At 48.9% G+C, this 115,343-nt stretch carries 111 protein-coding genes and 1 other RNA gene (1 of these 112 running past the window's edge); 26 read left to right on the forward strand and 86 right to left on the reverse strand.

Going from position 1 to position 115,343, the window contains the following annotated elements; translation table 11 throughout:
- On the forward strand, window positions 1-494 hold a 494-nt coding region (locus ACO9K6_RS06330), incomplete at its 5' end, for an IS3 family transposase (protein ID WP_424766702.1).
- Between the two features lie 217 nt (window positions 495-711).
- On the opposite strand, the gene ACO9K6_RS06335 is transcribed toward ACO9K6_RS06330, so the two are convergent.
- From ACO9K6_RS06335 to ACO9K6_RS06385, 11 genes are all read right to left on the reverse strand, one after another.
- Window positions 712-1,200, reverse strand: a complete 489-nt coding sequence (locus tag ACO9K6_RS06335) for a hypothetical protein (protein WP_424766703.1) — start codon at window positions 1,198-1,200, stop codon at window positions 712-714.
- A 57-nt stretch (window positions 1,201-1,257) separates the two neighbouring features.
- Window positions 1,258-2,247 carry a flotillin-like protein FloA gene (gene floA / locus ACO9K6_RS06340; protein WP_424766704.1) on the reverse strand — a complete coding sequence of 330 codons (990 nt, stop codon included), beginning with the start codon at window positions 2,245-2,247 and terminating at the stop codon, window positions 1,258-1,260.
- Between the two features lie 29 nt (window positions 2,248-2,276).
- On the reverse strand, window positions 2,277-3,650 hold the full coding sequence (locus ACO9K6_RS06345; protein ID WP_424766905.1) for an NfeD family protein: 1,374 nt from the start codon (window positions 3,648-3,650) through the stop codon (window positions 2,277-2,279).
- Window positions 3,651-3,839: 189 nt separating this feature from the next.
- Window positions 3,840-4,283 (reverse strand): GatB/YqeY domain-containing protein, encoded by a 444-nt coding sequence (locus tag ACO9K6_RS06350; RefSeq protein WP_424766705.1) that lies wholly within the window; start codon window positions 4,281-4,283, stop codon window positions 3,840-3,842.
- 15 nt (window positions 4,284-4,298) lie between these two features.
- Entirely contained in the window at window positions 4,299-4,472 is a 174-nt protein-coding gene (gene rpsU, locus ACO9K6_RS06355) for a 30S ribosomal protein S21 (RefSeq protein ID WP_005547957.1), read from the reverse strand.
- 91 nt (window positions 4,473-4,563) lie between these two features.
- Complete coding sequence (locus ACO9K6_RS06360; protein ID WP_424766706.1) at window positions 4,564-4,911, reverse strand: histidine triad nucleotide-binding protein; 348 nt, start codon at window positions 4,909-4,911, stop codon at window positions 4,564-4,566.
- A gap of 147 nt (window positions 4,912-5,058) precedes the next feature.
- A complete protein-coding gene (locus ACO9K6_RS06365; RefSeq protein WP_424766707.1) occupies window positions 5,059-5,364 on the reverse strand; it encodes a hypothetical protein in 306 nt (101 codons plus the stop codon).
- Between the two features lie 74 nt (window positions 5,365-5,438).
- Entirely contained in the window at window positions 5,439-6,056 is a 618-nt protein-coding gene (locus ACO9K6_RS06370; protein WP_424766708.1) for a hypothetical protein, read from the reverse strand.
- Between the two features lie 16 nt (window positions 6,057-6,072).
- Window positions 6,073-9,939, reverse strand: coding sequence for a helicase-exonuclease AddAB subunit AddA (gene addA / locus ACO9K6_RS06375; protein ID WP_424766709.1), 3,867 nt, complete (start codon window positions 9,937-9,939; stop codon window positions 6,073-6,075).
- A gap of 6 nt (window positions 9,940-9,945) precedes the next feature.
- The gene (gene addB, locus ACO9K6_RS06380) at window positions 9,946-13,461 is read right to left on the reverse strand and encodes a helicase-exonuclease AddAB subunit AddB (RefSeq protein WP_424766710.1); all 3,516 of its coding nucleotides are present in this window, start codon (window positions 13,459-13,461) and stop codon (window positions 9,946-9,948) included.
- A gap of 33 nt (window positions 13,462-13,494) precedes the next feature.
- Entirely contained in the window at window positions 13,495-14,886 is a 1,392-nt protein-coding gene (locus tag ACO9K6_RS06385) for a class I SAM-dependent rRNA methyltransferase (protein ID WP_424766711.1), read from the reverse strand.
- Window positions 14,887-14,994: 108 nt separating this feature from the next.
- Here ACO9K6_RS06385 and ACO9K6_RS06390 point away from each other — a divergent pair, with 108 nt between their 5' ends.
- Window positions 14,995-15,969, forward strand: a complete 975-nt coding sequence (locus ACO9K6_RS06390; RefSeq protein ID WP_424766712.1) for a Na/Pi cotransporter family protein — start codon at window positions 14,995-14,997, stop codon at window positions 15,967-15,969.
- A gap of 1 nt (window position 15,970) precedes the next feature.
- Here ACO9K6_RS06390 and ACO9K6_RS06395 read toward each other — a convergent pair whose 3' ends face one another.
- The 17 genes from ACO9K6_RS06395 to gpr form a co-directional block, all read right to left on the reverse strand.
- Window positions 15,971-16,402 (reverse strand): NUDIX hydrolase, encoded by a 432-nt coding sequence (locus ACO9K6_RS06395; RefSeq protein WP_424766713.1) that lies wholly within the window; start codon window positions 16,400-16,402, stop codon window positions 15,971-15,973.
- A 114-nt stretch (window positions 16,403-16,516) separates the two neighbouring features.
- Window positions 16,517-17,905 (reverse strand): tRNA (N(6)-L-threonylcarbamoyladenosine(37)-C(2))-methylthiotransferase MtaB, encoded by a 1,389-nt coding sequence (gene mtaB, locus ACO9K6_RS06400; protein ID WP_424766714.1) that lies wholly within the window; start codon window positions 17,903-17,905, stop codon window positions 16,517-16,519.
- A 5-nt stretch (window positions 17,906-17,910) separates the two neighbouring features.
- Window positions 17,911-18,696, reverse strand: coding sequence for a 16S rRNA (uracil(1498)-N(3))-methyltransferase (locus tag ACO9K6_RS06405; protein WP_424766715.1), 786 nt, complete (start codon window positions 18,694-18,696; stop codon window positions 17,911-17,913).
- Window positions 18,697-18,748: 52 nt separating this feature from the next.
- Window positions 18,749-19,462: a site-2 protease family protein gene (locus ACO9K6_RS06410; RefSeq protein ID WP_424766716.1), complete on the reverse strand. Its 714-nt coding sequence runs from the start codon at window positions 19,460-19,462 to the stop codon at window positions 18,749-18,751.
- Window positions 19,462-20,460 carry a 50S ribosomal protein L11 methyltransferase gene (gene prmA, locus ACO9K6_RS06415; RefSeq protein ID WP_424766717.1) on the reverse strand — a complete coding sequence of 333 codons (999 nt, stop codon included), beginning with the start codon at window positions 20,458-20,460 and terminating at the stop codon, window positions 19,462-19,464. The genes ACO9K6_RS06410 and prmA overlap by 1 nt, the downstream gene beginning before the upstream one ends.
- A 171-nt stretch (window positions 20,461-20,631) precedes the next feature.
- On the reverse strand, window positions 20,632-20,838 hold the full coding sequence (locus ACO9K6_RS06420) for a hypothetical protein (RefSeq protein WP_424766718.1): 207 nt from the start codon (window positions 20,836-20,838) through the stop codon (window positions 20,632-20,634).
- The gene (locus ACO9K6_RS06425) at window positions 20,835-21,011 is read right to left on the reverse strand and encodes a YfhD family protein (RefSeq protein ID WP_424766719.1); all 177 of its coding nucleotides are present in this window, start codon (window positions 21,009-21,011) and stop codon (window positions 20,835-20,837) included. The genes ACO9K6_RS06420 and ACO9K6_RS06425 overlap by 4 nt, the downstream gene beginning before the upstream one ends.
- Window positions 21,012-21,118: 107 nt before the next feature.
- Window positions 21,119-22,252, reverse strand: coding sequence for a molecular chaperone DnaJ (dnaJ, locus tag ACO9K6_RS06430; protein WP_424766720.1), 1,134 nt, complete (start codon window positions 22,250-22,252; stop codon window positions 21,119-21,121).
- A 102-nt stretch (window positions 22,253-22,354) separates the two neighbouring features.
- Entirely contained in the window at window positions 22,355-24,193 is a 1,839-nt protein-coding gene (dnaK, locus tag ACO9K6_RS06435) for a molecular chaperone DnaK (RefSeq protein ID WP_424766721.1), read from the reverse strand.
- Window positions 24,194-24,264: 71 nt separating this feature from the next.
- Window positions 24,265-24,825, reverse strand: coding sequence for a nucleotide exchange factor GrpE (gene grpE / locus ACO9K6_RS06440; protein WP_424766722.1), 561 nt, complete (start codon window positions 24,823-24,825; stop codon window positions 24,265-24,267).
- Window positions 24,826-24,845: 20 nt separating this feature from the next.
- Window positions 24,846-25,871, reverse strand: a complete 1,026-nt coding sequence (gene hrcA / locus ACO9K6_RS06445; protein ID WP_424766723.1) for a heat-inducible transcriptional repressor HrcA — start codon at window positions 25,869-25,871, stop codon at window positions 24,846-24,848.
- Window positions 25,872-26,098: 227 nt separating this feature from the next.
- A complete protein-coding gene (locus ACO9K6_RS06450; RefSeq protein ID WP_424766724.1) occupies window positions 26,099-26,569 on the reverse strand; it encodes an N-acetyltransferase in 471 nt (156 codons plus the stop codon).
- Window positions 26,570-26,652: 83 nt separating this feature from the next.
- Window positions 26,653-27,822 carry a radical SAM family heme chaperone HemW gene (gene hemW, locus ACO9K6_RS06455; protein ID WP_424766725.1) on the reverse strand — a complete coding sequence of 390 codons (1,170 nt, stop codon included), beginning with the start codon at window positions 27,820-27,822 and terminating at the stop codon, window positions 26,653-26,655.
- An 82-nt stretch (window positions 27,823-27,904) separates the two neighbouring features.
- Complete coding sequence (lepA, locus tag ACO9K6_RS06460) at window positions 27,905-29,722, reverse strand: translation elongation factor 4 (protein WP_424766726.1); 1,818 nt, start codon at window positions 29,720-29,722, stop codon at window positions 27,905-27,907.
- Window positions 29,723-29,802: 80 nt separating this feature from the next.
- The gene (locus ACO9K6_RS06465; protein WP_424766727.1) at window positions 29,803-30,252 is read right to left on the reverse strand and encodes a hypothetical protein; all 450 of its coding nucleotides are present in this window, start codon (window positions 30,250-30,252) and stop codon (window positions 29,803-29,805) included.
- A 38-nt stretch (window positions 30,253-30,290) separates the two neighbouring features.
- Window positions 30,291-31,541, reverse strand: a complete 1,251-nt coding sequence (gene spoIIP / locus ACO9K6_RS06470) for a stage II sporulation protein P (RefSeq protein ID WP_424766728.1) — start codon at window positions 31,539-31,541, stop codon at window positions 30,291-30,293.
- A 191-nt stretch (window positions 31,542-31,732) separates the two neighbouring features.
- Window positions 31,733-32,674 (reverse strand): GPR endopeptidase, encoded by a 942-nt coding sequence (gene gpr / locus ACO9K6_RS06475; RefSeq protein ID WP_424766906.1) that lies wholly within the window; start codon window positions 32,672-32,674, stop codon window positions 31,733-31,735.
- A 255-nt stretch (window positions 32,675-32,929) separates the two neighbouring features.
- Here gpr and rpsT point away from each other — a divergent pair, with 255 nt between their 5' ends.
- The gene (gene rpsT, locus ACO9K6_RS06480; RefSeq protein WP_424766729.1) at window positions 32,930-33,202 is read left to right on the forward strand and encodes a 30S ribosomal protein S20; all 273 of its coding nucleotides are present in this window, start codon (window positions 32,930-32,932) and stop codon (window positions 33,200-33,202) included.
- A gap of 72 nt (window positions 33,203-33,274) precedes the next feature.
- On the opposite strand, the gene holA is transcribed toward rpsT, so the two are convergent.
- The 7 genes from holA to ACO9K6_RS06515 form a co-directional block, all read right to left on the reverse strand.
- Window positions 33,275-34,309, reverse strand: coding sequence for a DNA polymerase III subunit delta (gene holA / locus ACO9K6_RS06485; RefSeq protein WP_424766730.1), 1,035 nt, complete (start codon window positions 34,307-34,309; stop codon window positions 33,275-33,277).
- 223 nt (window positions 34,310-34,532) lie between these two features.
- Window positions 34,533-35,627: an anti-sigma factor family protein gene (locus ACO9K6_RS06490; protein WP_424766731.1), complete on the reverse strand. Its 1,095-nt coding sequence runs from the start codon at window positions 35,625-35,627 to the stop codon at window positions 34,533-34,535.
- Window positions 35,624-36,172, reverse strand: a complete 549-nt coding sequence (locus ACO9K6_RS06495) for an RNA polymerase sigma factor (RefSeq protein ID WP_424766732.1) — start codon at window positions 36,170-36,172, stop codon at window positions 35,624-35,626. Before ACO9K6_RS06495 ends, ACO9K6_RS06490 begins: the two co-directional genes overlap by 4 nt.
- A 177-nt stretch (window positions 36,173-36,349) precedes the next feature.
- Entirely contained in the window at window positions 36,350-38,932 is a 2,583-nt protein-coding gene (locus ACO9K6_RS06500) for a DNA internalization-related competence protein ComEC/Rec2 (protein WP_424766733.1), read from the reverse strand.
- Between the two features lie 134 nt (window positions 38,933-39,066).
- Entirely contained in the window at window positions 39,067-39,597 is a 531-nt protein-coding gene (locus tag ACO9K6_RS06505; RefSeq protein ID WP_424766734.1) for a deoxycytidylate deaminase, read from the reverse strand.
- A 78-nt stretch (window positions 39,598-39,675) separates the two neighbouring features.
- A complete protein-coding gene (locus ACO9K6_RS06510) occupies window positions 39,676-40,968 on the reverse strand; it encodes a homocysteine synthase (RefSeq protein WP_424766735.1) in 1,293 nt (430 codons plus the stop codon).
- A gap of 75 nt (window positions 40,969-41,043) precedes the next feature.
- On the reverse strand, window positions 41,044-41,652 hold the full coding sequence (locus tag ACO9K6_RS06515; RefSeq protein WP_424766736.1) for a ComEA family DNA-binding protein: 609 nt from the start codon (window positions 41,650-41,652) through the stop codon (window positions 41,044-41,046).
- A 134-nt stretch (window positions 41,653-41,786) separates the two neighbouring features.
- Between ACO9K6_RS06515 and comER the strand changes: the two genes are divergently transcribed.
- Window positions 41,787-42,626: a late competence protein ComER gene (gene comER / locus ACO9K6_RS06520; protein WP_424766737.1), complete on the forward strand. Its 840-nt coding sequence runs from the start codon at window positions 41,787-41,789 to the stop codon at window positions 42,624-42,626.
- 40 nt (window positions 42,627-42,666) lie between these two features.
- On the opposite strand, the gene leuS is transcribed toward comER, so the two are convergent.
- The 5 genes from leuS to ACO9K6_RS06545 form a co-directional block, all read right to left on the reverse strand.
- Entirely contained in the window at window positions 42,667-45,105 is a 2,439-nt protein-coding gene (gene leuS, locus ACO9K6_RS06525; RefSeq protein ID WP_424766738.1) for a leucine--tRNA ligase, read from the reverse strand.
- A 334-nt stretch (window positions 45,106-45,439) separates the two neighbouring features.
- Window positions 45,440-45,661 carry a hypothetical protein gene (locus ACO9K6_RS06530; RefSeq protein ID WP_424766739.1) on the reverse strand — a complete coding sequence of 74 codons (222 nt, stop codon included), beginning with the start codon at window positions 45,659-45,661 and terminating at the stop codon, window positions 45,440-45,442.
- Window positions 45,648-46,853, reverse strand: a complete 1,206-nt coding sequence (locus tag ACO9K6_RS06535; protein WP_424766907.1) for a GNAT family N-acetyltransferase — start codon at window positions 46,851-46,853, stop codon at window positions 45,648-45,650. Before ACO9K6_RS06535 ends, ACO9K6_RS06530 begins: the two co-directional genes overlap by 14 nt.
- A gap of 161 nt (window positions 46,854-47,014) precedes the next feature.
- Entirely contained in the window at window positions 47,015-47,317 is a 303-nt protein-coding gene (locus tag ACO9K6_RS06540; protein ID WP_424766740.1) for a hypothetical protein, read from the reverse strand.
- Window positions 47,318-47,365: 48 nt separating this feature from the next.
- Window positions 47,366-47,563 (reverse strand): YwbE family protein, encoded by a 198-nt coding sequence (locus tag ACO9K6_RS06545; RefSeq protein ID WP_424766741.1) that lies wholly within the window; start codon window positions 47,561-47,563, stop codon window positions 47,366-47,368.
- A 129-nt stretch (window positions 47,564-47,692) separates the two neighbouring features.
- Between ACO9K6_RS06545 and ACO9K6_RS06550 the strand changes: the two genes are divergently transcribed.
- The gene (locus ACO9K6_RS06550; RefSeq protein WP_424766742.1) at window positions 47,693-49,519 is read left to right on the forward strand and encodes a DEAD/DEAH box helicase; all 1,827 of its coding nucleotides are present in this window, start codon (window positions 47,693-47,695) and stop codon (window positions 49,517-49,519) included.
- A gap of 67 nt (window positions 49,520-49,586) precedes the next feature.
- Here the strand turns inward: ACO9K6_RS06550 and ACO9K6_RS06555 are convergent, their stop codons facing one another.
- The 3 genes from ACO9K6_RS06555 to ACO9K6_RS06565 form a co-directional block, all read right to left on the reverse strand.
- The gene (locus ACO9K6_RS06555) at window positions 49,587-50,384 is read right to left on the reverse strand and encodes a Cof-type HAD-IIB family hydrolase (protein ID WP_424766743.1); all 798 of its coding nucleotides are present in this window, start codon (window positions 50,382-50,384) and stop codon (window positions 49,587-49,589) included.
- Between the two features lie 75 nt (window positions 50,385-50,459).
- Complete coding sequence (locus tag ACO9K6_RS06560; protein ID WP_424766744.1) at window positions 50,460-51,212, reverse strand: pseudouridine synthase; 753 nt, start codon at window positions 51,210-51,212, stop codon at window positions 50,460-50,462.
- Between the two features lies 1 nt (window position 51,213).
- Window positions 51,214-52,890 (reverse strand): RsmB/NOP family class I SAM-dependent RNA methyltransferase, encoded by a 1,677-nt coding sequence (locus ACO9K6_RS06565; protein ID WP_424766745.1) that lies wholly within the window; start codon window positions 52,888-52,890, stop codon window positions 51,214-51,216.
- 143 nt (window positions 52,891-53,033) lie between these two features.
- Between ACO9K6_RS06565 and ACO9K6_RS06570 the strand changes: the two genes are divergently transcribed.
- Both ACO9K6_RS06570 and ACO9K6_RS06575 read left to right on the forward strand, forming a co-directional pair.
- On the forward strand, window positions 53,034-53,552 hold the full coding sequence (locus ACO9K6_RS06570; protein ID WP_424766746.1) for a thioredoxin family protein: 519 nt from the start codon (window positions 53,034-53,036) through the stop codon (window positions 53,550-53,552).
- The gene (locus ACO9K6_RS06575) at window positions 53,552-54,082 is read left to right on the forward strand and encodes a PCYCGC motif-containing (lipo)protein (RefSeq protein ID WP_424766908.1); all 531 of its coding nucleotides are present in this window, start codon (window positions 53,552-53,554) and stop codon (window positions 54,080-54,082) included. Before ACO9K6_RS06570 ends, ACO9K6_RS06575 begins: the two co-directional genes overlap by 1 nt.
- A 71-nt stretch (window positions 54,083-54,153) precedes the next feature.
- Here ACO9K6_RS06575 and ACO9K6_RS06580 read toward each other — a convergent pair whose 3' ends face one another.
- Both ACO9K6_RS06580 and ACO9K6_RS06585 read right to left on the reverse strand, forming a co-directional pair.
- A complete protein-coding gene (locus tag ACO9K6_RS06580; RefSeq protein WP_424766747.1) occupies window positions 54,154-54,951 on the reverse strand; it encodes a GTP diphosphokinase in 798 nt (265 codons plus the stop codon).
- 17 nt (window positions 54,952-54,968) lie between these two features.
- Complete coding sequence (locus ACO9K6_RS06585; RefSeq protein WP_424766909.1) at window positions 54,969-56,066, reverse strand: quinone-dependent dihydroorotate dehydrogenase; 1,098 nt, start codon at window positions 56,064-56,066, stop codon at window positions 54,969-54,971.
- 174 nt (window positions 56,067-56,240) lie between these two features.
- Here ACO9K6_RS06585 and ACO9K6_RS06590 point away from each other — a divergent pair, with 174 nt between their 5' ends.
- The gene (locus tag ACO9K6_RS06590) at window positions 56,241-56,381 is read left to right on the forward strand and encodes a hypothetical protein (RefSeq protein WP_424766748.1); all 141 of its coding nucleotides are present in this window, start codon (window positions 56,241-56,243) and stop codon (window positions 56,379-56,381) included.
- 136 nt (window positions 56,382-56,517) lie between these two features.
- Here ACO9K6_RS06590 and ACO9K6_RS06595 read toward each other — a convergent pair whose 3' ends face one another.
- Window positions 56,518-56,754 carry a ferredoxin gene (locus ACO9K6_RS06595; protein WP_424766749.1) on the reverse strand — a complete coding sequence of 79 codons (237 nt, stop codon included), beginning with the start codon at window positions 56,752-56,754 and terminating at the stop codon, window positions 56,518-56,520.
- Between the two features lie 55 nt (window positions 56,755-56,809).
- On the reverse strand, window positions 56,810-58,096 hold the full coding sequence (locus ACO9K6_RS06600) for a DNA polymerase IV (protein ID WP_424766910.1): 1,287 nt from the start codon (window positions 58,094-58,096) through the stop codon (window positions 56,810-56,812).
- Between the two features lie 215 nt (window positions 58,097-58,311).
- Between ACO9K6_RS06600 and cimA the strand changes: the two genes are divergently transcribed.
- The gene (gene cimA, locus ACO9K6_RS06605) at window positions 58,312-59,928 is read left to right on the forward strand and encodes a citramalate synthase (protein ID WP_424766750.1); all 1,617 of its coding nucleotides are present in this window, start codon (window positions 58,312-58,314) and stop codon (window positions 59,926-59,928) included.
- 62 nt (window positions 59,929-59,990) lie between these two features.
- On the opposite strand, the gene ACO9K6_RS06610 is transcribed toward cimA, so the two are convergent.
- Window positions 59,991-60,530, reverse strand: coding sequence for a TlpA family protein disulfide reductase (locus ACO9K6_RS06610; RefSeq protein WP_424766751.1), 540 nt, complete (start codon window positions 60,528-60,530; stop codon window positions 59,991-59,993).
- Window positions 60,531-60,775: 245 nt separating this feature from the next.
- Here ACO9K6_RS06610 and ACO9K6_RS06615 point away from each other — a divergent pair, with 245 nt between their 5' ends.
- Window positions 60,776-61,234, forward strand: coding sequence for a M67 family metallopeptidase (locus tag ACO9K6_RS06615; RefSeq protein ID WP_424766752.1), 459 nt, complete (start codon window positions 60,776-60,778; stop codon window positions 61,232-61,234).
- On the opposite strand, the gene ACO9K6_RS06620 is transcribed toward ACO9K6_RS06615, so the two are convergent.
- From ACO9K6_RS06620 to ACO9K6_RS06630, 3 genes are read right to left on the reverse strand one after another with little or no spacing between them, the layout of a single operon-like run.
- The gene (locus ACO9K6_RS06620) at window positions 61,220-61,954 is read right to left on the reverse strand and encodes a 3'-5' exonuclease (protein ID WP_424766753.1); all 735 of its coding nucleotides are present in this window, start codon (window positions 61,952-61,954) and stop codon (window positions 61,220-61,222) included. The two genes, ACO9K6_RS06615 and ACO9K6_RS06620, sit on opposite strands and share 15 nt — an antisense overlap.
- A 15-nt stretch (window positions 61,955-61,969) precedes the next feature.
- Window positions 61,970-63,040, reverse strand: a complete 1,071-nt coding sequence (locus tag ACO9K6_RS06625) for a DUF294 nucleotidyltransferase-like domain-containing protein (protein WP_424766754.1) — start codon at window positions 63,038-63,040, stop codon at window positions 61,970-61,972.
- A 43-nt stretch (window positions 63,041-63,083) separates the two neighbouring features.
- The gene (locus tag ACO9K6_RS06630; protein ID WP_424766755.1) at window positions 63,084-64,448 is read right to left on the reverse strand and encodes an ammonium transporter; all 1,365 of its coding nucleotides are present in this window, start codon (window positions 64,446-64,448) and stop codon (window positions 63,084-63,086) included.
- A 348-nt stretch (window positions 64,449-64,796) separates the two neighbouring features.
- Between ACO9K6_RS06630 and ACO9K6_RS06635 the strand changes: the two genes are divergently transcribed.
- Window positions 64,797-65,222 (forward strand): MerR family transcriptional regulator, encoded by a 426-nt coding sequence (locus ACO9K6_RS06635; protein ID WP_424766756.1) that lies wholly within the window; start codon window positions 64,797-64,799, stop codon window positions 65,220-65,222.
- A gap of 39 nt (window positions 65,223-65,261) precedes the next feature.
- Entirely contained in the window at window positions 65,262-65,942 is a 681-nt protein-coding gene (locus tag ACO9K6_RS06640) for a zinc metallopeptidase (protein ID WP_424766757.1), read from the forward strand.
- Window positions 65,943-65,996: 54 nt separating this feature from the next.
- Here the strand turns inward: ACO9K6_RS06640 and ACO9K6_RS06645 are convergent, their stop codons facing one another.
- Together ACO9K6_RS06645 and ACO9K6_RS06650 are read right to left on the reverse strand one after the other, a co-directional pair.
- Window positions 65,997-66,893 carry a LysR family transcriptional regulator gene (locus tag ACO9K6_RS06645; protein ID WP_424766758.1) on the reverse strand — a complete coding sequence of 299 codons (897 nt, stop codon included), beginning with the start codon at window positions 66,891-66,893 and terminating at the stop codon, window positions 65,997-65,999.
- Between the two features lie 40 nt (window positions 66,894-66,933).
- Window positions 66,934-67,575 carry a rhomboid family intramembrane serine protease gene (locus tag ACO9K6_RS06650; protein ID WP_424766759.1) on the reverse strand — a complete coding sequence of 214 codons (642 nt, stop codon included), beginning with the start codon at window positions 67,573-67,575 and terminating at the stop codon, window positions 66,934-66,936.
- 102 nt (window positions 67,576-67,677) lie between these two features.
- On the opposite strand from ACO9K6_RS06650, the gene tpx reads away from it, so the two are divergent.
- Complete coding sequence (gene tpx, locus ACO9K6_RS06655) at window positions 67,678-68,196, forward strand: thiol peroxidase (RefSeq protein WP_424766760.1); 519 nt, start codon at window positions 67,678-67,680, stop codon at window positions 68,194-68,196.
- An 80-nt stretch (window positions 68,197-68,276) separates the two neighbouring features.
- Here the strand turns inward: tpx and ACO9K6_RS06660 are convergent, their stop codons facing one another.
- The 4 genes from ACO9K6_RS06660 to ACO9K6_RS06675 all read right to left on the reverse strand — a co-directional run bounded on the left by ACO9K6_RS06660 (window position 68,277) and on the right by ACO9K6_RS06675 (window position 71,499).
- On the reverse strand, window positions 68,277-68,666 hold the full coding sequence (locus tag ACO9K6_RS06660) for a DUF1499 domain-containing protein (protein WP_424766761.1): 390 nt from the start codon (window positions 68,664-68,666) through the stop codon (window positions 68,277-68,279).
- A 111-nt stretch (window positions 68,667-68,777) separates the two neighbouring features.
- Window positions 68,778-68,960, reverse strand: a non-coding RNA gene (gene ssrS, locus ACO9K6_RS06665) — 6S RNA.
- 50 nt (window positions 68,961-69,010) lie between these two features.
- Window positions 69,011-69,802 carry a YesL family protein gene (locus ACO9K6_RS06670; RefSeq protein WP_424766762.1) on the reverse strand — a complete coding sequence of 264 codons (792 nt, stop codon included), beginning with the start codon at window positions 69,800-69,802 and terminating at the stop codon, window positions 69,011-69,013.
- A gap of 104 nt (window positions 69,803-69,906) precedes the next feature.
- Window positions 69,907-71,499 carry a DEAD/DEAH box helicase gene (locus ACO9K6_RS06675; protein WP_424766763.1) on the reverse strand — a complete coding sequence of 531 codons (1,593 nt, stop codon included), beginning with the start codon at window positions 71,497-71,499 and terminating at the stop codon, window positions 69,907-69,909.
- Between the two features lie 196 nt (window positions 71,500-71,695).
- On the opposite strand from ACO9K6_RS06675, the gene ACO9K6_RS06680 reads away from it, so the two are divergent.
- From ACO9K6_RS06680 to ACO9K6_RS06690, 3 genes are all read left to right on the forward strand, one after another.
- A complete protein-coding gene (locus ACO9K6_RS06680; RefSeq protein ID WP_424766911.1) occupies window positions 71,696-72,493 on the forward strand; it encodes a YitT family protein in 798 nt (265 codons plus the stop codon).
- A 142-nt stretch (window positions 72,494-72,635) separates the two neighbouring features.
- A complete protein-coding gene (locus ACO9K6_RS06685; protein ID WP_424766764.1) occupies window positions 72,636-72,830 on the forward strand; it encodes a hypothetical protein in 195 nt (64 codons plus the stop codon).
- A gap of 144 nt (window positions 72,831-72,974) precedes the next feature.
- Complete coding sequence (locus ACO9K6_RS06690) at window positions 72,975-74,171, forward strand: putative glycoside hydrolase (protein ID WP_424766765.1); 1,197 nt, start codon at window positions 72,975-72,977, stop codon at window positions 74,169-74,171.
- Between the two features lie 87 nt (window positions 74,172-74,258).
- On the opposite strand, the gene ACO9K6_RS06695 is transcribed toward ACO9K6_RS06690, so the two are convergent.
- The 4 genes from ACO9K6_RS06695 to ACO9K6_RS06710 form a co-directional block, all read right to left on the reverse strand.
- Window positions 74,259-74,468: a DUF3906 family protein gene (locus tag ACO9K6_RS06695; RefSeq protein WP_424766766.1), complete on the reverse strand. Its 210-nt coding sequence runs from the start codon at window positions 74,466-74,468 to the stop codon at window positions 74,259-74,261.
- Window positions 74,469-74,488: 20 nt separating this feature from the next.
- Window positions 74,489-75,457: a 6-phosphofructokinase gene (gene pfkA / locus ACO9K6_RS06700; protein WP_424766767.1), complete on the reverse strand. Its 969-nt coding sequence runs from the start codon at window positions 75,455-75,457 to the stop codon at window positions 74,489-74,491.
- A 29-nt stretch (window positions 75,458-75,486) separates the two neighbouring features.
- Entirely contained in the window at window positions 75,487-76,515 is a 1,029-nt protein-coding gene (locus ACO9K6_RS06705; protein ID WP_424766912.1) for a tetraprenyl-beta-curcumene synthase family protein, read from the reverse strand.
- Window positions 76,516-76,594: 79 nt separating this feature from the next.
- The gene (locus ACO9K6_RS06710) at window positions 76,595-76,912 is read right to left on the reverse strand and encodes a hypothetical protein (RefSeq protein WP_424766768.1); all 318 of its coding nucleotides are present in this window, start codon (window positions 76,910-76,912) and stop codon (window positions 76,595-76,597) included.
- Between the two features lie 144 nt (window positions 76,913-77,056).
- Between ACO9K6_RS06710 and ACO9K6_RS06715 the strand changes: the two genes are divergently transcribed.
- Window positions 77,057-78,244 carry an MFS transporter gene (locus ACO9K6_RS06715; protein ID WP_424766769.1) on the forward strand — a complete coding sequence of 396 codons (1,188 nt, stop codon included), beginning with the start codon at window positions 77,057-77,059 and terminating at the stop codon, window positions 78,242-78,244.
- 151 nt (window positions 78,245-78,395) lie between these two features.
- Here ACO9K6_RS06715 and ACO9K6_RS06720 read toward each other — a convergent pair whose 3' ends face one another.
- Window positions 78,396-78,593: a cold shock domain-containing protein gene (locus ACO9K6_RS06720; RefSeq protein ID WP_424766770.1), complete on the reverse strand. Its 198-nt coding sequence runs from the start codon at window positions 78,591-78,593 to the stop codon at window positions 78,396-78,398.
- Window positions 78,594-78,672: 79 nt separating this feature from the next.
- Window positions 78,673-79,374 carry a class I SAM-dependent methyltransferase gene (locus ACO9K6_RS06725; RefSeq protein ID WP_424766771.1) on the reverse strand — a complete coding sequence of 234 codons (702 nt, stop codon included), beginning with the start codon at window positions 79,372-79,374 and terminating at the stop codon, window positions 78,673-78,675.
- 143 nt (window positions 79,375-79,517) lie between these two features.
- Here ACO9K6_RS06725 and ACO9K6_RS06730 point away from each other — a divergent pair, with 143 nt between their 5' ends.
- From ACO9K6_RS06730 to pepF, 3 genes are all read left to right on the forward strand, one after another.
- The gene (locus tag ACO9K6_RS06730) at window positions 79,518-79,751 is read left to right on the forward strand and encodes a hypothetical protein (protein WP_424766772.1); all 234 of its coding nucleotides are present in this window, start codon (window positions 79,518-79,520) and stop codon (window positions 79,749-79,751) included.
- Between the two features lie 133 nt (window positions 79,752-79,884).
- Window positions 79,885-80,067 (forward strand): hypothetical protein, encoded by a 183-nt coding sequence (locus ACO9K6_RS06735; RefSeq protein ID WP_424766773.1) that lies wholly within the window; start codon window positions 79,885-79,887, stop codon window positions 80,065-80,067.
- A 194-nt stretch (window positions 80,068-80,261) separates the two neighbouring features.
- On the forward strand, window positions 80,262-82,052 hold the full coding sequence (pepF, locus tag ACO9K6_RS06740) for an oligoendopeptidase F (RefSeq protein ID WP_424766913.1): 1,791 nt from the start codon (window positions 80,262-80,264) through the stop codon (window positions 82,050-82,052).
- Window positions 82,053-82,119: 67 nt separating this feature from the next.
- On the opposite strand, the gene ACO9K6_RS06745 is transcribed toward pepF, so the two are convergent.
- The 13 genes from ACO9K6_RS06745 to ACO9K6_RS06805 form a co-directional block, all read right to left on the reverse strand.
- On the reverse strand, window positions 82,120-82,986 hold the full coding sequence (locus ACO9K6_RS06745; RefSeq protein ID WP_424766774.1) for a DUF92 domain-containing protein: 867 nt from the start codon (window positions 82,984-82,986) through the stop codon (window positions 82,120-82,122).
- A 92-nt stretch (window positions 82,987-83,078) separates the two neighbouring features.
- Entirely contained in the window at window positions 83,079-83,819 is a 741-nt protein-coding gene (locus tag ACO9K6_RS06750) for a glycerophosphodiester phosphodiesterase (RefSeq protein ID WP_424766775.1), read from the reverse strand.
- Between the two features lie 30 nt (window positions 83,820-83,849).
- Window positions 83,850-85,169 (reverse strand): CapA family protein, encoded by a 1,320-nt coding sequence (locus ACO9K6_RS06755; protein ID WP_424766776.1) that lies wholly within the window; start codon window positions 85,167-85,169, stop codon window positions 83,850-83,852.
- 83 nt (window positions 85,170-85,252) lie between these two features.
- Window positions 85,253-86,767: a protoporphyrinogen oxidase gene (gene hemG / locus ACO9K6_RS06760; protein WP_424766777.1), complete on the reverse strand. Its 1,515-nt coding sequence runs from the start codon at window positions 86,765-86,767 to the stop codon at window positions 85,253-85,255.
- Window positions 86,764-87,717 (reverse strand): ferrochelatase, encoded by a 954-nt coding sequence (gene hemH / locus ACO9K6_RS06765; protein ID WP_424766778.1) that lies wholly within the window; start codon window positions 87,715-87,717, stop codon window positions 86,764-86,766. Before hemH ends, hemG begins: the two co-directional genes overlap by 4 nt.
- The gene (gene hemE, locus ACO9K6_RS06770; protein WP_424766779.1) at window positions 87,710-88,780 is read right to left on the reverse strand and encodes a uroporphyrinogen decarboxylase; all 1,071 of its coding nucleotides are present in this window, start codon (window positions 88,778-88,780) and stop codon (window positions 87,710-87,712) included. The genes hemH and hemE overlap by 8 nt, the downstream gene beginning before the upstream one ends.
- A gap of 222 nt (window positions 88,781-89,002) precedes the next feature.
- Window positions 89,003-89,602, reverse strand: a complete 600-nt coding sequence (locus tag ACO9K6_RS06775; protein WP_424766780.1) for a hypothetical protein — start codon at window positions 89,600-89,602, stop codon at window positions 89,003-89,005.
- On the reverse strand, window positions 89,595-91,097 hold the full coding sequence (pilM, locus tag ACO9K6_RS06780; protein WP_424766781.1) for a pilus assembly protein PilM: 1,503 nt from the start codon (window positions 91,095-91,097) through the stop codon (window positions 89,595-89,597). The genes ACO9K6_RS06775 and pilM overlap by 8 nt, the downstream gene beginning before the upstream one ends.
- A 16-nt stretch (window positions 91,098-91,113) precedes the next feature.
- A complete protein-coding gene (locus tag ACO9K6_RS06785) occupies window positions 91,114-91,869 on the reverse strand; it encodes a prepilin peptidase (RefSeq protein WP_424766782.1) in 756 nt (251 codons plus the stop codon).
- Window positions 91,870-91,972: 103 nt separating this feature from the next.
- Window positions 91,973-92,443 (reverse strand): type II secretion system protein, encoded by a 471-nt coding sequence (locus tag ACO9K6_RS06790; protein WP_424766783.1) that lies wholly within the window; start codon window positions 92,441-92,443, stop codon window positions 91,973-91,975.
- 71 nt (window positions 92,444-92,514) lie between these two features.
- A complete protein-coding gene (locus tag ACO9K6_RS06795) occupies window positions 92,515-93,723 on the reverse strand; it encodes a type II secretion system F family protein (RefSeq protein ID WP_424766784.1) in 1,209 nt (402 codons plus the stop codon).
- 2 nt (window positions 93,724-93,725) lie between these two features.
- Complete coding sequence (locus tag ACO9K6_RS06800; protein WP_424766785.1) at window positions 93,726-94,769, reverse strand: type IV pilus twitching motility protein PilT; 1,044 nt, start codon at window positions 94,767-94,769, stop codon at window positions 93,726-93,728.
- A gap of 14 nt (window positions 94,770-94,783) precedes the next feature.
- Window positions 94,784-96,448, reverse strand: a complete 1,665-nt coding sequence (locus ACO9K6_RS06805) for a GspE/PulE family protein (RefSeq protein ID WP_424766786.1) — start codon at window positions 96,446-96,448, stop codon at window positions 94,784-94,786.
- A 263-nt stretch (window positions 96,449-96,711) separates the two neighbouring features.
- On the opposite strand from ACO9K6_RS06805, the gene ACO9K6_RS06810 reads away from it, so the two are divergent.
- The gene (locus ACO9K6_RS06810; RefSeq protein WP_424766787.1) at window positions 96,712-100,974 is read left to right on the forward strand and encodes a DUF5057 domain-containing protein; all 4,263 of its coding nucleotides are present in this window, start codon (window positions 96,712-96,714) and stop codon (window positions 100,972-100,974) included.
- Window positions 100,975-101,096: 122 nt separating this feature from the next.
- Here ACO9K6_RS06810 and ACO9K6_RS06815 read toward each other — a convergent pair whose 3' ends face one another.
- From ACO9K6_RS06815 to ACO9K6_RS06825, 3 genes are read right to left on the reverse strand one after another with little or no spacing between them, the layout of a single operon-like run.
- A complete protein-coding gene (locus tag ACO9K6_RS06815; RefSeq protein WP_424766788.1) occupies window positions 101,097-102,884 on the reverse strand; it encodes a hypothetical protein in 1,788 nt (595 codons plus the stop codon).
- A 10-nt stretch (window positions 102,885-102,894) separates the two neighbouring features.
- Window positions 102,895-103,389, reverse strand: a complete 495-nt coding sequence (locus ACO9K6_RS06820) for a PulJ/GspJ family protein (RefSeq protein WP_424766789.1) — start codon at window positions 103,387-103,389, stop codon at window positions 102,895-102,897.
- A complete protein-coding gene (locus tag ACO9K6_RS06825; protein WP_424766790.1) occupies window positions 103,373-103,900 on the reverse strand; it encodes a type IV pilus modification PilV family protein in 528 nt (175 codons plus the stop codon). Before ACO9K6_RS06825 ends, ACO9K6_RS06820 begins: the two co-directional genes overlap by 17 nt.
- 184 nt (window positions 103,901-104,084) lie before the next feature.
- Here ACO9K6_RS06825 and ACO9K6_RS06830 point away from each other — a divergent pair, with 184 nt between their 5' ends.
- Window positions 104,085-105,308 (forward strand): MFS transporter, encoded by a 1,224-nt coding sequence (locus tag ACO9K6_RS06830; RefSeq protein ID WP_424766791.1) that lies wholly within the window; start codon window positions 104,085-104,087, stop codon window positions 105,306-105,308.
- A gap of 127 nt (window positions 105,309-105,435) precedes the next feature.
- Here ACO9K6_RS06830 and ACO9K6_RS06835 read toward each other — a convergent pair whose 3' ends face one another.
- Complete coding sequence (locus ACO9K6_RS06835) at window positions 105,436-106,065, reverse strand: O-methyltransferase (RefSeq protein ID WP_424766792.1); 630 nt, start codon at window positions 106,063-106,065, stop codon at window positions 105,436-105,438.
- 134 nt (window positions 106,066-106,199) lie between these two features.
- On the opposite strand from ACO9K6_RS06835, the gene ACO9K6_RS06840 reads away from it, so the two are divergent.
- Together ACO9K6_RS06840 and ACO9K6_RS06845 are read left to right on the forward strand one after the other, a co-directional pair.
- The gene (locus ACO9K6_RS06840) at window positions 106,200-107,345 is read left to right on the forward strand and encodes a THUMP domain-containing class I SAM-dependent RNA methyltransferase (protein ID WP_424766793.1); all 1,146 of its coding nucleotides are present in this window, start codon (window positions 106,200-106,202) and stop codon (window positions 107,343-107,345) included.
- A 24-nt stretch (window positions 107,346-107,369) separates the two neighbouring features.
- A complete protein-coding gene (locus tag ACO9K6_RS06845; protein ID WP_424766794.1) occupies window positions 107,370-109,424 on the forward strand; it encodes an LTA synthase family protein in 2,055 nt (684 codons plus the stop codon).
- 73 nt (window positions 109,425-109,497) lie between these two features.
- Here ACO9K6_RS06845 and ACO9K6_RS06850 read toward each other — a convergent pair whose 3' ends face one another.
- The 6 genes from ACO9K6_RS06850 to racE all read right to left on the reverse strand — a co-directional run bounded on the left by ACO9K6_RS06850 (window position 109,498) and on the right by racE (window position 113,951).
- Entirely contained in the window at window positions 109,498-110,946 is a 1,449-nt protein-coding gene (locus ACO9K6_RS06850) for a PDZ domain-containing protein (RefSeq protein WP_424766795.1), read from the reverse strand.
- A gap of 217 nt (window positions 110,947-111,163) precedes the next feature.
- Window positions 111,164-111,391, reverse strand: a complete 228-nt coding sequence (locus ACO9K6_RS06855; protein ID WP_424766796.1) for a YuzB family protein — start codon at window positions 111,389-111,391, stop codon at window positions 111,164-111,166.
- A gap of 37 nt (window positions 111,392-111,428) precedes the next feature.
- Window positions 111,429-111,731, reverse strand: a complete 303-nt coding sequence (locus ACO9K6_RS06860; RefSeq protein WP_424766797.1) for an iron-sulfur cluster assembly accessory protein — start codon at window positions 111,729-111,731, stop codon at window positions 111,429-111,431.
- A 45-nt stretch (window positions 111,732-111,776) separates the two neighbouring features.
- Window positions 111,777-112,016, reverse strand: coding sequence for a hypothetical protein (locus ACO9K6_RS06865; RefSeq protein ID WP_424766798.1), 240 nt, complete (start codon window positions 112,014-112,016; stop codon window positions 111,777-111,779).
- 95 nt (window positions 112,017-112,111) lie between these two features.
- Window positions 112,112-113,002 (reverse strand): M14 family metallopeptidase, encoded by an 891-nt coding sequence (locus ACO9K6_RS06870; RefSeq protein WP_424766799.1) that lies wholly within the window; start codon window positions 113,000-113,002, stop codon window positions 112,112-112,114.
- A gap of 139 nt (window positions 113,003-113,141) precedes the next feature.
- On the reverse strand, window positions 113,142-113,951 hold the full coding sequence (gene racE, locus ACO9K6_RS06875; RefSeq protein WP_424766800.1) for a glutamate racemase: 810 nt from the start codon (window positions 113,949-113,951) through the stop codon (window positions 113,142-113,144).
- Between the two features lie 217 nt (window positions 113,952-114,168).
- Between racE and ACO9K6_RS06880 the strand changes: the two genes are divergently transcribed.
- Window positions 114,169-114,975 (forward strand): SDR family oxidoreductase, encoded by an 807-nt coding sequence (locus ACO9K6_RS06880; protein ID WP_424766801.1) that lies wholly within the window; start codon window positions 114,169-114,171, stop codon window positions 114,973-114,975.
- A gap of 49 nt (window positions 114,976-115,024) precedes the next feature.
- Window positions 115,025-115,343 carry the 5' end (the start) of an alpha-glycosidase gene (locus ACO9K6_RS06885; RefSeq protein WP_424766802.1) on the forward strand. The gene runs 1,427 nt beyond the window's last position, so the window shows 319 of its 1,746 coding nt (coding positions 1-319); the start codon lies at window positions 115,025-115,027; its stop codon lies off the right edge, out of view.

The raw sequence follows: 115,343 nt of genomic DNA on the forward strand, positions 1-115,343 counted from the left end.
TCTATGCAGATGCACCTAATGAGAAATGGTTAACCGATGTAACGGAATTCAAGTACGGTAATGGGCAGAAGGCGTATCTGAGCGCCATTCTTGACCTTCATGACAACACGATTATCTCTCATGTACTTGGGCGATCCAATAACAATCCGCTAGTATTCCAGACGTTAAATTTAGCTTTGCAAGAGGCTTCAGGAAGCAAGCCTATGCTTCATAGCGATCGTGGTTACCAGTACACATCTCTGGCCTTCAAAAAGATATTGGACGAGAACCATATAACTCAAAGCATGTCTCGAGTTGGGCGATGCATCGATAATGGCCCGATGGAGTCGTTTTGGGGAACTTTGAAATGCGAGAAATATTATTTGCACACCTACGAAACCTTCGAGGATCTCAAAAGGGATATTGACGCATACATCCGCTTCTACAATTACGAACGGTTGCAAGGCAAACTAAACGGCCTCAGTCCAATGGAATTCAGGACTAAGGCCGCATAACTGATTTTTATTTTTTGTACTGTCTACTTGACGGGGTGCAGTTCAGGATGCTGGTTAGCCTCATTAATAAAATCGAATGAATTACAATCTGCCTCAATCTCCGGACTAGATTCCCTAATATATACAAACATTAAAAAAGGTCAACCCAGCTTTTCTGGTTGACCTCATCGTACAAGTTGCTCCATACATAGAATACTCTGCATATGGATGCGTCCCTTTATTTACGGTAGTGCCTCTTAGCGCGCGGCGGACCTAATATTTCTGCCCATACAACAGCTTTGCGCAAATCCTCGGCTTGCAAGGATGCAGCAATGGCGCTTTTGCTTCCTCGTCTTGATTGTTCTACAGTCGCTGCCTTCGTTTTGTTCGCTGCAACGCTCTGCAGCGTGCGCCCCAGCCCTGCAGCATGTGCTTGGCTGCTCTCTCTGTATGACGCCGAAGACTCCGGTCTGACATCTTCCCGCAGCTCAGCAGCAGGATAGTAAACCGTCTGTGCTTGCGTTTGTTCCGGCTGTGGACGCTCGTCTCCGCGATCCCTTTCAAGAGCCCGGGGGGTCTGCATGCGAGGCAAGCCGCCTCCGCCGAAGTCCGGCATCTGACTTGGCTTCCTCTTCGAACCCGATTTGCCGAATAAAGAAGCCAAAGCGCCAATAATAATAACCACAATAAATATATTATTTAATAAAAACTCAATAATTCTCATCAAGAACTCACCTCCATGGCGCGGCAGCAAGGCCTGTCAACCGATGATGGAGCAGCTGCATTAACGACCATCTTTGTCGTCTATCGAACCGTCAGACTTGCCAATGGAGCTGCGCATTTGGGTGTCTGCTTCAATATTTTTCAGGTTCATGTAATCCATGACCCCGATTTTACCGCTCCTAAGCGCTTCTGCCATAGCAAGCGGCACTTGAGATTCCGATTCAACGACACGCGCTTCCATTTCAACGACCTTCGCTTTATTTTCTTGCTCCTGGGCAACCGCCATTGCGCGGCGCTCCTCTGCTTTAGCTTGAGCAATTTTCTTATCCGCTTCTGCTTGCTCGGTTTGCAAATGCGCACCGATGTTTTTGCCTACGTCAACGTCCGCGATATCAATCGATAAAATTTCGAACGCCGTGCCTGCATCTAGGCCTTTACCAAGCACCGTACGAGAAATCATATCCGGATTTTCTAATACATCCTTATGCGAATTAGCAGAACCAACTGTCGTTACGATACCTTCGCCGACACGGGCTATAATCGTTTCTTCGCCGGCACCGCCGACGAGACGATCGATATTCGCACGAACCGTTACACGAGCCTTAACTTTTACCTCGATACCGTCCTTTGCTACTGCAGCAACAATAGGAGTTTCGATCACGCGCGGGTTAACGCTCATCTGAACCGCTTGCAACACGTCACGTCCGGCCAGGTCAATCGCAGCCGCACGCTCGAAAATGAGCGGGATATTGGCGCGCTGCGCAGCGATCAATGCATTTACGACGCGGTCAACGTTACCCCCTGCCAAGAAATGGCTTTCCAGCTGATTAATATTAAGACCCAGACCGGCTTTTGTTGCTTTAATGAGCGGGTTGACGATACGGCTCGGAACAACGCGCCGAAGCCGCATAGCCACGAGCGTAATAATACCTACACGAACACCCGATGCCAGCGCGGAAATCCATAGCATAATCGGGAAGAAGCTTAGAAATACGGACAAAACAACGATCGCTACCACAACTAAAATTAATACAGAAATTATTGGATCCATCTTGTCTAACCTCCAGTTATCAACTATTTTTAATTGCCTACTTCTTGAACAACCACCCAGGTACCCTCCGCTTTGATGACTTTAACTGTACGCTTAACGTCAATAAATTCGCCCGAGGTAACGACATCAATCCGTTTGTCGCCGATTAATACCGTTCCGGCCGGGCGCAGCGGCGTAATCGTTACCCCCTCTAAGCCAAGCAATGAGTCCTTGACGTCCGCAGATAAATAGCCTTCCTCCGTCGTCAGCTTATCGCGAAGAATAAATTTATTCCATATGCCTCTCATTTTATTCATCCTCACAAAAATCGTAATAATTATAGTCGCAACAACAAACGCAACAATAATGGAAATAAACGCCGTCATCGGATCAGGAGCCGCTATGACAACACCCGTAATTAAAGCTGCGCTGCCAAGAATGCCTAAGATCCCAAAGCTCGGTACAAACACCTCGATTATGAGCAGCGCGATGCCAAGCACAAAGAGAACGACTGCTTCTATGCCGGCAAATCCAGCAACGTAATGACCAAAGAAATAAAGACCAAACGACACCATACCTATTATGCCTGGCACACCAAAACCTGGTACCAGCAGTTCAATAACAACGCCCGCAATACCAAGAATGAGCAGCACTGTCATCACCACCGGATTAACAAGCCATCTGGCGACATTTTCGGCAATCGAAGGATTCACCTCAATTTGGGTTCGCTCCTCGAGACCAAGCCACTTCACAACATCATTAACCGATGCGGCTGTATGATCCGAAAAGCCGACCTTCTCCGCTTCTGCAGCAGACAAGCTCAGAATTTCACCCTTCAGCTTATCTCTGCCGATCTTGTCTTGCAGCATAACTACAACATTCGGATCAACCATAGCGGTCGCGATGTCTTCATCCCGTCCGTTCAAGCTGGCTGCGGTTCTCATCTCCGATACCCAGAAAGATATCGTTTTGGGATTGTCAATTAGCTCTCCAGCTCCATTAACAACGGCGGCCGCACCAATCGTGCTGCCTGGCTGCATCACGATATTGGACGCATTAAGCGCGATGTAGGTTCCTGCAGAAACAGCCTTGCTCTCTACAAATGCGGTAGTCGGTATTTTATTCTCACGAATAAGATGCCCGATATTCTCTGCGTTGATTACTCTGCCTCCCAGTGTATTGATGACTAAGATAATGTGGTCGGCCTTAGCTTCCTCCGCTTCTTTAAAGGCTCTTTTCAAAAAAGATTCAAGACCTGATTCAACCGTCTGCTTAACGGGAATCACGTAGACAGCCGTGCCAATTTCATCTGCTGCTTGAGCTTGCTTGGCCGGCGCGGCGAACAGCCCTGCAAGCGTTACGAGCAGCATTGCTGCAAGCAATAGGATTGGAGCGACGGTTGACCTTCTCCGCCCTTGAATCATTTGCAAGAAGACTCCTCCTTTTTTACCTTTATTAAGTCCTATTACGGTCAAAAGCAAATAATGTTTCATGTTTCGTATATGTAGGATAACACAGCTTCTATATTTTAGGTGAGGGTCAGAAAATTACAGGAACGCTGCATGTAAAAAAACACCCCTAAGCAGGGGTGTTTTGTGAGTCCGAATGTTTAGTTACTTTAGAAGTTGCTGTACGAACTGATTTACTAGTTTACCGTCAGCGCGTCCTTTTGTTTTAGGCAAAAGGGCATTCATAACTTTTCCCATATCGGCTTTGGAAGAAGCACCGAGTTCATGGATGGTCTGTGTTACTATCTCTTGAATCTCTTCTTCAGTCAGCTGCTCGGGAAGGTATTGACTAATAATTTCAATTTCTACTGCAAGATCGGCAACTAGATCATCGCGGCCGGCTTTTTTAAATTCTTGGAGGGAATCTTTACGTTGTTTGATTTCGCGACTCAATATATCAAGCACCTCATTGTCGTCCAAAGGACGCTTGAGATCGATTTCCAAGTTTTTCACTGACGCGCGCATCATACGAATAACGCTTAGCTTAAACTTGTCCTGATTCTTCATGGCTTGCTTCATATCGTCGGTCAATCTATCGCTCAGGTTCATTATGGAAGGATCCTCCTAAAACTTTCTCTTGCGCGCAGCCTCAGACTTTTTCTTGCGCTTCACACTTGGCTTTTCATAATGCTTGCGTTTTTTCACCTCAGCTAGAACTCCATCTTTAGCGATGGAACGTTTAAAGCGGCGAAGCGCAGCATCAATAGTTTCGTTTTTGCGAACTTTAGTTTCAGACACCAGTTTTCCCTCCCTCCGAAACAGACCGTCCAGAGCTAATACACGGTTTATCAAATTTCATTATATGTCAAACCAAAAGGCAGTGTCAACTTTAGATCTCACCTAATCGCGGAGAAAGTTTTGCGCCTCCGAGTAAATGGATGTGGAGATGATAAACAACCTGTCCTCCATCCGCATTTACGTTGTTCACTAGACGGTAACCTGAATCTTCAATACCCAGTTCCCTCGCAATCTGACGAGCAGCAGCGAACAGCTCAGCTATAAGCGGAGCATCTTCATCCGTAACGTCATTCATCGTAGCGATGTGCTTTTTCGGGATAATAAGAATATGTATCGGAGCGGCAGGCTGTATATCATGGAAAGCAAGGATATGATCATTCTCGAATACTTTCTTAGAGGGCAGGGCACCATCGATAATTTTGCAAAAAAGGCAGTCCATAAGGTTTTTCACCCCCTATTTGTTCTCTTCCTCCATATTATAGTGAAAAATAGAGTGCTCGTCCAATTTAGCGCTGGTACTCGCTTGCGCTCTGTTATGGGATGAAGGCTGAACCTGCTCCCATTACAGAGCGTAAGCCTGGATCGTTTAAAAAAACGGCAATAATGTAATTGCCAGTAATGCAGCAAGCGGAAACACCTGCCGAATAAATCGTCTGCGCGGATAGTAAGGATAAGGATAAATAGGAGCCCCAAATGACGCATACGGAAGAAAAGCTCGATTTTCCCACTCATTCGTGCCGCATGGTACTGCTATGCAGACAATCTCGTCGTCAATATGCTCGATGAAACCGTCGCAGCACCAGCCATCATGTGTCTGCACGAGCACATACCGGTTTTTATGACTCTCGCACCATTGCTTCATTTCCTGCTGTTCAGCCATTGTATTTTCCATGGAATCAGCCTCCTGTTCATTCATCATATTCACAGGTAGGCGTTTGGCTACTAAGTACACCCTCGAATAAGCCGCTATGCGGCAGGATGTTTTACGGGCTGCTCATTCATAAGCTGATACAGCCGCTCTACATGCTCGACCCAGTCCAGTCCGCTGGATAGACGAATAATGGCTGAACGGTTATCTGCAAGATTCGTATTGAATCCGCTCAATTCATCAGCCATTTGCTCGAACGCACGCTTTAGCGAAAGCAGGTAGGTCCGATCCTCATCTTTTAATGGCCCGTCATAGCTGCCGACTTGCTGCATGGAGAAATCCACATGATTAATGAATAGGAGCGCAGGCTCGGGACTCAGCTTATTATCGCTTGTCGATATCCGGTCTGCTTGCGCAATCAGCTCTATCACGCCTGAACTCAAGACGGCAGCCCTTCCGGAGAAATATTTTGCTTCTAACCGGTCCTCAGCCTGCTTGCTGTTCAGAAGCTCGTCCATTTGAGAAATCAACTCACCGAAATACAGCTTGGACTCAACAGCCGCCTTATAAATCTTTTGCCCCGTTTCGAAGCTCGCTTCCTGCTTGTGCTGCAAATACAGTGTGTACAGCAGCACATTCCCGATTAGACTGAACACGAGTATGACCAATGTAATCGGCAGAGCTATTGAGCGCTTTCCCGTCTGTTGATGCTCCAACTTCATAGCCTCCCTTCTATTCCGAAATGGTCTTCTTCAGTTCCACCGACTCGCCGCCATCGAAGAAAAAGACATGACATTCTTTAATTTTCCGGCCAAGCACCGCCTCGATCGCTTCAGCATAAAGCTCAAGCTGAAAGCGATGACGTTCAGCGGCCTCATCCCAGTCTCTCTTATAGATCCGGTCCGTCTTATAATCGAGTAGAACAATCCCTTCATGATCCTCAAACAAACAATCGATAACCCCTTGGATTAAAATTTTTTCAGCTGCAATCGACGGGTCCGAATCCGGATATACCCGGCTTGCGGAAAACATGCAGCTGAACGGAACCTCCCGACGGACCCAATCCGCGTGAAGCAACCGCTGACCCAGCGTGCTCTGGAAGAACGCATTGACAGCACCCAAATCAATCGCTTGCGATTGTTTTTCTGTCAATAATCGTCTCTCAATCATATGATTGAGTGTCAGCTTCAGCTTGGCTTCATCGAGTGCTTCTGACAAAGTTACATGCTGCATGAGCAAGTGATGAACCGAGCCCTTCTCAGCTGCTGTTAAATTTTTCTCCTCCAGGAAGGATGGTCGCCTTAAACGGAAGGTATAGTTGTCTAAGGTATCGGCCGCAACAGCTGGATCGACAGGCTCAGTACTCCTTGGCATGATAGCTTCTTCCATTTGTACCGCATCATCGGCTGCCTCCGCGTGCAGTCTTTTCATTTCAGTGACCGATGTTTTTGCTGCGAGCGCTGCTGCCGCTCCATGCGGATACTGCCATTCCAGCCTAGCCCGCAGCTCCTCGTCCTGTTCGATATTCTCGAGCAGCGATAACGTCGTTACGGCTTGCAGACGTTCCTCCAAAGGAGTGATTTGCAGATCATCCGCTTCTGTCGCTGCAGCTGCCTCTACGCCGAGCAGGGAGGCTGAAACAATGTCTGTCTGCCACCGGGGAGCACTCCTTGTTCCTTCTTCCCGCTCAGCTATCTGTTTAGCAGCAAGAGGACCTAACCAATCGATAAACGAACGTGCTGAAGCCACACGAAAATCCGGCAGCATGCCATTTTCTTCAACAGCCGATATCCACCGCTTCAGCTTTGCCTCCGCATCGGATACTGTCCCGATGAGAAACATTTTCTCCTTAGGCCGTGTTAACGCGACATACAAAATACGCATTTCCTCCGCAAGCATTTCCATTCGCATCGCTCGACGTATAGCAAGATACGGCAGCGTAGGATAGCTTATTCGCAGGGTCGGATCCACATATCGAGGCCCGAAGCCCAGCTGCTTATGCTTTAAAAAAGCAGAACGCATATCCTGCATATTAAATGACTTCCCTAGCCCGGCCACAAATACAACCGGGAACTCCAGTCCCTTGCTTTTATGAATAGACATGATCCGTACCACATCTTCCTGCTCGCCCAGCGCTCGCGCGGTGCCCAAATCGCCTCCGCTGTCTCGCATCCGTTCTATGAATCTGAGGAAGCGGAAAAGTCCGCGGAAAGATGTGGCTTCATACTGACGTGCCCTATCGTGAAGAGCGCGTAAATTAGCCTGTCGCTGCGTCCCGCCAGGTAAGCCTCCTACAAAATCATAGTAGCCGGTTTCCAAATAAATTTCCCAGAGCAGGTTCGCCAACGAGCCCTGCCTTGCTTCCGTACGCCAGCGATCCAGCTTATCCAGAAAAACCGACAGCTTTCTTCGAGATTCCTCCTCCAGATACCTGTCGCCAGCAGCGAAAAGCACTGCATCGTAGTATGTAGCCTTGGCAGAGAGAATTCGTATGCGAGCCAATTGCTCTGCTTGAAGTCCAAACATAGGTGAGCGCAGCGCTGCAGCCAACGGTATATCCTGATACGGATTATCGATGACCCGCAGCAGAGAAAGCACCGTTTCTACTTCAGTTGCATCGAAATATCCGCTGCTAAGCTCAGCATATGCCGGTATGCCGCCGGCCTGCAGCTCTTCGATAAGGATTGGCGCCCATTGCTGCGTTGCCCGCAGCAGTATAACGACATCTCTCCACTGCATGCTTCTGCTTTCCTTGCGCTTATTGTCATATACCTGATAGCCGCTGTCTATCATGGAACGAAGCTGCTGAGCCATCCACCTTGCCTCGAGCTGCGCCGACTTAAGCTCTGCAGCCGATTCAGCGGCAGGCAGCTGCTCGGCTGGATCATTGTCCTCGACTTGATCGGTGAACGCCGAGCTGTCGCTTTCCTCGTCATCGCTCTGCTCGGGGTCCGCTTTGTTAAGAATAACAAACTCGACCTGACAGCGGTCCGCCGGGATCGGCTCGGGATAGGCCGCCCCGCAGACAAGCTCGGCACTTTCATCATAATCCATCTCTGCGACATTCTCCCGCATAAGGGCTCGAAACACAGCGTTCACGCCATCCACGACTTCTGAGCGGCTGCGGAAGTTCCGCGCCAAATCTATGCGCAGACCATGCCCTGATTCCGAGTCTGTCGCTTCATTTTCCGCTTGAATGGACCGGTACGATTTATATTTCTGCAAAAAAAGCTTTGGCTCTGCGAGCCGAAAGCGATATATACTCTGCTTAACGTCGCCTACCATGAAGCGGTTGCCCGCTCCAGGACGTTCAATTAAAGAAACAATAGCTTCCTGTACCTTATTCGTATCCTGATACTCATCAAGCAAAATTTCATCAAATTGCTGCTGGTATTCAAGCGCAGCTACGGAAGGGAGCAAACGGTCCGGCGTCGAAGCCGGATCTCGCAATATGCGAAGGCAATAGTGCTCCAAGTCGCCAAAATCAAGAAGACCCTTCGCCCGCTTTGCGGCCTCATAGCCTCGACCAAACTCGATAACCAGCTCAGCCAGTGCGCGCATGAGGGGAGCCAGCTCCTGAAGCTCCTCCACAAACTGCTCAGCCGTCCTGCCGAATAGCTCATCCGCAAGCGTCGTGATCAGCTTTTTGGCATGATCCCGCAATTCCTTGGCTTGCTCTTGAAGCAGCTTGTCGTATTCGTCTCCGCGCATCGCCCTCAGCTTACCGAATTGAACCGCTTGAAATGGCTCTATCCATGTTTCCCAAGGCTGTGTGCAAACCATGTCGGCAAGGTCATTAACCAATAATAGGTCCTCATCAAAATTAGCCGCATAAGGCGCTGGTCCTGCAGGCATACGCGTCAGCTCCAGCGCTTGCTGTAGCAGCGATGCTGCACCCTCGAGCGCTAGCTGGATATCGTTTTGCAGACTTTTGATCCATGCGCTTTGCTTAAGCTCGGACACATCCGACACATGAAAAGCCTCTGCCGTGTGCCGCAGCCAGTGTTCCGGCCAAGGATGACTTTGGGAAAAATCAAAGAGCTGCTGTACAAGGCGGTAAAGGGGCTCATCCCCTCGCTCGCCGCCATAACGGTCCGCTAGCCGCAGAAACGCACCTTCATCTCCAGCTCCCTCATATTTTTGCTCAAATAGCTGGTCAAGCACATCAAGCCTCATGAGCTCGCTTTCCGTCTCATTCGCGATCCGAAAACCGGGATCAATTCCAATAAACGGATAATAGCGTCTAATGACATCAAGACAAAAAGAGTGAAGCGTAGTTATAGACGCGCGGTTCATCAGCGCGAGCTGACGGCGCAGATGCTCCGATTCGGGCTGGCGATCCAGCTCCTTCTCGAGCGCGAGACGGATGCGATCCTTCATTTCAGCCGCCGCCGCCTTCGTAAACGTAGCTACGAGCAAGCGGTCTACATCTGTGTGCGCCGATATTTTGCGAATAATCCGTTCCACGAGAACGGCTGTTTTACCTGAGCCGGCAGCTGCCGCGACGAGTATATTTGAGCCGCTAGTGACAATGGCATCCCACTGATCGTCCGTCCAGGTGCTGTTTTCCGGCTTTGGCGAATCCTTTGCAGTGTGCATGGTCCATTACTCCCTCTCCAGCTGTTGCCAAATATCATCTATCGAAGGCTTGCTCAGCTTTCTGTACGCATTGCCATCGAATTGCGTATCGAATTGGCATACCGCTTTGTAATCACAATATTGACAGGGCGATTTTGTCCCCATACGGTATGGTTCGATGGAAACCTCACCCGCTTGTATCCCGCTGCCTATTCGGGCTATCGTCTTTCTGACAGAATGCCGCAGCGTATCCCACTGCTCATTTGTAACGACCGAAGAGCTGCTGTAAAAGCTGCCGTCACGCTTTAGAGCAACAGGAAGCAGCTCCGAGTAACCCGTCTCAAGCTCATCGTCCATCAGGCGAACGGTATCCGTGTCAGCAGTAATAAGCCCGCGCATCTTGAAACGTTTCAGCAATTTGCCTTTAACCTCGGATGAGCTAATGCCATTCGTCAGCGCGAGCAGCGGATTGTGAACGTGAAAATATAAAACACCTGCTGGTGAAGCCGGTTTTCCAAGCCAGTCTGAAGCATGCGTAACCAGCACATCAAGATAGGTTAGCATTTGCAGGGAGAGCCCATATACAACATCCTCCAGCTTAAGCTGCGTCAGGCTTGATTTGTAATCGAGGACACGCAGAAGCAAGCCTTGCTCCGTCTCCGCAGCGTCTACACGGTCTATTCTGCCGATGATCTCCATCAAGCCGCCGTCCTCAAGCTGAATCAGAAGAGCGGGGAGGCTCCCGCCCGGACCAAAATCAACCTCCGTGCCAACGGGGTGAAATTCGGCTCGCCTAGCATGCTCACCCAACATCAGCACCGCTTGTCCTATGATCTCCTTCAGCTTGCGGGCGATGTATTGAAATCTGCTGCTGCTTAACAAAATTTGCGCCTGAAGTTTCGGTGTAAGTTCATCCACTGTCTTGGCAGCAGCCTCTTTTAATTCTGCTGCAGCCATTTGGCCCCATTTCGGACCAAGATCGACAGTCAATCTGCTTAAAGCAGCGTGGAATAGCTGCCCCACATCCGGCGCTTCAAGCCGGTAGAGCTTGCGTTCGCGCAGCTTCAAACCATGAATCGCAAAGTGCTGAAATGGACACGATACGAATCGTTCCATCCGTGACACGCTTACCTGCAGCCGATCACCGTATAATCGTCTGGCTGTATCCTTTGATAATGCATATTCTTGGTTCACATAGGTCAACGACCCCGTTAGAATCTGAAGCTTGTGCTGCCATTCCGGGCGAACGGCATACCAGTTATATAGATCCCACCAAAATGGAGCAATGGCTGCTCCTTGCCTCCAATTACGGATGGCCGCGATTAAATAAGAAAGTGTTCGCGCAGGACGAGCTATGAACATCCTTTGATCCAATACAGGCAAACCAGGGGTCGGCTCCGCCGCAACGCTGCGTACGGATATTCCTGGAAATAACTGCCGCAGTTGGCGAACAACTTCTGACGGAAGCAAGCTTTTCCCTTCCTCATCCGCTTGCGCCCAGCTAATCCATAAATGACGGCTAGGCGTCGTCAACGCATTATAGATCATAAATCGTTCATCCAGCAGCCTTCGCCTTACGCCGGGGGCCATCACAAGGCCATCCTCCGCCAGCCGTTCACGCTCTGGTTCAGTTAGAATGCCGTCTTCCTTCACCCTCATTGGCATAACGCCGTCATTAGCTCCAAGCACATAACAAACCTGTATGTGACCCGATCGTGTACGGTCTATGCTGCCGATCAATACCTGGTCAAGCGCAGGCGGTACAGCTGCGAGCTTTAAACTATCCAAGCCGGCTTCAACCATGCCTGCAAATAATTCAGGCGAAACCGTCTGCTTCCCTGCCAGCTCAACAAGCTGATCGAGCAGCTGCATGACGCTGTCCCACAGCTGTCTATGGCTTCTTGCACGCTGGGTATTGCCGGCTGCAATATCCTGTCTGCTCCACCGTTCCAGACGGTCAGCGGAATCAGATTCATCAAGCAAGCGATAAAGCGCCTCACACATGGCTTGTACATTGTCAGCTTTCTTCAATGCTTCACCGAAGCGTTGAAGCGGAGGCACTACCGCCTCGCCTGCTGCAAGCACGATATCAAATTCAAGCTGTGCTTTCTCGCTTATTACTGTCTCGATATCGCTGTCATCGTCCAGCGACACAGAAACTAAAGGTCGCCAACGGTTCTTCTCGAGCCACTTCCACCCGTCTATCCCGGCAGCCAGCGCATAATTTTCAAGCTTATCGAACCATTCTCGCGGCAGACTGTCGTCCATAGGAAACAGCATCTCTGTTTTGACACAGCGGAACACCGCATCATACCGCCATCCGAACAACACGGTCTCCAGTGCGGAACGAATGAATTCCACTAATGGATGATGGACAGCCTTTTCCTTCTGATCGACAAAATACGGGATGCCGTAATCATGGAATACGAGTGCAATATAATCCGTATAATCCTCCGCATTGCGAACCATAACGGCGACATCCCGCCAGCGAAGCTTCTCTGTCTGCGCACGGCGAATAATATCACGAGCGACGGACTCCACCTCTGCGCGCCGATTTGCTGCCGCATGCAGCGATACCCCGCAGCGGGGATGCTCGGGCTCTAACAGTTTCTGATCCGGTAAAAGCATTGGGATGCGGTCATTGAAATGTTTCTCTAAATGGGCCAGCATCGGACTATCTTGAAATCTAACAGGCTGCTTATGATCAAGCACGATAGGCGTGAGCACGGTAACGTCATGCATCGCGGCAAGCTCTATCAGCTTATTATACGTCTCCGCCGTCGGATGAAAGAGGTCCAGCTCATGCGGCAGCTCTCCAGGCTCATAAGGACGGTTCAGCGTTAGCGTAACCGTTACCTGCGCTGCGGAAGCCATCAATGCGCCGAGCGCTTCAAATTCAGCAGGCGTAAAACCGTAGAAGCCGTCAACCCAGAACTGTGCTCCCTGCATCGCAGGCGCGAGCGCAAATCCATTTTGCAAATAACGCAAATAATCCTCAGCATCTATATATAAGCCCGCGAGCTCCTGCTCCATTTGACTATAAATAAGCTGCAGATCATGCAGCTTGCGCTTTAATAATTTGGAGTGCGCTGTGTCGGCATCTGCAGCGCCGAGCTTCTCCTGCAGCAGCTCCGAATCAATGCCGTACCGCTTCCACTCTGTGATCAGCTCAGCGAGCCGGTCAATAAATCCCGGCTGCTCCGCTCCGCTCTGGAAGAGCTCCAGCTGTTGACCAAGTCGATGAACGATTTTATAGAGCAGCATATGTTTGCCCGTATCGCCAATCGGAACGAGCGCTGTGCCGCCCGTCTCTTGCATAACCCGAAAGGCTAAACGATGGAAGCTTAGCGCCTGCGCCCTAATCGTGCCAAGCAAACCGCCTTGCTGAAGCAGCGCATACTCCGTCTGAAACGTTGCCTGCTCCGGAACAAGCATCACAAGCGGAGCACCATCTGGCTGCTCACGCAGCTGCTCCCTCATTTCGTTTAAGCAAAAGGTAGTTTTCCCGGTTCCAGATCGGCCAATGACAAAACGAAGCGACATATGCAGCCCTCCCGTCTATTCGTTAGTTCTCTATTACCTGCTTCTAACCTCAAAAATGGCAAACTTCAAATAATGTCCCTCATTAACGCCAAGCAGCTGCGGATGATCCTTGCCTGCAGCACGCCATTCCACCAGACGGAGCAGCTTCCCTGCATCTACCGCTGCTTCCTGAATCGTCTCAAGAAACAGTTCCGGACGCATATGGTAAGAGCAACTCGCCGTAACGAGATAACCGCCCTCGTTAACCAGCTTTAACCCTTGCAGATTAATGTCCTTGTATCCGCGGCACGCCCCCGGCACAGCAGCCTTCGTTTTGGCAAAAGCAGGCGGGTCAAGGATGACGACATCCCATGTCCTCCCCGCTGCGCCTTCCAGCTTCTTAGACGTGTCTACTCCTCCCAAGCCGCGCTGCTTACGCTCATCGTTCCCTTTGACCTGTGAGCGCAAATATTCGAAAGCGTCAGCCACGACAAATTCCACACGATCGGTAAACCCATTGCGTGTTACGTTCCGCTTTGCTGTTTCTATCGCGTGCTCGGAAACATCAAGGCACGTTACTTTTTTTGCTCCGTATTTGCAAGCATGCAGCGTAAAGCTGCCTGTATGGGCAAAGCATTCCAGCACGGAAGCCCCGTCCCAAAACGGGTACGTAACTATTTTACCATTCGAATTGACAGGTACACGCTCATCACCTGCATTACCCTTTGCAGCAGCGCTTCCAGTTTCCGCCTCTGCTCTCGTCATCAGACGAATGCCGCTCCGTTCTCCCCAGCCCGTCATAAGCGGAGCAATCGATGCTCGATTCTCGCGTTGGTCGAAGAAATAGCCGGTTTTCTGGCCTTCTACGATGTCTACCTCAAGCTTAAGTCCGTTTTCTTCGATTTCCAAAATCGATGGACATTCTCCGTACAAGACGCCAGTGCGCTCCTCCAAGCCTTCCAGCTGACGTACGCTCACGTCGCTGCGCTCATAAATGCCGCGAGGCTGGAAGGTATCAATCAAGGCTTCGATTAGAGCCTCGCGCCTCACATCCATACCAAGCGTCAACAGTTGCAGCACAAGCACGTCATTAAACCGATCGACGACAAGCCCCGGCAGGAAGTCGGCTTCTCCGTAAACAAGACGGCAATCGGAATCAGCTACAAAACGGCGACGATGCTCCTGACACTGCTGCAAGCGAACTCTGAAAAAATCGGCATCCATTGCCTCTATGGGCTTATACGCAACGATCCTAACTGTAATTTGAGACTTCGGATTCCAATAACCCGTTGCCAAGTAACGCCCTTGGTGGTTGACGACATCAACCAGATCGCCCGGATTAGCTTCACCCTCCAATCGATCGATTTCTGTCGCATAAACCCACGGATGGCCTTGCTCCAAACGTTTTTTTCTTGCTTTTTGCAACCAAATTTTTGAATTGCTCACGTTCTCTCTCGTCCTCTCTGTGTGAAGCTTGTCATGCTTGTCTCTATTGCAGCATACATATGTATATATACGAAACGAACCTTTTGCAAGTAAGAAGGAGACCGTCCAATGATTCAAACGATTCTCATCCCCATGCTGCTCGGATTCGCCGTGTTTATGTGCGGTATGAAGCTGATGGAGCTCGCCCTTCACCGACTTGCAGGTCCTTATTTAACCCGATTTCTGGCGCGTTCGACCGCAACGCCCGTTCATGGATTGGCCGTAGGCACCGTTTCGACTGCATTCCTGCAGAGCAGCACAGCAGTAACAGTCATTGCAATCGGAATGGTTAACGCAAGACTGCTTACATTTCCCAGAACCTTAGGCATTATACTCGGCACAAATATCGGCACGTGCATAACGACCGAGCTCATTGGCCTAAATTTAAATAAGCTGGCCCTGCCGCTGCTCATCACTGCAATCGGTACATGGCTATTGACAGCTCTTATTGGCGAAATCCGACTATTTCCAGCCTTGCGCAAGCAGCCATGGATGAATTCGCTCCGTTCCTCTGCTGTCGCGTTATGCGGCTTTGCCTTGCTTCTGACTGGACTTAGCATGATGCAAGGCGTCGGCCCCGCTGTTCAAGAAAGCGATATGTTCGGCTGGTTTTTGGCAAAAGCTGATGACAGCTTATGGTGGGGGCTTGCGGCTGGAGCCATCCTGACCGCAGCCGTGCACAGCAGCGCTGCCGTTATAGGTCTGATTATGGGCTTCACAGCCATTGGGGCAATGCCCATCGAGCTTGGCATAGCTGTCGTTCTCGGCTCCAATATCGGCACATGCGCGACTGCTGTGCTTGCTTCGCTAGGCGGATCGAAATCAGGTCAATTCGTAGCCTTATCTCACGTTGTGCTGAACGTAGGCGGCGCTTTACTATTTATGCCCTTCATCGGAGAGCTAGGTATAGTCTCCGAGTGGTTTTCCTCATCAGCAGCAAGCCAAATCGCTCACTCTCAAACGATTTTCAACATCATTAGCTCACTAATTGCGCTGCCTTTCTGCTACTTGCCCGCATTCCGAAGGCTGGACCCGGTTACATGAATTAATTCGTCTCAATACCTAACAGATGCAGTGCGCCTGCTACGATACGATGGTTGTTATCGTAGCCAGATTGCTTCTGCCGCCTCCAAGCGTCGTAAGGATCAAACCAATCAACGCCTCGAATCTCCTCAACCTGCGCCTGCAGTGAACCGCCTACCGCTTCGACTAAATAATAATGAACCTCTTTATCTACCATGCCAATGGAATCATGCTGATATTGATATTTAATCTGGTCAATCGGAGCGATAATCACCCCAACAAGTCCCGTTTCTTCGGCGATTTCCCGCAATGCGGTTTGTTCGATCGTCTCACCGGCCTCCATTTTCCCTTTTGGCAGCGAAACCTTTCCATATCGATCCTGTATGAGCTGAATTTGCAGCTTCCCTTGCTCGTTATGGCGGTATACAACGCCGCCTGCTGAAATTTCCTTCATGTAAGGGTCCCCCTTGCAACGTTTCATGATTAGTATATGCAGCAAAGGATTCCCCCATCGATTCCCTAACAGGAATCGATAAGCAAAGGAATCCCCCGCACGCGTTAACCTTACTTATGCTCTTATCGCCTCAGGGTGCTCCAGAATAAAGCTGTTCTGCTCGAGACCGCTATCCGCCGGCTGACCTCCGAGCACGCGTACCAACTGACCTCGGCATTCGTTTACGCCAGCCTCTGTAATCTTCACACGGCACAATTGACCAATAAGCTCCTCTGAGCCATTAAATACGACTTGAATATAATTGTCGGTATAGCCCATTACCAATCCCGTTCCCGGCGCTCCCTTGTAATCGCGCTCTGGAATAACATCAAGCACTTGGCCTATATATTGTTTGGCATATTGGAGCTGCATCTTCTCCGACAAGTCGATCAGCTTATGAACGCGCTCGTTCTTCACTTCCTCATCTACCTGCTCCTCCATACGCGCTGCCGGCGTACCGGTCCGCTTGGAATAAGGGAATACATGCATCTCCGCAAACTGAAGCTCCTCCATAAAGCGATAGCCGCTCTCGAACATCTCCTCGGTTTCACCAGGGAAGCCAACGATAACGTCGGTGGTAATCGCAACGCCAGGCATTGCTTCATGCAGCCTCTTGATTTTTGCAGCAAATTCTTCCGTTGTATATTTGCGGCGCATCCGCTTCAGCACGGAATTTTCTCCAGCTTGAAGAGGGATGTGCAGGTGACGACACATTTTGCTGGAACGATTGAGCACATCGATCATCGCGTCGTCGATTTGACTTGCTTCAATCGAGCTGATCCGAATTCGCTCAAGTCCCTCCACCTTGTCGAGATCCCACAGCAAGCTGGTTAAATTGTAGTTTTCCATATCATCGCCGTAGCCTCCGGTATGGATGCCCGTCAATACAATTTCCTTATAGCCGGAAGCGACTAGCTGCTTCGCCTGCTCAAGCACACTTTGCGGCGCGCGGCTCCGGGACAGACCGCGAGACCATGGGATGATGCAGAACGTACAAAAGTTGTTGCAGCCCTCTTGAATTTTGAGAAAGGCGCGTGTCCGCTCCGAGAAATCAGGTACATCTAGCTCTTCAAAATCACGGGTCTTCATAATATTGCGAACAGCGTTCACTGGTTTGCGGTCTTCCTGAATTTGATCGACAAATGTCATAATTTTATCGCGGTCCTGCGTGCCGATTACTAGATCAACGCCCTCAATCGCCATAATCTCAGCAGGGGATGTCTGAGCATAACAGCCAGTTACCGCGATCACCGCATCCGGATTACGGCGTACGGCACGTCTAATAATTTGGCGGCTTTTCTTGTCCCCTGTATTCGTTACTGTACATGTATTAATTAAATACACGTCAGCAGTCGATTCGAAATCGACCTGCTCGTAGCCTTCGTTTTTGAACAACTGCCAAATCGCTTCCGTATCATAGAAGTTTACTTTGCAGCCTAATGTATAAAATGCGACTGATGGCATAATGATTACGCTCCTCCCATTTCTCCGGATTCATATAATAAGCAGGCTAATGCTACGATTCCCGCTGTTTCCGCTCTTAAAATTCGCTTGCCAAGACCTACTAAAACGGCGCCGGCCGCTTCGGCTTCTGCTGCCTCACGCTCTGTAAAACCGCCCTCTGATCCAACAACAAGCAGCACGTGAGGTGAGATTACAGCTTCGGATTCACTTTGCTGACCAACCCAATCCTGAACAGACGCACGAATGCCTCTGCCATGTGCTGCATGTCCTTCACGTTCAAAGCAGAACAAAGTTAAATCATAGGACTCAATCGCCTTAATCAGCTCTCGCCAGCTATGTACCGGCTCGATAGCCGGAATTCTGTTCCTATGCGACTGCTCGGCTGCTTCCTTAGCAATTTTACTCCAGCGCTCGATCCGCTTCGCTTCCTTCTTCCCGTCATACTGGACGACCATTCGCTCGGATTGAAACGGAATGAAGGAATATGCGCCTATTTCCGTGCCTTTTTGTATAACAAGCTCCATCTTATCGCCTTTCGGCAAGCTTTGCGCAATCGTAATGGACCACACCGGCTCTCGATCATTCGGAAGCATCTGGACAATATCCGCCTTAATCTCCATCGACGAAGCTTCTCGAACGACAACGAGCGCCGTCCGTGACTCTCCATCGCTTACGATGAGCTTGTCACCCGGCTTCGAACGCATCACTCGCGAGGCATGATGTGCATCCTCGCCGATTAAGCGGACCTCGGAGTCGCTGAACTGCTCCGCAGCTACAAAATATCGTTGCATTGTTGTTGTCAAACCACCCTTACACAAATTCCATTCTTCATCATACCATGTTTCATTTTGTAAAATCTATGGCAAACCTGTTCCAGTCAAAAGGCGCAAATACGGCCTCACACCAGGAAATGAGCGTAAACATAATATCTCCTGAAAGACTTAAAATCGGATCTAACGTTACAGCCCGCAGAGGCGGTATGAACACAATCAGTAAAAAAATAAACATTCCCCACTGCACATTCTGATCCATTTTGTACCGCACCTTTAGCGGCATTAAATCCGCTATAATCCGATAGCCGTCTAGCGGCGGCAAAGGGATTAAGTTAAATACAAACAACAAAAGGTTAATCGAAATAAGGTAATAAAAAAAGTGCACAAGCGCCATATAGACGCCATCGGAGCCAGCGTGGAGAAGTCCCGTTTGGTTTAATACATAGAGCAAAACCATACCAATCGAAGCGACCAGTAAGTTACTGAGTGGACCCACAGCCGATACGATTATACTCATGAGCCTCGGGTTTTTGAATCTGCTTGGATTGACGGGTACCGGCTTCGCCCAGCCGAAGCCCGCAATAAGGATCAGTATCGTACCTAACACATCTAAATGGACGCGGGGATTCAGCGTCACTCGCCCTGCTTTGTAGGCTGTATCATCACCAAATTTATAAGCGCTGTACGCATGCGCAAATTCATGCAAAGTAAAAGCGATAATAAGCACTAGCGCAATAAATGGCAAATCCTCGATCGGATACCATAAAAACCGCTGTAAGTCCATTAACCCACCTGCGGCTTTCTCGCCACAAATGCAATCCAATCCTCATCGCGGCGCTTTTCGATAATTTCGAACCCGGAACGAATCAAGCCTTCTTCCACATCGGTTTCCTTGTTTTTGTATACACCTGATGCAATATAAATGCCGTTCGGTTTCAAAGCTTCAAATACATCATCAACAAACAGCAATATAATTTCCGCCAATATATTAGCTACAACCAAGTCAACAGGCAGTTTGACACTCAACGCTTCATGCTTTGCTATTGAAGCCTCATTAGAAGCCCCTTCCTTCAGCACGCCAAGCAGGTCACTCAGCCTTACCTCCACCTGCTGTGAGAGGCCATTTAGTGATACGTTCTCCGTGGCACTCGATACGGCGATAGGATCAAGATCAAGAGCGAGCACGCTCCTTACTCCTAAACGGCAAGCACCAATCGCCAATATGCCCGAGCCCGTCCCTACATCGATCATCTCTTCCCCGCCGCGCACAACCGACTCAAGCGTCTGCAAGCATAGAGCGGTGGTAGGGTGTGTACCCGTTCCAAAGGCCATGCCAGGATCAAGCTCGATGATGCGCTCACCCGGTGCAGCCTCGTATTCCTCCCAAGTCGGTTTGATTGTTAATGTATCGGACACACGGATCGGCTTGAAATATTGCTTCCAAGCGGTCGCCCAATCCTCATCGTCGACAGCTGCTGCCGAATAAACAACCTCTCCTGGATCGATATCAAATTCACGGAGCTCTTCCACACGAGGCTTCAAAGCTTCTATGAGCGCTCCCGTATCTGTGTCTTCTGTAAAATATCCTTTAATGATCGCTTGACCTTCAGGGATATCGTTAAGCGGCAGCTCATACCATTGTCCAAGCGAGGTGTCGCGCTGCTTGTTCAACGTGCCCGATTCTTCAATAGATACGCCGCCGGCTCCCATTTCATGCAAAAAGTTAGAAATCATCTCCTGCGCCTCTTCGGTCGTCGAGATTGTAAGCTCATGCCATTTCATATGTATGTTCCTCCATTATAGTACGTAAACGACTGTCGCCAACAGCAATAGGCACAGCGAACGTTTATTCTCTTATTAAAAAATCTAACATCTATTGTACAACAGATTAGTGCCTTTGCACAAAAAATACAAAAGAAAGCCTGCAGGCATGAATCCCGCAGGCTTTCCCAATCAAATGATCGTCGTATCCGTATTCCCGCCGATTTGATGAATAAGATGCAGCGCGCGATCTGCAACCTCCTCATCAACTGTAGCTGTCAACAGGCCGCTCTCGAGCAAGCCGTTTACTTCGAAAGCTCGCAGCGCCTGCAGCTTATGCCATGCTTCTTGAGCTGCAGCCTCGCCTTCGAAGGTTGCGCGTATTTCAACCTGACTCATTGTCGCTCGTTGCGTTGATCAGCTGCAGCGGCACGCTCTGCCGCTATACGATCAGCCTCATCCGCAAGCTCCTCAGAAAACTCAACATCTTCATTTTTACCAACGGGCAGCTCTGCAAAGTTTTGTTTCTCCAAGCTGATTTTGTAGTTATTGCTGTTATTGTTCTCAACCATTTGTATGCTCCCTCCAATTCATTGATGATGTATCGTTTCCTACCCGAATAGAATGTGTTTGACTAATAAAATCTATACAAATCTAGAAAAGAAAAAAACGTTCCGCGTTAATCTCCGCGGAACGCTTTCTTCATGCGCTCAAATATAGATTCATGATGCTCATTGTCTTCATCATTATTGGAATTGACGCTTAAACCGCCAAATTGGCGTAGCATTTCCTTCTGATCGTCAGTAAGATTCGTCGGTGTTACAATCGTTACCTTAACATGCTGATCGCCTTGACCATAACCCCGAAGCTTAGGTACGCCCTTGCCTTTAAGTCGGAAATAAGTGCCAGTCTGCGTACCCGCTGGAACCTTCAGCTTGACCTTCTCCGTCAATGTAGGAATTTCAATCTCATCCCCAAGCGCTGCTTGAACGAACGTAAGCGGAACCTCGCAATAAATATCGTCGTCCTCGCGCTCAAAAAACTCATGGGGCTTCACGCGAATAACAATATACAGATCTCCCGCGGGGCCTCCCCGCAATCCGCCCTCACCCTCGCCGGACATGCGAATTTGTGCTCCATCATCTACACCGGCTGGAATGCGGATTTTAATTTTACGCTGGCGTTTTACTTTGCCGGCGCCGTGGCAAGTACCGCATTTATCTTTTATGATACGTCCTGTGCCGCTGCAGTTCGTACAAGCGCGACGATTGACCATACGGCCAAACGGCGTATTTTGAACAACCTCTTGCTGTCCGCTGCCTTTACATACCGTACAAGTCTCAGGCTTCGTGCCCGGCTTCGCTCCGTTGCCGTGACAAGTATCGCAGGTTTCCGTGCGGGGTATCGTAATTTCCGTTTCTTTGCCGAATACCGCTTCCTTGAATTCAACTGTCATTGTATATTGCAAATCGTTACCGCGCTGCGGCGCATTCGGATCGCGTCGACCGCCTCCGCCGCCAAAAAACATGTCAAATATATCACCGAAACCGCCGCCGAAGTCTGCCCCGCCTCCGCCGCCCATGCCTTGATTCGGATCCACATGCCCGAACCGGTCATAGTTTGAGCGCTTGTTGTCATCACTAAGCACGTCGTAAGCTTCTTTTACTTCCTTGAACTTGGTCTCAGCATCTGCTTCCTTGTTCACGTCAGGATGATATTGGCGCGCTAGCTTGCGATAGGATTTCTTGATATCGTCTGCCGATGCATCCTTGCCGACACCAAGCACTTCATAATAATCACGTTTATCTGCCACCTGTTCTCACCTCCGCAATATCGTATGCATTCAAACACATAAGCGCATGAAAGGAGGTCAAAGCCAGGTAGCGCCTGTCTTTGACCTCTCGTCCGCTACACTTTATTTCTTGTCGTCAACGACTTCGTAATCCGCATCAACTACGTTGTCCTTCCCTCTAGCCGAACCTGCTTCAGGCTCTGCGCCTTCAGCCGCTTGCCCCTGTTGAGCTGCTTGCTCGTAAAGCTTAACCGAAAGCTGCTGTACGATTTGTGTCAGCTCTTCAGTTGCTGCATTGATTTGCTCAAGATCATCCGTTGCAATAGCAGCAACGACCTTCTCCTTCGCTTCATTCGCTTTTTCGATTTCGGAAGGATCAACCTTGTCGCCCAGGTCTTTAATCGTTTTATCAACGGAGTAGATCAGCTGGTCGGCGCTGTTTTTCGCTTCTACGAGATCGCGGCGCTTACGGTCTTCTTCCGCGTTCAGTTCAGCGTCCTTCATCATTTGCTCGATTTCGGCATCGCTCAAGCCGCTGGAGGACGTGATCGTAATTTTCTGGCTCTTCCCTGTTCCTTTATCAAGAGCAGACACATTCACGATACCGTTCGCATCGATATCGAAGGTAACCTCGATTTGCGGTACGCCGCGCGGTGCAAGAGGAATATCGTTCAACGTGAAGCGGCCCAGCGTTTTGTTGCCGTTAGCCATTGAACGTTCACCTTGCAAGACGTGAATTTCAACGCCTGGCTGATTATCAGCATAGGTCGAGAACACCTGCGATTTGCTCGTAGGAATCGTTGTGTTGCGATCAATCATCTTCGTGAATACACCGCCAGCGGTTTCAATACCAAGGGACAACGGTGTTACGTCAAGCAATACAACATCCTTAACGTCGCCAGTCAGAACGCCGGCTTGAACAGCAGCGCCAAGAGCAACAACCTCATCCGGGTTAACGCCTTTATGCGGATCTTTGCCAATCAATTTTTTAACCGCTTCTTGTACGGCTGGAATACGTGTCGATCCGCCGACAAGGACAACCTTATCGATATCGCTAGGGGACATGCCAGCATCGCTAAGCGCTTGACGAGTAGGTCCGAGCGTACGCTCAACAAGACCAGCCGCAAGCTCTTCAAATTTCGCACGCGTAAGGCTCATCTCCAAATGCTGAGGAACGCCGTCTACCATCGTGATGAACGGAAGTGAGATAGCTGAAGTCAATACACCGGAAAGCTCTTTTTTCGCTTTCTCAGCAGCATCCTTCAAACGCTGCACAGCCGCTTTATCCTTGGAAAGATCAATGCCTTGATCCTTCTTGAATTCAGCAACGAGGTGATCAATAATAACTTGGTCAAAGTCGTCGCCGCCCAATTTGTTGTCGCCGCTAGTCGCTTTTACTTCAAAGAAGCCGTCGCCAAGCTCAAGGATCGATACGTCAAACGTACCGCCGCCAAGGTCATAAACGAGGATCGTTTGATCTTCCGTTTTCTCAAGACCGTATGCAAGAGCAGCCGCTGTCGGCTCGTTGACGATACGAAGCACTTCAAGACCTGCAATTTTACCTGCGTCCTTCGTTGCTTGGCGCTGACTGTCATTGAAGTAGGCAGGAACAGTAATAACAGCTTGTGTTACGGTCTGGCCTAAGTAAGCTTCCGCATCAGCTTTCAACTTCTGCAGAATGATTGCTGAAATTTCTTGCGGCGTATAGTCTTTATCATCGATTTTTTCTTTATGGTTCGTACCGATATGGCGTTTGATCGAGCTGATCGTACGATCAGGGTTTGTGATCGCTTGACGTTTAGCCGTTTCACCAACTACACGCTCTCCATCCTTCTTGAAGCCGACAACGGATGGCGTTGTGCGGTTACCCTCGGGGTTAGGAATTACGACGGCCTCGCCGCCCTCCATTACTGCAACGCAAGAGTTTGTTGTACCAAGGTCAATACCTATTACTTTACTCATCGCTTAGTTCCTCCTGGAAAATTTTATTTAATAGCTTCGTCGATTCATGTAAGTATAAGGAAGTGTCGGACTTAGCCGCTTACTTTTACCATCGCTGGACGCAATACCTTTTCCTTCAAAATGTAACCCTTCTGTACTTCCTCAACGACAATGCCTTCCTCGTGCTCATCGGATTCAACGGTCATAATCGCTTGATGGAATTCAGGGTTAAACGGCTCTCCAACGACATTCATCGCTTTAAGCCCTTCCTGCTCCAACGTTTGCTCCAGCTGACGGAAAATCATATCCACGCCCTTCGCAAGCGATTCAAAGTCTCCATTAGCCGATGCTGCAGCAACTGCACGCTCGAAGTTGTCGACAACCGGCAATAGCTGTCCTATCAGCTTCATTGAAGCATATTGTCCAAGCTCTTCTTTTTCCTTTATCGTACGACGACGGAAATTATCAAAATCCGCTTGCGCACGTAGATATCTTTGCTGATGCTCTTCGACCTGCTTCATAAGCTCCTCGTAACGAGCATCCTCACCGAGCACCTCTACAGCGTCATCCTCTGTGACTTGCTCTGCCTGCTCTTCAGCAACAGTCTCTTCCACGATTTCAGCTGCCTCATTATGCTGCTCTTTTGTACTCACGCAATCACCTCCTTAAATACTCATTTATACCAGCGGCCCAGCAGGACCGACATATCCTTGGAAATAAGATCCAAGAGACTGATGACTTTACCGTACTCCATTCGTGTAGGTCCTAAAATACCGATCGTACCAACAGATTGACCTTCAATCGCATAGGTGGCCGTTACAAGGGTGCAATCACTAATTGCTTTATGGTCATTTTCTGTTCCGATTCGCACTTGTATACCTGAAGGAAGTCCGGAAATCATTTTCATAATTGTAGGTGTCTCATCAAGCAAATCCAAGATCGTTTTCACCTTGTCAACGTCCTTGAACTCTGGCTGCGTAAGCATCTTAGTCGTCCCGCTCAGGAACACGCGGTGCTCATCATCATTCGAAAGCGCGTGATCAAGCACATGCAGAAGCTGTTCGTAATGGTCAACATGCCGCTCCAGCTCTTGCCCGATCTCCGAATAAAGCTTCGACCTTAAACGGACTAACGGAACGCCAACAAGCTTCGCATTCAAAATGTTAACGACTTTTTCCATGTCCTCCATTTTGACGCCAGCCGGGATGGTAATCGTTCTGTTCTCTACATGGCCGGTATTGGTTACAATGATCGCAACCGCTGAAGATTGATCGAGCGGCACAATACCGAAATGCTTAAGTGACGTACTGAACATTTCCGGCCCCAGCAAGATCGACGTGTAATTTGTTAAATTAGACAAAATTGTCGCCGTATGCTGAATAACCTGCTCCATTTGGTTCATCTGGTCCGTGACAAACGAGCGAACCGCAGTAATATCCTGCTCATCCACTTCGCTTAGTTTCACTAAATGATCAACGTAATAACGATATCCTTTGGTAGATGGGATACGTCCTGCTGACGTATGCGGCTGCTCCAGAAAACCAAGCTCCTCCAGGTCCGCCATTTCATTGCGGATTGTAGCAGGGCTAAAGCCTACATTGCCGCGCTTCGAAATACTGCGTGAACCGACTGGTTCAGCAGAGCGAATATAATCATCTACTATTGCATGCAAAATCATCCGTTGTCGTTCCGTCAGCATTCGAATAACCCCCTACAAAATGGTGTTGACCATCCTTTTGGATGACTGTCGTTAGCACTCAATACAATCGAGTGCTAATCATTAATACAAAAATACCAAACCAGCTTGACGATTGTCAAGTCAGTTCATATAAAAAAACCCTCTACTCATCAAAGAGTAAAGAGCGTTTTGTTTACGGGGTAGTTGTTCTTCCTTCGCTATCGGTAAACTTGCTAATAATGATAATTTTAATACAGCATTTTAAGTACAGCGATCTCATCGCAAGCAAGCTGCTTCGGACAGTTGACACAGTCCTTCCACACCTTCTCGGGAAAGATATCTTTATCGACGACCTTAAAGCCATTTTTCTCGAAAAAGGAAACCGCGTACGTAAGTGCCATTACTTTCGGAATTTGCTGTTCTTTTGCTTGCTCAATTAAAGCATCAACAAGCTTACTCCCGATGCCCATGCCTTTATAGCCCTCCGACATACCGAGCGATCGGATTTCAACAAGCTCCTTGCCTAATCTCGTAAGCGAGCCGCAGCCGACAACCTCGTCTCCGATCTCCGCTACAACGAAGGAATCGATCATAAATTCCAACGCTTCCCGAGTGCGAGGCAGCATAATGCCTTTTTCGGCATAGCCTTTAATTAAATGAAACAATGTCTCAACATCATCCGATGTCGCTTTTCTGCATACGACCTGTAATGCCTGCATTTATGCCTTCGCCCCCACCCGGTGTTCGTACAAAATCAATATGAATAAATATACAACAGAACGAATTTTTTCTCAAGCGTATTTTATTCGGTATGACCGATGAAGGCTCCAAACACTTCGTTGCCAAAAAGCACCCCTTTATCGGTAAGCCGATAAATGATGTCATTGTCCTTTTTCTCCGACTCCAGCAGTCCGTCAGCCATTAGCTTATTGATGACATCTCCAAATTTGTTCTCCAGCAATTGACCATTAAACTGATCGGAGAATCGTGACGCCGGCACACCCTCAAGCAGCCTCAGTCCGACCATCATGAGATCCTCCATCGCTTCATCCTCCGGGACCTCGAAGGACTCGAGTCTCGGCAGCTTCTCCGCAGCCGCTTCGATATAAGGCGTAATCCCCTTCAAATTAACATGCCGCATTCGATTTACATAGCCATGGGCTCCTGCCCCAAGGCCATAATAGGGCTCATTCCTCCAATAAGTGGAATTATGGCGGCTCTCGTAGCCCGGCTTGGCAAAGTTGCTAATTTCGTAATGAACAAAGCCATTCGCCTTCAGCAATTCCATGAGGAGAATAAACATTTTGAATTCCTCCTCCTCAGGAGGCAGCGGCAGCTCATTACGCTCGTAAAGCTTGTGGAACAGCGTATTCTCTTCCACCTTCAAGCTATATATGGAGTAGTGCGGCAGGCCAAGCTTTAACGCTTCTTCCACACTATCCGTCAGATGCTGTACCGTTTGGCCTGGCAAACCGAACATCAGATCGATCGATAGATTCTCAAAGCCGACTGAACGGGCATTTTCAAGACTGCGATACACGTCATCAACACTGTGAATGCGTCCAATTCGCTCCAGCAAGCCATTATCGAACGACTGCACACCGAAGCTGATCCGATTTACGCCGCCTGTCTTCATCGCAGTGAGCTTGTCAATATCAGTCGTGCCCGGATTCGCCTCCATCGTAAATTCAACATCAGGCGCGAGTGGAAAATAAGTACGCACCGCCTTTAGAAACCTCTCCATTTGCGGAGGCGTAAGCACGGTAGGCGTACCTCCCCCAACGAATACGGTGTCAATCCGCTCCGGCGGAAGCTCCGCGACCGTCTGCTTCATTTCTTGCTCCAGCGCATCCAAATACTCATCGACCGGCTGTCCTTTGAGTACATAGGATGTGAAGTCGCAATAATGGCATTTGTTCGTGCAAAATGGGATGTGTATATATAAAGCTCGTGGTGATTGCAGCACACTCATTGCATGTTCCTCCTTAGACGTTACTACTCTTCATTATAATAGAAAAGAGGAAGAGCTGCGCCCTCCCTCATCCTCGTACGTCTTAATCCTCGCCGATTTTGAGCACCGCCATGAACGCTTCCTGCGGCACCTCTACACTTCCTACTTGCTTCATCCGCTTCTTGCCTTCCTTCTGCTTCTCGAGCAGCTTCCGCTTCCGGCTGATGTCACCGCCGTAGCATTTGGCAAGAACGTTTTTACGCATGGCTTTGACCGTCTCGCGAGCGATTACTTTGTTACCGATAGATGCCTGAATCGGCACCTCGAACATTTGTCGCGGGATCAGCTCTTTCAGCTTCTCACAAATGACCTTGCCTCGTTGGTATGCACGATCGCGGTGAACGATAACGGACAATGCATCGACCTGTTCATTATTAAGCATGATGTCCATTTTGACCAGGTTGGATCTGCGGTAACCCGTCACCTCATAATCGAACGAAGCATAGCCTTTCGTGCTAGATTTCAACTGATCGAAGAAATCATAAACGATTTCCGATAGCGGCACTTGATACGTAATCGTCACGCGATTCGTGTCCAAATATTCCATATTAACGAATTCGCCGCGTTTGTTCTGACAAAGCTCCATTATCGTGCCGACGTAATCATTCGGTACAATAATCGCCGCCTTCACAAAAGGCTCTTCGACAAAGTCCAGCTTCCCTGCTTCCGGATAGTTCGATGGATTATCGATCTCCAGCGTATCGCCATTCGTTAGCGTTACTCTGTAGATTACGCTTGGTGCGGTTGTAATAAGCGGAATGTTGAACTCCCGTTCAATTCGCTCTTGAATAATCTCCATGTGCAGCAGGCCAAGAAAGCCGCATCGGAAGCCAAAGCCCAAGGCAGTTGACGATTCCGGCTCATACCTAAGCGATGCATCGTTAAGCTCCAGCTTCTCGAGCGCTTCACGCAAATCGTTATAGTCCTGAGTTTCGATCGGATAAAGACCGCAAAATACCATCGGGTTAATCTGACGATATCCAGGCAGACGTTCCGGTGCTGGTCTTTTCGCTTCGGTAACCGTATCTCCGACACGCGTATCCTTCACGTTTTTGATGCCCGCTACGATAAAGCCAACGTCACCAACCGCGAGCTCCTTCACGATCGACATGCGCGGCATGAATGCCCCGACCTCGATAACCTCGAATTCCGCTCCCGTTGCCATAAAGCGAATTTTTTTGCCGGCTTTGATGCTGCCATCCATAACCCGAACATAGACGATAACGCCTTTGTAAGGATCGTAATGGGAGTCGAAAATAAGCGCTTTAAGCGGCTCGTCAGGATCACCAGTCGGTGACGGCATCTTCGAAACAACCTGCTCCAGTATTTCTTTAATGCCGATACCGGCTTTTGCCGAAGCAAGAACCGCATCGCTCGCATCAAGACCGATGACATCTTCGATTTCCTGCTTCACCCGTTCAGGCTCAGCGCTAGGCAAATCGATTTTGTTGATGACCGGTACGATTTCCAAATTGTTATCCAGTGCCAAATATACATTGGCAAGCGTTTGCGCTTCAATGCCTTGCGCTGCGTCGACTACGAGCAAAGCGCCTTCACAAGCAGCTAGACTGCGTGAAACCTCGTATGTAAAATCGACGTGTCCAGGCGTATCGATCAAATTCAGTATATACTCCACGCCATCATCTGCCGTATAAGCTAAACGAACCGCTTGCAGCTTAATGGTAATTCCGCGTTCCCGCTCCAAATCCATTTGATCAAGAACCTGCTCCTGCATCTCGCGGGATGACAAGGCGCCTGTAAACTCTAAGATCCGGTCAGCAAGCGTAGACTTTCCGTGGTCTATATGCGCGATAATGGAAAAATTTCTAATTCTCTTTTGTCGGTCACGTACGTCAGTCATGCCTAACCCCCACAATTTCCAATAATGCTAATCATTCCTCCTATTATATCAGTTAAGGGGAAGACCAGCAATGTTCATTATCACTTGGTCAATCCATCGAAGATCGATACGACTAAACGAATGCCCTCGCTTGACATGCTTTGGAGCAGTCCAGAGGCGGAATCAGCAATCCTGTTCACAGCTGGCTGCTCAACCTCATAAGGAATGCCAGGCAACCGCTCATTTTGAACGGGCAGTGATTCAATAGGCAGGACTGGCTCGAAGGAATCGGGGTTGCTGCTGCGTGAAGCCATTAGCTTCAGCTCCTCCAGCTCCTGCTCAAGCTGCGCAATTTTACGTTGCTGTTCCAGAGCCAGGTCAGTCGCCTTGTCCTCAGCCGGAGCAGGTTGCTCCTGCTCCGCGTATGTATATTCATGATCTAGAGGGCCGTATATTCGCTCAATCCCCGAGGAGGACATCTCGATTCCATACATTATAATAATTACTAAAGCTCCGCCCAGTACCATCCATTTCAACGCTCTTCGTTTCATCCGATCCTTGCTCCCTTCCTGCTCCATATTTACAACCGTTAGCTTGCGCTGCCTTTTGGGGCTGTTACCTTCTCATCCGCCCAATAAATTTCAGCAATCGCCTTGGCCAGCGCATCCACAGTCCGATAAGATTCCTCCAGCGTATTGTCTACGCCCCCGACTTCAATCAGCACGCTGTCCGATGCCAACGATTGGTTATACTCCGCATTGCCGGTAGCCGCTGTTTTCCCCCATATTCCGCGTGATATGCCAGGATATTTTTTTTCTAAAGCTTTATGGATTTCAGTCGCGAACGCTTCGTTCTCCCTCCAGTTAGGATTCCGATGACCGATTACAAAATAAACTTGCGCATAGCTTTGACCATCGATATCGACCGTCGTATATTTACGCGTCTGCGAATCGCGGTGTAGATCAAAGAAAAACTTCAAGTCCTTGCTGCTGGCCATCGCTTCCTTGACGGTTTTCATCGAATATTTATAGGAGAGCTCCCATCTGTAATCCGGTATGGCGGTCGGATAGTCCGTATTCGAATGCTGAGCGCCAACACCAGCCTCCTCCAGCTTTTGTGCAAGACGTTTGCCGATTAACGTAATATTTTTCGTGGTGGAATTTGGATCCTTGCTCTTATCGTCGAGCTCTGGATACCATGATTCGCGGTTATGAGAATGATAGATAAAAGCAACCTTCCGCTCTCCTGTTGTAGGCTTACCGGCGGCATCTTTATCGGTTCCCGGCTGGACAGTCGGCTTATCCACCACTTCGGGCTGAGGCTGTCCACCCGCGGCCTGGTCGTCTGATCCGGTGCCGCCACCCTCTGCATGATCAGCCAGCGGATCATAAGGAATTGGAGCATTATCCTCAGGTCCTACAGCCGTATCCGTGCCAATACCCTTTCGAATCAAAAAGGCGTCGTTAACGCTCATCCCTGGAAGCTCTCCGGCAAGCAGGCTTTTGGGGTCATTCGGATTAATATCCGTTAATGCCCGTATGAGTATCGCGCTAATTTGCTTCGAATTCAAAGACTCTGTGTCAGCGCTGCTTTGAAAGGCAGGCATCTCCATCTCCAGCATATCCCCAAAAAAACCGCTTGATACTGCAGCAGCAAAGCCTTTCATCGAGTTGACTGGTGCTGCGGCGGATTGCTGATGCGCTATACCCGCAATTCCAAGCATGACAAAAAAGAGCATAGAGCTAAAGGAAAGCAGAGCAAATGTCCGCCCCGTAACTAACAGCTCTCTAACACGCTTGCTGCCTCTTCCAACATCGAGCAGCATCAAGTTTCGTTTCATCGGATAAATACCTCCCGCTTCTCAATTGCCAGTGGCATAAGTTACTATTAATTTATGAGAATGAGAGAGTTCATAGAACCAGGGAAAATGAAAGAATCGATTTATAATAATTGGGTTATATACAAGTATAGAAATATGCCGCCTCTGGCGAGAGAGACGGCTTTATCGGTTTTGATCATTGAATAGGCTTTTTAATGGGTATACGCTGCGACATTATTTGTATCTACTGCTTCGTGAAGAGAGGCGTTCAGCCCGCTCGCTATAATATTTGCGATATCCTCAATAAATTCATCGATTTCCTTCGGGGTAACAAGCAGATCGTGGCCAAGGGGGCTAAGAACCTCCCTTACAAGCTGAAGCCGCTCATTCTCCTCCATTTGATTCATTAAGCCCAAAATCTGATCGGTATTTCCGCTTTGCTTATTAAAGTGGCTGCGCATCATCTCCAACGTGTTATTGACGATAGTGGACGCATAGACCACGGTTGGAACACCTATGGCAATGACCGGAACGCCCAAAATTTCCTTCGTCAGTCCTTTACGCTTATTGCCGATGCCTGAGCCAGGGTGAATACCTGTATCGGCAATCTGAATCGTCGTGTTTACCCGCTCCACTGCCTTAGAAGCAAGCGCATCTACCGCAATAATGACGTCTGGCTTCGTTTTCTCGACGATCCCCTGGACGATTTCGCTTGATTCAATACCCGTAATCCCGAGCACACCCGGCGCCACTGCGCTTACTTCCCGATAGCCCGGCGCTACCTGATCCGGCATCAGCTCAAAATAATGACGTGTCACCATTACATTCTCCACCACGATAGGTCCGAGCGCATCAGGTGTTACATTCCAATTGCCAAGACCAACGATCAACACACGTGCGGTCTTGCTAATAGTGAGCCGTTCTAGAAACGCTTCAAATTGCTTCGCAAATAGCGTTGCTACACGATCCTGGAGGCCGGTGTCGCCACCACGCAGCCCCGGAACCTCTATTGTCACATAGTGCCCCTGCATTTTGCCGATAGCCTGCGAGCCTTGCTCATTCTGGACATGAAGCTTGGTAATGGTAATCCCCTCATCCTCAGTCGTTTCCGAATGAACACCCGGAATCGGTCCTCCACTAGGCGCCTCGGCCATTTCCTTTGCTTCAAGCGCCAAATCGGTCCGGACATTGAACAGCTGCAAATCAAGCTCTTTTTCCACTGCTTGTTCTCCCTTCGCGCACATATATTTTCATTATTGTTTGCAGTCCTGTTCTTTTCATACACCGCACACTGAAAGGAGTAGAGCACTATTGCTTTTTGGGAAATGGCATGATAATATATTTTAAGTTGTGTTGTCTAGGTAAATATTGAATATGTACCTTTGTGAACAGTTTAGGAGGTGAATTCCATGCCAAATATTAAATCCGCGATTAAACGCGTTAAAACAAGTGAAAAGCGTCGTGCTTTGAATGCTTCCCAGAAATCCGCACTTCGTTCGGCCGTTAAATCTGCTGACCAAGCTATCGCTGGCACTGATGTAGATGCTGCTAAAGCAGCTCTGATCGCTGCAACGAAAAAATTGGACAAAGCAGCAACGAAAGGCCTGATTCATAAAAATGCGGCTTCCCGCAAAAAATCACGTCTTGCTAAAAAGCTAAACGCCCTTTCGGCTCAAGCATAAGTAAGATACAAAAGAAGGCTTCACCGCTCTTTACCGAGCAGTGAAGCCTTTTTTGTATGGCTGAGGAAGAGCTTAAGCGCCCTTCTCCATGCCAAGCGATAATAAATAAAGCTCTAAGCCAAGCGTCTTATCGATTGCACCTGTCTTCATTTGGTAATCAAGCTCAGCGATCGCTGCCAATAATTTCCCAAGCCTTGCGGCTTGAAACTTCCGGCTTTTTTCAGCAGCCAGCTTGACCGCATAAGGATGCAGCCCAAGCTGTCCCGCCATTTGCTGCGGGGAATAATGGTGTTGCTCCAGTTCCTTGATCTGAAGCATAATGCGAAGCTGTCTTGCGATTAACGCGGCAATCTTAATCGGCTCCTCTCGTCTGACAAGAAGCTCTCTATACAATCGAATCGCACGATCTATCCGCAGCTCTGCAATAGCATCAACAAGCGCGAATACATCCTCTTCCACTGTCGCTGCCGTAAGAAGCGCGGTCTGCTCCGCATCGATTGAACCGCCTGCTCCCGCATGAAGGCACAGCTTGTCCACCTCTTGCGCTAGCTGCTGCATATTGGCGCCCGCACGCACAAGAAGCAGATCCGCCGCCTCCGCCGTCATGGAACGGTTCTGCTCCGCCGCTCGCTTGATCATCCACTGCTTTAGCTGAGCCGCGTCCAGTTCCGGGAAGGAAACAAGGGAATTACGCTCTTTCAGCGTCTTTACCAGCTTCCGTCTTTCGTCCAGCTTCTCGGCGTGAACCGCAAATACGATTACCGACGTTTCCGAAGGATTTTCCATATATTGCAGCAGACGCTCCGGCTTATGCTCAATTTTTCCGCCTTCCTTGCCGCCGGCAGCAAATACTGTCGTATCTCTTACGATGATAAGCTTTCGCTGCACGAAAAAAGGCAGCGTTTCCGCTTCAAGCACCGCTTCATCGATCGATGTCTCGGCGGTATCAAATTTTACAATGCCGAGCTCACGCTCTTCATTCGGAAACATGGCATCCGCTACGAGCTCCATAAATTGCTGCAGACGAAAACGATCCTTGCCATATAGCACATAGATGGGACGAAACCTCCCACCCTTTATTTCCTTAACTGCTTCCTTCGCATCCATAAATCCACCTCGTGACGTTTAAGTACGATTATACGGCAACAAAGGGATGAGCCGCTTTATGGCCTCATCCCTTTGCCGAACATCTATATAAACATTCGCAAGCAGGTCCATGGTACCGCCTTGCGGATGGTCATACGACGCTTAAGCCTCGTCGCAGACACTCTCGTTACTTACACTATACGCAATAGCAGACGAAAGTGTGTGCGAATACCATTTTAATATTTTATTGCGCAGCTTTCCTATCCTCGCCCGATGCAAGATCGATGACGTATTTCTCGATTGAGCCTTGTTCCATATGAACCTCATAGGTTAGCTGCGCGCTGTCTTCCGTCCATGACAAATTAGCAATACTGCCATTCTTGCGCTTCGTCTCTAGCACTGTCGATTGATCGGATGATGCGTAGACCTTAATCGCAAAGTCTTCAGCCTGCGCGTAATATTTACCGTCCGGAGAAGCGGCGCCTGCCTCGGCTGCAGTCAATCCTCTCTCTTCTGTAACATGATGCGTATTTCCATTGGACTGAACGCCTAAGGCTCCTGCGGAGCCGTCTGACGAATCAGACTCTCCGACGGCCAGCCCATTGACATCGCCCTCTGCGACAGACTCTGGAGCCGGCTCTTCACTGCTTGCATCCGCACCAGCGTTTGCGTCACTCTTGCCCATCCTGCTTTCGCTGCCGTCCGTTTTTTCTGTGGGGCTGACTGGAGCTGGAGTGTCATGAGTGGAGATACCATCATAGGCTTGTTCGTCCTGCTTCTCCTGCGTCGTATTCATCGTTTCCGTTTCGACTTCTGGCGCAAATGACATTTCATCAGATTGCTTTGCTTTAAATGAAAATTCCTGCGGCTCGACGCTCGATGCAGTATCCGCTGCGCTGCTTGAATCATTCGCCGAGAAGAGGCCTGCGCCAGTAAGGTCTGGCGCAATTTCTGGCTTATAAGTAACCAAGAACAGTCCAGCTACAATTCCAGCCGCGATAACACCGCTCAGCACGCGCATGGATGGCCAGCGCTTCCTCTTCACGCGGCGGGCTGTCTCTTGTGGAGTGCGGGCTGCCGTTGTCGGCAGCGCTGCTGCTTCCTGATCCCCGAACAGCTCAATTCGCTCCAGCTTCGGCATAATTGCGTCAACAAGGCTATAACTTGGCGTTACCTTAGGCAAAGCTGTAAGCTCGGCGGATAACAGCTTCAACCGCTCGAACATCGATGCGCAGTCCGGACAATGTCTAGTATGATTCATCAAGACTTCCATCTCGCTCGGGTCGAGATCGTCGTCAAGCTGTCTTTGCATCAGTTCTATCACCTCTTGACAATTCATCCCCGGACACCACCTTTCTGATAATCTTGGAGTAATGTTTGCAGCTGCTGCCTAGCTCTGAACAAATAGGATTTCACCGTGTTGAGCGGCAAATCAAGTGAATCGGCAATTTCGTTGTACGAGAAATCCTGTAAATACCGAAGGACGACTACTGCGCGATGATGCTCAGGCAGCTTATCGATAGCGGTTCGAATGTCTTGAACAGCATAAGCGGTCATCACCTCGTCCTCCACATTCTGCTTCTCATGGAAAACCATATCGTGCTCATCTATCGAGACGGTCGGCTTGTTTCTCCGAAATTTGTCAATGCAAATGTTTGTAACAATACGCTGGATCCATGTTTTAAACTGTGCCTTCTCCTCGTACGAGCCTATCTTGGTATAGATGCGAATGAGCGCTTCTTGGGCAGCATCGAGCGCATCTTGTTCGTTATTTAATATATAATAGGCTGTCCGATATACATGAGTTTCAATCTCTCGCAATAGAGTAATTAAAGCATCGCGATCTCCTGACTGAGCGGCTCTAATAACGTCCGGCTCCACCACGAAGGATCCCCCTCTCTTGCAACCATTCTGACGAACTGGTTACGTTAAAAGTTGCAGTTAATAAGAAAATTCCACTTTATTTTTTTTATATACTTTTTTTATTAATATGCTGTACAATTCGTATAAACTCCACATTCTAGGATACCAAATTTCCAGAACCTCGTATATAGATAACTCTTATTGCCCGGCATCAATGTAAACGTCCTGTTCTGAAATAACAAACCTTACCTCTCCGTGCTGATCTGTCCGCCAAACTCCCGCACCAAAAGCAGCAAGTCTGGATAACACATCCGGATGAGGATGACCATAGCTGTTTGTCGCTCCTACCGAGGCCACTGCGCTCCTGGGCCTCCAGAAGCCAAGCCACTCGTCACTCGTTGAAAATCTGCTGCCATGATGCGCGACCTTCATCACGTCTATTTTTGTTTCAGATTTACGAGTTTCCTCCTTGCGCAGTTGCTCTTGTCGAATAATTGACCGTTCTGTGGTCGAATCGATGTCGCCGGAAAAAAGAAAGGTGGATTGATAAAGCTTTACATTCATGACCACACTGCTTTCGTTCTGATCTGCGAGGATATCTGTCCCTTTCCGTGAAGGCCGGGGCGGCCACAGCACGTCAAGGCGCGTATGCTCATCCATTTGATAAGACATGCCGGCATAAGCTGCGTATAGAGGAATCTTCCATTCCAACGCCTTCTTCAAAATCTGTTTTGCATCCTCCGCATCTTTGATGGTGCCGTTCCACCATATGCGGCGGATCGGAATCGTCTCCAGCACGGCCTGCAGCCCGCGAATATGATCGCTGTCCAAATGCGTAATGACCAGCAGGTCAATCCCGCGAACTCCGCGCTTCATTAAAAGAGGAACAAGCAGCTTGCTTCCGATCTCGAATGGATCGCTTCGCTCCCTCCATTCCTCCCCCGGCTTGCGGAATGAAAGCGTCCCTCCTCCGTCAATAAGTATGTTTTTGCCGCTTGCCGTTCGAATATGGATGGCGTCTCCTTGACCTACATCGATGAAGCTAACCGACGAATTTTTATTAAATAAATCAGGTTTATATGCATAGAAGACCATTAAAGCTAATGCGGCGCTTATTATGAACAAGCCTAGTCCCGGCTTCGCCCTGTCGGAGGAAGTGTCATACAGCTCAGTGCCTCCGAGCGGAACAGTCACATCTGCAGCGATGGCAGCTGCTATGTGACTTGCTGAGTTGTCACCCGCATATTTGCCTATTAATTTGAAGAATATCCCTAGTAATGCAAGAAAGGCCGCTACCCACCATAATGACGGAGACGCCCAAATCGTTCGAAGCCCATCCACCTGGGCCAGCTTCTCGACAAGCGCGAACGTCCAGTCATTCGCATAGTAGGAAACATGAGCGAGCAGCTTGCCTCCCGGCTCCCATGGAATGGCGATAACTAACGCTGCCGCGCCCAGCGGCATAACGATAAAGCTGATAAATGGAACGAGCACGAAATTAGCGAGCAGCGACAGCGCATGAAATTGATTAAAATAAAAGATCGTCACCGGAAAGGAAACGATCTGGGCGACGACCGTTACCGCTGCCAAGTCAAGCAGCGCCTTCCCCCGCTTCCACTGCGGCATCGCTTTGCGTACGGGAGGAACGCCGATGATCAGGCCGATTGTGACGATAAAGGAGAGCTGAAAGCTTACATTCTCGAGGAAATAAGGATCGGCTGCGAGCATCAGCACGGCAGCGGCAGCAAGCAGGTGCAGACCATCCTTGAGCTTCCCCATACGTGCAGCAAGAAGCCCCAACACAGCCATGAGACCCGCGCGGATAACCGATGGCGAAGCGCCGGAGAGCAGGACGTACATCGGTACGGACAGGAGGAGAATCAGCAGTATTCGCTCGCGGGTCAGCCGCGCAAATCGAAGCAGGCCGCCCAGCGCGTATAGGAATACCGCGACGTGCAAGCCCGAAATGGCCAATATATGCGTTAAGCCAAGCCGCGAGAATTGCTGGAACTGCACGGGGTCGAGGTCTTCGCGTATGCCGAGGACGAGACCCTTCATGTACCCGGACTGATCAGATGGGTACAGCTTATCCATGTGCGCGCCAAGCCAGTCGCGCGCATGATCCACGCGGCCGAGCAGAGCGGCCGCTGTCCACCGGGGGCCCGCCGCCGCATCGATGGCGGCGGTGCCCTGGGCCTTCAGCAGCCAGTGGATTCTCTGGCTGCTGAGATAGCGGCGGTAGTCGAAGCCGCCGCTATTGCTGGCTGTGGCCGGCAGCGATAGCTCGCCGGCCACGCGTATGCTATCGCCGCGCTTCCACCCCGCAGCGACAGCCTGCTCCGGCTGCTCAGCCAGCCGGACATGCACCATGAAGCGCTCGCGCACCTCTTGCGGCGCAGCCTTCCCCGCCACGTGAACGTGTTCCGCCGCCACGCGCAAAATAACAAGGTCCCCGTCGACCTCGACCGCGGACACAATCGTGCCCTCCGCTTCCGCCGCATACGCGGCTCGCGGGCCATCCGCCTCGGCGGCTGCGAGCAGGTCCGGCAGCGCCGTCACGTTGCGGGCATCTGCCCACATCCGCTCTCCGGCGGCAGCAACAACTGCCAACAAACAGGCCGCCGCGAGCTGCCACGACACCTGCCTGCACAGTACGGCGGCCAGCGCCAGCAGCGCAGCGGCGCCCGCCGCAAGCATAACGCCGCGGCTGCTAAGGCCTGCAGCCGCGGCGCTTCCGCCAACCCAGCAAATAGCAAACCATATCAAAGGTCGACGGTTCATCAGCATCCCAATCTCCTCCATATATTACATTACAAAAAAAAAGAACCTCCGATCCGCATCTCGCGATGTGATCGGAGGTTCTTCCTCCATCATGCAACCTATTCAAGTTCAAAATCACCGGTTAGTAATTGAAGCTACGAGGTGACATCCATATGTGCGCCCGCTGGAGGCTCGAAGTGATCCAAACAACGGAAAATAATGCCCTTCTGCTCCATAAGGATAGCGACCTTATCGCTGTCCTTCGGATAGCTGCGGTGGTACACAACTTCGATAATACCGCTATTGGCCAGCATGTTCGCGCACGTCCAGCAAGGCTGATCCGTTACATAAACCGTTGACCCCTCACGATCCGCCCGGTCAGTAAACAGCAGCAAATTTTGCTCCGCATGAATAGTACGTATGCAGCGCTGCTTCTTGAGCAGCTGCTCCTTGCCGTCCACCAGCTGCATCTCAATTTCCTCCGAGATCATGCATCCAGCCTCCAAACAATCGTGCACGCCCATCGGTGCACCGTTATAGGCTGTACCAAGCAGCTTCTTGCCTTGCACGAGTACAACGCCGACATGTCTGCGCGGGCAGCGCGAGCGCGTAGAGACCATATAAGCAATATCCATGAAATAAGTGTCCCAATCCTTGCGGACGGCATCCTGCGTATGGGTGTTCATCAAACCAACTTCCTCTCTCCTGCTGCATCTGCTTGTCTAGTTAGTTAGGTTAAAATCAGCTATTCCATTGTTTGCTTACTACTGCTGGCTGGCAGCCAACGCTTGCTCCAAATCGGCCAAAATATCGTCGATTCCTTCCGTTCCAATCGAGAGCCGTATCATACCCGGAGACACGCCGGCTGCGGTTTGTTGTTCGGCCGTTAGCTGCAAATGCGTCGTGCTTGCAGGATGAATAATAAGCGACTTTGAATCGCCGACATTGGCAAGATGCGAGAACAGCTGCACGGCGTTAATCACCCTCTTGCCTGCTTCCACTCCGCCTTTGATGCCGAAGGTCAGAATCGCTCCCTTGCCCTTAGGCAAATATTTCTGAGCAAGCTCATAGGATGGATGACTCGGCAAGCCGGCATAGCTCACCCATTCTACCGCCTTATGCTCTTGCAAGTATTCAGCAACCTTTTGCGCATTCGAGCTGTGCCGCTCCATGCGCAAATGAAGCGTTTCAAGCCCCTGCAGCAATAAGAAGGAGTTGAATGGCGACAAGGCTGCTCCCATATCACGAAGCAGCTGTACTCTAGCTTTAATAATATAGGCAATCGGCCCTACTGCATCTGTATACACAACGCCGTTATAGCTCGGATCCGGCTCCGTCAGACCCGGGAATTTGCCGCTTGCCTTCCAATCGAACTTGCCTCCGTCTACGATAATGCCGCCGATCGATGTACCATGTCCGCCAATAAACTTCGTTGCGGAATGGACCACGATATCTGCGCCATGCTCGATAGGACGGCATAAGTACGGACTTGGGAACGTATTATCTACAATTAACGGAACGCCATTCTCATGTGCGATTGCCGCAACGGCCTCCAAATCGATGACGTCTCCCTTCGGGTTGCCAATCGTTTCAGCGTATACCGCTTTGGTCCGGTCTGTCATTGCAGCACGGAAGTTTTCCGGATTAGACGGATCCACGAATTTTACCGTTATGCCGAGCTTCGGCAGTGTAATAGCGAATAAGTTATAAGTGCCTCCATAAAGACTGGCAGCAGATACGATTTCATCGCCAGCGCCTGCAATATTAAGGATCGAGTATGTAATCGCGGACTGGCCGGAAGCAACGGCTAAGGCCGCAGGCGCACCCTCAAGCTCTGCAACGCGCTTCTCGAATACGTCCGATGTCGGGTTCATAATTCGCGAATAAATGTTTCCGAACTCCTGCAGCGAAAATAAATTAGCAGCATGCTCCGTGTCTTTAAAGCCATACGAGGTCGTCTGGTAAATAGGCACCGCGCGCGCCATCGTAGTCGGATCGATTTGTTGACCTCCGTGGACAGATAGTGTTTCTAGAGAGAGCTTGCGTTGTTCTGACATGTTCTCGACTCCTTCTCACTAAATGGTGTAAGCGTATTCTATCGTGAAAATCCGCTTCCTTCCATTCTCTCACAATTACGGATGAGCGACAATGCTCTCTTCTATGCCTGCTAGTAATTTTTCGCCTATTCCCTTGACACGCAGCAGATCGCGGGCAGATGTAAACATGCCGTTCCGTTCGCGATCCGCAACGATCGCCTGCGCCTTGGCTGGCCCGATACCCTTCAGAGCATCGAGCTCGACAACTGTTGCCCGGTTAATATCGAGCCTGCCGTCAGAGGGAATGTTATCGGCCATATCAGGCTTTCCGTTCGCCTCTGTGTTCTTGCTGCCAGTCGTCCTGTCTCCTGCTGCGGCTTCCATGGTCGATGCCGTCTCCAAGGCAGCTGTCCCCTCATCCGCAGCAGCCGTCATATCCCTCACATCTTCACCGGCTTTGTCCTCTGCAGCCGCAATACCCCTTCCTGCAGCACCAGCCGTTTCGTGCTCCGTCGACGCAGTTTCCACAGGCTGCTTCAGCTCAGCAAGAGCCGTCTCCACCGCAGCGTTCAGCGGCACCCATCCCTCTGAAGCCGGTTTCTTCGGCTCCCAGAACGCAGCGGCAAGCAGTGCAATAGCAAGCATAAAACATACAGCGATGATCCAAAATTGCATTTTTGATAATCCGTAGGACGAATGTCTCATCGATGGCTCGTCTCCTTTCCTCGCGACATTTTTTTAGGCAATAATTGACATAGGATACAAGTCATGCAGAATACAGTAATAGAGCAGTCGAACGGTATACACCACTTGCAAGATTGGTCATGGGAGGGTTCAGCATGAATGTCGGATTTATCGGAACGGGCACGATGGGAAGCCTGCTCATTGAAGCTTTTATTGCATCGGGCGCTTTGTCGCCACCACAAATCGCAGTCAGCAACCGTACCTTTGCAAAAGCGCAGGCTCTAGCCGACCGTTATTCCGGCATGAGAGCCGAATGCACGAACGCTGGCGCCGCTCTTGGCAACGACATCATATTTTTGTGCGTCAAGCCTTTGGAATTTAAGAAAGCCGTTGATGATATTAAGCTCGTCATTAAGCCGGATCAGATTGTCGTATCGATAACGAGTCCCGTTCTTCTCTCACATCTAGAGAGTGAATTGGACTGCAAAATAGCAAAAATAATTCCGAGTATCACGAACCATGTATGGAGCGGCGCGGCGCTTTGCATCTATGGGCAGTCCATTAAAGAAGAGGACAAATCGCGACTGGAACAATTGCTGTCCCATATTAGCGAGCCGCTTCGCATAGATGAGAGCTACACTCGTATCGTATCCGACCTTTCGAGCTGCGGACCAGCCTTCATCGCTTTCCTGCTGGAGCAATTTGTAAATGCAGCTGTTGACGAGACCGGAATCGGACGCGAGGACGCATTGCGTGTAGCAAGCGCCATGCTGCTTGGTACAGGTCTTCTACTCACGGAAGGCGGACTCACTCCTGCGCAGGTGCAAGAAAGAGTTGCCGTACCAGGGGGCATTACGGCAAAAGCATTGCATGTGCTGAAGCGGGAAACGGATGGCGTATTCAATCAGCTAATCCGCACGACTCATGAAAAGTACCGCGAGGACCTAGCGAAGGTATCGGCCGCATTTATAGGCGAAGAGGTGAACGGTCAATAGCTGTTCTTCAGCTAAAGCCCGGTCACCTCTTCGATTTGCGTTAATTTGCTACGATATTCACAAGCTTTCCTTTTACAGCGATAACCTTACGAATCGTTTTCCCGGCAGTAAGCTCCTGTACCTTTTCAAGCTCCTTCGCAAGACTCTCCATATCGGTCGTGTCCATGTCCGCCGCGATCGATACGCGATCCACGATTTTCCCGTTCACCTGTACGACGATCTCTACTTCCTGATCAACCGTCCAAGCCTTATCAAAGTCTGGAAAAGCGGCATAGGTCAAGGAATCGTTGCGACCGAGCTTCTCCCAAAGCTCCTCCGCAATATGCGGCGCGATCGGGGACAGCATTTGTACAAATTGCTCCATCGCTTCACTCGGAAGCGTATCGGTTTTATAAGCTTCATTGACGAAAATCATCAGCTGGCTAATGACCGTGTTAAAGCGAAGTCCTTCGTAATCCTCTGAAATTTTCTTGATGGAGCGATGCCACGTCCGCTTGAAAGTGTCGTTTGCTTCGCCTGCTCCGATTTTGGCGTTCAAGCTGCCGTCCTCATTCACGAACAAACGCCATACGCGGCTCAAGAAGCGGTATATCCCTTCAACACCGTTTGTATTCCAAGGCTTGGTCGCCTCAAGCGGGCCCATGAACATTTCGTACATGCGTAGCGTATCCGCTCCGAACTCATTCACAATATCATCAGGATTAATCACGTTGCCGCGAGACTTCGACATTTTCTCGTTATTATTGCCTAGAATCATTCCCTGGTTAACGAGTTTATGGAATGGCTCCTTCGTGTGCACCACACCAATATCATAAAGCACCTTGTGCCAGAAACGGGCATAAAGCAAATGAAGCACCGCATGCTCAGCACCGCCGATATAAAGGTCAACCGGCAGCCATTCCTTTTGCTTCTCCGGCGAACAAATTTCATTCTCGTTCTTCGGATCGATGAAGCGCAGGTAGTACCAGCAGCTGCCTGCCCATTGCGGCATCGTATTGGTCTCGCGACGCGCCTTCATTCCCGTCTCCGGATCGATCGTGTTGACCCAATCCGTTACGTTAGCAAGCGGTGACTCCCCTGTGCCTGAAGGCGTAATCGCATCAACATCCGGCAGCAGCAGCGGCAGCTGATCCTCAGGGACAGTTTTCATCGAGCCATCCTCCAGATGCAGAATCGGAATCGGCTCACCCCAATAACGCTGGCGGCTGAACAGCCAGTCACGCAGACGGTACGTCACCTTTCCTTTCCCTTTGCCGGACGCGTCCAAGTGCTCGATCATCTTCGCAATGGCAGGCTCATTGGTCAATCCATTCAAGAAGTCTGAATTCACATGCGGCCCGTCGCCTGCATAGGCTTCCTTCGTAATATCGCCGCCCTGTACAACCTCAACAATCGGCAGCTCGAATTGCTTCGCGAACTCCCAGTCGCGCGCGTCGTGGCCCGGAACGGCCATTATCGCACCTGTTCCATATCCGGCAAGCACGTAATCGGCAATCCAAATCGGTGTTTTCACGCCGTTAACCGGATTAATCGCATAGGCTCCTGTAAATACACCCGTTTTTTCTTTCGCAAGATCGGTACGCTCAAGATCGCTTTTGCGCGCCGCGGCATCTTGATAAGCCTCAACCGCCGCTTTTTGGTCCGCTGTCGTAATTTTTGCGACAAGCTCATGCTCAGGAGCCAGCACGCAATAGGTGGCACCGAACAAGGTATCCGGGCGAGTCGTGAACACGACTAGCGCCTCATCTTGACCTTCAATATCAAAGGTCACCTCTGCGCCCTTCGACTTTCCGATCCAATTGCGCTGCATGTCCTTGATGCTCTCTGACCAATCAAGCTCCTCCAGATCATCAAGCAGTCGGTCTGCATACTCGGTAATCCTCAGAATCCATTGACGCATTGGCTTACGGACGACCGGATGGCCGCCGCGCTCGCTCTTTCCGTCGATGACCTCTTCATTCGCAAGCACTGTGCCAAGCGCAGGACACCAGTTAACCGGAACCTCCGCTACATAGGCAAGGCCTCTCTTGTAAAGCTGAATAAAGATCCATTGCGTCCATTTATAATAATCCGGATCCGTCGTGCTGAACTCGCGATCCCAGTCGTATGAGAAGCCGAGGGATTTGATTTGTCTGCGGAAATTATCGATGTTTTTGAACGTAATATCGCGCGGGTGCTGTCCCGTATCCAGAGCGTGCTGCTCTGCTGGCAGGCCGAACGCATCCCAGCCCATTGGGTGAAGAACGTTGTAGCCCTGCATTCTTTTGTAGCGGGATACGATATCCGTAGCTGTATAGCCCTCCGGATGCCCAACGTGAAGCCCCGCTCCCGAAGGATAAGGAAACATATCTAACGCGTAAAACTTAGGTTTGCCTGGTTCATCCTTGGTTTGAAATGTTTTGTTCTTATCCCAAAATTGCTGCCACTTCGGCTCGACAACAAGCGGATTATAGCCATGAAATTGCTGTTCTTGACTCATCTGTGCATTTCCTCCTCATTCTTGCTCATGTAGGCCTTGAAATAAATAAAGCCTCTCGTCCCTAGCGATTAACGCTAGGGACGAGAGGCTGTTCTCCCGTGGTACCACCCTAGTTAGCGGAAGGCATGCTTTGCCTGACGCTCACTTGTCGCCTTTAACGCAGGCCAAACGGTACGCTTCATTCCCGACGTCAGACATCGGTAAATTGCTCGTACAGCTCCAAGGCGAGCTTCGTCTCGCAGCAGGTCCGGCTTGCACCATGATTCACACCGGCTCTCTAGGCCTTGCCTGCGAAATTACTGTTCCTCTTCAATGCTACATATGCATAAATTGATTACCTATGATTATAAGGATGACGCCGCTCAGTGTCAAGATCCGGCACATATCGATTTGCCCCCTCTCCCAAGCCCATCAAACCGTAAGCCGGGGCAGCGTCGTAAGAAGCCCGCAGATTTACGGCAATCAGCAACATGCCAAGCGACAATATCCAAGAGCTTGTTACTGCAATCGGAGAGGCAGATGATGATGAAATGAAGTCAGAGCTATTTCTTTTCATCGGATAATCCTTCTGCCCGATACCAATAATCATATTGCGGCAAAAAGCCGATTTTATCGTATACGCGATGGGCCGGCGCATTCTCTTTGACGACCAACAGGTAACCTTCCTTTGCTCCCTGTTGCTTCCCCCAATCCAATAAATGCAAAACAAGCTGCTCGCCGAACCCTCGATTGCGTTTGTCGGGATCGGTTACGATGTCATACAAGCTGATCCAGCTATTTTCGATAGCCGCCAAGCCGCACGCAACCGGTATCCCGTTGTCATGAAGCACGGCAAAGCATTTTTTTAGCGGCGACTGTTCCAGCATGCCGCGGGTAATGGTACGTTGCTCCTCCGTAAGCCGGCTGAACACGGTTGCCGCGTCAAGCCAAGCCTCTGTAGGCTCGCTCTCGAACCAAATATCGGCATGGAAAGGCGTTTTCACATCGTCCAAATGAACCGTTTTGACAAGGGTATGGTCAATAAGCTCGTATCCGCGCGCCGCCAGCTCTTCATCTAGCGATGAGGGCTGGACAAAGGGAGTTATTTTAAAAACCGTTCTTATCCCCCGTTGCGCATACAGCTTTTCGCAAGCGCGTATCTTTTCGTCCAGCTCGAGCGTATGATGATATAAGGCACTGATTGAATTCGAGCGTTTCGTATAGCCATCCGAGAAACGAAGCAGCCAGCCGTCATAGACGACCGTTTGCAGCGCCGGCCAGCCGTTTAAGCTCATTTCCTCGATTCGAAAAGACAGACGATTTTTAATTTGCCGCATATGGTGCAGATCATGGGAGATGAAATCCTTCATATACTCGGCGAAGCCAAATGGATGCCCGTCCGCATTCTCATAAACCGCTGTGTATTGCTCCTCTGACAAGCCCGTTATCACATCTATAATTTGTCTGCGGCTCTGCACAGCTTGTTCTGTCAGCTCTTTGATGCCAGTCGCTTTACCGAATTGCGAGGCAGTCTTATTAAATTCGTCATCATTGAGATGCTTTACCGTTAGAGCGAGACCAGCAGCAGCCTTTACGACCGCCTCCTCGTAAAAATATTGATCCCATCGCAAAATATGCGCCACGACCTCGCGCACCGACCACTTGCCCGCGGCAACGCTCTGATTCCAGATCGAATTGTCATACCGGCCTAAATCAGTCACAAAAGTGATCCACTGTCCAAACGTCTGCAGCAAGGACTCCTTTTTCATAGTCAAGCTACTCACCGCCCTTATCCAGAAATAGGTAAGCTATTTTAACGATTCTCTAATCATAAATCATCGTTATTTGATTGACGAAATGATTTTTTATGATAATCATGCACAAAAAAGCCACTCCATGAGCGGCTAACTTTCATATATGGCTGATCACTTTATAGCAGTCCGAATCGCTCCAGCTGCTCATGCTGTTTCGCACCCAAAAGCACCTCACGCTGCTTCGGTCCAAGCAGATCAAAATGAGGATATTGCGAGCGTGCATGAATATATCGCGGATTGAGGCCATGATCGAGACACCAACGAGACAGCTTCTCCATATCGGAGCAGCCAACCTTGGTCACTGTGCGCATATCGGGAAACCGCGGATCGAGCCAATAATGGGTCAAGAACGCAATTTCGCCGCGCGCGACTGCTGACTTCCAACGCTCCATCTCTTCTCTTTTAATACCGAATGCCATAAATATAGCTCCTAATCGTTTTTATCGCAAAAAATAACGATATTCAAATTATTGGCTAATGATATTTTTCACCCGTCCTACTTGTCCATCCATAAGCCTGACTTTAATGCCATGAGGATGATTAGGTGAATTTGTTAAAAGATCCTTTACGATGCCTCGCGTCAGCTTGCCTGAACGTTGATCCTGCTTTAGTACAATATCGACTTCCAGCCCCGCTTTGATCGCGGAGCGAACTGTTCCATTCATTGTATACCCTTCCTCTGCTGCCTATGATATTGGCTATTAGCATAGCATATGAAACCTTAAGATGCACATTATTAGTACAACTGTTATACTTAACATCAAACGATGTTAACGAAATGAGGAACTTTACGAATGTCTACCGCATTTAGCGCTTTGGGTATCAATCCCGAGTTAAGCGAATTGCTTCAACAAGATGGAATTACAGAACCGACACCGGTTCAAAAGCAAGCGATCCCCCTGCTCCTGGGCGGGCAGGACGTGATTGCGCAAGCACAGACAGGCACAGGCAAAACGATCGCCTTTGCTTTGCCGATTTTGCAGCGGATTAATGTCGACAAAGAGCAGGTCCAAGCGTTGATCTTAACGCCGACAAGGGAACTTGCCATTCAAATAACGAGCGAGCTGAAGAAGCTTGTGTCTGGCGTCGGAGCTACCGTTCTTGCTGCTTATGGCGGACAGGACGTAGAAGCCCAAATCCGCAAGCTCCAGCGCGCGCCGCATATTGTTGTAGCTACGCCTGGCCGGCTTATCGATCACATGAAACGTGAAACCGTCAATCTTGGCAAGCTGCAAATGCTTGTGCTGGATGAAGCGGACCAAATGCTTCACATGGGCTTCCTGCCTGATGTGGAAAGCATAATTACACAAACGCCACGGGCACGTCAAACGATGCTGTTCTCCGCTACGATGCCTGACGCGATTCGCAAGCTGGCAGCGGAATATATGAAAACTCCTGCAGATATTCGCGTGCGCAGCACCAATGTAACGCTTGACAGCATCAAGCAGGTGGTTTACGAGACAACCGACCGCAGCAAGCAGCAAACGCTGATCCATCTTCTCGAGCGTCATCAGCCTTATTTGGCGGTCATCTTCTGCCGGACGAAGGTTCGCGCCAAAAAATTAAACGAAGCGCTGCAAGATATCGGCGTCGAATCCGATGAGCTTCACGGTGACCTGACGCAGGCAAAACGCGAGCAGGTAATGAAGCGCTTCAGAGACGCACGGCTTCAGGTGCTGGTAGCAACCGATGTAGCTGCGCGCGGCCTTGACGTTGAAGGCGTAACGCATGTTTATAATTATGACGTGCCTCAGGATGGAGAACTATACATTCACCGGATCGGAAGAACAGGACGCGCAGGTCAATCCGGTGCAGCGATTACACTTGCCACGCCTTATGATAAAAATCTTCTTATCTCTATTGAGCAAAGCATTAATGCAAGACTTGAGCGCCGCGTAATCGATGCTGAAGGTGTCGAATCAGCGGCTCGCCCGTCGCAAGGCGATAAGAGAGAAAAGGGCCGGAGTACAAGCGGCAAGGACGAAGCTCGAGGCGGACGCTCCAAGCAGCCATCCGAAGGACGGCGCGGTGGACGCGAAAGAGCCGGACAGCAGGATCGCAGCGCCAGAACTGGCGGCCGTCGAGGTGCTCGTGAAGCCGTTCGTCCTTCAACAGGAAAACGCGCCGACAGAAATACAGGTTCTTTCGGACATACAGCCGAGACGACTGGAGAAAGCGCAGGCTGGGCTGGACGACGCGGCGAGCGATTGGATCGTGAAAGCAGTCCTGCACGCGGGAGCAGCGCCGGACGGGACGGAGACAGCCGTGGCGTTGCCGGTAGAAGCGGCAGCAATCGGGGGGAACGGACAAACAGCCGTAACAGTACGACTGATCGTTCAAGTGAACGCAACGGGAACCGTAATAACTCTGGGCGTTTTGGCGGCTTAGGCAGCCCGCGCGGTGAAGAGCATGTCGCAGGACGCGCGGGCGCTTCCGTTGATAGTCCTTGGACGGCAGGACGCGTCGAAGCCAAATCCAGCAATCGGGGTAGCTCCCGCGGCACTGGACGCGGCAAACCACAAGGTGGTGGACGAAGCAGCTCTCCTGGTGGTCGCGGCGGCTCTCCGGCAGACGGTCGTAATGGAGGTTCTACCAGCAAACCGCGCGGTCGTAATCGGTAATAAATCAAAATTAAACAGCACATGCCTGCGGCATGTGCTGTTGTTATATCTACTATGTGACCAATATTTAGTTCCAGACGTACTCACGAAGCGCTGCAGCAACACCATTTTCGCTGTTGGAGCGAGCAATAGCATCAGCGGCCAGCTTCACTGCTTTCGGTGAATTCCCCATCGCAATGCCCATTCCGGCATACTGCAGCATAGTAATATCATTATAATAATTGCCAATCGCAAGAACCCGGCTGCGATCGATACCACGACTTTCCACAAGCTTCTGCAGCGCGTTACCTTTACTTGCTTCAGGATGATGAACATCGATGAAGAAATCTCCGCTGCGGATAGAACGAAGGGGCGAAGGCCATCCCGTCCATTCCGCCTCAACCATATCAATTTTTTCTTTACTGCCGAATATCGTGAATTTCACCAAGCCGTCCGGCAGGCCTAATCGGAAATCACGAACGTCTGGTCTGGCCTGATAGTGGCCATACATCGTTTCCGCTTCAGGCGTCACATTCTCAATCATCATTTCAAAAGCGGTATTCAAATCAAAGTGTATGTTATTCTCCCTGCAGTAAGAAATAAACCTTTGCAAGTGATCAGGCACCATATCAAACTGATGAAGCACAGAGCGATCTTCGGCATTTACCGTAGCTGCTCCATTGTGCGTGATGAGTGTGCCCGTTAGGCCTAGCTGTTCTAATATAGGGAATGCGTTTAACGGTCCACGTCCCGTGCACAGTACAATTTGCGCACCCCGACTTGCCGTCTCCTGCACAGCTTCTCGTATTTCGTTCGTTAGTATGTGGTCATCCGTTAGCAGCGTACCGTCCACATCTAATGCAATAAGATCATAGTTTAAGCTCATAAGCCCACTCCTTCTTGCTGTTTACAGCTTCTCTCTCTATTTCTATTTATAAAATATATATTTGGTTAAGTAAAACTACTGCGTATTCCGACGATGCATGCGAAGCAGCTCTAGTTCATTCTCGGTTAGCTCCCGATATGTCCCTTCCGCGAGCGATTCATCCAGCAGCAGTGGCCCCATTGACACTCGTTTCAAGTATAAGACCTTTTTTCCTACCGATTCGAACATTCTTTTTACCTGATGAAACTTTCCTTCTTTAATCGTCAAAGAAATCGTAGAGATGACTCCCTCTTCTGTTTGCTCGCGGCTTGCCACTTCGAGCTCAGCAGGCATCGTTACATACCCGTCATCCAGTGTCACGCCGGCCGCAAAAAGCTGCTTGTCCTGTTCTCCAACTTCTCCATAGACATGTGCTACATAAGTTTTGGCGACGTGCTTGCGCGGAGAGAGCAGCTCATGCGCAAGCTGACCATCATTCGTAAGCAGCAGCAAGCCAACCGTATCCTTATCTAATCTTCCTACCGGAAAGGGCTCTCGCAAACGGTCCTCAGGCTTGAGCAATTCGATGACAGTTCGCTCACGTCCATCCTCTGTCGCCGAGATCACCCCCTGCGGTTTGTTCAGCATAAAGTAAACCATGTCCTTATACTTCACTTGCTGGCCCTCGTAATAAACCTCAGCCTGCTCGGATTCGACCAGAAGTCCGCTATCCTTGACTGCTTTACCGTCGACTGTCACCTTGCCCTGCTTCACTGCTTTTTTAATTTCGCTGCGCGTGCCAAGGCCCATATGCGCAAGCAATTTATCAATTCGAATTCGTTTGCCCATCTTACATCCATCTCCATCCAGCGGGCAGTTCATTTTTGATCATGCCGCCTGCATATTTCCCCCAACCGATTGGAAAACCGTCTGTGCATATAAGAACATAACCTTTTGAAAGTTCTCCTTCCTTCACGACAAGGTCAGTATCCTCGATAAATAAGGTTTCACCCTTCAAATAACGGAGCGTTTGCGGGTCTTCGGAGCTCCAGCTCACCGACCGCACCGCTTCCGCGCGTGTGAGACCCATGGCTAGCGGATGTGACGGCTCGATTCTATCCCGCCGGGCTTCACCGACATACCAGCCGGCCCTTACGACACGCAAGCCATCCAGCTTCGGCATACCGGTAGGCTGTATATAAATCCGGGATCCATAAGCCACAATTTGACCAGGCCAGCCATCCGCGCCTGCCACAAACTGCTCGGCCTCTTGTTTCCACAATTCAACCGGATCAGCTTCCTCTAAAGAAGATCGTTCCCTCAAGCCTTTTTCGTGCGCATAATCTCGCTTATCATTACGCTTCGCTGCTCGTCGGTCATCCTTCTGTCCCTGTTCATAATGATGCGTCTTCCTGCCGCCGCGCGCAACTATTCTGTTCTTGCTTCTACCGCCGTAGCTGCTCGATGTCCCATCTGCGTCCGACGCACGCGTATTTATTCGTATGTGCTTATCCTTCTCGCTCGGTTCAGATGGCGTTGAAGCTGAAAAATCGGCATTAGCCACAATCAGCTTTGGCGCTTGCTGTCCATTTCGCCGAAGCACTGCCGCATAATGTCCTTCCCCTTCAATAAGATGTGGCCAAAGTCGAACGGTCCCCTTAATGCTGAGCAGCTGCTCGGCCTGAATGTCAGCACTCTCTGCCGCCAAATCAGCCCTGCCCTCCGTCCATCCGAAGCGATGCGGAACAGGTTCAATCTGAAAGTCCGGATGCTCAGCCAAAAATGCTGCGATTTGCTCCTCATTTTCCTCCGGCGAGAAGGTACAGGTTGAATATACCATGAGTCCTCCGGGCGCAAGCATCCCCGCTGCATGATGCAATATATCCCGCTGCATGAGCGAACAGCGTTCAACAGAATGCTTCTCCCACTCTGCGATCATAGACTCATCCTTGCGAAACATCCCTTCACCGGAGCACGGCGCATCCACAAGTATACGGTCGAACCATTCGTGAAAGACGGGGGCTAACGCCGCCGGCTCCTCGTTGAGCACGACTGCATTGCGAACACCTGCCAGCTCGATATTTTTCGCCAGCGCCTTCGTTCTTTCTCTAGCATTGTCATTTGTCACCAGTACGCCTTTGCCCTGCAGCTTTCCGGCAATTTGCGTAGACTTTCCTCCAGGAGCGGCGCACAAATCCAGAACGCGATGTCCAGGCTGCACGTCGAGCAATTCAACCGGCGCCATCGCGCTCGGCTCTTGTATATAGTAAAGTCCGGCATGATAGTGCGGATGCTTGCCTGGCCGTTCCCCTTCCGGGTAATAGACACCGTCCTCCGCCCAAGGAATCGGACGAACATCACCGCCCATAGCCGAAAGCCTTCTCCATGCCGCAGCATTCAGCTTCAAACGATTGATTCGCAGACCATATACGCGCGCAGCATCGTACGATGCCATAAAATCGTCAAATTCATTTCCAAGCAGTATTTTCATTTTTTTCGTGAAATTCAGCGGCAAATTGCCGATCATGCTCGTTTCCTCCTGCCAGTTGTCTTGGTTGTCACGGCACTTACATCCTCATACGACTTTGTTATATAATATATTAAAGTAAGGACAGGCTCTACTGCGAGCAGCTTGTCCGCTAAAATTTCAATTCGGAGGTAAACGCTCAAATGAAAAAGAAACAAAAGTTTAAAATGATTTATGTGTACATCAGTATTATCATTATTCTTTTCGGTGCCATCTTTGTTTTAAGCAACAGCAGTGAAGTAAATGCTCTTTATGACAAAAAAGTTTCCGACTTGAATCCTGAGACTCGTAAGCTTCTCGATGACCCTAACTATCAGAATATCATATTACCTGCTGAATTGGACAAGAAGATTGCCGATAAGGAGGATTTCTTCATTTACCTGTTCGCATCCGACTGCGGACACTGTAAAAATACGACGCCGCAGTTAATGCCGCTCGTCGATGAGCTTGGCATTGAGCTGCCGCAGTTTAATTTACGCGAATTCGAATCCTATTTCAACAAGCTCAATGTGAATTACACACCAACACTGGCTTATTACGAGGACGGTGTAGAGGTTGAACGCTTAGAGGGCGGACTAGCCACTGAGGGCACATCATCCGGCTATACATTGGATGATTACCGTGCATTTTTCAATAAACATTCGGGAGCTGATGCACAGTGATGAAGCGTCAGCGACTAACGGTAGAGCAAGCCGCTGAACAGAGCAGTTCACGGGTTCGAATGATCGTGTACGGCATGCTGCTCGCTTTCGCGATCATCACCCTGCTCACCGCTTGCGGGCTGACAGGCGATGATAAGCAGGGTACGCAACATATGCATGGCTCGGAAAAATGGGAAACGACGGCCTCCTTTGACAAGCTTCCTGCTTTTCTATCCGATTACACCCAACTGACAAGCGACCTTTACGATCAGGTTCATGAGCATGCACACATCATGAGTGAAATAAATTGCTATTGCGGCTGTATGGAAGGCGATTCAGTAGAAACGCCGCATGATTCGCTGCTGCGTTGTTATTTGGCGGAGCACCCTGCCGATGACGGCAGTGTGACCTGGACGAATCACAGCACCGGCTGCGGTATCTGCAAGAAAGAACTGGAGGAGGTCATCGCTTTAAATAAGCAAGGTAAGAGTGTGGACGAAATTCGCGATGCGATCGATGCCAAATATAAACCTAATAAGTCCGGCAGCTAGCAAACAAAACAGCCGCGTCCTTGACAACAATTCAAGGACGCGGCTGCTTTGTTTGCAGATTAATATTAAATTTAATTTGATTTTTTGGCTTTAGCAATTGCCGCTTGTATATCAAGAGACAACTGATTTAGCCCTTGGTAATCCTCTTGCTCGAACTGCTCATTGAATTTCAACTGGAATTGAGCGGCTTCGCGGACGCGGTGATAGAAATACAAATCCTGAATGCCGCTGAGCACCTTAGAGACAACATTGGATTGTTCCTCGAATTCCGTCTGCGCATCCAGAATTTCCTTTCTGATGCTCGTCATCTCTGTATCAAGCTGAGATGCGGCCTCAGCCGCCTTCTTCAACCGATTTCGCACATCCTCGGGCAGGCTTTCCTTAAACTTGTAATTCAAGGAATGCTCGATCGTTGCCCAAAAATTCATCGCCAGCGTTCGAATTTGAATTTCGGCAAGCACGATTTTGTAGCCGAGAGCGGTTTGCACCGGATATTCCACAATCATATGGTAGCTGCGATAGCCGCTATCCTTAAAGTTCGTAATGTAGTCCTTCTCGTATACGAGTGTCAAATCCTTCCGCGAACGGATGAGACCTGCTACACGATGGATATCATCAACAAACTGACACATAATACGAATACCCGCAATATCCTCGATACCCGTATCCAACTGGTCTGCAGGTACATGGAGACGCTTGGCCTTCTCTAAAATACTTGAAATACGTTTGACTCGGCCGGTGACAAATTCAATCGGCGCATAAGCCTCTCTAATCTTCAGTTCAACCCGCATCGTCTTAAATTTCACTTTCAATTCTTCAACCGCTTGTTCATAAGGCTGTAAAAAAAGATTCCAGTCTCTACCGTCCATCCGGCCGCCTCCTGTTCCTAACGATGATCTGCACCTACTGCTTCGGCTATGTTTCGGAAGCCATCCTTACGCAAACATTCCTTTAAACCATTAGTCAATTCACGAAGCAATCCTGGCCCTTTGTAGATGAGCGCCGTATATATTTCTACTAATGACGCTCCTGCGCGGATTTTATCGTATGCATCCTGTGCGGTAAAAATGCCGCCTGAACCGATAATGGGCAGCTGACCGCCTGTTTGTCGATAAACGGCTTGAATAACAGCCGTGGAACGATCGCGGAGCGGCTTTCCGCTTAGCCCGCCCGCTTCACTTGCACTTGTATGCTGAAGGCCGGAGCGCGATAGCGTCGTATTTGTCGCAATGATTCCCGATACGCCGCTTTCCATTATTGTTGCGACAGTCAGCTCCAGCTGCTGTTCACTCATATCCGGCGCTATCTTTACAAGGACTGGCTTAGCCCCCTTACCTATTTTCGCTGCTTGCGCGTTTAATTCCTTTTTTACCGCAACCAGTAAATTTCTCAGTTCTTCCCCATGCTGCAGATCGCGCAGATCCGGTGTATTTGGAGAGCTGATGTTAACGACAAAAAAATCACCATATGTATACAAATCCCGAATGCAGGTCTGATAATCCTCATGCGCCAATTCATTTGGCGTCGTTTTGTTTTTACCGATGTTTACAGCAATCGGAATACGGCTGATTTTGCGTTGAGATAGCCGCTCCGCCATCGCAGCCGTGCCTTCATTGTTAAAGCCCATGCGGTTTATTAACGCTTCATCCGGCGGCAATCGGAACAGCCTTGGCTGCTCATTGCCTGCTTGACCCTTCGGTGTCACTGTACCGACCTCTGCAAAACCGAAGCCTACGCTTGAGAAGCCATCCGCCGCCTTGCCGTTTTTGTCCAAACCTGCAGCAAGACCTACCGGATGGGGAAATCGCAGCCCAAACAGCTCTGTTGCCAGCTCAGGAGACTCCGCTACACCGTACATCGCGTGCATGAGACCATTCAGGCCAGGCACCTTACCCCCAGCTGCAAGCCCGTCAATGACGAGGTGATGGGCTTTCTCCGGATCCATGCGGAAAAAAATAGGTTTTAAAATTGAAGAATAAAGCAACGTACTCACTCCGTTCCTACTTGTATGTTCTATCTGACAGTTTATCTTTTTTGAAACAAAAAGAAAAGAGCCCGCGCACATGGCGCAGGCACCTCTTATATTGCGGCTTGTCTAGAAAACGATTACAATAAAAATATACTATTAATCAATTAGATGCGGAAAGGTTGAATGTCGATGAGTGCTGCCAAAAGAAAGCCCGCAACAATGAAAGTAAAACCGAAGGAAGAAGTAAACAAGAAGGCATTGGTCTGGATCGGCTCCATCGTCGGCGTTGTTGTTATTGCTGTCGCAGTTCTCCTTATTTTCACCTCTTAACCAGTTATGTCAGCCATTTATAAACTCCTACGAACACAGCCTAGTGATTCATATTACGATTTTCTTGAAATAAGAAAAAAAGCTTCTCCCCGCTGCTTTCGCAATCGGGGAGAAGCTTTTTTTGATTTAAATAGGATTAGTAATTAAACGGTACGTCAGCAATTTTGATCGAATCCGTTGGGCAGCCATCAGCCGCATCCTGCAAATCGTCATACAATTCTTCAGGGATTTCAGTGTTACCCGTGTTACCATCTGCTTTATATATGACCTCAGCAATACCCTCGTCGTCATAATCATAAATATCAGGAGCGGTAGCTCCGCAAGCTCCACAAGCGATACACGTATCTTTTTCTACCCAAGTAAATTTAGCCATGGAAATTCCCTCCCAATAAAATTCAAAAATAATCTTGTCTCTGTACAGTCAAGCTTCATTCATCAATATATAACAAACTATCGTCCTTTTGCAAGGATGTACCGCGAATTCGTTTATTCCTAATTAAGGTGGAGGGGTCGTCTCCCAGCATTCCGGCGGTTAAGACAGCATGCTCGCCAAACTTATCTCTAAGCTGGTCCATCGCCTTCGTCAGCGCCTCTTTGCGAGGCTGCTGCTCGTAGCTGAACAAATCAAGCTGCATCGCCGTTTCTTCAAGGGGCGATAAATTTTGGAGCGTAATACCCAGCAGCCGTATCGGTTCGCCATTTTTCCAATGCTTGTCATAAAGCTTGCAAGCCTCCCGATAGAAATCCTCCGCTGACTGCGTGGGCTCGGCAAGCGTATGCGAACGAGTTATTGTCGTCATGTCAGGCTTGCGAATTGTAATTTGAACCGTTGTCGCAACGAGCTTCTGTCTGCGAAGCCTTCGTCCCGTCTGATCGGCCAGATTAAGCATGACACGGTATACATCCTCACGGACCGTAACATCATGAGGGAGCGTCGTTGTATGACCAATCGATTTATTGCGCTCTCTGCCCGGATTAACCTCACCATGATCAATCCCGTGAGCTGCAGCTTTCATCCCAGAGCCGACAACGCCAAAATGATTCCTAAGCAAGCCTTCATCCGCTTCTGCCAGTTGACCAATTGTGCGTATGTTCAGCTTAGCGAGCTTATCCGCCGTTTTTTTCCCGATTCCGAACAGCGTATCACATGATTTATCCCACAAAACGCTTTTTACATCTCGAATACGCAGTACGGTAAGACCGTTCGGCTTCTTCATATCAGATGCCATCTTAGCAAGCAGCTTATTGGGGGCGAGGCCTATCGAGCACGGAATCGACCATTCCGTTTGAATCCGATGCTGCAGCTTCCGGGCAATTTCAAGCGGTGATCCGAACATCTTGGAACCAGTTATATCCATATAACATTCATCGATCGAAACCGACTCTACAAGCGGCGTATATTGCTTTGCAATCGACATGAAGCCATGCGAATACTTCCGGTATAAATCAAAATCAGGCTTAATAAGTATAAGCTCGGGACATAACTTAAGACCCTCTCGAACAGTCATGCCCGTCTTGACTCCTTTAGCTCTCGCCGAATAGGAGCAAGTAACGATAATGCCCTTGCGCTGCTCCACGCTTCCCGATACTGCTGTAGGTCTATTTTTATATTTCTCCGGCTCCTCTGCTTCATGCACAGAGCAATAGAAGGCATTCATATCCAAATGGATGATCACGCGGCCCTTGGCCGGGTAATACTCATTCACTGTTGTCATACCGTGTATCACACCGCCTGTTCCTAACAAAGCCTCATGAAGCTTAATCACCCCCAGCATACAACCCCCACTGCAGACAAGTCAACGGAGGAAAGATATGAAACCTAAAGTTCATGACAAAAATTACAGCTGCCCTCTCTACTTTCAGAAGAACAAGTGCTATAATATTATATTATGATTTGTAAAGGCTATCAGTGAAGGAGGCGTCCCGATTAATGACAACAAACATTTCAATCTTTGACACGACGCTGCGTGACGGTACACAAGGTGAAGGGATCAGCCTGTCGGCGGATGACAAACTAAAAATTGCCCAGAAGCTCGACGCGTTGGGCGTTCATTATATTGAAGGCGGAAATCCGGGAAGCAACAGCAAGGATATCGAGTTTTTCCAGAGGATTAAAACGTTCAATCTTAATGCTAAAATTACGGCTTTCGGCAGCACGCGTCGCAAGAATAGTCTTGCCGAACAGGATGCAAGCCTCATTCGCATCGCGGAATCCGGTGTGCCTGCCGCAACACTCGTGGGTAAGTCATGGGACTTCCATGTACATACCGCTCTTCAGACAACGCTGGAAGAGAACTTATCCATGATTTTTGATTCGGTCGCATACCTAAAGCGTAACGGTATGGAAGCGCTATTCGATGCTGAGCATTTTTTTGACGGCTACAAGAACAATCCTGAATATGCGATCGCGGTATTGAAGAAGGCTCAGGAAGCAGGAGCCAACTGGCTTGTGCTTTGCGACACAAACGGCGGTACGCTGCCAGGTGAAATTCAAGATATCGTATTTCGCGTGACACAAGAGCTGGATACACCAATCGGCATACACACGCATAATGATTGCGAACTTGCCGTCGCGAACTCATTGGCAGCTGTTCAGGCAGGTGCACGTCAGGTACAAGGTACAATTAACGGCTATGGCGAACGCTGCGGCAACGCAAACCTCTGCTCCATTATTCCAAATTTGCAAATTAAAATGAATTACGACGTTTTACCGGAAGAGAAGCTGCGCACTTTAACTGGCACTGCCCGTTATATTAGCGAAATCGCCAACGTGCATATGCCAGTGGGGCAAGCTTATGTCGGCAATGCCGCATTCGCCCACAAAGGCGGCATTCACGTCTCCGCCATCATGAAGGATTCGAAAACCTACGAGCATATTCAGCCTGAGCTTGTCGGCAACAAACAGCGTATTCTCGTATCTGAGCTTGCGGGTCAAAGCAATATTATTTCCAAGGCTCAGGAGCTTGGCCTCGATGTGAACGCCAACAACGAGAAGACTAAGCTTATTATGGATCAAATCAAGGAGCTTGAGCATCAAGGCTATCAATTTGAAGGCGCAGACGCTTCCCTTGAGCTGCTGCTTCGCGAAGCTTTTGGTGGTGAAACGAAGGAGATTTTCAAGGTGGAATCCTTCAAAATTTTAGTTGAAAAGACGAATGCTCAAATGATTTCCGAGGCCATCGTAAAAATTAATGTAGACGGTCAGCAGGTTTATACTGCAGCGGAAGGCAATGGTCCTGTAAATGCGCTTGATAACGCTCTACGCAAGGCATTGATGCAATTTTATCCGAGAATTGAAGATATTCATCTCTCTGACTATAAGGTCCGCGTCATCGACGAGAAGGATGCCACAGCTGCCAAGGTTCGTGTGTTAATTGAATCTACCAGCCTGGATAATACATGGAGCACCGTAGGCGTTTCCAATAACGTCCTAGAAGCGAGCTGGGAGGCTCTTGTAGACAGCATTCGTTATGCATTGCTTAATATGGTCAAAGTTGAAGGTGCCCATTCGGATCCTCTTGATCGAATCGGACTTGTGAATCATTAGACAACAAGGGCCGCTTAAACGTCCATTATTGGATGATTAAGCGGCCCTTGTCTTCATTATGATTACATCCACTTCTCAATCAGACGCTCCCACTCTTCATAAGTAATAACCCCGTTAATACGTTCTCTGATGACGCCCTCGCTATCAATAAGGAAGGTCGTCGGGAATGTGTCGACTTTATATTGCTTCGTTGCATCGCCAGCACGGTCCATTAGAATCGTAAAGCTAAACTCATGCTCGTCAACGAACTCTCTTGCTGATCTCTCCTTATCGTACTTTGTTGCATTTACACCGTACATTTGGATGGCTTCGCCGTATTTTTCGTGCAATTGCTGCAAGTCCGGCGCTTCGAGCTCACAAGGACCGCACCAGGATGCCCAAAAATTAACGAAGCTAAGCTTCTCCTGCTTACCTCCAATTTCAAATGGCCGTTCTTCAAGGTCTGGGAGCTTAAATACAGCAGCCTGATAACCCGCCTTTGGCTTAAAGCCTTCAGGCTCAGCCGCGTTCGTGACCGAAGTCGAAGCATCATTCCTATATTGAAAAACAGCTAATCCAGCAAATACAAATGCGATCGTAAATAGCGCAATCATTCGTTTCATGGTGAACCTGCCTTCTATTGGAAATTCAGTCCGTTTACCTTTATGGCTAAATGGTAACATGCACAGCCGAGAAGCTCAAGCCGCAGGCCGCATTAGCCATAAAACCGTCACGTTTATATATCTTCTAGCCTATCCATTTGGAGCAGCATCCATTCCCTGCCGATTAGCACATTAAGATCAGGTTAGCGCTCCCCTTTGTTTTCCGCTATACTTAGCCATATATCACGATACGAGGAGGCCTGTTCATGGAAATACAGCAGACTAACAGCTTCATCACAAAAAACGCCTATGATCGTCTCTTGCAAATTTGTCTGGAAGCAAAACCAATCGAAGCCTGCGGTATTTTAGCAAGCAATCAGTCACCTTCAGCTGCTACAGCTGGCTCCTCCCAAGCTCCTGTTATTGATACAATTATTCCAATCACAAACACGCATATTAATCCAACCTATGCTTTTTCCTTTGATCCAGCAGAATGGACCGCCGTTTATTATGAAATGCAAAAAAACCGACAAACGCTTGTCGGCTTGTTTCATTCCCATCCACGAACGGACGCAGTACCATCCACTGATGATACAGAAGGCTTCCTGCCTGCCTCCGGTTTATCTTATTGGATCATTTCCTTGAAGAACAGTGAAAGCCCCGACGTCCGGCCGTATCGCCTAGTATCCGGGTCGTTTATTCCAATTGAGCTAGTGATTGCTTAAATAAGCATATAAATCCCCAAGCGTTGTAATATTCCTCTCTAATATGCGCTCTAAATAATTTTGCCACAGCCTGGCGGTCATAAGAGAATCCTGAAGCGCATGATGCCGCTCGGTAATAGGGATACAGCAGCTAACCAGCAGCTCATCAAGACTGTAGCTCTCGCGCTTCGGCTCCAGCCACTTCGCAACCATCATCGTGTCCAGCACCCGATGATTCAGGTTAATTTTAGAGGTACGCCATAAAGCGGCATTAAGAAACTGCTTATCGTGGCCGGATGCATGCGCAATAAGCAATCGCCTTCCAACAAATTCCATAAAGTCATGCAATACCTGCATCAGGTCAGGCGCATCCTGCGTCATTTCATTCGTTATACCGGTCAATTCGACAATAGCCTTTGGAATTTTTCGTTTCGGGTTGACGAGGCTATAGAAGCATTCGCTCTCTACCAGTTCCCCGCCACGAATAAGCACGGCGCCAAAAGATATGATTTCATCCCCGTTATTCGGATAAAAGCCCGTCGTCTCCAAATCGAATACGACGGCCTCAAGCTCGCGAAGCGGCATGTCAAACATGGATTGCTTGCGCTGCTCTCTGTTAGCATTTCGAATAAAAGCCATCTGCTGTGCATTTTGGGAGCCTAGCATAGAAGCGATGGCAGGCGTAAAACCTCCCATTTTGTACAAGCTCCACATGCGACCGACACCTTTTTGATCCTTCATTTACCTGCCACCGCCTTACGTAAGCCTCCCCATCGTATGCTTGAACACCGCTCGTTGCAGCTTCTTGCCTAGACGCAGACTGCTCTTTAATTCATCCGTCATTTCTTTCGTAAGCTTGCGGCTGGACAGCTTGCCATTATTGGCATATAGACCGTCTGCCAGCTGCTCCGTAGTCATTAGGCGTAAGCGGAGAAAGAGCCGAAATGCCTGCTCATATACGGCAGCCTCTGCAGCAGTCAATTTACCAGCCTCAACCAGCATCCTCATTCGGTCAAGCGTTGACGTTTCTCGAATCCCCGCCTGAATGGACATTAATCGGATAGAGTTAACCATCGGGATATAAGCACCGTATTTAATATCCAGGCTTCCGGCATCCTCGCCATATTGCTCTTTCAATAGCTGGCCAAAAACTCCAAGCAGCACCTTATGGCGCAGCGTGTTATCCAGCATTCGCTTTAAAATAACCGGATGATTCAACGTATCCGTAAAAAACGAATCCTTCAAAGCTGCCACAAGCCGCTCCTCGCCAAAAATACATCTTCCATCGGCAACAATCAATAAATAGCGGACGGCTTCCCAAGCCGGCTCCTCAAACCAACGCTCCAGCTTATGGCTCCATTCCGCTAATGATAAGCACCACTCCGGATTACTGCTTAGAACATTTCCCTCACATGGCGGATAACCGACCTGTTGTAAATTTTGAACGATTAAATGACATAACTCTTGAAAAAATAGTTTTACATCCTCAGCTAAATCAGATACTGGATCCTCATAGACAACACCGCTGTCTTGATCACTTGACAATGTCTGCTCTTTCCGACCGCCGCTGCCGAACAGCAAATACGCGTAAGGCACGGGGGGAGAACCCTTCCCCAACCGTGCCATTTCCGCTTCTGCGAGGATAATCGAGCGCCTAATTACCGCATCGTGCACCTCATTCAATTGTTCATTAAATTGTTCGACCGGACGCGTTGGGAGAAGAGCATCCATCTGTTCGTGTACCTGATCCCGCAAGTTTCGCAGCCCTTCAACATCAGCAGCAGAACTAATCTGCTTCAGTAGCTGCAACCGCACCGGATCACTCATGCTTCCGCCCTCTCCTTCGGTCAGTCTATCCTACTTGCATCCATTATCCTTGAATGTTTTGACCTGACTTTTTCATTTGCTCAGGATAACCATAAGCGCCATGCTCACTAAGGTCAAGACCGATAATTTCTTGCTCTTCTGTTACACGGAAGCCCATAACTTTTTTCATGATACCAAGAATGAGGAACGATGCCGCCATAACGAAAGCACCCGCCACCACAACCGATTCGAATTGTACCCAAAGCTGTTTCCAGCTGCCAGTATCAATCAAACCGCCTTGACCAATGCCGACTTTATCGGCTAGCGCTTGTGTAGCGAAGATACCATTCGCAAGCGTACCCCAGATACCAGCCATACCGTGAACAGACAAAGCGTAAATCGGATCGTCAACTTTAACTTTCTCGAAAAACTTTACGCTGTAGAATACAAGCACGCCAGCTACTAGACCAATTACGACTGCCGCCCATGGATCAACGAAAGCACAGGAAGCTGTGATAGCTACAAGACCTGCAAGCGTACCGTTAAGCATGGTGGTAATATCCGCTTTACCAGTAACCGCCCAAGAAATAAGAAGTGCCGCTACGCCGCCTGCGCCAGCTCCAAGCATCGTGTTAAATGCTACAAAACCGAAGAAGCCATCGCCGATTGCAACTGTGCTGCCTGCATTGAAGCCGAACCAACCCACCCAAAGCAGTAATACGGAAAGTGCAGTGAATACTTGGTTATGTCCCAAAATCTCATTAGCAGAGCCGTCTTTGTTAAATTTACCGATACGCGGTTTAAGCAACACGGTGGCTGCGAATGCCGCAACAGCACCTGTTAAGTGAACAACCGTGGAGCCTGCAAAATCTTGCGCTCCGTCTGCTGCCAACCAGCCGCCGCCCCAAATCCAGTGAGCAACCGTAGGATAAATGATAGCGACGAAAAACAAAGTGAAAACGATGTAAGAAGAAAGCTTTGCTCTTTCTGCGAAGCCGCCCCATGCAATGGAGAGAGAAACCGCTGCGAATGCTAATTGGAACAAGAAGAAAACAGTACTTGGATAGCTATCGCCTTCTACTGCAGTAATAGAAGGATTGAAGAAGAAGTTACCCCATCCGAACAATGCGTTTACCGGACTGTCTCCGCCAAATGCAATACCGTAACCAAATGCCCAATATATGAGTGCTGCCAGGCCAGTTGTAAAGATGGTTTTACCTGCGACGTGACCTGCGTTTTTCATTCGGGTTGAGCCTGTTTCGAGAAGTATAAATCCACCTTGCATTAGCAGTACCAGAATAAATGCAAGCATAACCCACAGAGAGTTAAGTCCCATATTCAACGTCGCAGCGGATGGATCCTCTGCAAACGCCGCTAATGGAAATAGCAGGGTAAAGATTCCTAAAGCTAACATCGTTTTCTTAAACATTACGACCACTCCCTAAATGTTATGTTTTCTTACATATGCGGAAAGACTTAATGTCATTATAGTCACTAGTGCTCAATTTGACAATATGTTTTATGCGATTTTCAGAAAAAAATCTAACGTTCGGCATATAAACCAACACGAACGTTAAGTTTTTTAACAATCCATCCCCAAATATGCCCTTATAGCTTTCTCATTCTTCGCATTTTTCTTTCTTCTAGGCATCGTTTCCTATACATTCGCATATAAAGCAAACGATTCACATACAAATGTAATACGTTTGACTGTATGGTTACTTTACTATTATCATTAGTAATAACGAAAAATGCTGAAGGAATGGAGGCGATAAGCATGTATCGAATTGGAGAGCTCTCAAAACTGGCTAATATTAGTCCACGGACCATAGACTACTACACTTCGCTAGGTTTAATTGAACCAGCTGAACGATCGGCCAAAAACTACCGATTATATTCAGATGAAACTCTGCAGCGACTCAAACGTATTGAACAAATGAAAAAAGATAAATATACGTTAGATGAGATAAAAGCAACGATTGATAGCTGGAGCAAAATTACGCCAGAGGAGCAGGTATCACGCAAGCTATCCGACCTGCAGTTTCACTTAAGCCAACTGGAGCGCGAAGTAAAGGAGTTAGAGCCTGTCATCAAGCAGCTAAAGCCTCGGCAAGCTAACCACCTTTACACTCGTCTTATGCCGCAAACAGCCGCTTGCATTGAAGCGCTCATGCTCATTATTAACAAGAGCTCTCTCATGTAACGTAACAGAACACATCATTCTAAATGGAGGAATGACTAAATGACGTATATTTACATCTTAACTATTCTCGCCTTTATACTGACGATTTGGGCCCAATTCCGAGTGAAAGGCACCTTCAAGAAGTGGACGAAGGTACAGGCAAACAGCGGCCTAACCGGCTACCAAGCAGCGCGCAGAATGCTCGATTCAAATGGCTTGCATGACGTCCCGATTGAACCTGTGCGAGGCACGCTGACCGACCACTACGATCCGATTCATCGCGTAGTCCGGTTATCCGAGCCGGTATATTACGAAAACTCGATTTCCGCTGTTTCAGTAGCCTGTCATGAGGTCGGACACGCTATACAGCACGCCGAGCATTACCCAATGCTCGTTCTGCGCCATCGTATTTTCCCAGTCGTTAATTTCGCGTCTGGCATCGCGCCGTTCCTGCTCATTGCCGGCATTCTTTTTTCGGCGCTCAATTTGATTGGTCTTGGGATTATATTTTTCTCGGTAGCTGTAGCCTTCCAGCTTATTACGCTTCCGGTAGAGTTTAATGCCAGCAGTCGCGCGCGAGACCTGATGATTGCGGAAGGCTTTATTACAAATGACGAAGAACGCGGAGTAGCTAAAGTTCTCAATGCAGCAGCGTTAACCTATGTTGCCGCAGCCCTTCTCTCCTTGCTCGAGCTCGTACGCTTTATTATGATTTTCGTTGCAGGCAGCAGACAAGAATAATCGCAAAAAAAGAGAAGCTCCGATTGGTCATAGAACCAATCGGAGCTTCTCTTTTTATTGGAGTCGATCCTGGAAATATCGGAGCAAAAAACCGTGAAATACTTTAGCGACCAGCGGCAACTTCTCATTAGAACGCCTAATGAGACCAATCGTGCGTGTAACCTGCGGTTCTGTTACACGCACCTTGGAAGGCTGCAGCGGTCCTGTATAATGCAGCGCCATCTCCGGCAAGAGACTTACTCCCATTCCCGCAGCCACTAACCCGCGGATCGTATCTGTTTCTTCGCCCTCAAAGCCGATCTTTGGTGTGAAACCGGCCTGCTGACAAGCATCCCACACGATAGGCCGCAGAGAATAACCTTCGCTGAACAATACAAACGTCTCCTCCGCAAGCTCCTTTAGCTTTATCGACTCTTTATCCGAGAACGGATGTCCTGGGGGCAAGATCGCATATAGCTCCTCTGTGAGCAGCACCTCGCCGCACACAAAATCATGCTCGTCAGGAAACGGAGAAATAAAGGCTAAGTCAATCTCCCCTTTAACCATATCACGGATAAGTGACGGATACATACCCTGCTTGAACCGGAACTTTACGTTAGGATGGCTCTTTCGAAAGGCCGCAACCACCTGAGGGATCAAAGATATACCTAAGCTGTGAGGAAACCCCAGCCTGATCTCGCCCTTCTCTGGATCCAAAAATTCATGAATCTCGATAACCGCTCTCTCCAAGTCAGCTATGATGACCTCAGCTCTTTTTAAAAATAATTGCCCAACTGGTGTAAGCTGCAGATTTCTGCCCTTTTGGACAAACAGCTTTACGCCCAGCTCTTCTTCCAGCTGATGGATTTGGCGACTTACGGCAGATTGAGCAACATGCAGCTCTTCTGCAGCTTGCGTCACATGCTCTTTTTTGGCTACCTTTACGAAATAATGAAGCTGACGAAGTTCCATACCGGTTCGTTTCTCTCCCGTACATAATTAGTTTTCAAATTTAGCGCCGATGTTTACGCGCCTTCATTCGATCAAATAGTTGATAAAGCAGGAATCCAGCAAGACCGCCTCCGACATGAGCCCATAAATCGACTTGCGGTACTAGCAAAGAATAAATAACACCAAAAATTAAAATCGTATAAACCGTCTTACGCGAGCTTTCATCCAGCTGCGACTTTCGGAACAACGATAGATATAGATACGCGCCATAAACGCCATATATAGCGCCTGAGGCGCCTACGCCAACATGAGTATCCGGATCATTCGTGACAACATTTACGATTGCACTCATTGCATTGCCGCCGATGCCGCAAATCACATAAAAAAGCGCATAATTCAAAGACCCCAGCAGACGCTCCAACGGCGGCGCGAATACAAGCAATGCAAACATATTATATAGCAAATGCTCAAGACCAGCATGCATGAACATCGATGTTACATAACGCCAAGGCTGCAACATACCATACGGATCAAACGCAGTATTGGTAACAAAAGCGCCAAATTTTATTGCATGGAGTCCGTTGTTCGTATCACCATATACTGCAATTATAATAAAATAAACCATATTTAACGCAATAAGGGATGCCGTAACCGGATATAGCCGTAAATAGGAACGAAAGCTTTCGTATCGCAAGAAGATCATTTTTACATCCCCTTTTCTCACCAATAATTGGACAGAGCTATTTCCAAACGCTTATAATGAATGTGGTATTCACCATATTCAACAAGAGGAGGAAGTATACACATGTCACAAGAACGTAATGGCGCTGCCACTTTCAAAGGCAACCCGATCACATTAGTTGGACCAGAATTGAAGGTAGGAGATCAGGCTCCTGACTTCACATTGAACAAATCACTAGTTGAAACAGTTTCCCTTAAGGACTTCTCCGGTAAAATCAAATTAGTTAGCGTCGTGCCATCCATTGATACCGGCGTCTGCGATGCGCAAACGCGCCGTTTCAACGAAGCAGCAGGCTCGCTAGGCAATAACGTAGCCGTTCTAACGGTTAGCGTTGACCTCCCATTCGCACAATCACGCTGGTGCGGCGCTGCAGGCGTAGATCAGGTCGTTATGCTGTCTGATTACAAAGCTCACAGCTTTGGTGAAGCTTATGGCGTATATATTAAAGAGCTGGGCCTTGATCATCGCTCTATCTTCATTATTGATGCAAACGACAAAATTCAATACGTAGAATATTTGCCGGAAATGACGGAGCACCCGAACTATGAGCAAGCGATCAACGCCGTTAAAGCCCTTGTATAAACTTTAACCGCTGCAAGGCTAAAATAGCATTATTGCAAACAAAGCGAGAGAAGGACTTCCTTCCTCGCTTTGTTTATGTATTACTTATTTACTTTAAATGCGGCAAGCTTCTTATCAAGAGTACGATATAAATCTAATATTACACGGTAATTGGATCCTAGATCCCCGAGCGACCCACGGGAAGCCGAATAAATATCCACCGCCGATTGAAGCGGATTCACGCTAATAACGGAAACCGTAATGTCCATCGTCCTACCGAACGCAGTGCGCTTCTCAAGCACAATTTCCCCTACTGACTGCACCTCATGCAGCACCTTGTAACCTTGCATTTTCTTTAGAGTCGATATCACTTCTTCCCAAGCCTTGTCTTTCGACAGCTTGTAGAAATGAGATTTGAGCATTGGATCCTTGGCTTTGTCTCCAGTCTGTTCATGACTGCGCAGAAGCCCGATCAAGGTCCGCTTCAACAAAAACGATCTCCCCCTCCGGCATCTATGTACATTACTCTTTATGATAGCACGTTTAAACAAATGAAAAAAGAGCTATCACTGGTTTTACCAGCAAATGCTCTTGATTTGTTGCAAAAACCCGCCTATGCCGTCCGACTCACATGTTTCTGAACCCGCTTACGCAGGTGGGTGACCGCAGAATCGCTTTTGAGATCCCCTTTCGGGGGCATGTCAGCTACGCTTCGATTTAGGTCTCCCGTGAAACAGCCATTGGTTCAAAACAGCGTAAAGCCGTAACGAGCATCGCAGGAGGTATTGTTATTATAGACTGAACGAGAATAAAAGTAAACGATGAGGAACTGTTATTAATTTCCTTTGCTCGAATCACTCTTCAGCAAATCCTCACGGTCCAGCTCAGCAGCCTTCTCCGCCTCTTCCTCTTCAGCTAACTTCGCTTTTTCCGCCTGATCCTGAAGCTTCTGATAAATCAGATAAAAGTTCCAGAATGACAGATACGCGATAATACTACCCATAAAGAAAGGGATTAAAAAAGTAAATCTTGTGCTGAAATACATGACGGCCAAAGCCATGATCGCCGTAGAAAGCGAGCGGAACGGTTTCCCTATCGTAATAAGGACCGCATTTTTCAACAATTGAAACGTTTTCATATGATAATGGACAAGCATAGAGAAAAAATTAAATAATGAAACGACAAGCAGCACTAAGAAAGCGATGAAAATGTAAGAGAGGAGCTGCAATTGCTCACGATAGACGATAAAATCGACAATCATAATGGCGAGAAGGATGGTATAAATGATACCGCCAATCATGCTTTGCTTGTAATTCTCCTTATAGCCCCGGAAAAATGTCTTAAACAAACCGACATCGGTCTCTCCCATTACCCACTTACGAGCCACAGCGAACATGGCCGCAGTAGCCGGAAACAATGTAAATGGAGCAACAATCGCCATTAATATTAGCGATGTATAAATTTGACTAAGCATTTCAGCTTCTGTTGTTCCGCCTGCCATAAGCAACGGAAATGCCAAGAAAACGAATGGGATTGAACAAACAATCCACAATACATTGATGACCGATAACCGCATGATCCATTCGGATATTCGGTAAAATCCACCCATTAGCCCTCTTGGTTCCATTGAATCTGCCTCCAGATTAGTAAGATTGCTCCCACAATACTAAAAATAAATAACCGAGAAGGTTCGGATGCCCGCAGGCATCACGGACTTCTCGGTTGTTTGAATTAGTTATTTACATAACCATCGGAGCCGCTCTTTGGACGACGGTTCTCTGAACGTCCTTCGCTGCTTTTCTTGCCGCCATAGGATGAACCGCCACTACCGCTACGGTTCTCATAGCCGCCGCGAGAGCTGCCTGTGCTGCTTCCGCCGCGTTTGTCATCGCGTCCACGGTATCCACCGCCGCTTGAACGGTTACCGCCGTAGGATGAAGATGAACTGCCGCTGCGGTTGAAAGGACGTCCATTCGACCGGATATCCGGTCTACGCTTCTTCGCGCGCAATGGCTCTTCCGGTGTCAGCTCAACGTCCACATTCTTCTTCTCGCCTGTAAGCAGCTTAATAGCAGCAGCCAAAAGGTGAACGGAATCATACTGCTCCAACAATTGGATGGAAATCGCTTTGTATTCTGAGAACTCATCGCTTTGAACAACATCCAGAATGCGTTCAGCCGTTACGCGCTGTTTGCCTTCAATCGCTTCAGCAATGCTTGGAAGCGCTTTGCGATTCATCTTCTGACGCGTAATCTTCTCGATGAAATGCAGGTGATCGATCTCACGCGGAGTAACGAACGACCATGCCGTTCCTTCCTTGCCCGCACGGCCGGTACGACCGATACGGTGGACATAGCTTTCTGGATCTTGCGGAAGGTCAAAGTTAACGACATGCGTTACGCCTGATACATCCAAGCCGCGGGCAGCAACGTCCGTTGCGACCAATACGTCAATGCTTCCGTCACGGAATTTGCGCATGACGCTGTCCCTTTGATTTTGGGACAAGTCTCCGTGCAAGCCGTCAGCGGAGTAGCCTCTCTTCTGAAGCGCTTCGCTCAACTCATCAACACGGCGCTTTGTACGACCGAAGATGATGGCAAGCTCAGGCGACTCCATGTCAAGCAAACGGCTAAGCGCTTCGAACTTCTGACGTTCATGCACTTCGATGTAAAATTGTTCAATGGAAGGAGCAGTCATTTCCTTCGGAATAACGGACACGTGCTCGGGATTTTTCAAAAATTGCTGCGCCAGCTTCTGGATGTTGACCGGCATTGTAGCGGAGAACAGCATGGTGTGACGCTCTTCCGGAACTTGCTTCAGGATCGACTGAATGTCTTCCATGAAGCCCATGTCGAGCATTTCGTCCGCTTCGTCAAGAATGACCGTCTGCACATCGTCAAGACGAATGGTCTTACGATTGATGTGGTCAAGCAAGCGACCAGGTGTGCCAATGATAATTTGAGGCTTCTTCTTCAGTGCGCGGATTTGACGACCAATTTCTTGTCCGCCGTAAATCGGCAGGGAACGAAGACCTTTAAATCTTGTCAGCTTCCCAATCTCGTCAGCCACTTGGATTGCGAGCTCACGGGTTGGCGTCATTATTAATGCGACAATGCGGTCCTCGCTTGTCGGAATTTTGTTAATGAGCGGAATTCCGAATGCCGCTGTCTTCCCTGTTCCTGTTTGTGCTTGGCCAATAAGGTCGGTGCCGGCCATTGCAATAGGGATTGCTTTGTCTTGAATCGGGGTGGATTCCTCGAATCCAAGTTCAGTAATTGCTTGCAACACTTTTGGTTCCAAGCCAAATTCAGCAAATGTTTTCAAACTTTTCTCAAACTCCTTTTATCTACAGCCTACTTAAGAATATCTAAATCATTATAGCACAGATTGTATCATGAATACCAGTAAACCAATAAAAGCCATACTAAATGAGTTGAAAGCACCCTTCCTAAATTTCCATTGCATTGGAGCGATAGCCGTGATTCCTCATACTCAACGCTTTGCGCTGCATTTACCTATAATGACTGCAGGCGCTTTTCTCGTTGCGGTCGGATTTAATCTGTTTCTTATCCCTCACCAGCTGCTCAGCGGCGGAATCTCTGGTTTATCGATGATGATTGGATATATAACGGGCGCAAATATCGGATGGCTTTACTTGCTTTTGAATATTCCTGTACTCATCTGGGGCTGGTTTGCGATCAGCCACCGTTTTATTTACTGGAGCATATACACGGTGATCCTGTCGACGCTTTTTCTCCAGCTCATTCCGATCGTGAAAATTGTGGATGACATCCTGCTCGGCTCCGTTTTTGGCGGCATTATTGTCGGCTTCGGCAGCGGTCTGCTGCTTCGCTATGGCGGCTCCTCAGGCGGCTTTGATATTATCGCGTCCATCGTTACCCGTAAACGCGATTTACCCGTTGGCATGATCATTTTCATCTTAAATGGCGCTGTTATCGCTTTGCTTGTCATTTTTTCGAAAAACTGGGATTTGGCACTCTACTCTCTGCTGTCGATATTTTCAGCCGGCAAAGTAGTAGATACTATTCATGTGCGGCATATAAAACTAACTGCATTCATTATAACCACTAAAACGGACGAGCTGCTTTTACGCCTGCTTACACATCCGAGAGGGATAACAATCATAAAGACGCGTGGTGCATATTCATCAGCCGAACGCGATATGCTGATGACAGTAAGAACAAAATATGAGCTGGCCGAGCTTAGCAAAACCATTAAATCAATCGACCCGCATGCCTTCATCAACATTGTCGAAACGGTAGGCGTCATCGGCGACTTCTCGAAGCCCAAAGATTAATCCCTATATACGCGAATATGGAATTTATACCGTATCACTATGTTTTTGAAAATGATCCTGTTATACTATTCATATCCCACAGCTATTGGTTTCTTACCATATGATTTCCCCTGAACATTAAAAAATGAAAGGGTGATGCTCAATGGATTTGGAAACAGTCAAATTGTCTCAAATTGTAGAGAAGCTCGCCCCAGAGCTTAGTCCTTTTCTCACTGAACGCGAAATGGATACCAGCATTGTGCTGCGAGACGGGCTCGCCTTGCTTGAGCCCGCCGACGCAATGGAAATTGTACAGCACAGTATTTGCAATCAGCAGAGAGAAGCTTTGTTACATTGACAAATCGGGACGAATGGAAAAAACGCACGTGCCAGTCGAGCTGCCTCGGCTGGTTTTTTTGTGTTCCTTCTCAAAAAAGTTGGTGACCGAGACAGGCCAACTGCTTTATAATTTGAACAGAAAAGCTAACGGGGAGAGAGCAAAATGGACATCATCATCTCATCTTTATTGCTGCTGTACAGCTTGCTTACTGGCAACGGAGAAGAAAATTCGGCTGCCAAACAGCTTGCTGTTGCCAGCTTAAACTCCGCTGCTGGTCATACGCTCATACAGCCTGGAAACGATGGAATCAGCAAGGATAAACCTGTCAATCTAAATATTAAGCAAGACCCGCAGCCAAGCACTCCACCGATAAAAGGCATTTACGTTACCGCGCACAGCGCTGGCGGCTCCCGCATGGAAACCATGCTAAAGCTCCTTGATGATACAGAGCTGAACAGTATGGTTATTGATATTAAGGATGATAACGGCTATATTACTTACCCTACAACAACACCTGAGCTGCTGGAGATTGGTACGCCAAAAAAATTTATTCGTGATATCGGTGAGCTAATCAATACGCTTAAGCGGCATGACATCTATCCGATCGCCCGTATCGTCGTTTTCAAGGATACCGTGCTTGCCCGCAAGCAGCCGGAGTTATCCTTTCTTCACCAGGACGGAACCGTGTGGAGTAACGGGCGCGGAGAAAGCTTCGTCAATCCTTACCGCAAGGAGGTTTGGGAGTACAATCTCACAGTGGCGAAGGAAGCGGCAAAGCTAGGCTTCAAGGAGATTCAATTCGATTATGTGCGGTTTCCTGAAGGTTTCGAGAATAAGGCTGCATCACTTACCTTTAATAAGACGGAACTAAGCCGCGTTGATGCGGTGACCGGCTTCGTCAAATATGCACGTGAGCAGCTTGAACCGCTTGGGGTACGCGTATCGGTAGATATTTTCGGCTATGCGGCTTCCGTTCCTGCTGCTGAAGGAATAGGTCAGGATTTTGTGAAAATTTCTAACGATGTGCATGTTATTTCGCCTATGGTTTACCCTAGTCATTACAGCACAGGCTGGTTTAAACAAAAGTACCCGGACCGCAGTCCATATGAGACAATCAAAGGGGCCATGCTCGATACACATAAGAAGCTTGATTCAACCGGGGAGCTGAAGCCGATTATTCGGCCATGGATTCAAGATTTCACTGCAAGCTGGTTAGGTCAAGGACAATACATGAAGTACGGCAAGGCCGAGGTAGAAGCACAAATTAAAGCGCTGCATGATACTGGCATAACTGAATATTTGCTCTGGAATGCAGGCAACAAATATACGCCTGATGTGAACTATAAAGCAGCGGAATAAAGCAAAGAAAGTCCATCATCGCTCATGCGATGATGGACTTTCTTTGCTTTGACATTCATATGGCCTTAATCTTCAGCCGTGATCTTCCTAAAGGTGAGCTCCTTCAATAATATATCCGTTGCCGTTTTCTACTCTCTTCTTCTCTACTAGAGCAATAGAGCGAATCTCAGGCATTTTAATATAATGGCGTTGAATTTGGCTTTCAACGACATTCATCGCTTTCTCATCGGTATCCGCAAGCAAAACGAGATACGTCATCCGATCAATAAGCTCAATTTCTATTTTGTAAAGAAACATGGTCGGCATTCCTTCCTGAGCTATTGCGATAAACGCAGTGCCAATTCGTACATATTCATATCGAAAGGCTTCTTCGAATTAACGACAGTATCGATATCCGTCAACACGAGCTCACCACGGTGAACACCGCACGCTTTGCCAGAATTCCCTTCCATTAGCTGCCTTACAGCGAAATCGCCGAGTCGGCTGGCTAAAATGCGGTCCACTGCCGTCGGTGTGCCGCCCCGCTGAATATGTCCAAGCACCGTTACGCGCGGCTCAATGCCACAGCTTGTCGTAATTTGGTGGGCGACCTCTTCACCTTTGCCCGCACCTTCAGCAACGACGATAATACTATGTCGCTTGCCCTTCGCAAAATTCGTTTTCATCCGATCTGCAACCTCTGACAACTCGAACGGAACCTCCGGTACAAGAATCGTTTCCGCGCCGCTTGCCAGTCCCGCATGAAGCGCAATATCACCGCAATGACGGCCCATAACCTCAACAATGGATGAACGCTCATGCGAGGACATCGTATCACGAATTTTATTAATCGCATCGACCACAATGCTAACTGCAGTATCGAAGCCGATCGTAAAATCTGTGAACGGGATATCATTATCAATTGTGCCTGGGAGACCCATTGTTTTGATGCCCAGCTTGCTTAGCTTGTTTGCGCCCTGGTAGGAACCGTCTCCACCTATGACAACTAAACCGTCAATTCCTCTCGAGCGAAGCACCTCGGCTCCGCGCTGCTGACCTTCTGCTGTCATAAATTCCTTACAGCGAGCCGTTTGCAATATCGTTCCCCCGCGCTGAATGATATCTCCAACGCTCCGCAAATCCATTTGTCTCAAATCATCATTAATAAGACCTTGATATCCTCTTTGTACACCGTAAACGTCTAAGCCGTAAAATAAAGCGCTTCTCACAACAGCACGTACGGCTGCGTTCATTCCTTGCGAATCTCCACCGCTTGTAAGTACGGCAATCGATTTAACTCCAGACATGGTTCATTCCTCCACATAGATTAATTATGTTAAGCCTGTTGTTTGCGAATCCAGATGCTGTTAAGGAGAAAAAACAGACGCGTGAGCGGACTATTTTTCATGAGCTTCCTCGAAATATCTCTTACATCCGCCTGGTGGCGAACCTTCGGGTCTGACAAATACAAGGCTAGCAGCCCTTCAATGATCAAACGATGAAAGCGTGAAGCCGGCAGCTGCTTCACATCCTCCCTCGCGCGGTTCACAATCGTGCCAATGCGCTCAACAAGCAGACTTTCATTATCATAATAATTACAAAAATTCAGATCGCCGCCTGCATGATCCTCTTCTTGATCAATTAAATAATCAAGCAAAATATGCAAGCCGCACACGTGCGGAAAATAAATATCCTTTATCGCAGCCGCATCCTGCGCAGACAAATTGTTCTCGCTTGCGGCCAGAAAAAGCATGAACATGCCTAAGGTAGAGCCTGTCGCCGCAGCAAATTCATTCCACTGCAGATTTGGATATCTTCCTCGATGCTTCTCCCACCAAGCTAAAAGCTGGGGCTCGCGCAAATCCTTGTGGATATGCTTGTACACTTGCAAATCCCCATAAAGACCTACGAGCTCAGACACATGCGGCTGCACACTGCGATAGGATGGAAGCTGGGCTGTCTGAAGCTGACAGGTCCGAACAAGATGATGCAAATACCCGCCATCGTCACGCTCCGTGCGCAGCGCGTAATAATCCTGTAGCGCTGCGTCCGGGTTAACCGCATCCAGCATCGACTGGTGCAATAACCGAAAATCGTCCGGATCCAGAGAGGTGCTTCGATCACAAAGATTATCCAAATAATCGCTAATCGTCTGCAGCGCTACAATAAGCGGTATAAGGACATGTCGGCTGTCCAGGTTAGCCGCCGCATACACGCCGCCGCCCTGGCAATGAAACCTCTTGCTGTCCATACTATTCAGCGCTTGCGTACGAAGCTCAGAATCAGGAATCTTCTCTGCGAAACGCCGCAGCTGCTCAAGCTCCCTTCCCACCTCGGGAAGCACATACTTATAGACCCGATGCATGAGCTTCAGCGGCCCCTGCGGCACCCTATTGCCTGATAAAGTCGTTAATCTCACGGCGCATCCCTCCTCAAAATCATGTTCATGAATGTCGGCGTGATTCCACTTGCTGATCAATGCGGTACCAAATGAGCAAATCGTTGATCCTACTCGCATAATCGGCAATTTCATAGTTTAATATACAAGATTGTTCAAAGCTGTCCTCTTCAAACAGCTGTGCTTGCTTCACGTTGATAAGCTGTTCAAATTCCATGACGTGATCAGGTATTGACCCGCGTACCAGCTCCCATTGCTCAACAATTGCCAGCTGCTCGGACAATTCATACTGCTCCCATTCCGACTCCAACACAGGAATACGGATCCGAAGCCGCTCATTCCATTCAAAACGATACACTCCCATTGTAAACCTCCACATCTAAATGTACCATTTCGACTCATAATAATCCAGCTTCAAATCTCATGCAATCGCATTGGTAGGAAAGCCTATCCATGCTATACTGGTTTGCATATTGTTTCATGATAGGGATGGAGTGAACATTCAACGATGAATATATCCGATACGGACGCCACGGGGATATCTTCAACTGCCCGTCAAGAGACGCGGGCCTTAAGAATTTACAGCTTTTCCGCTTATTCAACAGCCGCAATGGTCGTCTCCTTTATCCCGCTATATTTCTTAGACCGCGGGTTCTCTGAGCAGCAGATCGGCATCATTTATTCGACCGGCCCATTTATCTCCATCTTCGCCAACATTATTATGGGGATCGCAAGCGATAAATTCAGAACGATCAAAAAGCTGCTAATGCTTCTTCTTTTTGGCCAATTCGTCATGATTTCGCTGCTGTTTCCGATTGAGCATTTTGCGCTTGTTTGTCTTGTCATGATGGGCTTTTATTTTTTTCAAACGCCGATCAATCCGTTGAGCGACAGCCTGCTGCTCTTGTCAACCCAGTATACGGGAACGCCTTACGCGCTCATTCGAATTTTTGGATCGCTGGGTTTTGCCGTAACCGCCTATACATTCGGACTTATTTTGAAAGAGATAGGCTCAAAGTGGACGTTGCCACTTGCACTTGCAACGATTGCCTTAACCTTAGCCTTAACGACCCGAATCAGAGATTACCAGGGCAGCATTCGCAAAATCGATTTCTCCGGTTTCTTCAAGCTCATACGACAGCGAGATGTTCTGCTGTTTTTCTTGATCCTGCTCACCATATCGATCCCCCATCGCATGTATGAAGGCTTTCTGGCCGTGACCATGCGACATATGGGCGCAAGCGACTCATTAGTCGGACTTGCTTGGCTGGTGTCAGCCTTAAGTGAAATACCGATCTTATTTCTGCTTGGCAAATATGGTCATAAGTTTCGGGAGCTGCCGCTGTTGATGATTGCTTCCGTCATGTATGCGGTTCGGCTTTGGCTGCTTAGCGACATACAGGATCCGCGTTGGGTGATCGCTACGCAGGCAATGCACAGCATTTCCTTCGGGATTTATTTCTCGACCGCGCTCCGATACCTCTCCCATCTTATTCCCGATGAGTTTAGAGCTTCAGGACAAGCTTTATACGCGGTTGTCTGGACGGGATTGGCCGGCATCATAAGTGGACTGTTCGGCGGATTCGTTTATGAAAACTTTGGAAGGCAAGCCTTCTATCATATGGGCGCCGTGCTGGCCCTGGTTGCTGCAGCAGCCTTTCTTGTCCGTTATTATTTCAGCCGCTTCGTTCGGTAAGCGAATCTTTAGAATTGGCAAAAGGCTGCACCAGTAGCGTGAGTAACACGCTCGAAGCAGCCTTTTTTGCATAAGTGGAGTACGAATAATATTAGGTCTTGAAAGAGAAAAAGGCCCTCCTGTTGCCAGGAAGGCCTCCAAACTATTTATATTATAGTTTAACGACGTTGGCCGCTTGAGCACCGCGGTTACCCTCAGTAATGTCGAATTCGACCGCTTGCCCTTCATCTAGTGATTTGAAACCATCGCCTTGAATTGCCGAGAAATGTACGAATACGTCTTCTCCGCCGTCTGTTTGGATAAAGCCGTAGCCTTTCTCCGCATTAAACCATTTAACTGTTCCTTTCAATTGAACAACCTCCTAAATATGACCACCGTTTTTAAACGGCGAGTAGTATCATTATATCCTCTTCGTATTAAAAAAGCAATTAGAGCAAAATGTTAAGAAATCGATTGGATCCAGGAATAAACGGGAGGTTAGATGGCAGCAGCTCAGGCACGCCGCCGTTTTCCTCAATGATCTCCAAAAGCTGCTTTAGCTCAGGATAAGGCTCCCAGCTCAAGGAAATAAGCGGATAAATGCGGATCTGTCCACCCGGCTTGCAAATCCGCATCAGCTCCTTTACTGATTGTTCATGAAAGTCAGGACCAAATTGGCTCGCATACAAGAACAAAAAATGGCTGCACAGCACAAGTGAAAATTGATCATTTTCAAAAGGCAGCTCTGGAAGCTTACCTTGGACATAGCAGCTCTGTTCCGTGTCATGACAAATATGTTTGGAAAAACGGTCGAGCGATGCCATGCGACCCTGCCTATGATTTTCAAGGGAACCATAGTAGCTCCAGTTGAACCGATCCATAAGCATGGCTAATTTAGCGGTAGAGGACTCGATCTCCTTCGCCGCTTCAGCAACTAGTTGCTGCGCTCCTGCTCCATAACGCGGATCAACCGCAACTGCGGCAATCCCTCTTGCGCTTGCATCCGCTGTAAAGGAGGATCCTCCTCCGGCGACATCCAGCAACTTCCCTCCCGTTAAATCCGCTTCCGTCAAATCAAACATTCGCACATACTCTTCAAAGCTTCTGCATGTCATGGCGACACCGATTTGTTCATAAACCTGCTTACTCATTCCCGCACTCTCCTCAGCTCGTCTCAGATTCACTAAACTCGTCTCTTAAAGCCTTCTTCTTGGTCTGCCGTATTGCTTACAGCCACCATAATGGCTATGATGATAAGAATACTATAATTAACTATTCAAAGGGTGAATTTTTTATGTTCAAAAAACACGAGATTTACAAAACCGACAAATACAATATGCTGACGGTCGAGGTACAAGGCAAGACACTTATCGTAAGAGAAATATCTGACCAGTGGGGCGAAGATTCCCATACGTTTGTCAGCCGCCCAGAAATGATGCATTGGGCAGAAAACCGATTCCGCGCTGTCGATTTTGTTGGCCGCGAGGAAGAGTTAGAAGCGATTATGGCCGCATTAAAAAATGTTTAACAAATTCGCATGGTGATAACGTTCAGGGAGATTTACCGTCAGCGGCGAACATATCGTTACGCCCGTTGGCATAGATAACGATATGCTCCGCCGCTGTTACAAGTAAGTTTTTTTCAGGAGGCTTTTCTACAAGATGGATGCAACTGCAACGATTATATTCATTATTGCCGCTTTCTCGCTTGGCGCGATTCTAATTATGAAGAAAGACACCATACCGCCAGGCTTGCGCCGCGGACTTGCGATCCTATCGATCGTATTTATCGCGTTTGCGTTTTTTCTTATTGTTTATGCCTTTTATATGATGGGCACCGCTTAACAGCCAATCGCAAGCATATTTCAAGTACACATCGGGCATCATAACTACAAACTGTGTCCCGAGGTGATAATCGGATGAAATGGCTAGCCTTGCTGCTTGCTGTAAGCCTCTTGCCAACCGCTGCCTCCTCCACGAAGGTGACAGCGACTGCTCATCATGAAACACCAACCTTATCCATACCAAGGAGGAATTCGATGAATCACGTACCGAAACGTTCAGAAACCGCTCCTGAGAGCCGGTGGAAGCTAGAGGATTTGTTTGAAAGCCAAGCGGCATGGGACAAGGAATTCGCGGAAGCGAAGGCGTTGATAAAAAAAGCTTCAGCCTATCAAGGCAAGCTGGCGGATGTTCAACAGCTTAAGGCATGCTTCGAGCTTGAGGATGAGCTCTCTCTGCATGTGGAACGGCTGTATGTATACGCGAATATGAAGCATCATGAAGATACGGCAGAGCCTGTCTATCAAGCGCTTTCCGATAAATCAAAAAAGCTTAGCGTCGAAACGGGCGAAGCACTTTCGTTCGTTACACCTGAGGTGCTAAGCCTTCCTGATGATACGCTGGAGGCTTTCATTAAGGACGAATCGATTGCAAAATTCCGACATACACTCGAGGAAATGCGTCGTCAGAAAGCTCATATTTTATCGAAAAACGAAGAAGCGCTGCTTGCCCAGGTTGGCAACATCAGCTCTGCTCCAGGCACGATCTTCGGCATGCTGAACAATGCGGACTTAAAGTTTCCGAAGGTGAAAAATGAAGACGGCGAGGAAGTCGAGCTGACGCATGGCAGTTACATCCAGTTTCTTGAGAGTCACAATCAAGATGTGCGACGTGAGGCATTCAAAGCGATGTACAATACATACGGCAAGCTGAAAAACACGCTGGCCTCCACACTGAACGCGAATGTAACGAAAAATGTTTTTTACGCGCGCGCGCGCAAATATGACTCCACACTGGATATGTCGCTTTACGGCGATAACATTCCGCAGGAGGTTTATACGAACCTGATCGACACGATTCATAAGCATCTTCCGCTTATGCACCGTTACATGGAGCTCCGCAAAAAATTGCTTGGACTTGACGAGCTGCATATGTACGATTTGTTCGCTCCGCTCGTTGACGAGTTCAAAATGGACATCACTTATGACGAAGCGAAGAAAACGATCAGTGAAAGCTTGAAGCCGCTCGGAGACGACTATTTGAGTGTGCTGCAGGATGGCTTCGAAAATGGCTGGATCGACGTATATGAGAACGAAGGCAAGCGCAGCGGGGCATACAGCTGGGGCGCTTACGGCACGCATCCTTATGTGCTGCTAAATCATAAGGATAATTTGAACAGCATGTTCACGCTGACGCATGAGATGGGCCATGCGCTGCACTCCTATTATTCGGATTCAACACAAAACTACCGCGACGCACAGTATACCATTTTCCTCGCGGAGGTTGCGTCGACCTTGAATGAGGCGCTGCTGATGGATTACCTGCTGGACAAATCAACCGATCCGAAGGAAAAAATGTATCTGCTAACGTATTATGCCGATCAATTCCGGACGACGGTGTTCCGTCAAACGATGTTTGCCGAGTTCGAGAAAATCGTACACGAGCGCGCCGAGCAGGGTGAGTCGCTTACACCGCAGGAGCTCAGCAAAATCTACTACGATTTAAACGTCCTGTACTATGGACCAGGCATGGTGGTTGACAAGGATATTGAAATGGAATGGGCGCGTATCCCCCATTTCTACAATAGTTTCTATGTATACAAATATGCGACAGGCTTCTCCGCGGCAACAAGCTTCTCCAAGCAAATTTTGGAGGAGGGCACGCCTGCGGTTGAGCGTTACCTCGGCTTCCTGAAGAGCGGCGGCAGCGACTTCTCGATTAATATATTGAAAAAAGCAGGCGTCGACATGTCCTCACCAGAGCCGATCGAACAAGCGATGAGCGTATTCGAGGAGCTTATTGGACAGATGGAGCAGTTGACGAAGTAATCGTTGCATGGAAAATGTGAAAGAAGACCATCAAGGGAACCTGATGGTCTTCTTTTATTTGCTTCATTCATGTCAGCAAATAGCCGATTCCAAGCGCTAGCGCGCCTGCGAAGATGGACGACAGAAGGTTCACCCTGTCGTTGTTCAGCCAGGCGAAGCCGCGCGCCTGCTCCGCCGCGCTGCCGCAATGCGCGGCGCGCTCGGTATCGCTGCCGCATACCCGGCAGCGATACATGGCCTGGCCGGTTGCGCCGAGCAAGGAGTCGGCGAAGGCACCGGCCAGGCCGGCGGCGGCCGCGGCGGCGATGATGGCCGCCGCTGCGGCTCCGCCGCCTGGCGTACCCGCAGCAGCCTCTGCAGGCTGCGGGGCCGCCAGCAGCAGCGCTGCAGCGGCGCCGATGAACACGGCGCCTGCGAGCGCTGCTGCGCTGCCGAGCGGCGTGACTCCGCCACTCGTGCCAACAGCCACCGGCTTGCCGCTCGTTACCGAGCGCGGCACCGTCCTGCTCAGGGCCCCGATCTCGGTGGCCCACGTATCCGCGTTCACGGCGGCCATCACGCCGATGTACGCGAATACCCAGCTCTCATCGGGCCACAATGCATGGGCGGCGCACAGCAGCAAACCAGCGCCCCCATTCGCCCAGACCTGGCCGGCATCGCGCCGCCCTGTCTTCTCGTATTTCGCTTCGGCCGAAGCCTTCGCGCGATGCTTTCGCTTCCACTTCGACCATAGTGTCGAGGATACAAAAAAAGCAATCAATACGCCAAACCATACGGGCTCGCCTAAAGTTACAAAGCCTGTCCCCATCACCACCGCCGACCATGCTCCGGAGGCCGACAATGAGCGCGCACGATAAGCAGCCGCAGCGATCAGGCCGCTGCCAAGCAAGCCCGTAATTAGCCGAAGCAGCCAGTCCTCTATGATCCCAACCATACGCAGAGACGCCTCCTAATCGAAACAGCGCCCCTGCGCCTGAATGAATCAAACGAGGGACGCTGCACCTACAATCCTATATTTCTTTTCTTTTACCTGCTTGACTGAGCAAGCAAAGCCTCATGCCAGCGATCCGGGTAGTTCGTACAAATCAAAAGCTCGGAATCAAGCGCGGCAGTCTTGCGTATGGTTCTTGTATCATTAATTGTCCAGGCCATCACTTGAATGCCGGCATTCTTCAGCATAGCCATTCGTTTCTTATTCAAACGAGAATAGCCAATGGAGAGAAAATCAGATCCGAGCTCAAGCAGCTCCTTCGGCAGCGAATTACGCCATCCATCAATAATAAGTCCCGTTCGAATATGATCCGAAAGCTTCCGCACACGATGCAGCGCGCCTTCATGAAAAGACGTAATGACAACATCCTTCACCGCGTCGTATGTTTGTATGAGCTCCGTCACCTTTTGCTCGATTGACGGGTATCGAATCCCATCTGTTTTCAGCTCAATATTCAGCTTACAGTGGCCGACAGCCTCCTGCAGAACCTGCTCCAGCGTCGGTATCGTCTCGCCTTGATACTTTTGCGAGAACCAGTTGCCTGCATCGAGGGCAGCAAGCTCGGCAGCTGTGCGATCCTTCACTTCGCCTCGGCCGTTTGTTGTCCGTCGCAGGTTATAATCATGAATAACGACAGGAACCTGGTCCTTCGACAGCTGCACATCGATTTCGATCCATTGTATCTCCGGATCAGCGATCGCAAGCCGAATGGCCGCCATCGTATTTTCCGGCGCGCGGCTTGACCAGCCTCGGTGCGCTACGCACGGATTTCTCATGGGGCGATCATCCTTTCACAACGTTTACCTTTAATTCGGAACCAGCACGCCATCCTCCCGAAGCTGTACGTCAAAAGAGATAGAAGTGAGCCGCTCCAGCAGCGCTTTGCCGGCTTCAGCTTCCATCGGGGTAGGCTGCGCTTCAACCGTAAACATCGGATGGAACTTCAGATCGCAGTCCCCGTCCTTCGTGCAGGATGCATCCAGCACGCCGGTCTCTCCCGCTTCTTTCTTCGGATAGGAAGTGAAAATAAAGTTACCTAAACTGTATGCGATCCATTTTCCTTTATACATCTCAAAGCCCTGCAGCACGTGGGGATGACTGCCGATAACAAGATCCGCGCCCGCGTCAATATATTGTCTGCCAAAATCCTTCTGATACGGCAGCGGCTGATCGGTCCGCTCTTCTCCCCAGTGAACCATGACAACAACGATGTCCGCCTGCTCCTTCGCCTTCGAAATTGCGGCAACTGCACGCTTTGTTTCATAGGTCTCAGCTACGCCAGCTATATTCCTGTCCGCTTTCCACGAAACGAATGGGACTACACGGCTCAAGCCGATATAAGCAATCTTAACGCCCCGCACCTCTTTGATGACAGGGGTGAATGCTTCTGTATCATTGCTGCCGGCCCCCATATGTGAAATACCTGCTTCATCCAAATGCTTCATCGTATCGAGCATGCCTTCCACGCCTTGGTCAAGTGCATGATTATTCGCCAGGCTCATCACATCGAAGCCTGCATTGCGAATAGAGGGCAATGTTTCCGGCAGTCCCTTAAACACATATGGCGTTCCTTCTACCGGAACTCCCCTGGTCGTCACCGGATATTCCAAATTGCCTGCTGTAAGATCTGGCTCGCTTAAATATAACAAGGATGGCTGATATAGAAAGTCATAGCCCTCTCGCTGCGTGATCGCGCTGACATATTCGCCAACGAGAATATCACCTACAAACGCCAAATTGACTTTATCCCCGGCATCGGACCCTGCAGCCGGCTCCGCGGCTCCATTTTCAGCCATCTCATCGGGCATGCCAGCATCCTCAGTCGAGTTTGTCGGAGCTCCCAGGGGATCCTCCTCTAACGATTCCGCACCTTCAACAGCACTCGATTCGTTTCCTGCGCCAGCATTCGCGCCATCTCCTTGAGCAGGCGCAGCCTGCTCAAGGTCGCTGCCGCCAGAGAAGCTGAAAAAATTCTGAAGCTTATCAAAATTCACTGCAGCAAGATAGCCGCCAAGCAGTACTGCTATAACGCCTAACAGCGAAAGGTTAATGACAACCAGCCGTCTAAGCCGTCTTTTTCGCTTCTGCTTATCTTGCTGATGAGACTCGGACCGTGATGCGTACATGGAAGATTGCTCCTCTATTGATAGAATTAAGATTCTTCCATTATAGCAATGTTTTCACTGTGAGAGGCAAACATTTATACATTCTAATCCTTCATAAGCGCCTGGGCTGCTTCCTTGCCTTGCCTTATGCAATCTGGAAGTCCTACGCCGTCAAATGCCGCGCCCGTAATCCAAACACCTGGCAGCTGCTGAGCAAACCTGGCCCTAAGCCTCTTCATATTCTCGACATGCCCGACCGGATATTGCGGCATTGACCGATGCAATCTTGTAATTTCGGCAAACAGCGGCTCTGCTGTAATTCCCATCGTTTCCTGGATATCTCTGCGAACCGCTTTAATGAGCTCTTCATCCGGCAAGCTTACGCTTTCTTCGTCGCCCGAACGGCCGACATAACAGCGCAGCAGCACCTTATCAGCTGGACTCGCGTGCAGCCATTTGCTTGAGGTCCAGGTGCAGGCCGTAATATGCAGCCCTTCCGAGCGCGGAACGACAAAGCCCGACCCGTCAAAATCAAGCCCGAACGTCGCCTTGTCAAACGCCAAGACTACATTAGCGACAGATACATAGTTAATGGCACGCAGCTCTTGGCAATCCGCTAGCGGCTCAAGCAAATCAGCGGCATTATAGGCCGGCGCCGTCATCACAATCCGATCAGCGAGAAGCCTTTCGCCGCTCTCAAGCACGACTTCATAACGCGCGTTTTCTTCTCCGCAATTCCTTTCCTCAACCGCGCCTTCAGCCAATGCTCGTTGCTGTTCGTTCCGGGCTTCGCTGCCAGAAACGGCGGTTCGGTGAATCGCTGTAACCTTTGTGCCGAGACGTCGGTCAACTCCGCTCAAAGCTTCATCGAGCGCGTTCACCAGCGTCGACAGACCGCCCTTAAACGTAAGAAAGGTACCGCCTTTCGCAACTGCCGGCAGCGAGCCTGCTGCCGCGCTCGCCTTGCGGTTATGCTGCATGCCGCGGATAAGGCTGCCGTGCTTTCGCTCAGCAGCCGCAAAGTGCGGAAAAGTCGCCTGCAGGCTCAGTTTCTTCAAATCCCCCGCATAAATGCCGGCAAGCAGCGGCTCTGCTATCCGTCTCATCACAGTCGTCCCGACCCGACGTTCGAGAAAGCCGCCTAACGACTCATCCTCCTGCCCCTTGCGCGAAGGCAATACCAAATCAAGCAGCGCCCGCAGCTTGCCGCCCCAAGATAACAGGCTCGTCTTCATGAAAGGAGCGATCTCGGTCGGGATGCCCAGCACCAAGCCCGGAGGCATCGGATGAAGCTTCCGCTGATGCAAAATATATGTTTTCTTTGCAGCCGGATTCGTCGGCGTTAAGTCGTCTTCCAGACCCAGCTCCGACGCCAAGTCAATGATAGCCAGCTTACGCGCCAGAAACGAATCCGGCCCCTTCTCGATGACGAAGCCATCGCGATGCAGCGTATTAATTTTTCCGCCAAAGGCAGGAGCGCCGTCAATGATGGTCATTTCAAGCTCCTTGCCCTGCCGCTCCGCTTCCCGCTGCAAATAAAAAGCGGAGCTCAGTCCGCTGATCCCCCCGCCAATAATGACAATTCGATCAGGCTTACCGATTCTCCGCATCTCATTCATTCCTTCCCTTGGCCTTCCCAGGCCTCCATGACCGATTCCGCCAGTGCTTCCATATATAATGGATCGCGATTAAGCATCGCAATGCGATCCAGTGTCATATCAAGCTGTTTCGCTGCTGCCTGCGCTTCGATATCGAGGTCATACAGCACCTCCAAATGATCGGACACAAATCCAACAGGCGCAACCAGCACCCCCTTGACACCTTCCTCCGCAAGCATCGGCAGCGTCTCCAGAATGTCCGGGCCGAGCCAAGGCTCTCTCGTCCGTCCAGCGCTTTGCCAGGTAAACTGCCAATCCTTCACATTAGCGGCCTTCGCGACCGCAGCCGATGTTTCCAACAGCTGCTGCTCATACGGATCGCCAACCTCACGAATCTTAACCGGAAGACTGTGGGCGCTGAAGAGCACCTTTACTCTTTCTTCGCCGTCTGTAGCCGCAGCCAACCGGTTCAGGCCATCCTGCACACGGTCAGTCAACGCCTTAAGCAGCTTAGGATGCAGATGGTACTGTTTTACAAATGACATTTCAATGCCAAGCTCTGCCGCTTTCTCCTGCGCGCGCTTGATATAGCTGCCCACGCTCATCGTTGAAAAGTGCGGCGCAAGCACGATGCCGACAGCCTGCGTAATGCCATCCTGCGCCATCGCCTCTACACCGTCTTCTATATAAGGCCTCGCATGCTTCAAGCCCTGATAACAAACAAACTGGCCCGGTGCAAGCTGCTCCAGCTTATCCTGCAAGCCGGCTACCTGTCCATCCGTATTCTCTCTTAACGGGAAAACGCCGCCTACGATCGCCTCATACCGCCCCTTTAGCTCTGCAAGGAGCTCAGGCGTCGGCGCATTTCCGCGACGAATATGAGTGTAATAAGCTTCGACATCGTCCATAGACTCCGGCGTTCCATAAGACATGACCAGTACGCCGATTATTTTCTCATGATGCTCAGACATGACTTGCCTCCTTCCAGCCGCGCTCGGCGATCGCCTTCGCTGAATACGAATGTACGAAAGCGGTAAGCTCCGTCAGCTTCTCTAATGATGCTTCAGGGAATAATCCATGACCCAGATTAAATATAAAGCCCGGCTCGTCAATTCCGCTATCAATAATATCCTTAGCATACGATTCTATAACACTGATCGGAGCAGTAAGAATAGTCGGGTCCAGATTTCCCTGCACCGCAAATCCGCCGCCCAGTCTCCGTCTGCCCTCAGCAATCGACACGCGCCAATCGAGTCCAATTACGTCTGCTTTTACGCTGTGCAGCTCTGGCAGCAGTTCTCCCGAGCTTACACCTGGAAAATATATTTTGGGCTGCGGCAGATCTGACAGCTCTGAGAAAATGCGTTCGATCGTCGGCAATACAAATTGACGGAAATCGGCCGGCGTCAATGCGCCTACCCAGCTGTCGAACAGCTGAAACGCTTTGCCGCCTGCCGCAATATGCGCGCGCAAATAAGTGACCACCATGTCGCCCAGCTTGCGCATTAGCTCATGCCATAGCTTTGGCTCGCTGTACATCATTTCTTTCGTCCGCAAATAGTTTTTGGATGGTCGTCCTTCAATTAAATAGCTGGCAATCGTAAAGGGCGCGCCAGCGAATGTAATGAGAGGAACCTCCAGCTCGCGATCCAGTATGCGGATGGTCTCAAGCACATGACTGAGATCGCCTTCTACGTCAATCGGCTTCAGGCGCTCCACATCAGCCGCATCTCGAATAGGATTATGAATGACAGGCCCAATGTTAGCGACGATGTCGAAATCGATTCCGATCGAAGCGACCGGATTCATAATATCCGAGTACAAAATAGCAGCATCAACGCCTAGCTTGCGAACCGGCATCATCGTAACCTCTGCCGCAAGCTCCGGCTGCTTGCATATTTCAAGCAAGGAGTATTTTTCTTTTATTTTGCGATAATCAGGGTCGTACCGTCCTGCCTGTCGCATGTACCATACAGGTATCTGATCTAGCTGTTCCTTCTGGCAAGCCCGTATGAAACGGTCGTTATAAGACATTCCCGTTCCCCATTTCTATGTATTTTCCTATGCTTCCATTATGCCCTTTTTCCCTCTACCTAACAACCGTCACTAATCGACTTCCTATGACAATAGTATGACAATCAACCAGCTCTTGCATGAAGAAGGGATGAAAAATATATCTAAAAGAACGAGCATACTCGGCCAATATTGCCTTCGTATGCCCGCACTCTTGCTTTTGCTGTCTCCACTCCTAATGTATCATTGTTCAGCGGCTGTCGGGAAAACTGGGTTTTCAAGCAGATAGGCATAGCTTGAGTCAAAATAACCGGTGAATGAGATTTCCGCGGCTACTGTTCCGCTTACCGCCATGCTGTAACGGACCGAATCGATAACAATAAGCCGGGGAAGATTCTGTACTTGAACGAGCCAGCTTCGAATTTGATCGTAGCTGCCTTGTACAATGACCTGCGCCTTTATTTCCTTCACGTCCGGATAAAGCGGCTCGGTGCCGCCTACTAGAGCTTGAATTTGGTTGCTGTCCGAAATGCTGAAGGACATGCTGCTAAGCTTTGTCTGGCTGCTTTGAGCGATTTCCTTCATACTTACAACGAGCTGCTCGGAATTATCCCATAGCGGCAGAGCGGCTTGCAGCTCATCGGACAGGAGTCCTTTTTCTATCTTATTGCCTAAAGCTCTTTCTATTAAATGAGCTTGATCTCTTAGTCCGGCTACTTCATCTTTTTTCTCACTTAATTGATTGAAAGAGGGCTGCAGCAGCGCGAAATAAACGACAAGCAGAACAAGAAACATTCCGATGACGGCAAGGAAAGGGAGCGAATGGCTTTTGCTTTTATCCATTAGACAACGCACCTTCTTCCTGCGGCAGTTCTTCTGTTTTCGCCGCCTGCTCATTTTTCCACTTCATCTGAAACCGCGCGGTCCACTCCGCGTCTGTACCGGAAAACCCTTGCAGCAGCGCTCCGCCTGAAAAAGGCATAATGCGCAGTTCATGCAAATAGTCCGCGATATGCTGCATATCCGAAAACTTAACGATAAGAGCAACAGCTCCAGGCTTGCTGTATTCCACCGTCTGGATAACCGCTCCGGGTGGAAGCTTGTCGTACAAATAATCGAAAACAAAGACAGCATCCTGCCGATTCTCGATGATGCTTTTAATGACCGACTCCGGATCTGTAGCCGTCTTGTTTTGCTGATTCAAGCTAACGAGCTGCTCCTCAAGCGCTGCATTGCTTTCCATTAACGCCTGCGCTGCCAGCTCCTGTTTTGTTATTTTGGACTGACTGTTCGTGTAGAGAAAAATTATTGCAATGAAGCAAAGCAGCCATACCCCCCCTGCAATTAGCAGCTGTGCCGAAAGCAGCTGCTTGCTTATTACCCTCTCCGGCAGTAAATTAATTTCCTTCGATTTGCTTTCTCTGATTGCTAAGCCGAATGGTATGCGGAACTCGTCTTCATTAACGTCGTTTTTGCTGCCGGAGCCCGAGCCGAAATCAAACGTATCCACCTGCATGTCCGGATGCAATAATCGAAACTCCGAGATGAACTGATCTCTGCCTTTTATATTGCCCGTTACCGTTGTATGAGTAATCCGGGACTGTCCTTCGTGGATGCTGTATTGATAAAAATTTAACAGGCGCGAAACTTCGGCATTCATGCTTGCAATCAGCTCGGGCGACAAACCTTCCTCATCTATCGTAAGCTGCTCGTACTCGTTCATGACCCTCATGAATACCGGATATCCGTTGTGGAACATATAAACTTCAGTATTCGACTTATCTAAATTTATAAGCATTGCGCTTGTAAGCGGAGCAGGCCGTTCTTCTTGCATTGCTCTGGCTAAAGCTGAGGAGGCCAGCTCCGAATGCCTTACCTTTAGCCCTGCGCTCTCCAACACTTCGACACATTGCAAAATCCATTTTTGCGGAGAAGCAAATATGAGCACATCATAATACCCGTCTTTTGCGCTGACATTGATATAGTCGTACACAGGGTTTTCGAACGGCAGATGAAGCGTGGTCTCTACTTCAAGCTCGACTAATTGCTTTAGCTCCTTCGGGTTGGAGGCTTCGATTTGCAGCTTGCGTATGATCACCTGTGAAGTAGGAACCGACAAAGTAACCGCCGTGCCTATCAGCTTCTCTTGCTTGACCCACTGCTTCAGCCTGCTGCTAAGCTCGTCTACAGCAGTGAAATGATCGTCCTCGATCCAACCGGCTTCGAAGGGCATATATCCGTAGCTTTCCATTTCCCATGTCTTCTTTTTCTTTGCCCTAGCGTAACGAACCCCCGTATGATCTACCGTCAATCCAATATGATCGGCCCTTGCAAACATTCATCATCACACCCTGCTAATTGAATAAGGATAAATATAGCGGTATCCACTCCGCACCGTAGGCGAAGGCCAATATTGCGCCAAAAGCTAAAAACGGTCCGAAGGGAATAGGCTGCTTTCTTTGCACAATTCCAAATAACAACAGTGCCCCTCCGACTAATGTGCCTGTCAGAAATGCAAGTAAAAAAGCCAATATTAAATTTGGAAATCCTATAACCCAGCCAAGCAGCGCAAACAGCTTCACATCACCCATGCCCATGCCGCCTCGGGAAACAACTACGACTAATAACAATAAACCGCCGCCCAGCAAAGCTCCCCACATATGCTGCCAAATAGAGCCAATCGGAAAAATAATACGAAGAACGATGAATAGCGGTACAAAGGCAAGCAGAACCCGGTCAGGAATAAGCATATATTTCAAATCGGAAACAGTAATGATGACAGCCAAGCTGATAAGCAGCAGTCCAATCCATGTCTCCCACGTATATCCGAAGGTCAGATACATCCATAAAAATAAAAAGCCTGAAGCCAGCTCTCCAAGCGGGTACATCGAAGAAACAGGAGCGCTGCAATGTCTGCATCTCGCTCTCGACAGCAGCCAGCTAACGACAGGAATCAAATCTCTTGCTTTCAAACGATTGCCGCATTGCGCGCATTGCGACGGCGGGCTCACAATCGATTTTTTCACCGGTACCCGCAGTCCAACAACATTAAAGAAGGAGCCTAAAATAAGGCCTAATATAAAAAGGTAGATGGAGATAAACAGGTTCATAGTTGTTCTCTTTCATGTAAACATATTATTTCTTTATAGCTGATGCTGAGAGAATAATGTTATTCAAAATTAGTCATTATTCTCCCCGATGTATTAATCTTGTTTATTCTTGACCACCTGTCAGAACATCGGCAGCTGCATAATATTTGCTAGTATCAGTCGAAGCACCCTCAGCTACTTCATCCTCAGTACCTGTAGTAAGGGTAACCGATACTAAAGCACCAGTTACATTAAAAGTAACTGTGCCTCCTGTAATAGGGGCCTTGGTACTCGGCAATAGAATACCTTGTTCCAGATAGCCTTTGCCTACTAAACCATCAGTTTCATTTCCAACAACAGGAATCTTTTTGTCTGCAAAATCACCCGCTTGCTCAGCAGTAACATATAAACGAGCTGCATTATACACCTGACGAGCCGTAGCAACATCAGCATCTTCTTTCGTGTTATCTATGATATTGCCTACCAATGGAACCGCGATAACCGCGATGACAGATAAAATGACGATAACAGCCAATAGCTCGATTAATGTAAAACCTTTTTGTTCTTTCTTGAGACGTTTTAAAACCATTTGCATTGTAATTCCTCCTAAAAACAAATTATATATGAATAGCGGCGGTTAGATGATCTTAATCACAACATCTTCGCTTATCCAACGGTTGAATACAGGCTGAACATCGGCAGCATGATCGCCATGACGATCAATCCCACAATGCCAGCCAAAAACACAATTAATAGCGGCTCAATTAACGCTTTCAGACGATCCACCGTATTGTCGACGTCCATCTCGTAAAAATCAGCCACCTTGGAGAGCATCTGATCAAGTGCTCCTGTTTCTTCTCCGACCGCGATCATCTGCGTAACCAGCGGCGGGAATACCCATGAGCGCTTGAGCGGGTCGGACAAAGGAGTGCCCTGCCGCAGCGAATCACCTGATTTGCGAATGACTTCGCCGATCACCTTATTGCCGACAACCTCTTCCACAATGGAAAGCGACTGCAGCACCGGTACCGAGCTCGCGTACAACGATGACAGCGTCCGCGTCATTTGCGCGATTGCTCCCTTTTGCAGCAGCTTGCCGAAAATCGGAATTTTCAGCTTTGCATAATCGATCATATAGCTGCCTCGCTTCGACCGCTTGGTCATCTGAAAAGCAAGCAAAATGGCAATAACCGTTAACAGCCAAATGTACCATTGGTTAGAAATGCTGTTGCTTAGCGATAATACGACCTGCGTAATGAACGGCAGCTCGGCATCGAAGGATTCGAACATTGTCACGAACTGCGGTACGACACCCTGAAGCAAATAGATGACGGCGGCAATCGCCATAATGCCAACCACGATTGGATAGGTCATGGCAGACTTGATTTTCTCCTTCGTCGTGTGTGCTTTTTCGAAAAACACGGCGAGTCTGTCAAGCGTGCCCTCCAAATCACCGGTCTCTTCTCCCGCGCGTACCATACTGATGAACATCGGCGGAAAAATTTTCTTATGCTCCTGGGCAGCCTGAGAGAAAGGGATTCCGCGAAGAAGCGAGGAATTGACATCAATCAGCGCTTTTTTTAATGGCTTGCTTTCCGTCTGCTCCGACAGAATAGCCGTCGATTCGACGATCGTTACTCCGGCGCGAATAAGCGTAGCGAACTGCCTGCAAAATATAATAAAATGAATACCTTTCACAGGATTTCCAATGTAAATATCGGCGGATAGCCATGAATTTCGAAGCTCGCTAACAGACAATACCGTTAACCCTCGCTTGCGGAGCTCCTCCACGGCCGACGATTTGTCCATACTGGACAGCTTTCCTTTTATGATCCGGCCGTTTTTGCTCCTGACTTGATACATATACTGCGGCATTATTAACCTCCTTCCGCCATATAGGATCTCGCCAATGCCGGATCGATCGTACTCTTTTGCAATAGCTCCTTGATCGACATGTCCAGCGTATGCATGCCTAAAGCGCGGCTCGTCTGCATCACGCTGCGAATTTGGTGCACCTTCTCGGTACGGATCAAATTGGCGACCGCTGGTGTATTAACCAAAATTTCGGTAGCGGCGACTCTTCCCTGCCCGTCCGTCTTCGGAAGCAGCCTTTGCGAAATAATGGTAACGAGCACGGCGGCAAGCTGCGCTCTTATCTGTGCCTGCTGCGTACCGGGGAATGCGTCTATAATGCGGTCGATCGTCTGAGGCGCGTCGGTCGTATGCAGCGTTGCCAACACGAGATGCCCTGTCTCGGCAGCCGTAACAGCAGCCGAGATCGTTTCAAGATCCCGCATCTCTCCGACGAGAATAACATCAGGATCCTGCCTTAAAGCAGCGCGCAGACCATTCGCGAAGCTGCGGGTATCGCTTCCCACCTCACGCTGGTCAATGATCGATGACTCGCTCTTATGCACATACTCAATCGGATCCTCAAGCGTGATAATATGCTTCTTCTGCGTTTGGTTCATAAAACCGATAAGGGCAGCTAAGGTTGATGATTTTCCGCTTCCGGTCGGTCCCGTTACAAGAATCAGTCCTTGCGGCTTGTCCGCGAGCGACGCGATCGCCGCAGGCAGATGCAGCAGCTCAAGCGTTGGAATCTCAGCCGGAATCATTCTGGCCGCAAGGCTGACGTTTCCTTGCTGCCGGTAAATATTAATCCGATAACGGGAATGGCTTGAAATCGCATAAGAGAAATCAATCTCCCCGACTTCCTGGAAATTCCTCTTTTGTTCACCATCCAACAGAGACAGTGCCATTTCGGCAGCCTCTTCTGCAAGCACTGGCTCGAACGCCATTCGTACAAGGCTTCCATTAATGCGCAATGATGGCGCTGAACCGACCGAAATATGAAGATCGGATGCTTTCTGTTCGAAAGCCTGCTTAAGCAAGCTTATTATTTTATCGTTTGCTGACATGTTTATACCCTCGCTTAATGCACGATCGTCTCGCGCAGCACTTCCTGCAGCGTCGTCATTCCGCGCGTCACCTTCTCCAGGCCGTCGTCCATCAAATGAATCATACCTTGCTTCGATGCTGCTGCACGTAATTGCTGAACAGTTGCCCCGTTTGAAATGAGCTCGCGCATCTCATCATCAATGTACAGCACCTCATGAATCGCTACCCTGCCGCGGTACCCCGTATTATTACAGCTTCCGCAGCCCTGGCCGCGAAACAGCCTGTTCGTTTCCACAAAGCGGTTTTTCAGAAAGATCCGTTCCTGATCCAGAACATCATACTGCTCTCTGCAATCGGGGCAAATCCGCCGCACCAGACGCTGCGCAACGACACCCAAAAGCGAGGAGGCAATTAAATATGGCTCGATTCCCATATCGCGGAATCTGGTAATCGTACTGACGGAATCATTCGTATGTAAGGTAGAAAGCACTAAGTGACCTGTCAAAGAAGCACGAATCGCGATTTCAGCCGTTTCAGTATCGCGTATTTCACCTACCATAACCACGTTCGGATCTTGACGGAGAATCGATCTTAAGCCAGCGGCAAAAGAAAGTCCGATATTCGGGTTGACATGCACCTGGTTGATGCCTTCCAGCTGATATTCAACCGGATCTTCTATCGTAATAATGTTCGAATCCTCTTGATTGAGATGCTGAAGTCCCGAATACAACGTAGTCGTTTTGCCGCTCCCTGTAGGCCCGGTAATAAGCAGTATCCCATAAGGCTTGTCGATCATGTCCTTAAACAACTGCAAATTGTGCCGGCTAAAGCCTAATTGATCGATCGCCTTCACGCCCGTACTGAGGTCCAGTACCCGGAGTACGATCTTTTCCCCATGAATGGTCGGCAGTGAAGACACGCGAATGTCTACTGCCTTGAAATCAACCTTCATTTTGATCCGTCCATCCTGCGGCAATCTTCGCTCTGCGATGTTAAGTTTAGCCATAATTTTGAGTCTTGCCGTTATAAAGCCCTGCATTTGCTTCGGAACTGTTCTCTCCGTTCTGAGCAACCCGTCAATGCGGTAACGAATGGAAACATTCATCTCGCCAGGGTCGACATGAATATCGGACGCCCTAAGCTGAACCGCTTGCTGAATCATTTGATTGACCAGCCTGACAACGGGCGAATCTTCATCCATGATTTCCGTTTCACTAATCTCATCCGTATTCGAAAGATCGACCAGCATTTGGTTCATGGAATCCTGCAAGCCATAATGACGGGTAATGGCCCGCTGCAGCTCGTCTCTGCTGGAAATTGCCGGTTCGATCCGGAAGCCCGTGCTCATGCGCAGCTCTTCGATCGCAAAGTAATCAAGCGGATCCGCCATCGCGACCATGAGCTTGCCGCCCTCTTTCTGCAGCGGTATCGCTTGGTAACGTCTGGCCAAACTTTCCGGAATAATTTGGGTAATCGCCGGATCGATTTGAAATTTATACAGACTGACGTGAGGAATGCCTAATTGAAACTCCAAAACTTCAATTAATTGCTGCTCAGTGATGTAGCCTTCTGATATAAGCAGGTCGCCAAGCTTTTGTTTAGTTTTACTTTGCTCCTTTAGCGCTTCTTGAAGCTGCTCCTTAGAGATTAGCAAACTCTCAACCAGTAAATCTCCCAATCTTTTTTTGATAACCGCCACAGCTTCACCTCCAATCTACAACCTTAGCAAAAAGTGATTCTTTAGTCTCAAAATTCATAGTCCTAAAGAACTATCAAAGGTTCGACATGAAAATTGTGGATTAATAAACTTTTTATGGAATCGAAATTCAAAATCTCTTGCAAGTGGACACTCTGTCACATAAACTGATTATATCCTACAGCTAGCAAATTTCAACACCTTTCGCTATCTCATAGGTATATAGAATCGGTACATTAATGATTTTTTATCTGGAGGAGTAATATATGAAGATTTCTTTATGGCAGCGAAGAGTTTCCATACTCGTATCTATAACAGTTTTAGCCATGATTTTTACATACATAGGAGCATCGCCAAAACAAATCCAAGCTGCAGTTAATCTGACAGCTGTTACGCTCAGCTACAATTCGAAGTACGTCTCCATAAAAGACGATGCTGTGACCGCAGCGGCTGATCATGTTTTCTTCAACGAGCTGCTCGAGCTTGAGGATCATGGAAACCATATTTATTCCATCAAGTCCAAAATCAGCGGCAAATATTTATCTTATTCCTCCTCGGATAATGGTTACCAGCTAGCAGCGCTTTCCAAATCGCCGCCATCCTCCAAGGAAAAATTCGAAAGAATAGATAATACGGATGGAACCGTATCCTTTAGAACAGTTAATGAAATCAATTCTGCAAAACGCTACGTTGAGGTGAGTTCCGGCGTCCTAAAAGCAAATTCAAAAACAACAAATAACAATCAAAAATTCCAGCTCGCCACGCTGCATCTTCGTCCAACCGTTAATGTGCTCGAGATTACCGAGACAGGCGCTTCGGATCTGACACCGCTCATCGGCGGTCAATCGCTCATCTCGATTAAGACCTATAGCATGAAGCAGTTCGTTGCGTCCCGGGAGCAGTTGGATGGCAAATACGATGCGATTTACATCGGAAGAGGTACCTATAATATTTCGCTCCCAACGCAAACCGCTACAGCGTCCGCTCATCAAACCAAAGATAAGCAGAACGACATCACGCAATTGAAAGCATCGGAAATCATTACGAAATTCGTAGATAAAGGACTGCCCGTCATTCTTTACAGCGATATAAGCCGAAATGCGGGTATCGAATTTCAAGCGGATTTATGGAGCGGTAATCACAAGGAGAAAGAAGCTTTGCTGAAAAAGAATTTCGCCAAATACAATTCCGATGGCAATCGAAGAAACAATGTTATTTTCGTAAATGATGCACAGCTGTCCAGCACGAATGCATTCGTAAGCCAAATAAACCTGCTCGTCAAAGGAAACCTTAGACCGCTGCTGTCGCTGATCGAACAGCCTATCGGCTACACCTCCTCTTCCAATCATAAATACACAGCCGGCGACATGTTAACCTTTAAATATGCCGTCGACAATTTAGGGGATATAAGTGCGAAAGACATTAATGTCAATCTGTACATCGGAATGGACAGCGCCGTCCCTTTCGAGGTCGAGCAATTGGTAGCGACTCAAAGGGTGACCGGCGATACCGGAACTTTAACGTACAAGCTGCCCCGAGGCTTCTCGGGCCTGCAATACTGGAAGCTGGAATTAACGGACTTCAGCAATCCCTTAAAGGATGTCAAGACCGGCGTCTACCGGTTCCAGGACGAGAAAATACATATTAAAGTGCTGCAGGTTATGCCGCAAAACAACTCGAACAGCGATCTTACAAAGTCGACTAATATCAATAGCCAATACTTGGCTCCTACGGATGGGAATAATAAGGATGCTTACAGCATACAGATCGATCCGATGCCGATTACGACATTTAACAGCACGGGGTACCAAACGCTGAACGGAAAATATGACATGCTTATCTTTGGTTTTAGAGATGAGTACAATAACTATGCGCCGATTAATGAAGAGGCCGCGGCTGCCGTCCAAACGTTCATCGGCACCGGTCAAAGCGTCATGTTCACGCATGATACCATCTATGTGAACAACAATTCGCAAAGCCGGAACTGGTTGAACAAGTTCCAGACCGTTACAGGCCAGATTGCGCCCCGCACCGATATGGGTTTCGGAGGTCCGGTGAAATCAACGAAAACGGAAAAAGTAAACGACGGGCTTTTGACACAATTCCCGTTTCTATTGAGCAACAGCACGAGTGTGGCAACGACACATAATCAATACTTTACGCTTGACCTGGAGGATCCGGCCGTTATTCCTTGGTACAACATGACCGACAGCAGCTACCGCACCGCCGGCGACAGCTGGAATCATTACTACACGTATTCCAAAGGAAACGTCACCTATTCCGGCTCTGGGCACACGAACAGCAATTTTCCGGATTGGGAGCAGCAGCTTTTCGTCAATACCATGTACAGAGCTTATATGGGCTCGAACCACGCTCCTCAATTAACGGTTTACAGTCCGATCGAATATAATCAGACGGAAAACAATTTTATCCCGTCCTACTCCGACATCCTGATCAATTACAAAATCGATGATTTCGATCTGAACGACCGGCAGCTTACAACATCGATCAATTTGAAATACAGCGGAACGACTGTACCGATATTGACGAGCGAGAAAGTGTTGTCGGGAACGACGATGAATCACCAGGTTGCTAACCCGATGCCGGAAGGCGGCCTTCTGACCGTTGAAATCATAGTCCGCGACGCGCAAGGGGCCGAAGCCCGCAAGGAAATCAACGTTAAAATCGTGAAGGTAACCTCTAATCTTGAGCTTAGCCGTACCGTATCCGACAATGTGGTAGAGAATAAAATTGAAACGAACGACACGGCCGCCTTTACGTATACGATAACGCCAAAGGCCATCGACAAAAATGATGCGCTCGCAGCAGACAGAATGAAGATTACCGGCTTAACGTTTACGGAGCAGTTCCCTCCGGATCTTGAAATCGGCACGCTGCCATCCGGCTTTACGAAGAGAGGGAATCTGGAAACGGGCTTTACGGTGTCAGGTACGCTGGCAGATATTCCTTACCGTCTGTCGGACAATAAATATACGGCTAGTCCGGTAAGCTTTACGATTCCTGTAACGCCAAAGAAGGACAATCCTGCATATTCTTTAATGAACGCTGCACTGGCTTACAAAGATATCGGAAGCCAGACATCAATGACGCTGCAGTTCCCTCCTTATATCTTGGAGGCTATTACAAAGATCAAGGAGCTTACGATTAATAACAAAACAATTCTTATCGGTGACCAGTGGCCGATGGAAACCGAAACGATTATTAAGCCCGATACTGCAACCAAAAAACAGCTCACCTGGGTGTCTGATCGTCCTGATATCGTCACGGTAAACAGCAGAGGCATCATTCAAGGGATTGCAGCCGGAACCGCAGCCTTGACCGCAACGACTACCGACGGCAGCGGTATTACGGCACGAGCCAAAATAACCGTCATCACGGCAGGACTTAACATTAACGGTCCGGACCGGGTGTCCGTCCATGAGTCGATTAGCTTAACTTCAAGCCTAATTACGGCAGATTACGAGCAGATTGAAACTTATGCCTGGAGTATAGGTTCTGGCGGCGCGAATGTCAGCTTAAACGGAACAAGCAGCAACACCGCGACTGTCCGCGGTATGAATACCGCAACGGCGACGATCTCACTAAAAGTGACGACGAACCAAATCGATCCGAAAACGAATCGAAAAAGAGAATATACGGCCTCGAAGCAAATTACCGTATATAAAAAGCTCACATCTATCGACTTGACCGGCACGACGCTTATGCTGGGGCAAAGCGCGCAGCTGACGCCTGCATTCACTCCTGCCGATGCAACCGATAAATCAATCACATGGAGGTCGGATAACCCGAATATCGTTTCTGTAGATCAAAATGGAACGGTCAAAGGCGAAGGCACCGGACAAGCGACGATTACCGTTACGGCGGCAGACGGCAGCGGCTTGAGCAAAAACGCAATCGTATACGTTACATTACCTAAGCCAGTTATAACGGGACGGAAAGAAGTAGACTTGGGAACCGTTATTCCATTGTCTGCTCATATAAAATGGGCAAACAATGATCCCATAGCTTCTGACGACGGCGTAGTATGGCGTATAACAGGCGGATCAAGCAATGCGCAGCTAATCAATAAGACGGATACATCGGCAGAGCTGAAGGGCATAAGAGCCGGTTCGGTCAATGTCATTGTAACTGTAAATACCAAAGGCGGGCGAACCTATGCTTCTGAACCAATTGAAGTCACCGTGAATCCAGTATCGCTTTACCTGTACAATACGATGACGATTGATCTGAATGAAACGATGAGCTTGTGGGACGAGTTGCAATCCAGCCCTGCGGCAGGCAAAACCAATATTCAAAGCTCTCTTGCATGGAAAAGCAGCGATAACGAGACGGTCAGTGTAAATCCAAGCACTGGCGCTATTAAAGGTTTAAAGCCAGGCTCCTCAACGATTACCGTCACCTACAGCCACGATCCCGCCCTGACGGCACGCACAACGATTATCGTTATGCGTCCTGACGAGCCGCCTGTCAATCCTGAAATACCAGGCGGCGGATTCGGCAGATACTAAATTTCCCAGCCTCCGGTCGCACTGCTGCGCATCGGAGGTTATTTCTTTTTGTATGAAAATAGAAATAGAAGTCCCCTAGAGCATCGACTGGCGAAGCTCCAGGGGACTTCTATTGAGGCACTTTATTTTTGAAGCTGCTTGCTGCCAATTTGGACGCTAATTTGCTTCACGCGTGGCAGTCCAGAATATTGGTCTTCGAAAATATTGCTGTTATATTCGATAATAAAACGCGAATCGAGCTTCGTTCCGCTAATTTCATTTAACGTTTTATCGAAGATAATTCCTGATAAATCACTTTTCTGCTCCACGCTGCCAAGAACCGCATTAATTGTCAAATTCTTTTTCGCAAAAAAACCTCCATTCAACCAAAAGGTCGAGCCTACACCATACAATTCGGCTTCACCCTCGGAATAGAAGAAAGCATCCAGCCTTTTATTTTCTATATTCGTTCCACTATACCTGCCATAATTCGTAAAGGCTTCAAACCGGTTGAGCAAAATATCAGATCTGGACATGAGCACGAGCTGCTTCGTTTTTCCTGCAACCTGAAGGCCTTTTATTTCAGCATCCTGAACGACGGTTTTTCCGTCTGCCGAGCCTGCTCCGAGACTAATTATAGTGCTGTCCACCTTTATTTTTTTGCCCGTAATCATGACATTCCCGGTGACAAGAATATTAGCTTGAATAATAAGATCTTCGGAGCTGTAGTTGTCTATCAGCAAATCGCCGTTCACAATAAACCATTTGCCAGCCGCCTTCGCATCATTGCCCGATAGATCATTTCCGTAGACTAAGCCCTTATAGGCTATGCCGTCCAATCTAAGATCCCCGTCGAAAATGATCGATTCGGATTGCTGTGAATTAAATATGCTTAAATAATTATCTCTGTAATTCTTTAGTGCTGCTTCATAAGCGGCAACCTCCTCTTCGTTCTCCCAATCGGGAAACGCCGGCTCCTCACGAGGCGAAACCCGTCTTACTCCGAAATCACTATTCAAAGCCTGTATGAATGGAATTAAATTATTTTCATTAAATACTTGTTTGAGACGATCGCGGGTTCCGGCTCCATTTCCCGCCGCTTCGGCTGCTTTGTCCAAAAATGACTCATTTAAATTAATCGAAACGAAATTGCTGGAACTTTTCTCATCACGGATGTTTTCATACTTAATTCCAAGCAGCCTATTTAGAAGGCTTTCGTCATTTGCCGGAAGCGTTTGATAGGAGCTTGGCATGGCCGCATTGCAGGTCATATAATCGCAATAGCTTATCTCATGACGAGAACTGATATATAAATCACCGTCCAAGCGTGGAAATTGCGTTGGCTCCTCCAAAGCTATGGAATTGTAAATATATTTTGCTTTGTTATAAATTTTCAAGTGTCGCCCTGCATACATTTTTCCAATCGTGTAGACAGCACCATTAATAATGACGTCCTGCTCCGATCCGTACGAATATTGCAAAAACTCCGGGTAAGAATCGATCATAACCTTCTGCTCAAGCTTCCTTTTCACGCCGTTAACGGCGGCTTCCGAGGTCAATGTCAGCGCATAGCTGTGCTTGATGCTGCCTTCCTCGATTTTGATGTCTGTTATATGAGCGCTGGCTCCGCTCAGCTCCGTATTGGTTGTTAACACATCTCTGAAATTTTGAATATCCTTTAATTTATTCATGTAAACAGCCAGCTCGTCCGGGCTGATATCATCCCTGCCGTCAAACTCCGAAACCAAGTATGAGACGGCCTCATTCAGAGCTTTTTCAGCGAGATGCAAGCTTTGAACATCATTTTCGCGGGTTTCCGTTCTCGTTGCTCCGCCCAAGCTTGCCCCTGCTATTGCTACGCCCAATATGGTGAAAATAAGAATCATAAAAATAACGAGCAGTAACGCATAGCCCCGTTCGTTTCGAATCATGGCGTGTCTCCTAAAAACCAAATTTGCTTTCCAACGTTAATTGATGCGATTTTCCGCTGTAAGATTGAATCAAAATCAAACTGATTTCAATGAGGCCGCTTGCGCACTCTCCCAGACCTTCTTCGCATACCAGCGTTATAGTAGACTCCGAGCCAATTTCAGATTTCAAATCGGCTAATTCCTTGCCGCCTATCATTAACCTGCCTTGTGTAAAATAAATTTCATCTGTCGCTGCCGATTCGTTTTTGATCAGCTGTATACCGTTCACATGTTTAATTATCTTATCTGGCGCCACCATATAAAGCTCGTTAATAATTGACGACATAAGCAGATCGGCTTCATCGCGCAATGAATTTTCAACTTCGATTTTGTTGTACGTGTTAAGGCCAAACGAAATGACCCCGTAAATCACACTTCCAAAAATTGCGACCAGCGCCATGGACGCGATTAGCTCTATCACCGTAAAACCTTCTTCGCTTTGAAGCTTTTTAACGTATTTTTTCATTCGTTATGTAGCCCTCCACCATCGTAATGTCCCGGGCATTGTTCCTGCCATTAAGAGGCTTCACGATTACGTTTATAGGGAGTAAAAAATTCGACATTTTTCCTTCTAATCTAGCGGTTATATCTTTTTGATACTCGATCGTAATGGTGTAGGTTATCCCATTAACTGTCGGAGTCAAAACATCGAATAATTGGTCCCCATTGGAGACGAGTTTTTCAGCCTCACAGCCGCGGGCAGCGCAGGAAATCTCGGTGTTCGCTTGATCCCCTTCCTTAAAATAGGCTTCAATCGGTTCGAATTTTTGCTTTTCCATATAAAACAGAACGTTGCGCGCAAGATTCACCATAACCGTCTTGCTCTGATTGTCTTTGGCATAAGTAAGTGCATTCGAGAAAAAAGAGGTCATCGCAATCGCAACAATTGATAATATGGTGAAGGCGGCGAGCACCTCAACTAAAGTGAAGCCGGCTTCGGATTCACCTGCAAATGCAAGCTTTTTTCTCATTTTCATACGTTCACCTGCTTTATCTGGTCCTTGAATGAATACGTTTCTATCATTTTTCCTTATCTCGCTATTTTACTACATACGTTCTGTTTAATCTATGAAAAGAGCTGTCCCCACCCTATCCAATCAGTGTGGCATGATTCGATTAAGCCATTTTTGATACTTCCTGCTCCTATGCTATAATTTAGGCATGGAACAGTGGAAAAAAAATCTTATCGTACTATGGTTTGGACAGTTTCTTGTGATGGCTGGAATGACGATGATCATTCCTTTCCTGTCGCTATATTTACAATTTGATTTAGGGTTGACCGATAAGCATGAGATCGGTGTTTGGGCAGGATTTATTTTTGCCGGAAACTTTGTGACCTCCTTTATTTTTCAGCCGATTTGGGGTAAACTCGCGGATCGTTACGGCCGCAAAATGATGCTCCTGCGCTCCGGCTTCGGTATGGCAATCGTGATGGTACTCATGGGCTTTGCTACGAATCCATGGCATTTGCTGCTGCTTCGGATGTTAAATGGTACAATTTCCGGCTTTAATCCGGCATCAATCGCTCTCATTTCGGCAACCACGCCCAAGCCCCGCATGGGCTTTGCCATGGGAACGATTCAATCCGGAGGCATCGCAGGGACAATACTCGGTCCTTTTATCGGCGGCTTGCTCGCTGATTCGATCGGCTTCCGGCCGATTTTCTATTTGACGGGCGCCTTGCTATTCGCGGCCTCTCTGCTTGCCTTGTTTGTCGTAAAGGAACCGTTCGACCGGATGAAGGCGGCCGAGCGCGTCCAAGCGTCCGTCCTTCAAGGCTTTAAGCAGCTAAGCGGCATTCGCGAGCTTACGGCGTTATTCGCGGTCACCTTCCTCATTCAATTCGCCATGATGAGTCCGATGACGCTCATTCCGCTTTATGTGCAGGAGCTGCACGGCACAACCGCCAACCTTGCTTTCTTCGCCGGCTTTGTGGGTTCGGTTACCGGCCTTTCAAATCTAGTGGCATCACCGCTGCTGGGAAGGCTAAGCGACAGGATCGGGGCGGAACGCGTGCTCGGCGTATCTCTTGTCGGCGCTGCGCTTGCCTTTATTCCGCAAGCGCTGGCGGGCACTGTATGGCAGCTGCTTATCGCGCGCTTCGTGCTTGGCATCTTTCTCGGCGGGCTTATACCGGCGGTTAATTCATTAATACGCAAGTATACGCCTGACGGGATGGAAAGCCGCGCATACAGCTTCAATACAAGCACACTTAGCCTCGGCAATATGATCGGCCCCATCACCGGCGGCGCGCTATCCGGCTGGATCGGCATACACGGCCTGTTCCTGCTATCCGGTGCCATGCTGCTTGCTAATGCAGTTTGGGTATGGCAGACGCTGCTCCGCAAGCGGCCAGGCAATCAAAAAGGACGCGAGGGAGTTTAGTACTCCTCCTGCGTCCCTTTTGGTCTTAATCGGCTTTTGTCTGGACTTAGCTCTATCATCCGCTTTCGTCCCATTTTGGAGAATTGGGCTAGCTGACTATATCATTAGTTCGATTTCAATCCGATCGTTACTTCACAATTGCAATTGCCAGTCCATCATAGCCTGGCAGCACGGTGCTAAGGAGGCGGCTGTCAGATGCGATCGTTTCATTAAAGAAACGGACCGCGCGCACGGATGGTCCCATTTTGTCTGAGTCAATGGTTCTGCCGCGCAGCAAAATGTTATCGCCCACAATAATTGCTCCAGGCGTGGCCAGCATGATTGCATAGTCCAAATAAATCGGATACCCTTCCTTATCGGCATCGATAAAGAAGAAATCGAACCTCTTTCCCTCTTTCTTCAGCTTTTCCAGGCTCTCCTTCGCATCCCCGACCATATACTCTACTTTATTGCCTAATCCAGCAGCTTCCATCTGCTGCTTCGCTAGATCCGCATAGTTTTGCAGCAGCTCTAACGACATCAGACTTCCTCCATCACGCAAGCCTCTCGCTAGGCATATTCCGCTATAGCCGCCGAGAGCTCCGATTTCTAGCAGCCTTTGTGCGCCCGTCATGGCTACAAGCATCGTCAGCAATCTTCCATAGCCGGCAGCGACCGAGATATCAGGCATGCCATTCGCCGCGATACCTGCCTTCACACGCTCGAGATCAGCATCTGCTCCATATAAGGAATCCACGTACTGTTCATTCTGCAGCATTATTTTTCTATCTCCTTTTTTACAATTTGTAAAAGTAACCTAGTTTGCCCTATACTTGATTGTATGTTTTTGATCGTGAGGTTACAAGCTTATGCTTTGCAGACGCGAAGAATGATATGGAAAGAGAGTGTCACATGGAAAAATTACAGTTAATCGCAACCGCGCCGATGGGTCTAGAGGCGGTCGTCGCGCGCGAATTGAAGGATTTGGGCTATACCGACCTGCAGGTGGAGAACGGACGTGTCAATTTCACAGGCGAACCGATCGATATTTGCAGAACGAATCTATGGCTGCGCACCGCAGGCCGAATACTAATCAAAATGGGCGAGTTTCCAGCCACTACTTTCGAGGAGCTGTTTGAAGGCACCAAAGCGCTGGATTGGCCGGATTGGATACCTGAGGATGGCGAATTCCCGGTAAACGGCCGCTCCCAAAAGTCCCAGCTTACAAGTGTCCCTGCCTGTCAAAGCATCGTCAAGAAGGCCGTTGTTAATAAAATGACTGAACGCTATGGCACTGAATGGTTTCCTGAGGACGCCGGACGTTACGTTATTGAAGTTACGCTAATGAATGACCGGGCGATGCTGACGCTTGATACGACTGGCGATGGCCTTCACAAGCGGGGCTATCGCAAGGTTTCCACTGAAGCGCCGCTTCGCGAGACGATGGCCGCAGCCCTCGTCCAGCTTAGCCGCTGGCAGCCGGAACGTCCACTTTACGATCCTTTCTGCGGCTCGGGCACCATTCTGATCGAAGCCGCCATGATCGCTTGGAACATTGCGCCAGGACTGCGCCGAAGCTTTAACAGCGAAGGCTGGCCGCTTATTCCAGACAGGCTCTGGGAGGAAGCGCGCGATGAGGCATTTGATCTTGTGAAAGACGATATTCCTTTGCAGATCGCGGGCTCGGATATTGATCCGGGAGCCATTGAAATTGCAGAGGCTGCCATCAAAAAAGCCGGCTTCGGCAAGGAAATCAAACTATCAGTTCAACCGGTGTCTAAAGTAAAGCTCCAAGGCGATTACGGCGTTATCATTACAAATCCGCCGTATGGGGAGCGGCTTGGCGATGACGAATCGGTAGAAGCCGTCCTGCGCCAATTCGGATTAACCGCTCTTCATTATCCAACATGGTCCTATTTTGCAATAAGCCCATCCACGACGATCGAGCATTATTTCGGCCGTCCTGCGGATAAGAAGCGCAAGCTGTATAATGGACGCATTCAATGCGATTACTATCAATTTTTCGGCCCGCTGCCGCCTCGCGGAAATCGGGGTTAGCACAGCAGAGAGGATTATCCGTTTATGTTACCGAATCAACAAAGCATCGTCCGCCGCAGCATGGGATCGCTTCTTGTTCAATTAGATCGGCTTAAAGCTGTCGACCTGCTTTTGTTCGTCATCGTTATGATAAGCAAGCTTTACTTGTTTTCACAATTTCTTGCCTTGTCTTCGGCTATGAAAATGAACAGCAAGGACGCCCTGATTGAATTAGGAGCGGTTCTTCTCTTCAGCTTCTGGACGATCTGGCTGCCGACACGCGGACGAATAGTCGCTCTGATCGTCCTTAATCTAATTGCCACCTTTGTGTTATATGCCGACCTGATCTACTATCGGTATTTCCAAGATTTGATTTCCGTACCGGTGCTGCTTCAATTCAGCCAGGTCGATTCCCTTGGGGGAAGCATTAGCACGCTGCTGCACGTGAACGATTTTATTCTATTCCTCGACTGGATCGTTATCATTCCATTCGCTGTCTATGTGCTTTGGCGCGGTCGCGGCGATCTTCGGCATGCGAATCGGTATCGAAGAATCGCGCCTGGATGGCGGAAAGCATCTGTTAGGATCGTGCTGAGCGCAATTATTTTTACCATTGGAACGTCGCTCGTTTTCTCTCATGTCAATGAAGCGAAGCGAACCTGGGCGCTCGGTGTTTTCGACGGAAACTGGTGGAATCTATCGATATATAATGTGACGGGAGCTCTCGGCTTTCACGGCTACGACGTTTATCGCTATGTGAAGCTAAATTACCTGGACGCCGTAACAGTAACCGCGGAACAAACCTCCGAGACCAAACATTGGATGGAAGAGCGCGGCGATCTTCGCAGAGCTCTTGAGCAGGATGATTTGTTCGGCGCTTATGCGGATAGCAATGTGCTGATGATCCAGCTTGAAGCTTTCCAAAACTTCGTGATAGGCACATCAATCGGAGGGCAGGAAATTACGCCCCATTTCAACCAACTAATCAATGACAGCGCCTATTTTAGCCAGTTTTATCAGCAAACCGCGCATGGCAGAACGTCAGATGCCGATTTTGCGGCAAACTGCTCGTTCCAACCCGTATCAAGCGGCTCGGTATTTACCCAATACGCATCCAATGAATTTGACTGTATGCCGACAACCTTGAAAAAAAACGGCTATTCCACCTCCGTATTTCATGCCTACGAGGGCGGTTTTTGGAATCGGAACGCAATGTACAGAAATATGAATTACGATCAATTTTACAGCCTGAAGCATTTTACTTTAGATGAAAAGCTTGGCTGGGCGCTCGGAGACAAATCCTTCTTCAAGCAGACATTAGACGTAATCTCTGAACAAAAGCAGCCCTTCTACTCTTTTCTAATTACCTTATCTAGTCATCACCCCTATACGCTGCCGGATACAGAGCAGAAGCTTAACGTCGGTGAGCTAAAAGGGACCATTATGGGCGACTATCTGCAAGCCATTCATTACGTCGACGCTGCGCTTGGCGAGCTTGTGGATCGAATGAAAACAGAGGGGTTATGGGATAATACGATCCTTGTCGCTTATGGAGACCATGACAATTCCATTAAGGACTGGGGGCTCTTCGAAGCCTTTTTGAATAAGCCTCTGAGCGATCTCGATCGGCAAATAATTTTAAAGCAGGTTCCGCTTCTCGTTCATCTGCCTCAGAATGAACACGCTGGCACGTATTCCAATATAGGCGGGCAAACCGATATTACGCCGACGATCATGCATTTGCTCGGCATCTCTACCGCCAATCACTATTTGCTTGGAACGCCGCTGATAACGGAGAAGCCACTCGAAAACAAATTGGTCGTACAACGTAACGGGGGCGTAACGGACGGCAGCATATACTTCATACCATCAGCCGACGGAATTGTCGAGAACGGCAAGTGCTGGAGTATTTCGGGAAATTCTATTAGCGATAGCAGTGCTTGCATGAGGTTGGTTTCGGAAGCACGTACTGAGCTCAGCATGTCCGATCAGATCGTGATGAGCGATTTGATTGAGAGATTTAAGGAGCAGAATTCGACTGAAGCACGCGTCAACCGCAGTGATGGCAAGGATGTCGAAAGTGCATCGATATCGGATTGATTGAGATGCATCTCAAAGGAAGAGGACTGTTCAACAGATTGCTGCACATCTGTCGAACAGTCCTCTATTATTTTTATTTCTGCCGTTTTCCATGCTGCGCCAGCCAGTCCAGCACCTCGTCTATCGTTTTGACCGGCACGATATGAAGATCCGACGCTCCGCTTCGCGCCTCATCCTCCTGTGCTGCAGGCACAAAAAACACATCCGCACCGGTGCGGCTTACCGCGTAGGCCTTCTGCTTAATACCCCCGATGGAGCCAATGGAGCCATCAGGCTCGATTGTTCCAGTTCCGGCAACCTCAAGACCATGTGTCACGCCCCCCGGCGTTAATTGATCGATGAGCGCCAGCGTCAGCATCGCCCCATGCGACGGTCCGCCAATATGCGCCATAAATCTTTTATAATCAATGGCCCGCGGGATATCTATACTCAGCTCTGTCTGTACGGATATGCCAAACACAGGTCGTTGTGGTGAATCTGCAGATGCTTCAGCAGTCACGTCAATCTCTAATAGCTGCCCTCCCGATCTCCTCAAGGTTACCTTAACGGCTTGACCCGGCTTGACCGAATGAATCATATAATCCGTCATATCGCTTATTGTTCGTACGGGCCGCTCGTCCAGCCTATCGATAATATCGCCGGCCTCGAGCCGATGGTCTGCCGGACTATCCTTTACGATGGCAATCACTCTTACCCCCGCAGGCGTTATGCCCTTGCCGACACCTGCTTTTTCCATTGCTATCGCTGCCGCGATGCTATCTGCACCGGTTTTCATCATAACGACCTGTGAATACAACTCCGTCAGCGGAGGCTCGTCCTCTGGTATTTTCACAAACTCGTAATAAGGAAAAAGCCATGCATACAGCCAATCTGCTGGAACGGCTGGTCGTTCGAATACGAGTACGCCATTAACAGTTCCAACGCTAGCTCCGCTTTCTACATGCGCGTAGCGATTCATATCAATCGTCATGCCTGGATAAGTTACCCGATACCCTGTCGGATAAAGCATAATCAAAAGCAGTACAGTAGTCGTCAGCAGTGTGAGCAGACTGCGCCACGGCATACGCAAGCGTCGCGGGGCTCGCTCAATTATGCTGTATCGTGCTGAATCCGGAGAGGGAGACGCTTTGGTACACGCCAAGCTTTCACTCAGCAGCATTTCCATGAAGATAAGCGGCATTGTGATTCCTATAACGGTAAGCAGCGGCATCAAACGCTCCGGCGCGAACAGAACAAGCACCGCTCCCGTCAATCCCAGTCCTGCAATCACCAGTCTAAGCAGCTGCAGCAGCATTCCAAATCCATTCCACGGCTCTCTCTGCTTCGCCAATATGCTCCAAATTGCTCCTGCTGTCCAGCTAAGCGGAGTAAGCGCAAGCCCGTAAAACAAGACATCAATTATCTCAATCCACTGCATGCCACCGCCCGTCTTCAGAGGCCCCGGCAGCCATATCAATTCTGCCGCCCCCAAATAGAACAACGCAACTGCCAGTCCAAGCAAGTAATATCGAATCGGCTTCATCCTTTATGCTCTCCCTCCAAACCTTCCCTTACCAGCTGCCTGAAAAGCCTATACGATAAACAAAACTTTCGATTTAACTAGCTGCGGCGTAGTCATATCCACCCTGGGCACCTCTCGTTCCCTTAATTATAGATAACAATGACCCAACGATCATAGCGGTCGTTGGGTCATTTTGTGTCGTACACTGTTCAGAGTTCGCTTTATGAAAGGAAACAATCTATTTTTTCTTGATGAAGGGCAGTGCCTTCTCAATTGCTTCGTCCTCGGTCGCCGCCTTCACGTAACGTCCGTTTATGAATATAAATGCGTAGCGGGCGCAAGGCCCGCAGTAGGATTTGCAGCCTACCTTAACTTCGGCGTCAGGGACAAGCTTCTGCAGCTTGGGTACAATGGTCTTCATCTTCATGTGCTTGCATTTGTCGCATACTCGTATATCGTTAGCCATCATTCATCGTCCTATTCCAACTCGTTACTTCTGAAGCTTAGTGATCGCCGTGGTTGCCCTTGGTTGGATTCGTTACGGCAAAACCTTCTTCAGGCACATAAAAATAATCGACGCGAACGCCGTCCAGATACGCATTGCCCTTCTCCAATATAACGTCGATTCCCTGGTCGGTCGACACAACCTCGTCTTTATCAGTAGGCGAATCGATTCCCATACCGTAGTGCGCATGGTCGCCATGAGAATGCGTGACGTAAACGCGGAGCAGCTTGCCTTCATTTTCTGGCTTGTCCAGCTCGGCTTTTAACACCTTAGCAGCATTTTTAGAAATTTTGCAATGCATGTTTTATCCAGCTCCTCTTATTCGTATGCCTTGCGGCAATCATTATTATTTAATATTATACTTCGTCTCCATTCTACGGGCAAACCATCCTGCAAGAAGCATAGTCACTGCGATGTCGTCAATAGGCAAAAAAGGTAACGGCAGCACATCGGGCAGCACCCAATAAAGCAGCGCCGGCACCGTAAACAGCAGCTTGTCTCTGAGCGGAACATCCTTTGACCGAAGCAGCAGAAAAATACGGGCAAACGTCCTCTGCCAGTGGCGCAGCGACAATAATTTTCGCATCAAAAATCCCACCTTTGCCTTTGCTGACCTTTGCCCTTCATTATATCATAACAATTCTTATTCAACTATTAAGCGAGCAATTCTGACGCTGTCCGTTAAAGGCGAAGCGACTCCAGCAGCAGCGGCTGCAGTTCTATATAAATCTGATCGAAATTACTCATGGGCAGCGGATTTTCGCCGTAGCCAGCCTCAACCGTAAAACCAGGCTTGCGGAATTGCTGAATAAACCAATCCTTGTAGCCCGCATCGCTGCCCGACAGCTTCACTGGCTCATATCCGCTTACGCTGCCCAGCCGCTTGGCCAGCTGTTCTGACTCCGCCGTCTCGTAATCACGATAATTCCAATAGATTTCCCGTCCCTGCGTATGCAGCGCCAAAACGGCATCGAAAGCAAACGATTCCGTAAACCGGGCCATGGCGCGCGCCTCCGGCTCACTAAGCGGATAGGGTCCTGGATAATCACGGGGCGCCGGGCCCGGCACTCCGCGGCGCTTTCGCTCCTCTTCCCAGTATGCAGGGAACTGGTCGTTCAAATCAACGCCTCTAATGTTAGCCTTCCAGCCGCTGAAATCCTCGGAGCCTCCATTCCACTGTATCAGCTGCCTGTACCAAGGATGCGTTGGCGAAACGCCTTGCTGCGCAAGCATCACGCCATCGGGATTTACCATTGGAACAAGCCAAAGCGTAACTTCTCTGCAAAGGTGCTCAGCCTGTTGGCCGCCGATGGGCTCCCCGTTGCAATAGGCTGAAGACAAATCGGCAGCAAAGCGCATCAATAAGGCGGATGTCATCCATTCATTCGCATGAAAAGAGCCGTTCATATGAATCTGTCGCGGACCGCTGCCGCAGCGGACCGCGATGAGCGGCTTCCCCATTACACTTTCACCTATCACATAAGCTGACAGAAACGGATACCTTACCACGAGCTGTCTTATGCCTTCCACCATATCGAGATAACCGTACGATTGGACCGAATAAATGTTCATCGCCTCCTGTCACCTAATTCCATCCTTACCATGCTATGCGGCAAAGGCCTAGTCCTATACTGCATCATTTAACGGCATCCGTAAGCTAGTTCGTATGAAGAAGAAGCGGCTTCCTGTGTGAGGAACCCGCTTCTTCTTTTCAACGAATATCCGGCACCCGCCACACGACCGGAGTAAGCTCGATCTGCTTACCTAACCATAGCTCGGCAATCGATTTGAAGATATGCTGCTCTCCGCTGCAAAAAAATTGATGCACCGGCATCTGCTCGCCTAACCCCAGATCTCCTTTCAGGCGTAAAATCGTGCTGATCTCACGTGCTGTCTCATCCGCGGAGCTGATTAAATTAACGTTTCTCCCCATTACCTCAGATATCGTTTCTGTCAGAAATGGATAATGCGTACATCCAAGGATCAGCGTGTCGATCGGATAACTTCGCAGATGCCCAATGGATTTACGCACCGTTTCGTATGTTTCTAACGAGCGGAAGTTACCCTTTTCCACAAGCGGCACAAATCCCGGACAGGCCTTGCTGACAATCTGCACATGCGGTGACAGCTCACGCAGCGCCTGGTCATAAGCTCCACTCTTAATGGTTCCTTCTGTGCCGATGACCCCGACGCAGCCGGTCATCGTTTTACCAATTGCCGCTCTTGCACCCGGATTAATGACGCCGACGACAGGGATAGCAACTCTTGAACGAATATCTTCCAGCGCGGCGGCAGTTGCCGTATTGCATGCTATAACAATCATCTTTGGAGTAAATTGAATTAAATAATCTACAATTTCTCGCGTAAATCTGACAACCTCATCGGAGGTGCGCGATCCGTACGGCGTTCTTGCCGTGTCTCCAAAATAAACCATTTTCTCATGCGGCAATTGACGCATCACTTCTTTGGCAACGGTGAGGCCGCCTACGCCGGAATCCAGTATCGCAATAGGTTGCTGCACAAACACACCGCTTTCCTAAACAAAAGTGTAATGAATCGAGACAAAATAGCATATGAGCAGCGGTACAAAAACGTACCTTCGTCTGTATGAAAATCCAACCAGGTCCAATGATCAGGAAAATAATGTTTTGCATGTTTAATTAACGCTGCACGGGGTAAATAACATTAAATCTCATGAAAAAATACAAATGCTTTTAGTTACGGGAAGGATGGGGCAAATGATCGTAAACCACAAAAAATCCGGTAGATTGCAAGGAAAGATCGCATTAATTACTGGGGCAGGCTCCGGCATCGGCAAAGCAGCCGCTTTGCTCTTCGCAAAGGAAGGCGCAGATTTAGTCCTTCTTGACGTGAAAGAATCAAACATGGTGCAGGTATGTCAAGAGGTTGCTCAAAACGATGTGAATTGCGTTCTGGTCGTTGCGGATATTTCCTCCGAGTCCGAGCTTCAGAGCGCCTTTCAAAAAATAAATGCCAACTATGAACGACTCGATATCGTTTTTGCCAACGCAGGAATCAATGGCGTATTGACACCAATTGAGCTAATGGCGTTCGAGGACTGGAATAGAACCTTACAGGTTAATCTCAGCGGAACCTTCCTTACGGTGAAGCATGCCATTCCATTCATGAAGGAGAGAGGCGGAAGCATCATTATTACCAGCTCCATTAACGGTAATCGGGTGTTCTCTAATGTTGGCTTCAGCGCTTACAGCAGCACCAAAGCGGGTCAGGTCGCTTTGGCCAATATGGCCGCACTCGAGCTTGCAGGATATAAGATCCGCGTGAATACGATCTGTCCCGGTGCCATCGATACAAATATCGAGGAAAGCACGGAGCGTTCGCCTGAGCTTGCAGAGGTCTCCATTCCCGTCGAGTACCCGGAAGGCGATCAGCCTCTAGAAGATGGACCTGGAAGCGCTGAGCAAGTGGCCAAGCTCGCCTTGTTCCTAGGCTCAGACGACGCCAGCCATATATCGGGAACTTCCGTATACATAGACGGCGCCGAGTCGTTGCTGCGCGGTTAACCCTCACTATTTTCATCTATTATAATCTGAACATTAGGAGCGAGAGCCAATGCTGAAAGAAAGCTTGCATCATTCATACGATAAAAAATGGGCTTATGCCTCTGATCGAGATACGTTTTGTCTCCGGCTCCGCAGCAAGAGAAACGACGTCGAGGAAGCATTTGCAATAACGGGTGATAAATACGATTGGGATAACAACTATCGGGAATTGCAGATGGAAAAAATAGCGGCGGATCAGTTGTACGATTATTGGGAAGCCGCCATACAGCCGGAGCATAAACGGTTTTCTTACGGATTTCGCTTACGCAGCGGTGAAGAAACGTTATGGCTCATAGAGACTGGGATTTACGGCGAGCAGCCGACTCCGC

The sequence above is a fragment of the Paenibacillus praedii genome (assembly GCF_049725345.1).
Lineage (GTDB): Bacteria > Bacillota > Bacilli > Paenibacillales > Paenibacillaceae > Pristimantibacillus.

Bases quoted from the DNA above. Each gene is read 5' to 3' on its own strand.
- floA (WP_424766704.1), bottom strand. From the start codon at position 2,247: ATGGATCCAATAATTTCTGTATTAATTTTAGTTGTGGTAGCGATCGTT.
- ACO9K6_RS06345 (WP_424766905.1), bottom strand. From the start codon at position 3,650: ATGATTCAAGGGCGGAGAAGGTCAACCGTCGCTCCAATCCTATTGCTT.
- ACO9K6_RS06350 (WP_424766705.1), bottom strand. From the start codon at position 4,283: ATGAACCTGAGCGATAGATTGACCGACGATATGAAGCAAGCCATGAAG.
- ACO9K6_RS06360 (WP_424766706.1), bottom strand. From the start codon at position 4,911: ATGGACTGCCTTTTTTGCAAAATTATCGATGGTGCCCTGCCCTCTAAG.
- ACO9K6_RS06365 (WP_424766707.1), bottom strand. From the start codon at position 5,364: ATGGAAAATACAATGGCTGAACAGCAGGAAATGAAGCAATGGTGCGAG.
- addA (WP_424766709.1), bottom strand. From the start codon at position 9,939: ATGCACACTGCAAAGGATTCGCCAAAGCCGGAAAACAGCACCTGGACG.
- addB (WP_424766710.1), bottom strand. From the start codon at position 13,461: ATGTCGCTTCGTTTTGTCATTGGCCGATCTGGAACCGGGAAAACTACC.
- ACO9K6_RS06390 (WP_424766712.1), top strand. From the start codon at position 14,995: ATGATTCAAACGATTCTCATCCCCATGCTGCTCGGATTCGCCGTGTTT.
- ACO9K6_RS06395 (WP_424766713.1), bottom strand. From the start codon at position 16,402: ATGAAGGAAATTTCAGCAGGCGGCGTTGTATACCGCCATAACGAGCAA.
- mtaB (WP_424766714.1), bottom strand. From the start codon at position 17,905: ATGCCATCAGTCGCATTTTATACATTAGGCTGCAAAGTAAACTTCTAT.
- ACO9K6_RS06405 (WP_424766715.1), bottom strand. From the start codon at position 18,696: ATGCAACGATATTTTGTAGCTGCGGAGCAGTTCAGCGACTCCGAGGTC.
- ACO9K6_RS06410 (WP_424766716.1), bottom strand. From the start codon at position 19,462: ATGGACTTACAGCGGTTTTTATGGTATCCGATCGAGGATTTGCCATTT.
- prmA (WP_424766717.1), bottom strand. From the start codon at position 20,460: ATGAAATGGCATGAGCTTACAATCTCGACGACCGAAGAGGCGCAGGAG.
- ACO9K6_RS06420 (WP_424766718.1), bottom strand. From the start codon at position 20,838: ATGAGTCAGGTTGAAATACGCGCAACCTTCGAAGGCGAGGCTGCAGCT.
- ACO9K6_RS06425 (WP_424766719.1), bottom strand. From the start codon at position 21,011: ATGGTTGAGAACAATAACAGCAATAACTACAAAATCAGCTTGGAGAAA.
- dnaK (WP_424766721.1), bottom strand. From the start codon at position 24,193: ATGAGTAAAGTAATAGGTATTGACCTTGGTACAACAAACTCTTGCGTT.
- hrcA (WP_424766723.1), bottom strand. From the start codon at position 25,871: ATGCTGACGGAACGACAACGGATGATTTTGCATGCAATAGTAGATGAT.
- ACO9K6_RS06450 (WP_424766724.1), bottom strand. From the start codon at position 26,569: ATGCAGGCATTACAGGTCGTATGCAGAAAAGCGACATCGGATGATGTT.
- hemW (WP_424766725.1), bottom strand. From the start codon at position 27,822: ATGAGTGTGCTGCAATCACCACGAGCTTTATATATACACATCCCATTT.
- lepA (WP_424766726.1), bottom strand. From the start codon at position 29,722: ATGACTGACGTACGTGACCGACAAAAGAGAATTAGAAATTTTTCCATT.
- ACO9K6_RS06465 (WP_424766727.1), bottom strand. From the start codon at position 30,252: ATGAAACGAAGAGCGTTGAAATGGATGGTACTGGGCGGAGCTTTAGTA.
- spoIIP (WP_424766728.1), bottom strand. From the start codon at position 31,541: ATGAAACGAAACTTGATGCTGCTCGATGTTGGAAGAGGCAGCAAGCGT.
- gpr (WP_424766906.1), bottom strand. From the start codon at position 32,674: ATGGCCGAGGCGCCTAGTGGAGGACCGATTCCGGGTGTTCATTCGGAA.
- rpsT (WP_424766729.1), top strand. From the start codon at position 32,930: ATGCCAAATATTAAATCCGCGATTAAACGCGTTAAAACAAGTGAAAAG.
- holA (WP_424766730.1), bottom strand. From the start codon at position 34,309: ATGGATGCGAAGGAAGCAGTTAAGGAAATAAAGGGTGGGAGGTTTCGT.
- ACO9K6_RS06490 (WP_424766731.1), bottom strand. From the start codon at position 35,627: ATGAATTGTCAAGAGGTGATAGAACTGATGCAAAGACAGCTTGACGAC.
- ACO9K6_RS06500 (WP_424766733.1), bottom strand. From the start codon at position 38,932: ATGAACCGTCGACCTTTGATATGGTTTGCTATTTGCTGGGTTGGCGGA.
- ACO9K6_RS06505 (WP_424766734.1), bottom strand. From the start codon at position 39,597: ATGAACACCCATACGCAGGATGCCGTCCGCAAGGATTGGGACACTTAT.
- ACO9K6_RS06510 (WP_424766735.1), bottom strand. From the start codon at position 40,968: ATGTCAGAACAACGCAAGCTCTCTCTAGAAACACTATCTGTCCACGGA.
- ACO9K6_RS06515 (WP_424766736.1), bottom strand. From the start codon at position 41,652: ATGAGACATTCGTCCTACGGATTATCAAAAATGCAATTTTGGATCATC.
- comER (WP_424766737.1), top strand. From the start codon at position 41,787: ATGAATGTCGGATTTATCGGAACGGGCACGATGGGAAGCCTGCTCATT.
- leuS (WP_424766738.1), bottom strand. From the start codon at position 45,105: ATGAGTCAAGAACAGCAATTTCATGGCTATAATCCGCTTGTTGTCGAG.
- ACO9K6_RS06530 (WP_424766739.1), bottom strand. From the start codon at position 45,661: ATGAAAAGAAATAGCTCTGACTTCATTTCATCATCATCTGCCTCTCCG.
- ACO9K6_RS06535 (WP_424766907.1), bottom strand. From the start codon at position 46,853: ATGAAAAAGGAGTCCTTGCTGCAGACGTTTGGACAGTGGATCACTTTT.
- ACO9K6_RS06540 (WP_424766740.1), bottom strand. From the start codon at position 47,317: ATGGCATTCGGTATTAAAAGAGAAGAGATGGAGCGTTGGAAGTCAGCA.
- ACO9K6_RS06545 (WP_424766741.1), bottom strand. From the start codon at position 47,563: ATGAATGGAACAGTTCGCTCCGCGATCAAAGCGGGGCTGGAAGTCGAT.
- ACO9K6_RS06550 (WP_424766742.1), top strand. From the start codon at position 47,693: ATGTCTACCGCATTTAGCGCTTTGGGTATCAATCCCGAGTTAAGCGAA.
- ACO9K6_RS06555 (WP_424766743.1), bottom strand. From the start codon at position 50,384: ATGAGCTTAAACTATGATCTTATTGCATTAGATGTGGACGGTACGCTG.
- ACO9K6_RS06560 (WP_424766744.1), bottom strand. From the start codon at position 51,212: ATGGGCAAACGAATTCGAATTGATAAATTGCTTGCGCATATGGGCCTT.
- ACO9K6_RS06565 (WP_424766745.1), bottom strand. From the start codon at position 52,890: ATGATCGGCAATTTGCCGCTGAATTTCACGAAAAAAATGAAAATACTG.
- ACO9K6_RS06570 (WP_424766746.1), top strand. From the start codon at position 53,034: ATGAAAAAGAAACAAAAGTTTAAAATGATTTATGTGTACATCAGTATT.
- ACO9K6_RS06575 (WP_424766908.1), top strand. From the start codon at position 53,552: ATGAAGCGTCAGCGACTAACGGTAGAGCAAGCCGCTGAACAGAGCAGT.
- ACO9K6_RS06580 (WP_424766747.1), bottom strand. From the start codon at position 54,951: ATGGACGGTAGAGACTGGAATCTTTTTTTACAGCCTTATGAACAAGCG.
- ACO9K6_RS06590 (WP_424766748.1), top strand. From the start codon at position 56,241: ATGAGTGCTGCCAAAAGAAAGCCCGCAACAATGAAAGTAAAACCGAAG.
- ACO9K6_RS06595 (WP_424766749.1), bottom strand. From the start codon at position 56,754: ATGGCTAAATTTACTTGGGTAGAAAAAGATACGTGTATCGCTTGTGGA.
- ACO9K6_RS06600 (WP_424766910.1), bottom strand. From the start codon at position 58,096: ATGACAACAGTGAATGAGTATTACCCGGCCAAGGGCCGCGTGATCATC.
- cimA (WP_424766750.1), top strand. From the start codon at position 58,312: ATGACAACAAACATTTCAATCTTTGACACGACGCTGCGTGACGGTACA.
- ACO9K6_RS06610 (WP_424766751.1), bottom strand. From the start codon at position 60,530: ATGAAACGAATGATTGCGCTATTTACGATCGCATTTGTATTTGCTGGA.
- ACO9K6_RS06615 (WP_424766752.1), top strand. From the start codon at position 60,776: ATGGAAATACAGCAGACTAACAGCTTCATCACAAAAAACGCCTATGAT.
- ACO9K6_RS06620 (WP_424766753.1), bottom strand. From the start codon at position 61,954: ATGAAGGATCAAAAAGGTGTCGGTCGCATGTGGAGCTTGTACAAAATG.
- ACO9K6_RS06625 (WP_424766754.1), bottom strand. From the start codon at position 63,040: ATGAGTGATCCGGTGCGGTTGCAGCTACTGAAGCAGATTAGTTCTGCT.
- ACO9K6_RS06630 (WP_424766755.1), bottom strand. From the start codon at position 64,448: ATGTTTAAGAAAACGATGTTAGCTTTAGGAATCTTTACCCTGCTATTT.
- ACO9K6_RS06635 (WP_424766756.1), top strand. From the start codon at position 64,797: ATGTATCGAATTGGAGAGCTCTCAAAACTGGCTAATATTAGTCCACGG.
- ACO9K6_RS06640 (WP_424766757.1), top strand. From the start codon at position 65,262: ATGACGTATATTTACATCTTAACTATTCTCGCCTTTATACTGACGATT.
- ACO9K6_RS06645 (WP_424766758.1), bottom strand. From the start codon at position 66,893: ATGGAACTTCGTCAGCTTCATTATTTCGTAAAGGTAGCCAAAAAAGAG.
- ACO9K6_RS06650 (WP_424766759.1), bottom strand. From the start codon at position 67,575: ATGATCTTCTTGCGATACGAAAGCTTTCGTTCCTATTTACGGCTATAT.
- tpx (WP_424766760.1), top strand. From the start codon at position 67,678: ATGTCACAAGAACGTAATGGCGCTGCCACTTTCAAAGGCAACCCGATC.
- ACO9K6_RS06670 (WP_424766762.1), bottom strand. From the start codon at position 69,802: ATGGAACCAAGAGGGCTAATGGGTGGATTTTACCGAATATCCGAATGG.
- ACO9K6_RS06680 (WP_424766911.1), top strand. From the start codon at position 71,696: ATGACTGCAGGCGCTTTTCTCGTTGCGGTCGGATTTAATCTGTTTCTT.
- ACO9K6_RS06685 (WP_424766764.1), top strand. From the start codon at position 72,636: ATGGATTTGGAAACAGTCAAATTGTCTCAAATTGTAGAGAAGCTCGCC.
- ACO9K6_RS06690 (WP_424766765.1), top strand. From the start codon at position 72,975: ATGGACATCATCATCTCATCTTTATTGCTGCTGTACAGCTTGCTTACT.
- ACO9K6_RS06695 (WP_424766766.1), bottom strand. From the start codon at position 74,468: ATGTTTCTTTACAAAATAGAAATTGAGCTTATTGATCGGATGACGTAT.
- pfkA (WP_424766767.1), bottom strand. From the start codon at position 75,457: ATGTCTGGAGTTAAATCGATTGCCGTACTTACAAGCGGTGGAGATTCG.
- ACO9K6_RS06705 (WP_424766912.1), bottom strand. From the start codon at position 76,515: ATGCATCGGGTCTATAAGTATGTGCTTCCCGAGGTGGGAAGGGAGCTT.
- ACO9K6_RS06710 (WP_424766768.1), bottom strand. From the start codon at position 76,912: ATGGGAGTGTATCGTTTTGAATGGAATGAGCGGCTTCGGATCCGTATT.
- ACO9K6_RS06715 (WP_424766769.1), top strand. From the start codon at position 77,057: ATGAATATATCCGATACGGACGCCACGGGGATATCTTCAACTGCCCGT.
- ACO9K6_RS06725 (WP_424766771.1), bottom strand. From the start codon at position 79,374: ATGAGTAAGCAGGTTTATGAACAAATCGGTGTCGCCATGACATGCAGA.
- ACO9K6_RS06730 (WP_424766772.1), top strand. From the start codon at position 79,518: ATGTTCAAAAAACACGAGATTTACAAAACCGACAAATACAATATGCTG.
- ACO9K6_RS06735 (WP_424766773.1), top strand. From the start codon at position 79,885: ATGGATGCAACTGCAACGATTATATTCATTATTGCCGCTTTCTCGCTT.
- pepF (WP_424766913.1), top strand. From the start codon at position 80,262: ATGAATCACGTACCGAAACGTTCAGAAACCGCTCCTGAGAGCCGGTGG.
- ACO9K6_RS06745 (WP_424766774.1), bottom strand. From the start codon at position 82,986: ATGGTTGGGATCATAGAGGACTGGCTGCTTCGGCTAATTACGGGCTTG.
- ACO9K6_RS06750 (WP_424766775.1), bottom strand. From the start codon at position 83,819: ATGAGAAATCCGTGCGTAGCGCACCGAGGCTGGTCAAGCCGCGCGCCG.
- ACO9K6_RS06755 (WP_424766776.1), bottom strand. From the start codon at position 85,169: ATGTACGCATCACGGTCCGAGTCTCATCAGCAAGATAAGCAGAAGCGA.
- hemG (WP_424766777.1), bottom strand. From the start codon at position 86,767: ATGAATGAGATGCGGAGAATCGGTAAGCCTGATCGAATTGTCATTATT.
- hemH (WP_424766778.1), bottom strand. From the start codon at position 87,717: ATGTCTGAGCATCATGAGAAAATAATCGGCGTACTGGTCATGTCTTAT.
- hemE (WP_424766779.1), bottom strand. From the start codon at position 88,780: ATGTCTTATAACGACCGTTTCATACGGGCTTGCCAGAAGGAACAGCTA.
- ACO9K6_RS06775 (WP_424766780.1), bottom strand. From the start codon at position 89,602: ATGGATAAAAGCAAAAGCCATTCGCTCCCTTTCCTTGCCGTCATCGGA.
- pilM (WP_424766781.1), bottom strand. From the start codon at position 91,097: ATGTTTGCAAGGGCCGATCATATTGGATTGACGGTAGATCATACGGGG.
- ACO9K6_RS06785 (WP_424766782.1), bottom strand. From the start codon at position 91,869: ATGAACCTGTTTATCTCCATCTACCTTTTTATATTAGGCCTTATTTTA.
- ACO9K6_RS06790 (WP_424766783.1), bottom strand. From the start codon at position 92,443: ATGCAAATGGTTTTAAAACGTCTCAAGAAAGAACAAAAAGGTTTTACA.
- ACO9K6_RS06795 (WP_424766784.1), bottom strand. From the start codon at position 93,723: ATGCCGCAGTATATGTATCAAGTCAGGAGCAAAAACGGCCGGATCATA.
- ACO9K6_RS06800 (WP_424766785.1), bottom strand. From the start codon at position 94,769: ATGTCAGCAAACGATAAAATAATAAGCTTGCTTAAGCAGGCTTTCGAA.
- ACO9K6_RS06810 (WP_424766787.1), top strand. From the start codon at position 96,712: ATGAAGATTTCTTTATGGCAGCGAAGAGTTTCCATACTCGTATCTATA.
- ACO9K6_RS06815 (WP_424766788.1), bottom strand. From the start codon at position 102,884: ATGATTCGAAACGAACGGGGCTATGCGTTACTGCTCGTTATTTTTATG.
- ACO9K6_RS06820 (WP_424766789.1), bottom strand. From the start codon at position 103,389: ATGAAAAAATACGTTAAAAAGCTTCAAAGCGAAGAAGGTTTTACGGTG.
- ACO9K6_RS06825 (WP_424766790.1), bottom strand. From the start codon at position 103,900: ATGAAAATGAGAAAAAAGCTTGCATTTGCAGGTGAATCCGAAGCCGGC.
- ACO9K6_RS06830 (WP_424766791.1), top strand. From the start codon at position 104,085: ATGGAACAGTGGAAAAAAAATCTTATCGTACTATGGTTTGGACAGTTT.
- ACO9K6_RS06835 (WP_424766792.1), bottom strand. From the start codon at position 106,065: ATGCTGCAGAATGAACAGTACGTGGATTCCTTATATGGAGCAGATGCT.
- ACO9K6_RS06840 (WP_424766793.1), top strand. From the start codon at position 106,200: ATGGAAAAATTACAGTTAATCGCAACCGCGCCGATGGGTCTAGAGGCG.
- ACO9K6_RS06845 (WP_424766794.1), top strand. From the start codon at position 107,370: ATGTTACCGAATCAACAAAGCATCGTCCGCCGCAGCATGGGATCGCTT.
- ACO9K6_RS06850 (WP_424766795.1), bottom strand. From the start codon at position 110,946: ATGAAGCCGATTCGATATTACTTGCTTGGACTGGCAGTTGCGTTGTTC.
- ACO9K6_RS06855 (WP_424766796.1), bottom strand. From the start codon at position 111,391: ATGGCTAACGATATACGAGTATGCGACAAATGCAAGCACATGAAGATG.
- ACO9K6_RS06860 (WP_424766797.1), bottom strand. From the start codon at position 111,731: ATGCATTGCAAAATTTCTAAAAATGCTGCTAAGGTGTTAAAAGCCGAG.
- ACO9K6_RS06865 (WP_424766798.1), bottom strand. From the start codon at position 112,016: ATGCGAAAATTATTGTCGCTGCGCCACTGGCAGAGGACGTTTGCCCGT.
- ACO9K6_RS06870 (WP_424766799.1), bottom strand. From the start codon at position 113,002: ATGAACATTTATTCGGTCCAATCGTACGGTTATCTCGATATGGTGGAA.
- ACO9K6_RS06880 (WP_424766801.1), top strand. From the start codon at position 114,169: ATGATCGTAAACCACAAAAAATCCGGTAGATTGCAAGGAAAGATCGCA.